Raw genomic sequence first — 112738 nt, forward strand, 5'->3', positions numbered from 1 at the left:
ATCGCAAGCAAAATGCGAAGAGCCAACTGGAGCAGAGACTTCTTCTATGAGCTCTTTACTCATATGCGATAGCCCTGCGATCGGGCCGGAGCGTCTTGCGGGCGGCCACGACTTGACGGCCGGACGGAGGCTCGCATGGACAATCTGTTTTCTGGCAGCGTTCAGGCGGCACAGCCGCAACGCAAGGAAGATTTCTGGCTGGATTTGCCGCCATCCGGCTTCGGCCGGCTTTTGCTGGCGGTTGCCGTCATTGGGGTTGCCGCGTGCCTTCTCGACGATGCCGCGGCAGCCAGAGGCGCGGCTGACACTGTTCGGATCGCATCCTATGGTTCATCGCGACAAGGGAGCTGGGAATGAAATATGTGCTTTTGGTCTATGGTCAGGAAAAGGACCTCTTCGCGCTGAGCTCGCAGGAATCGGCCAAGCTCGACGCCGATTCGCTGGCCTATGACGGGGAACTGGAGAGGCAGGGCAAGCTGATCGTCGCGCAGGCGCTGCAGCCGGTGAAGATGTCGAAGTCGCTCAGGCGGCGCCAAGGCAAGCGGCTGGCGACCGACGGCCCCTTCGCCGAAACCAAGGAGCAATTGCTGGGCTTCCTCATGGTCGAGGCGGCGGATCTCGACGAGGCGCTGGCGATCGCCGACCGCGTTCCGTTGGCCGAGCTCGGCACCGTCGAGGTCAGGGCGATCTACGACATACCAGGGTCATGATCCGCGTCGTGCAGCGGCGCTGCAGCGGTGCAGAATTCTGCTCCGCTGCACCCTGCGATTAAGTCACGGAATGGATCCTCGGGTCTGCGCTCCGCTTCGCGTCGCTCCGCCCGTGGATGACGACGTCGTGGAGGCTTCCGCCAGTTGCGAAGCGTTCAGATCGCCTCGCCCTTCAGCAGCCTTGGCGTGTCGCCGGACAAGCCTGAGGCTTGGCGGATGAAGAACTCTTTCAGCCTCGGCATGCGCTCGACGAGGCCGAGGCCGAGATCGCGCGCGGCGCGCAGGGGGCCGATGTCGTTGGAGAACAGCCGGTTCAAGACGTCGGTGGTGACGCCCATCTGCAGCGTGTCGAAGCGGCGCCATTGCTGGTAACGATCGAGCACGTCGAGGGCGCCGATATCCTGGCCGAGCCGGTCGGCCTCCACCACCACTTCGGCGAGCGCCGCGACATCCTTGAAGCCGAGATTGAGGCCTTGGCCGGCGATCGGGTGGATGCCGTGCGCGGCGTCACCGGCAAGCGCGATGCGCGGCGCGACGAAGGCGCGGGCGAGCGTCAGGCCGAGCGGCCAGGCGCGCGGCTTGTCGGCGACGCGGATTTCGCCGAGCTTCAGGCCGAAGCGCTGCTCCAAATCGTGCTCGAAGACGAACTCGTCGCCCTCGACCAGCGCCTTGGCATCTTGCGTGCGCTCCACCCAGACGATCGACGAGCGGTTGGTGCCGTCCTTGTCCGGCTTCAGAGGCAGCGTGGCGAAGGGGCCGGCGGGAAGGAAATGCTCTTCGGCGCGGCCGTTGTGCGGGCGCTCATGCGCCACCGTGCAGACGATGCCGGACTGGCCGTATTCCCACTTCACCGTCTTGATGCCGGCCATATCGCGAAGCTTCGAATTGACGCCGTCAGCGGCGACCAGCAGCCGCGCCTTGAGCGTCGCGCCGTCGGCCAGATGCACGGTGACGCCGGCGCCATTGGTGTCGAAGGCGCTGACCGCCATGCCCTCGATGATGTCGATGCCAAGCTTCTCGGCGCGCCGGCGCAACGCGCCGTTCAGGTCGCGGTTGGCGACCATATGGGCGAAAGGCTCGCCGGGCGCCACCTCGCCGTCGAAGGTCAAGAACACCGGACGCACCAGGTCGGCGGCGCGGGAGTCGGTGATGATCATTTCGGTGATCGCCTGCGCTTCGGGCGCAATCTCCTCCCAGACGCCGAGCTGCTCCAGCATGCGGCTGGCGGCCGCCGCGATTGCCGAAGCGCGGCCGTCCTTCTGCCAGACGCCGGCGGGGGCCGCATCGACGATGGCGACGGCGAGGCTAGGGCGCGCCTGCTTCAGCGACACTGCGGCGGTGAGGCCAACATAGCCGGCGCCGGCGATGAGCACGTCGAGCGGCGCCTCGCGGCTCCCGTTCGCTTCCGCTTCCTTCGGCTTGCGATCGACCATGGCATCATCCTTTCGCGACTTCGGCCGGCTGCCGTCTGCGGCCTTGACTGCCTGCGCGTCCTGTCCGAAACCGGCCATGGCACATCCTTGAAGGATTTCAAACATGACCGCGGCCATGGACGAGCTTCTCGATATTCTCGACCTCGAGCAGCTCGAACACAATCTGTATCGTGGTCGCAGCCCCAAGGTCGACTGGCAGCGCGTCTTCGGCGGCCAGACCATCGCGCAGGCGCTGGTGGCTGCACAGCGCACCGTGGAGCCGGAACGCCATGTGCATTCGCTGCACGGCTATTTCATGCGGCCGGGCGACACCAAGCTGCCCATCGTCTACGAGGTCGACCGCATCCGCGACGGCGGCTCCTTCACCACGCGCCGGGTCGTGGCGATCCAGCACGGACAGGCGATCTTCTCGCTGGAGGCGTCCTTCCAGCAGGATGAGGTCGGGCTCGAGCACCAGCTGCCGATGCCGCGCGACGTGCCGGCGCCCGACACGCTGCTCACCCAGCGCGAGCTGCTCGGCAAGTTCGGCGAGGCAGTGCCCGAAGGCATCAGGCGCTACTGGGAGCGCGACCGGCCGATCGAGATGAAGCCGGTGATGCTGAAGCACTATACCAGCCGCGAGAAGCTGGAGCCGCAGCAGAACATCTGGATACGCACCACCGGCCCGGTGCCGGAGAATCGCGCGACGCAGGCGGCCGTGCTCGCCTATCTCTCGGACATGACGCTGCTCGACACCTCGACATTCGCGCATGGCCGCGCCATCTTCGACCGCGACATCCAGGCCGCCAGCCTCGACCACGCCATGTGGTTCCACCGCAGCCATTCGCTCGACGACTGGATCCTCTACAACCAGGACAGCCCGTCGACGCAAGGGTCGCGCGGCTTCACCCGCGGTTCGCTGTTCGCGCGGGACGGAACACTGATCGCCTCGGTTGCCCAGGAAGGGCTCATCCGGCTCAAACGCTGAGCCGGCTTTCTGTGCCTGCCTGCAAAAAGCGCATTTTTGATTTTCTGCCTCCTTTTTAGGCTTGGATGCCCGCCAAGCTGTGCGCGAATGATGTGCACCGGCCGGCCATCCCTTTGTTTACAACAGGTTAACACCCTGCTTCGGCAACTGGCACGGAGCTTGAATCCTATCGGGCACTCTCCGGCTCCTCGGGATCGGTGAAGGTGTGCAAACGCGGGGGACCGCAACAGCAAAGGGTGAAACCTTATGAAAATCGTGATGGCAATCATCAAGCCGTTCAAGCTCGACGAGGTGCGCGAAGCGCTAACCGCCGTCGGCATCCAGGGCCTGACCGTCACCGAGGTCAAAGGCTACGGGCGTCAGAAGGGGCATACCGAAATCTATCGCGGCGCGGAATACGCGGTCAGCTTCCTGCCCAAGATCAAGATCGAGGTCGCGGTCGGCGCCGACATGGTCGACAAGGCCGTCGAAGCCATCACCGCGGCCGCCAAGACCGGCCAGATCGGCGACGGCAAGATCTTCGTCTTCGGCATCGACCAGGCGGTACGCATCCGCACCGGCGAAACAGACACCGACGCGCTCTAAGCGGCGACCATCCATTCCAACGGAGAGTTCAATGAATATTCCTTCCACCTTGAAGACGACGGGACGCGCGGCCGCTTCGCTTGCAGTCGTGGCCATGAGCACCGTCGCCGCCATCGCGCAGGAGGCCGCCCCGGCAGCCACCGCCGCGGCCCCCGCCGCGCCGGCGCCCGTGCTCGACACCGGCAACACCGCCTGGATGCTGACCTCGACGGCGCTGGTGCTGATGATGACCATCCCGGGCCTGGCGCTGTTCTACGGCGGCATGGTGCGCAAGAAGAACGTGCTCGCCACCATCATGCAGAGCTTCGCCATCACCTGCCTGGTGACGGTGCTGTGGTTCATGTTCGGCTATTCGCTCGCCTTCTCCGACGGCGGCGCCACGAACGCCTATCTCGGCGGCTTCTCGAAATTCCTCCATCACGGCATCACCGTCTCGACGCTGTGGGCGCCGGGCGTGGCGAACATTCCTGAATTCGTCTTCTCGATGTTCCAGATGACCTTCGCCATCATCACGCCGGCGCTGATCGCCGGCGCCTTCGCCGAGCGCATGAAGTTCTCGGCGCTGTTGATCTTCATGGGCCTGTGGCTGGTCTTCGTCTACGCGCCGATCGCGCACTGGGTGTGGGGCGGCGGCTTCCTCGGCTCGGCCGGCGTGCTCGACTTCGCCGGCGGCACGGTCGTCCATATCAATGCCGGTGTCGCCGGCCTGGTCTGCGCGCTGGTTCTCGGCAAGCGCGAAGGCTACGGGACCACCAACATGGCCCCGCACAACCTGGTCTATTCGGTGATCGGCGCCTCGCTGCTGTGGGTCGGCTGGTTCGGCTTCAACGCCGGTTCGGAACTGGCGGCCGACGGCCTTGCGGGCGCGGCGATGATGAACACGCAGGTCGCCACCGCCGCCGCGGCGCTGGCCTGGATGTTCGCCGAATGGATCGTCGCCAAGAAGCCTTCGGTGCTCGGCATCATCTCGGGCGCCGTCGCCGGCCTCGTCGCGGTGACGCCGGCTTCCGGTTTCGTCAACCCGACCGGCGCCTTCATCGTCGGCATCATCGCGGGCGTCGTCTGCTACTTGTCGGCGGTCAAGCTCAAGCATGCGCTCGGCTATGACGACTCGCTCGATGCCTTCGGCGTCCATGGCGTCGGCGGCATCGTCGGCGCGCTGCTCACCGGCGCGCTCGCCGATCCGGCAATCAACGCGCTCGGCAAGGACGCCTCGGTTGCCAAGCAGCTCTACGGCATTGCCTTCACCATCCTTTGGACGGCGATCGCCACCTTCGTGATCCTCTATATCATCAAGGCGCTGGTCGGCCTGCGTCCGTCCACTCAGGAAGAGGTCGAAGGTCTCGACGTCACCCAGCATGGCGAAGTGGTGCCGTAAGGCCGGCTCTACTCTTTGCTTTGGCGCAATTCCGGACGGGAAACCGTTTGGGATTGTGCCGAGGGCCGGCGGATCCTCCCGCCGGCCCGGAATTCCTCCCAAGATCCCGTCGTGACGCTCTCGAAAAGGGCTCACGCCTTGAGGCCCGGAACACCCTTCCGGGCCTCGTTTTTTGTCGGGCGGCCTTCAAGCCATTTCGATCACATTCACTTGATCCGTCGGCATGAAACATCGGCCCGTCAGAGTCCGTACTGGGATGGCGAGCGTCATCAAGGCGTCCGTCAAAACAAAAGGGAAGGAAACCACCTGATGAACATCAAAAACATCGTCCTGGGAGCAATGGCTCTTTCGATGATCAGCGGCGTTGCACTCGCCGGTGCTCTCGATGAGCCGTCCAACATGGCCCCGTTCTTCACCGATTCCAGCATGAAGACCATGAAGCCGGAAGCCGGCTTCAAGGCGGCCTGGGCTTCGATGCCGAAGGACAAGCAGGACATGATGATGAAGGAATGCCAGGACGCGGCGATGAGCAAGCCTCACGCCGAATTCTGCGCAAACCTGAACATGTATGCGGGCCACAAGTGATCAACGGTTGGGTCGGGTCCTGACGGGCCCGATCGCTTAGCCGTTTCAGGCAAAGGGTGGCGGGCCGCGAGGCCTGCCACACTTGTCGGCGACCAAGCCCGGTAAAGGGCCATGGTTAATGCGGCCTTAACCTTCCCCCCGATAGTCTGACGTTCGAATCCGCCGGAATGCGCCATGCGCCCGGCCAGGCAACGATTACGGGGAAGAGCATGCGTTCAGGCGCCTCAGCACCGCTCGCGCTGACCGATACGGGGCACGGCATCCAGGCATTTGCGCGGCGTCAGGTTGGACGGCTGGTCGGCGCCGGGTTATTCCTGTTCACCGCCTTCGGCGTCGCGGCCTTGGCCACTTGGAACGTCGCCGATCCGAGCTTCTCGCACGCCACCAGCAACGTCGTCACCAACGCCATGGGCTATGCCGGCGCGGTGTTCTCCGACCTCGCCATGCAGTTCTTCGGCCTTGCCGCCGTCGCGGGGCTGGTACCGGCGGTGATCTGGGGCTTCCTCCTGTTTACCGCGCGCGGCGTCGACAAATTGCCGAAGCGCGGCTTCGCCTGGTTCGGCTTCGCGCTCTTAGCCGCGGCCATCGCCGGCTGCGTGACGCCGCCCAACACCTGGCCGCTGCCGACCGGGCTCGGCGGCGTCTTCGGCGACATGGTGCTGAAGATCCCGGGCATCGCCGTCGGCGGTTATCCGAAAGGTCTTTTCGCGACGATCATAGCGATCATCCTCGCCGCGCCGACCTTGTGGCTGTTCGCCTATGGCTCGGCGCTGATCGCACGCAAGAACGGCTTTGCCGTCATGGAACGCGCTGCCGCGCCCGATCCGCGCGAGCAGGACGAGATGCTGTTCGACGAGGACGAGGACGAAGGCGACGAGGGGATACTCGCGCTCGGCGCCGTCACCCATTGGTGGCTGTCGTTCCGCGCCTTCCTGCACCGCCGCGCCGAGCGGCGCAGGCGCGAGCGTGACGAGTTCGAGCCGCCGATGGAGCCCAAGGCCAGTGCCTGGCGGCGCGCCGCAGAGCGGGTTGAATCGGCCGAGTTCGCCGAAAGCCGGATGAGCCCGGGCGGTCGCGCCCGCGTCGAGCCGGAATTCTTCGCCGCCATGGTAAACGACCGCAGCGCCTCGGTCGATCCGGCCGACCAGGATATATTCGACGACGAGCAGGACGAAGACGTCGACCTCGACGATTTCGGCGACGAGGCGCCTGCCCAGCGTCGCGGCGCGCCGGCGGCCAAGGTGCGGAACTTCCGCTCCGATGCCGCGACCCGCGTCGAGGCGCCGGCGGGGCGACCGGTTCCGGGCGCCCGCGTGCAGCGCGAGGCGCAGACCTCCCTCATCGGTTCCGACACGTTCGAGATGCCGTCGCTGCATTTTCTGTCCGAGCCGAAGAACGTCGCCAAGGACCCGAGCCTGTCGAAGGACGCGCTGGAGCAGAACGCGCGGCTGCTCGAAGGCGTGCTGGAGGATTTCGGCGTCAAGGGCGAGATCATCCATGTCCGTCCCGGCCCGGTCGTCACGCTCTACGAGCTTGAGCCGGCGCCCGGCATCAAGTCCTCGCGCGTCATCGGCCTTTCCGACGACATCGCGCGCTCGATGAGCGCGATCGCCTGCCGCGTCGCTGTCGTGCCCGGCCGCAACGCCATCGGCATCGAATTGCCCAACGCCAAGCGCGAGACGGTCTATCTGCGCGAGATCATGGCGAGCCGCGATTTCGAGACGACCAAGGCCAAGCTCGCGCTGGCGCTCGGCAAGACCATCAATGGCGAGGCGGTCATCGTCGACATCGCCAAGATGCCGCACGTGCTGGTCGCCGGCACCACCGGTTCCGGCAAGTCGGTCGCCATCAACACCATGATCCTCTCGCTGCTCTACCGGATGACGCCGCAGGAATGTCGGCTGATCATGATCGACCCGAAGATGCTCGAGCTCTCGGTCTATGACGGCATCCCGCATCTTTTGACGCCGGTCGTCACTGATCCGAAGAAGGCGGTCGTCGCGCTGAAATGGACCGTGCGCGAGATGGAGGACCGCTACCGCAAGATGTCCAAGGTCGGCGTGCGCAACATCGACGGTTTTAACGCACGCGTCCAGCAAGCGGAGAAAAAGGGCGAAAAGATCTCGCGCACCGTGCAGACCGGCTTCGACCGCCAGACGGGCGAGGCGATCTACGAGACCGAGGACCTCGACCTCGAGCCGATGCCCTATATCGTGGTCATCATCGACGAGATGGCCGACCTGATGATGGTGGCCGGCAAGGACATCGAAGGCGCGGTGCAGCGGCTGGCGCAGATGGCGCGCGCCGCCGGCATCCATGTCATCATGGCGACGCAACGCCCCTCCGTCGACGTCATCACCGGCACCATCAAGGCCAATTTCCCGACCCGCATCTCCTTCCAGGTGACGTCGAAGATCGACAGCCGCACCATCCTTGGCGAACAAGGCGCCGAACAGCTGCTCGGCATGGGCGACATGCTCTATATGGCCGGCGGCGGCCGTATCCAGCGCGTCCACGGCCCGTTTGTTTCCGACGACGAGGTCGAGAAGGTGGTCGGGCATCTGAAGCTGCAGGGCGTGCCGGAATATCTCGACGCCATCACCGAGGACGACGAGGAAGAGGACGAAGACGGTCCGTCCGGCAAGGGTGGTTCCGGCGGCGGTGGCGGCGGCAATTTCGAGGATTCCGACGATCCCTACGACCAGGCGGTGGCGGTGGTGCTGCGCGACGGCAAGGCCTCGACCAGCTACATCCAGCGCCGGCTCGGCATCGGCTACAACCGCGCCGCCTCGATCATCGAGAAGATGGAGAAGGAAGGCATTGTCGGCCCGGCCAATCATGCCGGCAAACGCGAGATTCTGGTGCCGACGGAAGAGGACAAATTCTAGGGATTATTTAGGTGATGCCGGCCTGCAAAAGGGTGGCTTCCTGCGCTTCCGGTGCTCACGTACGAAAAGTACGCTCCGCTCCGGTTCTCGGAAACCACCCAATTTGGTCGCTTCGCGCCCGTCTTCGACTCCGACTCGGCCTGACCTGCATCTCGACAAACCCTCGGCTCGGTGAGGCGCCAAGCCGGGTCAGCTGGCAACCGGAACTCGTCTGGCGCGTTTCAGGCGACGGACTGTCGTCCGCGCCTTTGCGAGGAGCCGTCGCGTACCCGCCAAACTTAAGCCCTACTGGGAGTCCAGGTACTGCCACCACACGAATCACAGGAAGTGACCGGCATGAAGACCCAGACAGAATTCGCCATCACCCGCCGCCAGCTCCTCGGCCTCGGCCTGATGCTTGGCGGAGCCGCCGCGCTCAACCTCGTGCCGGGCTACCAACTCGTGGCCGCCGCGCAGGCCGCGGTGCCGCCAGCGGCGCAGAAGATCGCCGACCATTTCTCCTCGGTGAAGTCGATGAGCGGCGAGTTCGTCCAGTTCGGGCCGAAAGGCGAGCAGACCGGCGGCAAGTTCTTCCTCGAGCGTCCGGGCAAGATCCGCTTCAACTATGACGGATCCTCGAACTTCCGCGTCATCTCCGACGGCAAGTCGGTGGTAATCCTCAACAAGAAGCTCAACACCTCCGACCTCTACCCGTTGTCGAAGACGCCGCTGAAGCTTTTGCTCGACGATCGGATCGACCTCTCCGGCGGCCGCGTCAAGGCCGTCAAGGAAGAGGACGACCTCACCACCATCAAGCTTTCCGACAAGTCGGTGTTCGGCAATGCGATGATCACAATGATGTTCGATCCGAAGACCTACGATCTGCGCCAGTGGACGATCACGGACGCGCAGGGCAAGGACACCACGGTGATGATCTTCAACACCAAGGAAGGCGTCAGCTTCCCGCCCGACACTTTTGCGATCGATTATACGGCCAACCGCGAGCTGAATGCCAGGACGCGATCTGGCGGATAAACCGGCACTGAAGCGGCCGAGGGCTTTAGGCGAGCTTGTCTTTCCGGCGCGCGGCTGGCACTAGATCGGCGACCTTTGCCGGACCTCGCCTGAATGCCCTTCACCATCGCCACCTGGAACATCAACTCCGTGCGCCTGCGCATGCCGATCGTCGAGCGGCTGCTGAAGGAGCACGCGCCCGATATGCTCTGCCTGCAGGAGACCAAGGTTCCGGACGAGCTCTTCCCGGAAAAGGCCTTCCGCAAGGCAGGCTATGAGCACATCCTGTTCCATGGCCAGAAGGGCTATCACGGCGTCGCTACGGTCGCCCGCCGCCCGATCGAGCTGGTGGAAAAGCGCCGCTTCTGCGAAATCGGCGACAGCCGGCATCTGTCGGTCAGGGTCCAGGCGGGCGGCAAATCGGTGCTGGTACATAATTTCTATGTGCCGGCCGGCGGCGACGAGCCGGATCCGGAGATCAACCGCAAATTCCGCCACAAGCTCGATTTCGTCCATGAGATGAACGCCGTGCCTGCGAGCGGGGACGAATCGTCGGCGTCGATCCTGGTCGGCGACCTGAACATCGCGCCGCAGGAGCACGACGTCTGGTCGCACAAGCAATTGCTCAACGTGGTCAGCCATACGCCGGTCGAGACGACGAATTTCGAGGCGATGCGCAAGGCCGGCGGCTGGGTCGACCTGATGCGTCTCAACGTGCCCGCCGAGCAGAAGCTCTATACCTGGTGGAGCTATCGCGCGAAGGACTGGGAGGCGTCGAACCGCGGCCGCCGCCTCGACCATGTCTGGTCCTCCGCCAACCTGGTGCCGAATTTCGCCGGCTATGAGATCCTGCGGGCGGCGCGCGGCTGGGAGAAGCCGTCCGACCATGTGCCGGTGATTGCGAAATTTGACTTGGATTAGGGTCGGCGACCGCTTGGTGCGCATCGACACCTAACCACGCTACTCCGTAAATCGCGGCGCCAGTTCCTCGATGCGGGCTATCATCTGCTGGAATTCCTCCAGGATGCGATCATGCAACAGCACCGCGATCTCCGGATATTCCTCCAGGATGCGGTGGAACATCTTGCGGCTCAGCCGGATCACTTCCGAATCGACCGCGGCGGAGGCGCTGGTCAGTCGGTTGGTGTCGGCGATCAGCGCCAGTTCGCTCAGCATGGTGCCTGGACCCGCAGTGCCGATCGGGACGCGTTCGCCGCCTAGCTCCCGATAGAGCGTGATCAAGCCGCTGACCACGATGTAGGCAGAGTCGGCGACGTCGTCCTCGCGGTAGAGCTTATGGTCGGCCTGCAGCACGGTGGTCTCGGCGCCGAAGGCGAGCAGGCGCAACTGTTCCTGCGTGAAGCCCTGGAAAAGCTTCACGCTGGACAGGATGAGGATGTCATCATCCAGCGCCATCCTAGCTGTGTCCCCGAGCGGTCAGTCCAGTCCCTCCTTTGGAGCGGCGCACCCTCCTGGGCACGCGAGAAACGCTCCGCCATGCATCGTACGATGCGTGCAACGAGCCGATCCATCACCCTCCAGCACCAGGATCGTGCCCGAAGCGGTCCCGCCCGACCGCTCTAACTCTTTTGGCTCAATTCCGGACGGAAGGCTACGGCGAAGCCGCCAAGCCCAACCGTTTCACACTTTTCCTAGAATTGTTCTAGATCATGAAATGTTTAAGGAACCAGCTTGTAGCCGCCGCTTTCTGTCACAAGAATTTCGGCATTGGAAGGATCGCGCTCGATCTTCTGGCGCAACCGGTAGACATGGGTCTCCAGCGTGTGCGTGGTGACGCCGGAATTGTAGCCCCAGACCTCTTCCAGCAGCACGTCGCGCGTCACCACCTTCTGGTCGGCGCGGTAGAGATATTTTATGATCGAGGCTTCCTTCTCGGTCAGCCGCACCTTGGCGCCGCGAGGGTCGATCAGCAGCTTCTGGCTGGGTTTGAAGGTATAATGGCCGACCGAGAAGGTCGCGTCTTCGCTCTGCTCATGCTGGCGAAGCTGGGCGCGGATGCGCGCGAGCAGCACGGCGAAGCGGAAGGGCTTGGTCACATAATCGTTGGCGCCGGCCTCCAGACCCAGAATCGTGTCGGAATCGGTGTCGTGGCCGGTCAGCATGATGATCGGCGCCTTGTAGCCGCCCTTGCGCAGGATCTTAACCGCCTCGCGGCCATCCATGTCGGGCAGGCCGACATCCATGATGAGCAGGTCGACAACGCCGCCGCGCGCCGCGGCAACGCCTTTTGCGGCGGTCGATTCCTGCTGGACGTCGAATTCTTCGTAAAGCGCCAACTGCTCGACCAGGGTGGCGCGCAGGTCGTCGTCGTCGTCGACGATCAGGATGGTGCGTGATGTCATGGATATCAATCCGTTGTTTTAAAAAGAATATTCAGTTGACCTCCCCCCATTTATGCGGAAGCTCACCGGCGCAACAGCCGATCACAGTGATTTGTTCCGTGGCACGATCATACAAGAAAAAACGCGCGCGCAATGCGGCGGACGCATTTTTGCCGAAGGGCTTGAGCGTTTTGGTGGTGCGAGCGCGCCCCGGCAACCCCGCGCAGGGCTTCCTGCAAGCCGGTAAAACAGTGTTTCCCTGCGCGCTGGGGCGCAGCGGCATCACCGCCAACAAGCATGAAGGGGACGGCGCGACGCCGCTGGCGCCGATGCGAATCCTGTCGGGCTATTTTCGGGGCGATCATTTTCCGGGCAGACGCCGGACAAGGCTGCCGATGGCGCCGATCGGTCCGGACCTCGGCTGGTGCGAGGTGCCGGACGACCGAAACTACAACCGCCCGGTGAAGATCCCCTATGGCGCGAGCCATGAGCGGATGAAGCGCGACGACCGGCTCTACGATGTCTGCCTGGTGCTCGACTGGAACATCGCGCCGCGCCGGCGCGGGCGCGGCAGCGCGATCTTCTTCCATCTGGCACGGCCGGGCTTCACGCCGACGCAAGGCTGCGTGGCGGTGACGGCGCGGACCATGGCAAGGTTGCTTCCGTTGTTGTCGGACAGGACGGTGGTGAAGGTGGTGAGGTAGGCAGTAGGCACCTCCTTCCCCTATTGCCTACTGCCTATTGCCTCTTTACCGGTTTCTGCCAACCTGTCCCCAGCAGTCCGATCTCGCGGAACTCGCGATCCAAGACTTTCGTGATGTCGCGGCGCCGGCCGCCGACGTCGCGCAGGTCGCGATCGGAAAGGTCTTCGACGGATTCCCCAGGCAAGGTGGCGGCGACGCGAGCCTGGCGCAACCAATCGCGCACCGAATGCAGCCAGACGGTCAGGCCCGAGGGTGATTCCAGGGGAGTGCAGGGCTTCAGGGCGATCTCAGACATGGCTTTATCCCAAGTTCTCCGGATATCAAATCCGGTTTTATGGTGTTTCGATGAAGCCATGATGCCGGATTGAAAAACAAACGGGAAACGAGTAGTTCTATTCCGATCATCAAGTTTTATTTGGAGATCGCATGTCCAAGCTGCTGCCGGGAACGCGGGCGCTGAGGACGTTCGAGGCGGCCGCCAGGCATCTCAACTTCACCCGCGCGGCCGACGAGCTTGGCCTGACGCCGGCGGCGGTCAGCCATCAGATCAAGGAAATCGAGGATCAGCTCGACCTGGTGCTGTTCACGCGCACCAGCCGCACCATCCGGCTGACCGAGGCGGGCAATGTGCTGCTGGAGGCCTCGGTCGATGCGCTCGATCTGCTCAACCGGGCGGTATCTCGAGCTCGCAAGATGACGCGCGGCACGGCACTGCTGAAGGTGACGCTCGACGCGCAGTTCGCGACGAAATGGCTGATGCGGCGCATCGACGACTTCCGCCGGCAGAAGCCAGGCGTCGAATTGCGTTTCGACATCACCTACGACGTCAGGGATTTCGAGCGCGACGATGTCGATATCGGCATCCGCTTCGGCACCGGCAAATACCCAGGGATCATCGCGCATCGGCTGTTCGAGAACATCATCATCCCGGTGTGCAGCCCGGCGCTGCTCACCTCAGGTCCGCCGCTGAAGGAACCGCGCGACCTCTTCAACCACACGCTCGCGCATATCGAATGGTCGCGTCAGGGCGTGACCTGGCCGAACTGGAGTATGTGGATGCACGCGGCCGGCGTCGACGATTTCGACGACAGCCGCACGCTGGTCTTCGGGTCCTCGACCGATGCCATCCAGGCGGCGCTCGACGGCAATGCGGTGGCGCTCGCCGACTTTGCCATGGTGGCCAACGATCTCTCGCAAGGACGCCTTGTGCGGCCCTTCGAGCTCGGCATCAGGGTCGCGCCGGAATTCGCCTATTTCCTGGTCTATCCCGAGGCGGCGAAGGACGACGCGCGGGTCATCGCCTTCCGCGAATGGCTGCTGGACGAGGTGGCGAAAACGCCGACTTGAGCCTCCGTCTCAACCCGCCGGTGCCGCCGGCGCGCCGAACCAGCCGATGACGGCGCCGATGATCAGCATCACCCCCAGCCAGTGGCCGGCATCGATCAGGGTCAGCGCCCAGCCGAAACCTTCATAGCGGTGGTTGACGGCAAGCGTGGTGGCGATGAAGCCCAGCCAAAGCACGAAGCCGAACAGCAATCCCGCGATCGGGTTCGGCTCGCCGCCGGTTATGGCGCCCACCACCAGCGTCAGCACGAGCGCCATGATCAGCTCGGCGATGAAACTGACAACGAAGGGGATGACCGAGCGCTGCATGGTGGCCGGGTCGAGCTTGGCCGCCTTCAGCCATGGCTTGCTCAGGCTCATATACCAGGCGGCGCCGAACAACCATGCGACGACGGCGGCGACAATCACCGCCAGCCAGTTCACGACCGAAAAATCCATGCTTTCCCCTCCAGATCGACACGCGATGGAACGCTTGTTCGGCGATAGCGTCAAGCGAGGCGCCAGACGGTCGTGCGCTTGACCTCGGCATCCTCCAGCACGCGGGTCACCGGAACCTGGTAGACGGCAAGCGATTGAAGCCCGGTTTTCGGCAGGTAGGCGCGGCCCGGATCGCCGATGAGGATCTCGGCGCCGCGCGCCTTGAGCGATGTGAACCAGGGCAGCAGCCTGTCGGCGAAAGCCTTGTCGTAGAAGACATCGCCGGCAAGAACGACGTCCCAGCCATCGTCGGTGCCGACGCAATCCGTGCCGAGGAATTGCGCCTCAACGCCGTTGGCTTGGAGATTGATGGCGATCGCCGTCTCGCAGAACGGGTCGATGTCGGCGGCGATCACCTGCTTCGCGCCCGCTTTCATGGCGGCGATGGCGACAAGGCCCGAGCCGGAGGCGAAGTCGAGCACGCGCCTGCCGCGAACGGTCCCCGGGTGGTCGAGCACATAGCGGGCGAGACCCTGGCCGCCGGCCCAGGCGAAGGCCCAGAAGGGCGGCGGCAGGCCAATCTCGGCCAGCTCCTCCTCGGTGCGCAGCCAAAGGTCATGCGCCTCGTCGGCAAGGTGCAGAAGCACTTCCGGCACATGCGGCGGCGCCATCAGCGCCGTGTTGTCGAGGATGAAGTTCTTCGCGCTTTTCGGCGTAAGTCGTTTCACGGCGCCGGGTTGAGCTCGGCCATGCGGCAGACCTCTTTCCATTCGGCCGGCGTCACCGGCTGCACGGAAAGCCGGCCGAGCCGCACCAGCGCCATCTCGGCGAGCTTGGGGTTGGCCTTGACCTGTTCCAGCGTCACCGGCTTCGGCACGTCCTTATAGGCGCGGATGTCGACGCATTCCCAGCGCGGATCGTCGGTGGTGGTGTCGGGATGGGCCAGCGCGCAGACCTCGGCGATGCCGACGATGTCTAGCCCCTCATTGGAATGATAGAAGAAGCCGAGATCGCCGACCCGCATCGCCTTCATGTTGTTGCGGGCGGCGTAGTTGCGCACGCCGTCCCATTGCGTGCCGGCCTTGCCCTTGGCCTTCAGCGCCTCGAAGGAAAAGACCGAAGGTTCGGACTTGAACAGCCAGTAGTTCATATTTCTTGTCCCATCGCTTTGCCGCCACGCATGGCGTTCCCGTCTATGCTTACTCTCTCGCCGTCGCCGCGACGAGAGTCGCGAACGATCACGCGCCGGCAGGCTTCTGGAAGACCCAGTTCCACGGACGGATCTGGACGCTTTCGAACAGGCCGGCCTTGGCGTAGGGGTCGGCGGCGGCGAGCGCTTGGGCCCCAGCCATGTCCGGCGCATCGATCATCACCAGGCTGCCGTCCGGCTTGCCATCGGCGTCGAGGAAGGGACCGGCAAAGGCAAGCTTGCCTTCGCTGATCAGGCCTTCCAGGAAAGCCGCATGCGCCGGCCGCGTGTCGACGCGCAGCTGCAGGCTGCCGGGCTTGTCCTTGCAAATCAACGCAAACAGCATTTTTCAACTCCGATGGTTCAGATGTCGGTTTCGGTTTTGAGCGGGCGTGTCATCAGCGCGGTCACCGCCTGGCCGATGGTCACCTTGCCGTCGAGGATGGCGGCGACGGCGGAAATGATCGGCGCCTCGATGCCGCGCTCGGCGGCGATGCGGGCAGCGATGCCCGCCGTCGGCACGCCTTCGGCCAGCGGCAGGCCGGCAAGCGGCTTGCCCTGACCGAGCGCCAGGCCGTAGGCGAAGTTGCGCGACTGCGCCGAGGAGCAGGTAAGCAGGAGGTCGCCGAGGCCGGAAAGCCCCATCAGTGTCTCGGGCTTTGCGCCGAAGGCGGCGCCGATGCGGCGCAGCTCGACGAAGCCGCGCGTCACCATGGCGGCCTGTGCGCTGGCCCCGAGGCCGGCTCCGGTGATCGCGCCGGCGGCGATGGCGAAGACATTCTTCAGCGCGCCGCCGATCTCGACGCCGATCAGGTCGTCGCTCGAATAGCAGCGCAGGTTCTCGGCCGAGAAGCGGGCAGCAAGCTCGGCCGCCGGCTCCGCCTCGCGGGCCGCGACCACGAGGGCGGTCGGCAGGCCGCGCGCCACATCGCTGGCAAAGCTCGGACCGGACAGCGCCGCGACCGGATTGCCCGGCAGGCTTTCCTCGACGATCGCCGACAGCAGCGCGCCGGTGTCGCGTTCGATACCCTTGGCGCAGAGCACCAGCGGCGCTCCCCGAGGCACATGATTGCGTGCGGCGGCGAGCACAGCGCGCAGCGACTGCGCCGGCGTCACGGCGAGCACGCAGTCGGCGCCGCCGAGCGCCGTGGCCATATCGCTGGTGGCCGCGATGCCGGGTTCGATGCTGATGCCGGGCAGATAGCGCGGGTTCTCGCCGCGGGCGATGGCGGCGACGGTTTCCAAGTCACGCGCATAGAGCCGGACATCATGGCCGGCGCGCAGCATGGCCAGCGCCAGCGCCGTGCCCCAGGCGCCGCCGCCCAGCACCGCGACGCGCCAGCCGCTGCCCGATTTCCTGCCGCTCGCTCCCTTCGCGCTCATGCCTTGGCACCGCGCCGGCCCGAGCCGACCAGGGGCGCGGAAACGCTGTCGAGCGGCCAGCGCGAGCGCGGCACGAAATCGGCGGTGTTTTCGTCGGCGATGCCGGCGCGCAGCCGCTCGATGCCGGCCCAGGCGATCATCGCCGCATTGTCGGTGCAAAGCTTTTGCGGCGGCGCGACGAACGCAAAGCCGGCCCCGGAACAAAGCGCTTCAAGCGTCGCCTTGATGGTGCGGTTGGCGGCGACGCCGCCGGCGACGACCAGCGCCGGCTTTGCCTGGTCGGGGAATTCCTGGCGGAAGCGGTCAAGCGCGCGGCCCACGCGATCGCCCAGCGCGTCCGCCACCGCCGCCTGGAAGGAGGCGCAGATGTCGGCGACGTCCTGGTCGCTCAGCGGCGCGATCGCGGTTGCCGCCTGGCGCACCGCCGTCTTCAAGCCGGAGAAGGAGAAGTCGGGCTGCGCCGAGCCCTTCATCGGGCGCGGGAAGGCAAAACGGTTCGCATCGCCACCGGCCGCCGCCTTCTCGACATTCGGACCGCCGGGATAGGGCAGGCCGAGCATCTTGGCGGTCTTGTCGAAGGCCTCGCCCAGCGCATCGTCAATGGTCGTCGCCCAGCGCTGGTAATCGCCGACGCCGCGCACCGCGACGATCTGGGTGTGGCCGCCGGAGACGAGCAGCAGAAGATAGGGGAAGTCGAGACCATCGGTCAGCCGAGCCGTCAGCGCGTGGCCCTCGAGGTGGTTGATGGCGATCAGCGGCTTGTCGGCGGCGGCGGCGATCGCCTTGGCCGTCATCAGGCCGACGATCAGTCCGCCGACCAGGCCGGGGCCGGCGGTGGCGGCGATGGCGTCGACCTCGTCGAGCGATACGGCCGAATCGGCGAGTGCTGCCTCGACGATACCGTCCAGCGCCTCGACATGGGCCCGCGCGGCGATCTCCGGCACGACGCCGCCGAAGGCTGCGTGCTCCTCGATCTGGCTGAGCACAATATTGGACAGGATTTCGGGCGCGGAGGCGCCGTCCAGCGCCACCACGCTGGCCGCCGTCTCGTCGCAACTCGTCTCAATGCCCAGAACGCGGATCAATTGTCGCTGTCCTCGAAGATTGTCTGACCGGCGTTTACTAGATAGGACAAGCGCGGCAGATCTCGAAACTGCCCGGGGGTTATCACGGACCGCGCGCCATGCAAACTTTGAAAATCGGAACACGCGGCAGCCCGCTGGCGCTGGCCCAGGCGCATGAGACGCGGGCGCGGCTGATGCAGGCGCATGGGCTGCCCGAGCAGGCGTTCGAGGTGATTGCGATCTCGACCAGCGGCGACCGCATCCAGGACCGGCCGCTGTCCGAAGCCGGCGGCAAGGGCCTGTTCACCAAGGAAATCGAGGAAGCGCTGCTCGACGGCCGCATCGACATCGCCGTGCATTCGTCGAAGGACATGCCGACGGTGCTGCCCGACGGGCTGGAGCTTGCCACCTTCCTGCCGCGCGAGGACGCGCGCGACGCTTTCATCGGCAAGAAGGTGAAGCGGATCGCCGACCTGCCGCATGGCGCCACGGTCGGGTCGTCGTCGCTGCGGCGCCAGGCGCTGCTTCGCCGCATGCGGCCGGATTTCGAGGTGGTGATCTTCCGCGGCAATGTGCAGACGAGGCTGCGCAAGCTGGAAGAGGGCATCGCCGAGGGCACCATCCTGGCCTATGCCGGGCTGAAGCGGCTCGGGCTGGAACATGTCGTCACCGACCTGATGGCACTTGAGGATTTTCCGCCGGCGCCGGGCCAGGGCGCGATCGGCATCGAAACGCGCATCGGCGACCGCGACGTCGAGACGATGCTGGCGGCGATCCATCATGTGCCGACCGGTCAGGCGCTCACCTGCGAGCGCGCCTTCCTGGCCGCACTCGACGGCTCCTGCCGCACGCCGATTGCCGGCCATGCGACGGTCTCGGGCGAAAGACTGTCCTTCGTCGGGTTGATCATCTCGCCCGACGGCACGGAATCGCATGAGGTGCGGCTGGAGGGCGAGGCGGCGGACGCGGCGGAGATCGGCCTCGAGGCCGCGCGCACGGTTCGCGCCAGGGCGGGCGCCAAATTCTTCGACGGCTGGGCCTGACATGGTCCGCGTCCTGGTGACGAGGCCGGAGCCCGGCGTGTCGCGCACGGCACGGCGCCTCGAAGCCCTGGGATTCCAGCCTGTCATGCTGCCGTTGACCGAGACGAGCGCCTTGCCGGTCGAGGCGAGCATCGACGGCGATGTCGTCGCGGTCGCCGTCACCAGCGCCAATGCGGTGCGGCATGCGCCGAAGGCGCTGGTCGCGGCGCTTGCGGGCTTGCCTTGCCACGCTGTCGGCAAACGGACGGCCGAGGCCTGCCACGCGGCGGGATTTTTGGCGGTCACGGATGGGCCGGGCGATGCCGAGGCGTTGGCCGACCGCATCGCCCGCGGCCTTGCCGACAAGGCAGTCGTCTATCTCTGCGGCCGCGTCCGCTTCCCGGTGTTCGAGCAGCGACTGAGGGCGGCGGGCGTGCATGTCCAGGCCATCGAGACTTACGATACCGTCCCGGTCGGCTATGACGATGCCGATGTGGTCGCCCGGCTGTCGGTCCGGCCGATCGACGCCGCGCTGCTTTATTCGGCCAAGGCCAGCACGGCGCTGGCCGGCCTGATTAAGCGGCCGATGCTGCGGCATCTCTTTGAAAAAACGCAATTCCTGGCGCTCTCGACCCGTGTTGCCGAGCCGATGGAAAGAGTTGCCGGCAGCAAGGTCCGCGTCGCATCCAAACCCGGAGAAGACGCGTTGCTCGCGGTTTTGTCGCAACCGCGCTAGGCCGCGTCATCACACCGCCCCTTTTCACCGCTTGGTGATGTGCTAGAGCATCCTGACGCTCTGGACCCATTGATCCATCTCCAAGCCATTTTGCGGAGCCCAAGCATGGTCAAGACGCCGAAGATGCGACATTCGAAGACCCGGCGCGAGCCGGTGACCATCGAACTCGAGCCCGGCGCCGTCTCGCGAATCACCGACGAGGATGCCGCGAAGGCCAAAGCCGCGCAGACCGACGAGGCGAAGGCGGAAGAGGCGGCCGCCGCTTCGCAGCCGGAAGCGCCGGAAGAGCCGATCCATGCCGAGCAGGCCGATATCGAGCCGTGGGAGCATAGCGACGCCGCCCAGGCCGGGTCCGACAAGCCCGAGACCGGCAAGGACGAGCCGGAAAAGCCTTATCCCGGCGGTTCCGATGCACCGAAGGGTCAGCCGCGGGGCTTCGACTACAATTTCGAGGATGCATCCGCGCCCGGGGCCACCGCCTCGGCAGCGAAATCAAGCGACACGAGGAGCGAGGATCGCGTGTCGCAGCCACCGCGCAAAACCGGCGTCAACGCCCTCGCCGCGGGCGTCGTCGGCGGCGTCATCGCGCTTGCCGGGGCCGGCCTGCTGCAGGCTGTCGGGCTGATTGGCGCGCCGGGATCGAACGGCGGATCGCTCAATGGCGTCAATGGCGAGATCACCGCGCTGAGAAGTGAGATCGCGGCCCTGAAGGAAGGCGGCGGCACCGGAGTCTCCGCCAAGGTCGACGGCCTTTCCTCGGCGCTCGAGCAGGTCAAGGCCGATGTGGCGGCGCTGAAATCCTCGGCCGGACAGAGCGGCGACGGCGCCGCGCTCAAGGCGCTCGGCGACAAGGTCGGCCAGATTGAGACGACCGTCGCCGAGCTGCAGAAGAACGGCAATGCGGCGCCTGTCGATCTTGGTCCGCTCAACGAGAAGATCGCCGGGCTCGACGCTCAAGTGAAATCGACCGGCGACGCGGCCAAGGCCGTGGATGGCCGGTTGGCGGCGCTGGAGCAGTCCGTGTCGCAGCTTTCCGGCAAGGTCGATGCGCAGGCCTCGCAGCCAAAGATCGCGTTGGCGATCGCCGCCTCGGCGCTGAAGTCGGCGCTCGACCGCGGCGCGCCCTTCGCAACCGAGCTCGACACCTTCGCCGCGATCGCGCCGGACGCGCCGGAGCTCGCGGCGTTGCGTTCCTATGCCGAGAAGGGCGTGCCGACCCGCGCCACCATCGCCTCGGAGGCCGATGCCGCCGCCAATGCGATGGTCGAGGCGGCAAAACCGGCCGACCAGAATGCCGGGTTCTTCCAGAGCCTGGTGTCGAGCGCGGAATCGCTGGTCAAGGTGCGTCCGGTCGGCGCCATCGAAGGCAAGGGGGCGCCGGAAACCGTCGCCCGCATGGAAGTGGCGGTCAATCAAGGCGACTATGCCAAGGCGCTCAGCGAATATGACACGCTGCCCGATGCCGCGAAGGCTGCCGGCGCCGATTTTGCCGGCAAACTGAAAGCGCGGATCGAGGTCGAAAAGCAGCTCGAAGCGCTGATTGCCGGCGCGACGAAGGCGTAAGGAGACAAGATGATCCGCCTCCTCGTCTTCCTCGCCGTCGTCTTCGCGCTGGGGCTGGGCTTTGCCTGGCTGGCTGACCGTCCGGGCGACATGATCGTGACCTTCAACGGCTACCAGTACCAGGTCACGCTGATGGTCGCGGCGGTGGCGATCGTCGCCGTGGTCGCCGCGGTGATGATCGTCTGGTGGCTGATCAAGTCACTGTGGAACAGCCCCTACACGATCTCGCGCTATTTCCGGGTGCGCCGCCGCGACCGCGGCTATCAGGCGCTGTCGACCGGCATGATCGCCGCCGGCGCCGGCGACGGCGCGCTGGCGCGCAAGAAGACCAAGGAAGCCGCCAAGCTGATCAGCTCCGATCAGGAGCCGCTGATCAACCTGCTCGACGCGCAGGCCTCGCTGCTCGAAGGCGATCACGAAGGCGCGCGGGAAAAATTCGAGCGCATGCTCGACGATCCCGAGATGCGGCTGCTCGGCCTGCGCGGGCTCTATCTGGAGGCCGAGCGCCTCGGCGACCGCAATGCCGCGCGCCACTATGCCGGCCGCGCGGCGGCGGTGGCGCCGCAGCTCGCCTGGGCGGCGGAATCGACGCTGGAGGAGCTGACCGAACGCGGCGACTGGGACGGCGCGCTGAAGCTGGTCGAGGCGCAGAAATCGACCAGGCAGATAGAGCGCGACGTGGCCAACCGCCGCCGCGCCGTGCTGCTTACGGCCAAGGCGCAGGCGCTGGTCGACAGCGGTCCGAACGCGGCCCGCGCCGCGGCGCTCGAAGCCAACAAGCTGGCGCCCGATTTCGCGCCGGCGGCGGTGATCGCGGCCGATCTGGTTATCCGGCAAAACGACGTGCGCAAGGGCTCCAAGATCCTGGAGGCCGCCTGGAAGGCCGAGCCGCATCCCGAGATCGCCGAGCTCTACACCCATGCCAGGCCGGGCGACGCCGTAATCGACCGCCTCAACCGGGCGAAGAAGCTGCAGGAACTGAAGAAGAACCACGCCGAATCGTCCATGGCCGTGGCGCGCGCGGCGCTCGACGCGCAGGATTTCGCCACCGCCCGGCGCGAGGCGGAGGCCGCGATCCGCATGGATCGCCGCGAGGGTGCCTATCTTCTGCTCGCCGATATCGAGGAAGCCGAGACCGGCGACCAGGGCAAGGTGCGGCAGCTGCTGTCGAAAGCCGTGCGCGCGCCGCGCGATCCGACCTGGGTGGCGGACGGCGTCATCTCCGAGCGCTGGGCGCCGGTGTCGCCAGTTACCGGCAAGCTCGACGCCTTCACCTGGCGCGCGCCGATGGAGCGGCTTGGCCAGCTGATCGACAGCGAGGCGGATGTCGCGGTGCCGGCGATCACGGCTGCGGCACCTGTTCAGCCAGTCACCGAGAAGGCGATCGACATCGTTGCCGAAGCGCCCGTCGAGAAGCCCGTCTCGCCGAATGGCGGCGAGAAGGACGCGGCCGTTGCGGAAGCCGTCAGCGAGGCCGAAACCAGCGAGCGGGGTTCGGAGCTGCCGCCTCTGCCGGACGATCCGGGTGTCGCGCCGGAGGAAAAGGCGGAAAAATCGCCGCGCCGGTTTCGTTTGTTCTGAGGCAAGGTTTTGGCGGGCAGGGAAAAGGTATCGATGTTCGAGCGCGTATTGGCCTTTCTGAGGGATATGCCCACCGGCGGCGAGGCCAGGCCGAGCGCCGACGATCCGCGCGTCGCGGCCTCCGCGCTGCTCTATCATGTGATGAACGCCGACGGCCTGCGTCAGGATGTCGAATGGGAGCGGTTCAAGCAGATCCTGGCCAAAACCTATTCGGTGAGCGGCGAGGAGCTCGACGCGCTGGCCGCGGCCGGCGAGCGGGCGGACAATGAGGCGATCGACCTCTACGCCTTCACCAGCGTGCTCAAGCGCGACCTCGACGCCGAGGCGCGCAAGGCCTTCATCGGCCTGATGTGGGAGATCGTCTATGCCGATGGCGAGCTTGACGAGCTCGAGGACAACACCGTCTGGCGGGTCGCCGAATTGATCGGCGTCGAGCGTCGCGACCGCATCGAGGCGCGCCGCAAGGCGGCGGCCGAGGTGCCCGGCGCCAAGGGCAAGTCGAGCGACGAATAACGGGACCCCTCGCCTTCCATGCCACCCAGAGCGAGGCCGAGACCAAAAATCCTGATCGTGTTGCATCAGGAGACGTCGAGCCCCGGCCGCGTCGGCCATATGCTCCTGGAAGAGGGTTTTGATCTCGACATCCGACGGCCACCATTGGGCGACGAATTGCCTTGCACGCTGGACGACCATGCCGGCGCGGTTATCTTCGGCGGGCCGATGAGCGCCAATGACGAGGACGAGTTCGTCCGCCGCGAGACCGACTGGCTGGAAATTCCGCTCAAGGAAAACCGGCCGTTTCTCGGCATCTGCCTCGGCGCCCAGATGCTCGCCAACCATCTCGGCGGCAAGGTCGAGGGTCATGGCGAGGGCCTGGTCGAGATCGGCTGGTATCCGCTGAAGGCGACTGAGGCCGGTAAGAAGCTGCTGCACTGGCCGGAAATGGTCTACCAATTCCACCGCGAAGGCTTTTCGCTGCCCAGGCAAGCGACGCTGCTGGCGACGGCGGAAACCTATCCCAACCAGGCCTTCCGTTACGGCGAGAATGCCTGGGGCATCCAGTTCCATGGCGAGCTGACAAGGGTGATGATGCAGCGCTGGGTGGTGCGCGGCGCGCATCGCTTCGAATTGCCAGGCGCCCAGCCCGGCCGCGACCATCTTGGCGGCCGGCTGATCTGGGACATGCATCTCAAGCGCTGGCTGGGCGAGTTTCTGGGGCTGATCTTCGGCAAGCCGGCTGTGGAATAGCCGACGGCCCTGAGTGGACGAGCTCGCGCCTGTCCGCGCGCCTATCGGCTCGTTACCTGCGAGTTCCGGGCGGAAGGCAGGCTGGCCTTGAGGAAGCGGTGCCAGGCGCCGCCAAGAACAAGCGCGGTCTCGGCCGCACCGAATCCCGCCGAGGAAAGGCCTCGCGCCAACTTCGGGAAATCGAGGCTCGATCTGAACCAGGACGGCTGAGCGGGAAAGCTCGCGGTCGCCTGGACCTCGCGGGTCCAGCGGCCTTCGCGCATCCAGCGCACCACGCTGTCGGGCTGATTCTGGCAGAGATCCGAGCCGATGCCGAGATGGTCAGGTCCCATGATCCCGGCCGCTTCGGCAGCCATTTTCCCGAACTGCTCCAGCGTCGTGTCCGATCCGTTCGGGAGGTGCAGCGGATAGAGCGAAAGGCCGAGCAGCCCCTCCTTTGCGCGCAATGCCTGCAAGAGGCCCTTGGAGACATTGCGGTTGCTATCGCGCAGCCAGCGTGGATTGGCGTGGCTGACGACCACCGGCCGCTCGGAGAGCGCGATCGTTTCCAGCGCGGTCCGCTCGCCGGCGTGGGACAGATCGATGATCATGCCGAGCCGGTTCATCTCGGCGATCGCCTCGCGCCCCATCCGCGTCAGGCCGCTGTCCTCCTTTTCCATCCAGCCGCAGCCCAGCAGCGACTGGTTGTTGTAGGTGAGTTGCATGAAGCGGATGCCGAGATCGAAAAGCATCTCGATCAGCCCGATGTCGTCCTCGATCGGCATCGGGTTCTGCAGGCCAAGCAGGATCGCCGTCCGGTTCGAGGTCCGCGCCCGCTCGATGTCGCCCGCATCGCGCGCCAAGAGGATCAGGTCCTCATTGTCGCGAAGCCAAGAGCGCCAATCGACGAGATGGCGCACCGTCTCGCGAAAGCCTTCGTGATAGCCGACCGTGGCATGGACTGCGGTCAGCCCGCCCCGGCGCATCTCCTCGAAAATTTCGCGCGACCAGTTGCAATATTGCAGCCCGTCGATGAGCACCTGCGGCGCGTCAATGGTCATTCGGGCGCGCCCGCGTGGATGTAGGATGTCTTCACCTGGGTGTAGAACTCGACCGCGGCGCGGCCTTGCTCGCGCGGGCCGTAGCTCGAGGCGCGGACGCCGCCGAACGGCACGTGATAGTCGGTACCGGCGGTCGCCAGGTTGACCATGACGCAGCCGGAGCACGACGCGTGGCGAAACTTCGTGGCGCGCGCCAGCGAGCGCGTGGCGATGCCGGCCGTCAGCCCATAGGGCGTATCGTTGGCAAGGAAGATCGCCTCGTCGAGATCATCGGCGGTCATCACGCAGGTGATCGGCGCAAACATCTCCTCCTGGTTGATGCGCATGCGCGAGCGGCCGTTGAGGAACACGGCGGGCGCCATGTAATGGCCGCGATGCGCGAGATCGAGCGCCTCGCCCCCGGTCGCCAGCTCGGCGCCTTCGCTGAGGCCGAGCGCCACATAATCGAGATTGGCCGAGAGCTGCTCGGCGCTGACGACCGGCCCCATCTGGACGCCGGCTTCGAGCGCATGGCCGACCTTCAGGGCCCTGGTTTTCGCCAGCAGCTTCTCGACGAAGGCGTCATGCACCGGCCGGTGCACGATCAGGCGGGACGAGGCCGTGCATTTCTGACCGGTGCCGCCGAAGGCGCCGTTCACGGCAAGGTCGACGGCGCGATCGAGGTCTGCATCGTCCATGATCACAAATGGATTCTTCGACCCCATTTCGAGCTGCAGCTTCACGAAGCGCGCGGCGGCGAGCGCGGCGATGCCGGAGCCGACGGCGCCGGAGCCGGTGAAGCTCAGCCCTTGTATGTCGGCCCTGGCGGCAAGCTCGCGGCCGATCGTCGAGCCCGATCCCATCACTAGGTTGAACAGCCCTTTCGGGATCGCCTGCCGGCTGATGATCTCGGTGAGCGCCCAGGCGCTGGCCGGCGTGACGCTGGCCGGCTTCCAGATGACGGCATTGCCGAAGGCCAGCGCCGGCGCGATCTTCCAGGAGGCGGTGGCGATGGGGAAATTCCACGGCGAAATGATCGCGACGACGCCGAGCGGCTCGCGCTCGATCAGCACGTCGACGCCGGCCCGGACGGAGTCGGCCGAGGAACCCAGATTGCGTAAGGCCTCGGCGGCGAAATAGGTGAAGAACTGGCCGGCGCGATAGACCTCGCCGACTCCCTCGGGAAGGGTCTTGCCCTCCTCGCGCGACAGCAACTCGCCAAGCTCCTTCGAGCGCACCATCAACTCGCGTCCGATGGCGTCGAGAACGGCGGCTCTGGTTTCCAGCCCTGCCGCCGCCCATTCCCGCTGGGCGCCTTGCGCCGCAGCGGCGGCGTCGTGGATGTCGGACGGCCGCGCCTGGGCGAAACGCCCGACAATGTCGGTCACGTCGGATGGACTGATATCCTCGACCCAGCCGGCACCATGGCGCCATTCGCCTGCAACGAAGTTCTGACCGCTCAGCATCCTGTTCGACCTGCATCAATTCGGTTGACAACGACCTAACCAATGCTGTGAACTTCAATCAAGCTCAATTTTTGAGATAAATGTTCAGGCAAACTTAACAGTGACCAAAACCATCAGCCTGACCGGTATGCGCAGCTTCGTCGCGGTCTGCGAGACGGGCGGCGTGCGCGCCGCCGCCGGCCAGATCGGCCGCACGCCGTCCGCTGTGTCGATGACCCTGAAGCAACTGGAGGACGATATCGGTGCGCCGCTGTTCGAAAGCGAGCGCAAAGGCGCGCTTTCGCCGGTCGGCCGCATCGTGCTCGACGAGGCGCGCGCCATGATCGCGCATTACGATCGCGCCTGCCTGGCGATGACCAGCTACGCGGCGGACCGGCAGGGGCGCTGCGACGTCGCCAGCGTGCCGTCGGTCGCGGTGACCTTGCTGCCGCGCGCGATCGCCAAGCTTCGCGCTGAAGGCAGCCGGTTCGACATCCACGTCCGCGACAGCGATTCCAGCGCCATCGTCGAGGCCGTCGAAAACGGCATGGTGGAGGTAGGCCTCTGCGTGCTCGCCAGCAAGCGGACGCAGCTCAGCTTCGAGCCGCTGTTCCATGAGCCGCTCGATTTCGTCTGCCCGGCCGACCATCCCCTGGCAAGATCGAAGCGGCCGTTGAAATGGGCTGAGCTCGACGGCGAGAGTTTCATCCGCAACGGCGCGGCCGCGGCACTCGGGCTGGCCGAAACCGAAGCGCTTGCCGCCGGCTCCAAGCTCACCGCGACCAATGTGAGCTCCAATTTGGCGATGGTGGAGGCCGGGCTTGGCGTCACCATCCTGCCCCGGCTCTGCCGCTGGAAATCGAGCCACCACGTGCGCTTCGTGCCGCTTGCCGATCCGCGTTCGAGCCGCACCGTCGGCTGGATCGCCAAGGAGGGCCGCAACCTGCAGCCGGCATCGCTGCGTCTCATCGAATGCATCCGCCTGCAGACGCGGGCGAGCGAAGGGGAGTTCGGCTATGCGGCGGCATGATTGGTGGATGAGGGGATGACACGCCTGACGCAAGCCCGCATCGAAACGCTCGCCCGCGCCGCGCTGATGCGCCATGGCGCAAGCGAGCGGCAGGCCGGGGCGCTGGCCGCCGGCATCGCGGCGGCTGAACGCGACGGGTTGAAGTCGCACGGCTTGATGTATCTGCCGACCTATTGCGAGCATCTGGCCTGCGGCAAAGTGCTGGGGCAGGCCGAGCCGCGCCTGACGCGGCCGGCTCCGGCGGTCGTCGCGGTCGATGCCGCCAACGGCTTTGCGCATGCGGCCATCGCCCTCGGCCTGACGGCGCTGATCGAGGCGGCGCGCTCGCAGGGCGTGGCGGCGCTCGCCATCCGCAACTCCTACAATTGCGGCGCGCTCGGCTACCACACCGAGCGGATCGCCCGAGACGGACTGATCGGGCTAGGCTTCACCAATGCACCGGCCTCGATCGCGCCCTGGGGCGGCCGCAAGGCGGCGCTGGGCACCAATCCCTGGTCGCTGGCCGTCCCGGACGGGCAGGGCGGCGCGCGCTTCGTCATCGACCAGAGCGCCAGCGTCGTCGCCAAGAGCGAGGTCATCAAGCGCGCCCGCGCCGGCGAGCCGATCCCACCCGGCTGGGCTTTCGATGCGGATGGCGAGACCACCACGGACGCCGGCGAAGCCTTGAAGGGCACGATGGCGCCGGCGGGCGGCTACAAGGGCGTCGGCTCGGCGCTCTTGGTGGAGATCTTCGCCGCATGCCTGACGGGAGCCAACCCCGGGCTTGTCGCCAGCCCCTTCTCCGGCACAGCCGGTGGCCCGCCGGGAACCGGGCAGTTCTTCCTGGCAATCTCGCCCGATGCGACCTCGACCGGGGCATTCGCAGGGAATCTGGAAACCGTCGCCGGCGCCTTTGTCGGTGAAGCGCGGCTTCCGGGCACGAGGCGCTTTGACGCGCGAGAGCGGAACGCAACCGAGGGCATCGAGGTGGCCGCCGAAACGCTCGCCACGCTCGAAAAGCTAGCCGGGACTCCCGCATGACGGCAATCGCGCTGCGCCCGCCGGAGGTCGTCATGTGCCTTGAGCGGCTGGGCGCGGCGCATCCGACGCGGCTCAGCTTCCTGCGCCAGCTGATCCGCCGCGCCACCAGGGAGAAATGGCGCGTCCGCAAGCACCTGTTCGACCTCAACGACAACGGGTTCGGGCGTGCGGTCTATGCGGTCGAGACGTCGGCACGGACCTACAGCCTGGTCGCCTTTTCGACCCCGCTCGATGACGAGAAGCGGTCCGACCGGGTGATCGCGCAGGCCTGGGACACCAGCTACGTGCTTTACGACGGATTGCCGGACGCCGCCGAAATCGCGCGACTGGAGGCAAATGCGCCATTGCAGGAGGCGGGCCGCTACACCAGAAGCGAGCTGGTGCTGGCGCGCGCGAACAAGAGCGTGCGACTGTTTGAGGACGTAGCGTCGGCGCTGGCGCGGGGACAACAGCCGGACGAGGAGCAACTTCTCGGCGTCGGCTATCTGCTGCGCACCACGGCCGTTTACGGCAACGGCAAGTTCGGCATCGCCGACCGCGACGAGATCGCCGCGCGCCCGGAGCTTGCCGGATCCTTCCAGGCCGAGATGCTCACCGTCTGGCTGATCCGGTCCTTCACGCTCGACCTTGTCGATCATATCGCCCGTTGCCGCAACCCGGCCGGCGCGGTTAGGCTGGCGCCGCAGTTGCGCCGGGCGCTCGGCGTAGGTAACGCGACGGGACTCGGCATGGCGCCCTTCCTCGTGCGCCATCCGCTGTTGACGCATAACTGGTTCCTCGCCCGTGAAACCGCGCTGGCGCGGGTGCGGGCCGAACCGGAGGCTGGCGAGGCGGAACGGAAAATCTTTGAACAGGCGCTCGCCGATCTGGCCCAACGCGTCGCCCGCTGGCACAGCGACGACGACCGCCAGGCCGCCGCGACCCGGTCCCTGGCCGCCGATCTCGACAGGCTGGCCGAAAACCTCGACCGGCTTCTGGCGAAACCGCAGCCCTGGGATGCGCTCTACCGTTTCGCGGAAGAGCACTTCTCCCTGGAGGGGCAGGAGGCCTGCGTCTCGCTGATGCTCGAGCCGCACGGGGCGCTGGTCGACGAGCTCGGCGACATCATGAAAGCCGACGAGACGCCCGGCCATGCCATCGACGGCGGCATGGACTGCGCTTCGCTGCGCCAGGCGCTTCTCGACTGCTATTCATGGGCGAGGGCAATCGACTTTGCTCAGCCGGCTGCCAATGCGCGCTTCTGGTATGTATCGGCGGAGAAGCTCGAGCCCCGGCTCGGCGAGCGGTTCGAGGAGGACGGCGCCGAGCTCGAACAGCCTTTGGCCACCGCGCGCGACGCGCTCAGCCTGGCGGCCGCGTTGGCGCAGGAGCCGGCCCCGGCCAGTGTCGCGGACTTCCTGCTGCGCCGGCCTGAATGGCGCCATGCGGTGCGGCGAGCCCAGATCGTGGCGAAATTCCCCTATGCCGAGATCCACGACAATCTGATCGGCGCCGAATTGCGGCCCGTCGACATATTGCGCGCCAAGCTGGCCTTCTTCGGCGCGCGCAGTTTCGATCCCCGCTCGGACCGCTGGCTGCGCATCGCGCTGTTCAGCGGCGAGCCGCTGATCGAGGATGTCGCCACGATGGCGGGAGAGGCCGCGTGATCGACCTGTCCCTCAACGAGGTGGAGACGCTGTGCGCCAAGGCGGCGCGGGGCGCCGGATTTTCATGGGGACTGGCCGAGGATATCGGCCGCGCCGCACGCCGGATCGCCGTCGAGGACGAAAATTGGGGCATGGCCATGCTGTGCCTTGCCGAAAACGCGCAATCCCTCACGGCGCCCGATCCTGCCCGCGCGGCGCGCTGGCGAAAAGGCGAAGCCGACAAGCCTGCCCAAACGCCGCTCTGTCCGATCCGAACCGCGGCTTTGCTGCTCGACGCTCCGCTTCCGGCGAGCGCGCTGCCGCTGGCGATCCTTGGTGTTGGCCTGCCGGTCTGGCTCGACGCCATGCTGCGCCGCTCGGCGATGCGCGTCGCGCGACCTGCGGGACTGGCGAAGCGCGCCGATGTCGTCATCGAACATCGCGCTGAAATCGAGCGGCCGGCCACAGGCCGGCGCGGCGCGATCGACGAGCGGACGCTTGCGGCGCTCAATTCCTTCGCCGCCAGAACCTATGTGCCGGAGAGCGAGCGATCGCGCATGCGCGGCGCAGGCGGCGGCCGGGTGGACGATGAATAAGAAGGGGAGAATAACAAAATGAGCGCAGCCGACGGCCAGAAGATCGCCATGCGGGGGGCGGGCTACTACTCGGCCAACACCGTCGGCGCCAAATACGTCATCGACAAGGTCGGCGATCTCGTCGTCAAGGCAGTCGCCGGGATGCCTCGGCTGGCCGATGGCCAGCCATTCGCCGTCGCCGATTTCGGCGCGGCCGACGGCGGCACCTCGATGGACATGATGCGGCGGCTGGTCTCCGCCGTTCGGGAGAGGGAACCGGACCGGGCGATATCGATCACCTATACCGACCTGCCCCATAATGATTTCTCGACCCTTTTCCGGCTGAGCCAGGGGCTGTTGGGAACCTCCGCCGAGGTTCCGCTGGCCGAGACGCCCGGGCTCTACATCTTCGGCAGCGGCACGAGCTTCTACCGCCAGATCCTGCCGGACAATTCGCTGTCGTTCGGCTTTTCCGCCACGGCGATGCACTGGATCAGCAAGCGGCCCTGCATGATCGCCGATCATGTCCAGGCGGTCGGCGCGACCGAGGCCGAGCGGGCGCAGTTTCGCGCCCAGGGGCTGCGCGATTGGGAGACGATCCTGTTGGCGAGGGCCCGCGAGCTGAGGTCCGGCGGCAGGCTGGCTCTGGCCAATTTCTGCGTCGACGAGGAAGGCCGCTATCTCGGGCACACGACAGGGGTCGACATGTTCGACAGCTTCGCGCGCCATTGGCGCGATTTGCTTCGCGCCGGACGGATCAACGAGACCGAATATGTCAACGCGACGTTCCAGCAATTCTACAAGACCCGGGACGAGTTCGCAGCACCCTTCCGCGATCCGGCTTCGCCGGTGTCGCAGGCCGGACTGAGACTGGAAAACATCTTCACCATGGTGACGCCGTGCCCCTATGCCCAGGCCTTCCGGGTCCATGGCGACGCGCAGAACTTCGCCAAGGCCTATGTGCCGACGCTCCGCTCCTGGTCGGAAACCGTCTTTGCCAACGCGCTCGATCCCTCGCGTCCCGCCAATGACCGTGCCGCAATCATCGACGATCTTTACGGCGCGTACGAAGCCGATGTTGCGCGCATGCCCGAAGGCCATCGGATGGACTACGTCCACTGCGTGACGGAGATCGTCAAGGGATAGGTGGTGCCGACACTGCGCACCCCGGCTTTTGCGCCTGGTCTCAGTCGTGGGACATCATGAGGCCACGCCGAACTTCGCGCGGCTCGCGGTGCCCGTATGAGATCCCGACGTTAAAGACCGTCAAGCCGCTGGTTCAGCGGTAAGTTCCTGTATTTTCTCGAGGAGATTTTTGACGAGCAACTGGTAGGCGCGCGTGAGTTCGTCCGGCGACAATTCAACTCTGATGTCGTACTTGCCGGAATAGTTCACCTGCAGATCGACGGTTCCGAACAGCGTCGTTGCGCCGTCGCGGATGTCGGTCGCCACGGTCATGTTCGCCAATGGCTGATCCAGCAGAATGATGCCTGGTTCTCCCGGATGATTGTGTGTCGTCGTGCGTATCTTCACAACGTAACCCTCCTGTTAGACCTGCCCAAAATAGAAGCCATCCCGTCAAAACGCGAGGAACTATCGGCGCGGCCACGAATCTGTGTTATGCGCCGCCCGATCAATCAAGAGGACGACAGCAGTGAGCGAACTGACCTTGGCCGAGGCGACGGAAAACATCTATGCCTCACTGCGGGCGGACAATGCCGACCTCGATGCGCATATTGCAACCCTCAAGGCGGCGCTGGCACGAGAAGGAAAGAAGCAGGCGGTGTTCGATCCGACCAGGCTGGTGCAGAACAACCGCGCGGGCCGCAAGCTGATGCAGGCCTATTTTCGGCAGCGGGGCGTCAGCGTGAGCTTTTCGGAGTAGAAGAACGGCTGTTCAAATGCTTTACCTGCCGCAGCGCGGGGAATAGATAGGCCCACAGGCCGGCGACGGCCATGGCGCCGATGCCGCCGATCACCACGGCGGGAACGGTGCCTATCAGCGCCGCCATGGTGCCGGCCCGGAATTCGCCGACCTCGTTCGAGGCGCCGACGAAGACCTGGTTGACGGCGTTGACGCGGCCGCGCACCTCGTCGGGCGTCCAGAGCTGGATCAGCGTCTCGCGGATATAGACGCTGAACATGTCGGTAGCGCCGAGCAAAGCGAGCGCCGCGATCGACAGCCAGGTGATGGTCGAGACGCCGAACAGCACGGTGAAGGCGCCGAACAGCGCGACGAAGCCCAGCATGATCTTGCCGGCATGATCGCGGATCGGGTGGCCGGCGAGCCAGACGGCGACGCAGATTGCGCCGATTCCCGGTGCCGAGCGCAATAGACCGAGGCCCCAGGGTCCGAGCTCGAGGATGTCGCGCGCATAGACCGGCAGCAGTGCCGAGGCGCCCGACAGAAGCACGGCGAAGAGATCGAGCGAGATCGCGCCGAGCACGATCTTCTCGCCCCAGATGTAGCCGAATCCGGCAAACAGCGTCTGCATCGTCGGCTTGTCGGTGGCCGTCTGCTGGGCCGGCTTCGGGATGGTGAAGATCAGCAGCGCGGCGGCGAGCATCAATATGGCTGCGGTGGCGTAGGCGACTTCCGCCGAAACGCCGTAGAGCAGGCCGCCGGCGACCGGACCGACGATGGTCGCCGTCTGCCAGGCCGACGAGTTCCAGGCGATCGCATTGGCGAAGTCCTCCTGCGGCACGAGATTGGCGAAGAGCGAGGACGAAGCCGGGCCGTAGAAGGCCCGCGCGATGCCGAACATCACCAGCACGGCGAAGATCGGCAGCGGGCCGTGCAGGCCGCGCAGCGTCAGAAGCAGGAGGGCCAGCGCGCAGCCGGCCTCGACCAGCGTCGCCAGCGTCATGATCAGCCGGCGGCCGAAGCGGTCGGCGACGACGCCGGTGACCAGGACCAGAAGCAGCGAAGGCAGAAACTGGACGATGCCGACAATGCCGAGGTCGAACGGATCGCGGGTCAGGTCATAGACCTGCCAGCCGACGGCGACCGACACGATCATGGTGGCGAAGGTCGTGAGGAAGCGCGCCGTCCAGTAGCTGAGGAATGGGCGGTGCCGGAACGCGGCGTAGCGCTGGTCTGGTGAAGTAGTTTCGACGGTCATGATTCGAGGGCCCCGTTGCGACAATGGCCGGCGGGGCACTTCCACGGTGGGCGCTGTTCCGGCCGCAACCCTTTAGCCCAGTTCGTCTTGCCATGCGCGCAAAAAAACCGCGTTGGATCAAGGAAAATCGAATTTTTTGCCCGGGATGACGGCTCAATCCCGCAGCGCGGCCGAGATGGCCGCCAGCCCGTCCCGCAGTTCCGTTTCCGTCGGCCAGCCGAAGCCGAGGCGGAAGAAGCGCTTCGGCATCTCGAACCAGTGGCCCGGGCCGACATAGGTGCCGTGCTCCTCCAGCAGCCTGGTGTAGAAGCGGTCGAGGCCGAAGCCGGCATCGACGTTGAGCCGCGGGAAGCCGACGACACCGCCTTGCGGCCGCACCCAGTCGACCAGCGGCTCGCCGTCGATCCAGTCCTGAACGATGTCGCGGCGCTTGGCCATTTCGGGGAGCAGCGAGGCGAGGAAGGCATCACGGCGTTCGAGCGTGGCGCGGGCGATCGCCTCATCGATGACGCTGCTGCAGATGCCGATCTGCTCCTTGGCGGCGAGGAAAGTTTCCTGCAATTGCGGATCGCGGGTCACCAGCCAGCCGATGCGGATGCCCGGGATGCCGAAGGCCTTGGACAGCGAGCAGACGCTGATCGCGTTTGAGCTGAGCGAAGCCGCCGCCGGCAGGCGCTCGCCATAGGAGAGGTCGCGATAGGTCTCGTCGACCAGCAGGCGGCACTTGCGGCTCTCTGCAAGCGCGACCAGCGCGTCGAGGTCGGCGCGTGTCATCATCGTGCCGGTCGGATTGTGCGGGCAGGTGACGCTGATCAGTTTGGTGTTTGGCCGGATCTCTGCCCTCACGCGTTCGATGTCGACGGCAAAGCCCTGGTCGAAATCGAGATCGACATAGGAGATGGCGCAGCCGATCGCCTTCGGCGTCTCGATGTTGGTGGCGTAGTTCGGCCGCACGACCACGAGATGATCGCTGGCCGAAAGAAGCGCGGTGGCGATGATGAACAGCGCGCCTGCCGCGCCCGCCGTCACAAGCACGTCTTCAGGGGAAAGGCCCTTGTCCTGCCCGGCGATCAGCGCGCGCAAGTCCCTGTCGCCGCGATGCTCGCCATAGAACAAGGTGAGGTCCGGCAGCGCGAGACCGATGTCGGAAAGTTTCTGATCGGCGATCGAGCTTTCGGAGAGGTTGTAGCGGATGCGGCCGTAGCCATATTCCTCCGGCGCTTCCTTCTCGATCACCATCCTGGCGTAGTTCATGGCCATGTCCCCCCGGTCGAGCGATTCGCCGTTTCAGCGAAACGGTGAACCGCTCAACCTCCTTGTTCTTGCGCAATTCCTGTCGGAAAACCGATTACACTTTTCCTGGAATTGCTCCGGCGGTGGTAACCAAGCCATAAAAGCGGAAAGCCTGCCAAGGTCGATTCCTCGGCAGGCTTCCTCAAATCATTGGTGCAGGCGTGCTGTTTCAGCCGCGTTATTTCAGGCCGTCGCCTTGGCCTTCCTGCCCTTGGCGGGCTTCGCCGGCTCCGGTTCCGCCTTGCGGCCGAGGCCGATCGACTTGGCGAGCTGCGAGCGCGACGCCGCATAGTTGGGAGCGACCATCGGATAATCGACCGGCAAGCCCCATTTGGTGCGATAGGCTTCGGGCGTCAGGCCAAAATGCACGCCGATATGGCGCTTCAGCGATTTGAACTTTTTCCCGTCCTCGAGACAGATGATGTAGTCCGGCGTCACCGAGCGCCTGGGATTGACGGCAGGGACCGGCGGGGGCGCCGTGGGTTCCGCCGGCTGGCTGATCCCGCCGATCGATGACGCGACGCTTGCGATCAGTCCGCCCAGGTCCGAAGCGGGCAGGCGGTTTTTCGCGACATAGGCCGATACGATGTGAGCGGTGAGCTCGAGCAGGTCGACTTCCTTGGCTGTGCTGGTGTCCTCGTCCACGTAGTCCCTCCATTTCTGCCGCAAGGCCGCGAAACCAATCCGGTTTTCGCGGTGTGTAAATCAAAAGCGCTGCGAGCGTTGGCGAATTCTGAAAAGCCGCGGGGGCCGCAGGCCGGCGAATTCCTAGTCGGCAAATCTGCGCGACGCAACGTTTTGTCGCGTCAATACACGCTGTTTTGAACAATTATACTGAAATGTAACAATATCAGACGATCAGCGCCTTGTCGCGCCATAGACGAAATCCACCCTCGAAAGCGCGAGTGTTGTCGCCGCGCCGGGATTTTTCAGGCAATTCATCGAGCTTCTCGACATTGCCGCCGCCGATCACGATATAGTCCGGCTGCAAGGCGGCGCGAAGCCTGCCGACAACGTCGAAAACGTATTTGCGCCATTTCTTCTTCCCGTGTTTCACCAGGCCGCGCTCGCCGACATAATCCTCGAAAGTCGCCCCCTTTTTGTAGGGCAGGTGAGCAAGCTCCATGGGCTGTCCGACATTCTTGATGATCATGGCGGCGCCCAGGCCCGTGCCGAGGCCGAGGAACAGCATGCGGCCGCCGTCATAGCTGCCGATCGCCTGCATCAGCGCGTCGTTGACGAGCTTCACCGGCTTGCCGAAGGCGGCGGTGAAATCATAGCCGTTCCAGCCCTTGCCGAGATTGAAGGGATCGAGCGAGGGCTTGTTGTCGCGCACGGGACCCGGATAACCCATCGATATGACGTCGTAGTCGAGGCCCTCGGCCAGCTTCTTGACCGACGAGACAACCTGGTCCGGGGTCAGGCTCGGTCCGGAGGCGACGCGGCGCATCTCGCCGCCCGCGCTGGTGAGGATTTTCACATGCGAGCCGCCGACATCGACGGTGAGCACGATCGGGTCGCCGCTCGGCGCGGCCTTCTTCGCTGCCTTCGCCATTCCGTCCTCCCCGGAAGTCACTTGGTCGGATTGATCCAGCCGTCGGGCGGGCCGAAGCCGTGCATGGCATCGGCCGGACCCCAGCTCTTGGGCGCATAGATCGCCGGTGGCGTGGTGTCGCCAAGCACCGGTCCGACGATGCGCCAGGCAAGCTCGGCCGCGTCCTGGCGGGTGAAGAGCTGGCCGTTGCCGTTCATGGCATCACCGATCAGCCGCTCATAGGGCGGCATGTCATTCTTGGTATCATCGAGCGCGGTCAGTTCCACCTGCTCGCCGATCATGTCGTCACCGGCGACCTTGCGCTGCGCGCCGATCGAGATCGCCACCTGCGGGTCGATACGGAAGCGCACATAATTGGCGTCGCCCGGCTTGATCGGATCGAAGACGTCGAGCGGCGGCCGCTTGAGCCGCACGATCACCTCGGTGGCGTGCACCGGCATGTTCTTGCCGGCGCGAATGAAGAAAGGCACGTCCTGCCAGCGCCAGGTGTCAACGAAGAAGCGCACCGCGGCGAAGGTCTCGACCGGCGAGTTCGGCCGCACGCCCGGTTCGGCCAGATAGCCGTCGAACTGGCCGCGCACGACATCGTCCTTGGTCAGCGTGCGGATCGCGCGCAGCACCTGCACCTTCTCGTCGATCAGGTCGTCGGCCGAGCGGCCGACCGGCGGCTCCATGGCCAACAGCAAAAGGATGTTGAGCAGGTGGTTCTCGATGACGTCGCGGATGCAACCGACATCGTCGTAGAATTTGCCGCGCCCCTCGACGCCGAAATCCTCGGCCATGGTGATCTGCACGCTCTCGACGAAATTGCGGTTCCAGATCGGCTCGAGGAAGGAGTTGGCGAAGCGGAAATAGAGCAGGTTCTGGATCGCTTCCTTGCCGAGATAGTGGTCGATGCGGAAGATCGACTGCTCGTCGAACACCAGATGCAGCACCCGGTTCAGCCAGCGCGCCGACTGCAGGTCGTGGCCGAAGGGCTTTTCCACCATCAGCCGCGCGCCGCGCGCGGTGCCGGACTGCTCCAGGCCTTGCACGACCGTCTCGAACATGGTCGGGGGAACGGCCATGTAGTGCAGCGGCCGCTGCGCGGAACCCAGCGCCGTCTTCAGCTTCTCGAAGGTCGCGCTGTCGCGGTAGTCGCCGCTGACATAGCGCAGCAGCGAGGCGAGCTTGGAAAAGACCTTGTCGTCGACCGCGCCCAGCGCATTGACGATGCCGTCGCGCGCACGGTCCACCAGCTTGGGGAGTTCCCAGGGCTCGAAGGCGACGCCGATCACCGGTTCGGTCAGCGTGCCCTTGGCGACCATCTGGTAGAGCGCCGGGAAAATCTTCTTGTGAGCGAGATCGCCGGTCGCTCCGAAAAGCACCAGCGTGTCGGACCTCTCCTGGCTCATGGCTAGCCCTCCCCTCACGCGCCGGTCTTCGGCTTCTCGACATGCCCGCCGAAGGCATAGCGCATGGCGGACAGGAGCTTGTCGGCGAATTGGGATTCGCCCTGCGAGGAGAAGCGGTCGAACAGCGCGGAGGACAGCACCGGGGCCGGGACGCCGGTGTCGATCGCCGCCTTCAGCGTCCAGCGGCCTTCTCCGGAATCGGAGACGCGGCCGCCGAACTGGGCAAGGGTCGGGTCGTTCTTCAGCGCTCCGGCGGTGAGATCGAGCAGCCAGGAGCCGATGACGCTGCCATGCCGCCAGACCTCGGCGACCTGCGGCAGGTCGATGTCGAACTGGTAATATTGCGGGCTTTCGAGCGGGCTGGTCTCGGCATCGGCGGTGCGTTGCCTTTTGCCGGCGTTGGCCGACTTCAGGATGTTCATGCCCTCCGCATAGGCGGCCATGACGCCATATTCGATGCCGTTATGCACCATCTTGACGAAATGGCCGGCGCCGCTCGGCCCGCAATGGAGATAGCCGAAGGGCGCCGTGCCGGCATCCTTGGGCGGGTTGGCGTCCGCATCGGCGCCCGGCGCCAGCGTGGCGAAGACCGAATCGAGGTGCTTCACCGCCTCGTCGGGGCCGCCGATCATCAGGCAATAGCCGCGCTCGAGGCCCCAGACGCCGCCGCTGGTGCCGACATCGACGAAGTTGATGCCCTTCACGGCAAGCTTCGCCGCCTGGTCGACGGCGTCGTGGTAATAGGAATTGCCGCCGTCGATGATGATGTCGCCCGGTTCCATCAGCGCCGCGACCTGGTCGACGATCCTGCCGGTGATCGCGGCCGGCAGCATCAGCCAGGCGCAGCGAGGCTTAGCGAGCTTGGCGACGAACTCCTCCAGCGAGGCCGCGCCGATGGCGCCGTCCTTGACCATGCCGGCGACGCTTGCCGAATTGATGTCGTAGACGACGCATTCATGGCCGTCGCGCAACAGGCGGCGCACCATGTTGGCGCCCATCCTGCCCAGTCCCATCATTCCGATCTGCATGGTGTCATCCCGATAGCTTGAGGAAAGGAGAAGTATAATGGCCCAACTGGATCACGGTTGCGCGTCAATGCCGACGCTGAAGTCGACATTCTCCCAACGCATCGCCTCGGGCCAGAAAAAAGTGAAGACGATGGTGGTTCCCGGCTGCAGGCGGTCAACGGGTAAATCCACCAGATGCATGCCGAACGCATTCTTGACCGTCCTGCTGTCCTGCACCGTCAGCCATTTGTCGCTGCTCCAATGGACGACGCCGGGTGCCGAGAGCTCGACGCGCAGCGCCTTGCCGGCCGGCATGGAGCGGATCTTGTTGTTGAACCGCCATATCCGCAGCGGCGAGACCGTCTTGCCCTTGATGTAGCGTTCGACGCCCTGCGGCGGCAGGTCGAAGACGGCGCCGTCGCGCAGCGACCGCAACAGCTTGATGTGCTCGGCATGGGCCCAGACCAGCGGCATCGCGCTGCCCGAAGGGGCGCCCAATCGCAATTCGCGGCCCGGCATGTCGGGGCGATCCCAGACCTGCTCCGGCAGAAGGCCGCCCGCGCCGGCCGAGCGTTCGAACGTCTCCAGCAGCTGCGCCGCCTTGTCTTTCCGGCCGGCGGCCAGCTCGTAATGGGCGCGCTCGCCGGCAAGCAGCGGCCACGGCCGTCCCTGTCCGGTGCCGTCGAAAGGCGCGCCGTCCTCGTGCTCGCCATAGCCGTCGCCGGTATAGCGATACCAGAGCGGCCCTTGCGGCAGGTCGCAACGCAGCTCGGCGTCGATCGCCTTGACGGTGTTCAGGATGCGCGGATCGTCCGCGGCTCTGAGCCCGAAACGCACCAGCGCCAGGGCGTCCGGGCTGATGATCGCTTCCGCCGGCCTGTCGGTGTCGCCCGGCGGCCGGTTCTTGATCGGCACGAAGCCGTCCTTCGGCGAGGCTGCGCCGCCGTCGTCGGGCGGGGCGATGCGGACGTAGTAGCCCTCGATCCCCGCCTCTATGCTTGCCCCTATGCCGGTGACATAGGTCCAGCGCTCGATCTGGTCGTTCCAGCAATCGGCGGTTTCGCGCAGATAGTTTGCCGGCTCATTTTTGCCGCAGGCGTCGAGCATGTCGGCCGCGGCAAGCAGGCCCGCGATCTCAACGGCCAGCGTGAACGGGCTATAGCCGGCATCTTCTTCCCAGCGGTCTTGGCCGGTGACCGGGCCGTTGCGCACGACATAGGCAGCCGCGTTCTCGATCATGGCCAGGAAGCCGGCGAGCTTCGACTTGGGCAGATGGCCGGCGCGGCGCAGAGCATCGGCGAGCAGCAGCGGAAAGGCGCATTCATCCATCTGGATACCGGGCCAATAGGCGGTGCCGTCGGACCAGCAGTTTTGCGGCCAGTGGCCGTCCGGCTGCTGGATCGAACGCAGATAGGTGAGGATCTGCGGCGCCTGCCTGCTATCGCCGGCGGCGAGGAAGCCGCCCGCCGTCTCGACGAGATCGCGCGGCCAGACGAGGTGATAGCCGCCGAGGTCGTCGTCGCCCTTGTTGAAGCCCCAGGGGATCGACAGGCTGGCGACGGCGGCGCCCGGCCTGGCGATCGACAGATGGGTCGCCAGCACCGCCGCGCTGGCGCGATAAGAATTCAAACCGGAGGCAGCGCGGCGGTCGAGTTTTTCCAGCCTTGCCTGAAATGTCCGCCAGTTGTCGACATAGGTCTTCGCGGCCGGCTCGAAACCCTGTTTCAGGCTTGCAAGGGCGAGATCGGCGGCTTCCTCCGGCGAAGCGCCGAAGCCGAGCGCCAGCAAGGCAGCCGCCCGGCCGGCCGAAAAGCCGATCTCGCCGGTGAGCGCGACATTGCCGTTTTCGGCCGTATGGCAGGAAGGATCGAGCGCGCCGTTGTCGTGCAGTTGCTGCCAGCCGTCGGAAAAGCCGACATAGCCGGCCGAACAGGCGCCCCAAGGCAAAGAGGAGGCGAGCGCCAAAGAGACGCCGCGTCCGGTGGCAAAGAGAAGGCGCTGTCCCTTGTGTTCTCCGATCCAGGCCGTGTTGCCCATGCCGGCGTTGACGAGGTGTGGCGCCAGCAGCGCGTAGACGCGATAGTCGTTAGCCTTGCCCTTAAGCGCAGTGAAACTTGTCTCCTGCAGCAGGACAGCTCGTTTCGAGTCCGTAACGATGCGTTTTTCAATGCGGTAGGCGCCATCGGAAGCGGTGTTGCTGAACCTGTAGCCGGGCACCCCGTCGTCGAAGGGTTCGACGGTGTGGGCCGCGTCGCGCTTCTCTTCGGAAAAATATCCGCCAGGGCCGGTGACGATCAGCCCCAGGTCACGCGTGCAGGCGCTGTCGAGGCGCGGATAATAGATCTCGTTCAGGATGCCGTGGCTGGTGGTGAACCAGAGCGGGCTTTTTGCCGAAAGGGCGGTGCCGACGCCGCTCTTGGCGCTTGACGTCCAGCGCGCGGGGATTCCCGGCGCGCCTTTAGCAACAGTCGGCGTCACTGCCATGCATTGGCCTCCTGCCACGTTCCTAAACCAAGAGCCGCCGCCTTTTCAATCGTGGCACCGCAAGTTGATCGGACAGCCCCAATGCTTTGCAGTTGACAGCTTGCGGTTCCTCTGAATTTGTCTGACAATAGATAAAAAACAGGGAAATACGCGTTACGACCATCCGTTCAGACCAGCGACCCGGGAGGAAACCTATGAAAAAACTGCTCGTACTGGGTGCATTTGCGGCGATGCTCGCCTCGGGCACCGCGTTTGCCGACACCAGCGGCAAGAAGATCGCCTTCTCCAACAATTACGCCGGCAATTCATGGCGTCAGGCGATGCTCGACAGCTACGCCATCGTCACCAAGAAAGCGGTCGACGACAAGATCGTCGCTGCGGCTGATGTCTTCACCACCGCCGACAAGGAAGTGCCGACCCAGGCGGCCCAGGTGCAAAACCTGATCCTGCAGGGCTATGACGCGATCGTGATCGATGCCGCTTCGCCCGATGCCCTGAACGGCGCCATCAAGCAGGCCTGCGACGCCGGCATCACCGTCGTCTCCTTCGACGGCATCGTAACCGAGCCCTGCGCCTACCGGGTCGTGGTCGACTTCAAGGGCATGGGCAAGGCGGAAGTCGAGCAGATGGCCAAGTTCCAGCCGAAGGGCGGCAACCTGCTGGAAATCCGCGGCCTCGCCGGCACCTCGATCGACGATGCCATCCATGCCGGCATCCTCGAAGGCGTCGCCGCGCATCCCGAGTTCAAGATCGTTGGCTCAGTGACCGGCGACTGGGACCAGACCACGGCGCAGAAGGCGGTGGCGACCATCCTGCCGTCGCTGCCGGACATCGTCGGCATCGTCGACCAGGGCGGCGACGGATATGGCGCCGCGCAAGCCTTCGCCGCCGCCGGCAAGCCGAGACCGACCATCATCATGGGCAACCGCCAGGACGAGCTGAAATGGTGGAAGGAGCAGAAAGAGAAGGACGGCTACAAGACCTGGTCGGCCTCGATCGCGCCTGGCGTCTCGACGCTGGCCTTCTGGGTGGCGCAGCAGGTGCTCGACGGCCGCAAGGACATTCCGCACGACCTGCTGGTGCCCTACCTCGCCTTCACCGAGGACGATTTCGAGGCTGCGCTGCCGAAAATCAAGGAAGGCGGCGTCGCCACGCACGAATACACGCAGGAAGAGGCTCTCGCGGCGATCAAGGCCAACATCAAGCAATAGCGGTGGGTGCATTGCCGTCCGCAGCGCCAGCCGGGTATCGTTGAGCATGCTCAAGGCAAACACCGACATCGTCAGGCTGAACGGCGCCGAAAAGCATTTCGGCGCCGTTCGGGCGCTTAACGGCGTCGACTTCCATGTCGGCGCCGGCGAATGCGTCGGGCTTGTCGGGCACAATGGCGCCGGCAAGTCGACGCTCATGCATATGGTGGCCGGCACGCTGCGGCCGGATGGCGGGCAGATCGCGGTGCGCGGCAATCAGGAGGCGAGCTATTCGGTGGCGCGCGCGCTGGAGCTCGGCATACGCTGCGTCTTCCAGGAGCTGTCGCTCTGCCCCAATCTCAGCGTTGCCGAAAACACGCGCATCAACCATCCCTCGCTCGCCGGCTTCGGCTGGCGGCGCAGGGCCGCCGATCTCATCCGCGCCAAGCTTGACGAGATCTTCCCGGACCACGGCATTTCGGCGGACGACATTGCCGGCGACCTTTCGATCGGGCGGCGGCAGATGGTCGAGGTGGCGCGCGCCTTCACACTGACCCGCGAGCCGCTGCATCTCGTCATCCTCGACGAGCCGACCTCCTCGCTGGACGCGCATACGGCGGGGCAGTTGCTTTCCTTTGTCCGTCGTTTCGTCGAGCAGGGCGGAAGCTGCATCCTGATCTCGCATGTACTGGGAGAGGTGTTGCAGAATGCCGACCGCATCGTGGTGATGCGCGACGGCAAGGTGGTCGCGGCGGATGCCGCCAATGCCTTCGATCGCGACAAACTCGTCGCTGCCATGGGCGGCGCCGAAGGACATCAGAAGGCCGCTGCCGAGGCCCGGAAGGTCGAGGCCGGCGCATTGCGGGTTCGCGCGCGTCCGGCCAGGCAGCAGGACGACAAGGAGCTTGTCGCCCGCGCCGGCGAGATTATCGGCCTTGCCGGGCTTGCCGGCCATGGCCAGACCGACCTTTTGCTGGCAATCTTCTCGGCCGCTTCCCGTGCCAAAGCCGGCATCGAGGTCACCGCACCCGTGGCGCTGGTCGCCGGAGACCGCCAGTCGGACGGCATCTTTTCGCAATGGTCGATCGCGCAGAATATCGGCATCCGCTCGCTGGCGCGGCTGCGCAGTGGGCTGCTGATCTCGCCGCAGCGCGAGGCCGAGCTCGCCGAATTCTGGAAGCAGAAGATCGGCATCCGCACGCCCGACATGAACAACAACGTCTTCTCGCTGTCGGGCGGCAATCAGCAGAAGGCGCTGTTTGCCCGCGCGCTCGGCTCCGACGCCGAGATCGTGCTGATGGACGATCCGATGCGCGGCGTCGATATAGGCACCAAGCTGGAGGTCTACGACCTCCTGCGCGAGGAGGCCGCCAAGGGCCGAACCTTCCTCTGGTACACCACCGAGACCGAAGAGCTCGACAATTGCGACCATGTCTATGTCTTCAAGAACGGCCGCATCGTCGCCAATCTCGGCCGAGACGAGCTGACGGAGGAAAAGATCATCCAGTCCTCGTTCGGCGATGCGGCCTGAGATGACCGCGATCGCTCCCGGCACGCTCCCGAAATCCTCGCCGCGCGGCAGCGCCGCCCGGGCGCGCCTGCTGCGCGGTCTTCTGCCGGCCTTGTCGCTGGCCCTGGTGCTCATCGCCATCGCCTGGCTCAACCCGCGCGCCATCAGCTATTTCGGCTTCACCCTGATGCTCAATTTGGCGATCCCGATCGCGCTGGCGACGATCGCGCAGATGTTCGTCATCGCCGGCAACGAACTGGATCTCTCGATCGGCACCTTCGTCGGTTTCGTCGGCTGCATCACCGCGACCTGGCTGAGGGAGGCGCCGCTGCTGGGCATTGTCGTGCTGCTGGGCTCGATCGGCGCCTATGCGCTGCTCGGCGCGCTGATCCATCTGCGCAATTTGCCGTCCATTGTGGTGACGCTCGGCATGAGCTTCGTCTGGCAGGGACTTGCCATCCTTGTGCTGCCCAAGCCCGGCGGCAAGGCGCCGGACTGGCTGCTCTCGATCATGTCCTTCAAGCCGCCTTACATCCCATTCCCGATCCTTGCCGCGTTGCTGATCGCAGCGGTCGTGCATTTCGGCCTGATGCGCACGTCCTATGGCGTCATCCTGCGCGGCTCGGGCGGCAACGCCGCGGCGCTCAGGCGCGCCGGCTGGTCGCTGCTTCGCACCAAGATCGTGCTGTTCGCGCTGACCGGGCTGTTCGGCGTTCTGTCGGGGATGGCGCTGATCGGCATCACCACCTCGGCCGACGCCAATATCGGCAATGGCTATACGCTGCTTTCGATCGCCGGCGTCATCCTCGGCGGCGGCGAATTCGTCGGCGGCCGCGTGTCGCCGATCGGCGCGGTCATCGGCGCGCTGACGCTGGCGCTCGCAGCCTCGCCGCTCTTGACCTTCATGCACATCCCGCCCGACTGGCAGGTCGCCGCCAATGGCGCGATCCTGATCATCGTGCTGGCGGCGCGGGTGCTGATCAGCCGCAGGGAGCGGTGAGCGATGACCTCGGTGCGGACGCTGCTCGAAAAACCTTGGATCTGGTCCTTCGCCGGCGCTTTGGTCGTCTGGCTGGCTACCGTCGCCTTCACGGGCGGCTACGGCGCCGGCGGCATGGTCACGGCGGCGCTTTCGCTCGCCGTCTTCACCGTCATCGTCGGCGTCGGCCAGATGTTCGTCATCACGCTCGGACCCGGCAATGTCGACCTGTCGCTGCCGGCCAATATCGGGCTCGCAAGCGCGGTCGCCATGAAGGTGATGGGCGGCAGCGATTCCATGATCGTCGTCGGGCTGCTGGCCGCGCTCGCCTGCGGGGCGGCGATCGGCGCCATCAACTATCTCTTAATCTGGGCGCTGCGGATCCCGCCGATCATCGCCACGCTGTCGGCGAGCTTCATCATCCAGTCCGTCGACATCAGCTACGGCCGCGGCCTGCAGATCAAGCCGTCACCTGGCTTCGCCGACTTCACCAACCGGCAGGTGCTGGGCATTCCGGTTCTGGCGATGTTGACGGTGGTCTTCACCATCGGCGCGGCCTTGGCGCTGCAGCGCATGATTTACGGGCGCTCGGTGCTGGCGATCGGCCAGAACATCCGCGCCGCCTGGCTCGCCGGCGTCCATGTCGGCCGCATCCGCTTCCTCACCTACACGCTATGCGGGGCGCTGGGCGGCATCGACGGGGCGCTGCTCGCCGGCTATTTCCGCGGCGCCAATGTCGATATCGGCAACGAGTATCTGCTTGCCTCGATCGCTGTCGTGGTCATCGGCGGCACCTCGGTCGCCGGCGGCAAGGCCAATGTGCCCGGCGTCTGGGGCGCCGGCCTGTTCCTGGTGCTGTTGCTCACCATGCTCAACACGTTCGGCGTCAGCGCCGGCGTGCGACTGGTGCTGACCGGACTGATCATCGTCGGGGTGATCACGGCGGCGGGCGGCGAGAAGGCGGTGCGATGAGGATTCCGCCCACCATCTCGCGGTAAGGCAGGAGCCCCGCCCTATTTGGCGGTCTTGGCCCGCGCGATCGCGTCGACGATCATCTTCTTGGCGTATTTGGAATCGTGCCAGCCCTCGATCTTGACCCATTTGCCGGGCTCGAGATCCTTGTAGTGCTCGAAGAAGTGCTGCACCTGCTGGCGGGTGATCTCCGGCAGATGCGTATATTCGGTGACATTCTCGTAGCGCAGCGTCAGCTTGGGCGAGGGGACGGCGATCACCTTCTCGTCCTGGCCGGCATTGTCTTCCATGATCAGGACGCCGATCGGCCGCACATTGATGACGCAGCCCGGCACCAGCGCGCGGGTGTTGCAGACCAAGACGTCGATCGGGTCACCGTCGCCCGACAGCGTGTGCGGCACGAAGCCGTAATTGCCGGGATAGCGCATTGAGGTGTGAAGGAAACGGTCGACGAACAAAGTGCCGGCCTCCTTGTCCATCTCGTATTTGATCGGCTCGCCGCCGATCGGCACCTCGATGATGACATTGACGTCCTCAGGCGGGTTCTTCCCGGTGGGCACGGCTTCGATACGCATGGCTAAAATCCCTCTCTCGATTGCAAAACCGATAGCGGGCGAAGCGTCATGGTGCAATGCGGCGAATAGCACTGAACGCTAATGAAACCGCACAGTTTGTGATGGATTGTAACCTAGGCGAGGTTAGTCATTCCAGACGAAGGCGACCTTCTTTAGCGCTCTCTGCTCGAAGACCTCGACGCCTTCGGCGATATCGCGGCCACCATTGCCGGCATAGAAGGCCAATGCGTTGTGATTGTCTTCCAGCGCCCAGACCACAAGACCGCGCAGCCCATGGTCGGCGAGCCGGGCCTTGGCCGCCTTGAACAGCCGGCTGCCGAGCCCGATGCCCTGATATTCCGGTCGCAGATAGAGCTCGTAGATCTCGCCCTGCTGGCGGAGCTCACGGGCGCGGTTCTTGCCGATCGTGGCATAGCCGGCGACAGTTCCACCGATTTCGACCACCAACACGGTGGCGGCGCGGCGAATCGCGTTGGCCCACCAGTCGACGCCGCGACGGTTGATCATCGAGGTCAGCGTGCGGTGCGGGATGATGCCCGAATAGGCGCCGAGCCAAGCCTGCTGGTGCACCTCGGCGATGGCGCTCGCGTCGCGCGGTTCTGCCTTCCGGATGTCGATCGTCAGCGTGTTCATGATTGGTTAACCATAAACCCGCCTCGTCCGATTGCAAAGAGTCCCCCAACACGCCTCGATGCTTTCGCACAAGCGAAAGGCATGTGGGCGGACAAAGGTATTGTCAGATTTCGACGAGATGATCGTCGAGTTCGTTGGTGTCGCCCTCGGTGACCGGGAAATGCTCGGCGAGCACCGCGCCGACCGCTTCGATGACTTTCACGAAGCCATCGGCCAGCCGGTCATCGCCGGCATGTTTGGTCAGGTCGCCCACCACGCCATCCCAGACATGCTGGCCGACCTTGGCGTCGATGCCGGAGTCGGCGACGACCTCGGCATAGCGCTCGGCGATGGAGACGAAGATGAGCACGCCGGTGCGCGCCTGCGTGCGGTGGACGTTGCGGGCCAGGAACTGCTTCATCGCATTGGCGTGCGCGGCCTGATAGCGCAGCCTTCGCGGCACGAAATGAATGCGCAAGGCGGGCAGGAACCAGAGCAGGACGAATACCGAAGCCAGCGCCAGCACCTGCGCCAGCACGAAATGCGGCAGCCGGATGGTCAGCCACAAGCCTTCCAGCCCGTAGGCGACGGCGAGGCTGGCGATGAAGAGGCCGATCGTTGCGGTGAAGGCGGCCGGAAAGAAATAGCCGTCGCTGGCTCGGGCGACGACGCAATAGATCTCGCCGTCGGTCTTCAACTCGGCCGTCCGGATCGCCTCGGCGATGCGGTCATGGTCCTCGGCGCTGATCGGTCGCGTTGCCATGATGCCTCACCAGCTTCCCGAAGAGCCGCCGCCGCCGGACGAGCCGCCGCCGCCGGAAAATCCGCCACCGCCGCCGCCCGAGGACCAGCCACCGCCGCCCGACGACCAGCCTCCGCCCCCGGACGACCAGCCGCCCGAAGAAGAGCGCCGGTTCTGATCGAAAGTCATGCCCAGCCAGCGATAGCGGCCCGGACCGATCTTCTGGCCGAAGATCGGCGGCAGGATCGTCATCGCGATGCCGCCGAAGAAGATCAGCGCCCAGATGGTGATGAAGATGGCGAAGAACAGGTCGTCGGAATTGAATGGCGCCCGCTCGTTGCGCTTGCCGCGCGCTTCCAGCTCCTCCGGATTGCCCTCAAGCACCATGATCATGTCGTCGACGGCCTTGGTGATGCCGCCGGAGAAGTCACCGGCGCGGAAGGCCGGCACCATGTCGTTCTCGATGATTAGCTTGGTGTGCAGGTCGGTGAGCGTGCCCTCAAGCCCGTAACCGACCTCGATGCGCATCTTGCGGTCGTTGGGCGCGACCAGGAGCAGCACGCCGTTGTTTTCCTTGGCCTGGCCGAGCTTCCAGAAGCGGAACAGCCGGTTGGCGTAAGGCTCGATCTCCTCGCCGCCAAGGCTGGGAATGGTGGCGACGACGATCTGGTCGGAGCCTTTTGTCTCGAAGTCGGCGAGCTTCTGCGTCAGCGCCGCGCGGCTGCCGGCATCGATGATGCCGGCATTGTCGACGACGCGGCCGGTGAGGGCCGGAAGATCGGCGGCGAGGGCGGCGAGGGGGATGAGGAATAACGAGAAAAGCAGGCCAAGAAGGGCGGGGTATGGGTTCTGTCGCGCCCCCCTCTGTCCTGCCGGACATCTCCCCCTCTTGGGGGGTGATTGGACGTCACGACGGCCTTCGCCAATCTTCAGCGTCGAAGAGAGGGCGAGGTTGTCGAAACTGCCAATCTCCCCCCTTGAGGGGGAGATGTCCGGCAGGACAGAGGGGGGTATCAACACGCCAGCGGTCCGTCTTTTCGCAGAATTACATTCCGACGACCGTCGAGCCGCTCACCCGCCCTGCTTCGTGCTCGTGCCGAAATCGACCTTCGGCACCTGCATCTTGTCCTCCTCGACGGTGAAGTTGGCGAAGGGCTGATTGCCGCGGAACCAGAAGGTCGCCCACAGCACGGATGGGAAGGTCTTCAGCGTCAGATTGTAGTCCCTGACCGCCTGGATGTAGTCGCGCCGCGCGACAGCGATACGGTTCTCGGTGCCTTCGAGCTGCGCCTGCAGCGCGAGGAAATTCTGGTTGGCCTTGAGGTCGGGATAGGCTTCCGACACGGCGATCAGCCGCGACAGCGCGCTGGTCAGGCCGGCCTGGGCATCCTGGAACTTCTTCAGCGCTTCGGGATCCTTCAGCGTGTCCGGCGTCACCGTGATCTGCGTCGCCTTGGCGCGCGCCTGGACGACCGCGTCGAGCGTATCCTTTTCATGCGAGGCATAGCCCTTCACCGTCTCGACCAGGTTCGGGATCAGGTCGGAACGACGCTGATACTGGTTGAGCACCTCGCTCCAGGCCGCATGCGCGTTCTCTTCCGCGGTCGGAATGGTGTTGTAGCCGCAGCCGGCAAGCAGCGGCAGCACGAAAGCCATCATCAGGAAGGCGGGCAGGCTGCGGAAGGGGGAGGGTAGTGAGAGGCGCTCGGTAGTCATGATTGGTCCCTCGACAGAAGTTGCATCCGAAGCATTACCACAATCCACGCGTAAGAAAATGTCCGGCCGATGACGTCAATCGGCTCGGGCGCGGGCCACTGTGAATAGTCGATCAAACAAGCTAAGCTGCGGGCAAGAAAGGCAATTGCCATGGCCGAGCGCCGGGACGACGAGACCGAATCGCGCCGCATCCTCGAACGCGTGGCGCGCGAGACGGCGCCGGGCGGCGCGTCGTTCATAACCCGCAAGGCGAAGGAGGCGCGCGACCATGTCACCGCCGCCGACGCCAACCGCGGCGATCCTATCGAATATTGGGGAACCCGCATTGGCCGAACGCTCGGCTTCGTCATTGCCATTGGGCTATTGGTCTGGCTGGTGTATGCCGCCACGCGTGGCGGTTAGGAATCAACCCGCATGAGTGCAGAAAAACCCGACGCGCCGCGCGCGGTCATCGTCATCTCCAGCCATGTCGCCCGCGGCTCCGTCGGCAACCGCGCGGCGGTGTTCGCGCTGGAGACGCTGGGCTTCCCGGTCTGGGCGGTGCCCACCGTCATCCTGCCCTGGCACCCTGGCCACAGCCGCGCAACCCGCATCGTGCCGCCGCTCGACCAATTCAAGGCGATGATGGCCGATCTCGAGCGGGCGCCCTGGCTGGGCGAGGTGCGGGCCGTGCTGTCGGGCTATCTCGGCGAGGCGGGCCAGGCCGAAGCGGTCGCCTCGCTGGTCGCCGCCGTCAAGGAAAAGACGCCGAACGCGCTTTACGTCTGCGACCCGGTGATGGGCGATTCCGGCGGGCTCTATGTGCCCGAGCCGACGGCAGCCGCCATGCGCGACAAATTGATGCCGATTGCGGATATCGCGACGCCCAACCGCTATGAACTGGCATGGATGGCGGGTGCGCCGCTCCCCGACATCAAGGCGGTGACGGCGGCCGCGCTTCATGCCGGACCTTCGACCATGCTGGTGACCTCGGCGCCCGCGATGATGGCGGGCGGCATCGGCAATTTCCTGCTCGACGGCAGCCAGGCGCTGCTTGCCGAGCACCGCGTGATCGAGAGGCCGCCGAACGGGCTGGGCGACCTGACCGCCGCGGTCTATCTGGCGCGCGTTCTTTCCGGCCAGGCGCCGGTCAAGGCGCTGCAATCGACGACCGCGGCCGTCTACGAGATACTCGCCCGCACAGCCAAGCGCGGCGGCGACGAGCTGCAGCTCGAAACCGACGCGCAGAGCCTGTCGCACCCGATGGCCATGGTGCAACTACGCCATCTGCTGCATCCCGGGCGGGACAAGCGGGCGTGAAGCTCGCAGGCGTCGACGGCTGCAGGTCCGGCTGGATCGCCGTCCATCGCGAAGCGGACGCCGCGCCATCGCTTTCGGCTTTTCCGAGCTTCCAGGCGTTGCTCGACGCGTTGCCCGACGCAACGATCGCCGTCGACATGCCGATCGGCCTGCCGGAGTTTTCGACCAAGGGTGGCCGCGGGCCGGAAGCGCTGGTGCGGCCGCTGCTCGGAGCGCGGCAGTCGAGCGTGTTCGCCATCCCCTCGCGCGCCGCGCTTTATGCGGACACCAGCGATTTCACCACCATAGAGGCCTGGTATGCGGCGCACCGGCGGGCGAGCGCGGTGGCGATGGAGACCTCCGACCCGCCGCGCGGCGTTTCCATCCAGGCCTTCGGCATTTTTTCGAAGATCCGTGAGATCGATCAGCTGTTGATCGCGCGGCCCGAACTGCGTGCGCGCGTCTTTGAATCGCATCCGGAAGTGGCGTTCTGCCGACTGAACGGCGGCGCGGCGATGGCGTTGCCGAAGAAGATCAAGGGCGCGGTCAACCCGGCCGGCATGGAGGAGCGCAAGGCGCTGCTTGGCCGGCATGGCTACGAGAAGCGCTTTCTCGATCAGGCGCCGCCGCGGGGTGCGGCGAGCGACGACTTCCTCGACGCGGCGGCGATGATGCTGATTGCCAATCGTGTCGCCAGCGGCGCGGCGCGGCCTTCGCCCGATCCGCCGCTGCTGGACCGTTTCGGCATTCCCGTCGCCATCTGGGCTTGACGCGAACCATCGGTTTTTGGCGCCTGATGCATCGCTTTGTCGCCAGCGCCGACAATTCTGCATTGCTCACGCCGGGCTTTTGCCGCTACAGGCATTCCGACCGCCACGACCTTGCCGCCTCAAATCCGGAAAGGCTTCAGCCGCCCATGCCGCATCTGCCCGAGCATCTGATCACCGGCTACCGCAACTTCATGAGTGGCCGCTACCCGGCCGAGAGCGGGCGTTACCGCTCGCTGGCGCGCGAGGGCCAGGCGCCCGAGACGATGATCGTCGCCTGCTGCGATTCGCGCTCGGCGCCGGAAGCGATCTTCGATGCCGGTCCCGGCGAGCTCTTCGTGCTGCGCAATGTTGCCAATCTGGTGCCGCCCTATGAGCCGGACGGCGAGTATCACTCGACATCGGCGGCGCTCGAATTCGCCGTGCAGAGCCTGAAGGTCAAGAACATCGTGGTGATGGGCCACGGCCGCTGCGGCGGCATCCGCGCCGCGCTCGACGCCAATTCGGCGCCGCTGTCGCCTGGCGACTTCATCGGCAAATGGATGAGCCTGATCGCGCCGGCCGCCGAGACCGTGGCCTCCAGTACGATGATGACGGCGACCGAGCGTCAGACGGCGCTGGAGCGTATTTCCGTCCGCTATTCGATCGCCAATCTCAGGACCTTTCCCTGCGTCTCGATCCTCGAAGGCAAGGGCAAGCTCTCGCTCTACGGCGCATGGTTCGACATCTCGACAGGGGAGCTGTGGGTGATGAACAAGGAAACCGGCGATTTCGAGCGGCCCGAGCTGTAAGGGAGGGGTGATGCGGCGGATCAGCTGGAGGATCATTCTGGCGGCGACGCTGCTCATGTCCTCGCTCGTCCGCGCCAGCGCGGATGACGGTGCCGTCATCGACCGCTGGTATTCGGCGCTGCTGGTCGCCGACCGCACCGAATTGTCCGAGCTGCTTTCCGACGACGTGCGCATGAAGCTCGACGACATCGGCGTCGTCCAGAGCAAGCAAGATTTCATCGCCTCGATCGACGAATGGCGGGGCGCGGTCGCGGGTGCTGCGATCCGCCACCGCGTCGAAAAAAGCGAGAATGGCGAGACCACCGTGCTCGCCTGCTATGATTTTCCCAGCAACGACACGCTGATTCGCGAGACCTTCACCGTCGCCGGCGGACGCATCGTCGCCAGCACGCAGACGGCGGTGGCGCAGGATTGCAGCGCCTATTAAGGCGAAGCCCGAGTTGCGCTATACGCGGCACCGCCCTACATCGGGAACTGCCCTCCGCCTATCGAAACTCCCCGATTGGATCTGTCCATGTCAAAAACCGTCGACCTCGCCGCTCATCCGCTGACCGTTTGGCAAGGGCCGCTCGGCCTGCCGGATTTCTCGCGGATCGGCGACAATGACTTCGGGCCGGTCTTCGACGCGGCGCTTGCGGCGCATCAGGCCGAGATCGACGCGATCGCCGGCAACGGCGAGACGCCGACCATCGACAACACGCTGGCAGCGCTCGAGCTCGCGGGTGAGGCGCTCGACCGTGTCTCGTCGATCTTCTGGTGCCGCGCCGGCGCTCACACCAACGACACGATCCAGGCGATGGAGCGCGAGGTTTCGCCGAAGATGTCCAGGCATTTCTCGGCGATCTCGATGAACGAAAAACTGTTTGCCCGCATCGACGATCTCTATCAGCGGCGCGACAGCCTCAAGCTTGATGCCGAGACGCTGCGTGTCCTGGAAAAGACCTGGAAGGGCTTTGTCCGCTCGGGCGCCAAGCTCGATGCCGACGGCAAGAAGCGGCTCGCGGCGATCAACGAGGAACTCTCCTCGCTCGGCACCAAATTCGGCCAGAATGTGCTGGCCGACGAGCGCGACTGGGCGCTGTTCCTCGACGAGGCCGACCTTGCCGGCCTGCCGGATTTCTTGAAGAGCGCCATGGCGGAAGCGGCCGAGATGCGCGGCCAGAAGGGCCGCTACGCGGTGACGCTGTCGCGCTCGATCTACGAGCCGTTCTCGACCTTTTCCGAGCGCCGCGACCTGCGCGAGATCGCGTTCAAAGCCTTCATCATGCGCGGCCAGAATGGCGGCGCCTCCGACAACACCGACGTCGTGCGCGACATGCTGAAGCTGCGCGCCGAGAAGGCGAAGCTGCTTGGTTACGGCTCCTTCGCGGCGCTGAAGCTGGACGACACGATGGCGAAGACGCCGAAGGCCGTGCACGAGCTGCTCGATCCTGTGTGGGAGAAGGCCCTGGAAAAAGCGGCCGCCGACCAGAAGGAGCTGGAGCGGCTGGCGGCGGAAGCCGGCAGCAACGAGAAGTTCGCGGCCTGGGACTGGCGCTTCTACCAGGAGAAGCTGCGCGCCGAGAAATTCGCCTTCGACGAGGCGGAGCTGAAGCCGTACCTGCAGCTCGAACGCGTCATCGAGGCCTGCTTCGATGTCGCGACGAAACTCTTCGGCATCAGTTTCGAGGAGAAGAACGGCATCGCGGTTTGGCATCCAGACGCCCGCGTGTTCGTGGTGAAGAATGCCGACGGCAGCGAGCGCGGCCTGTTCCTGGCTGATTATTTCGCGCGGCCGTCAAAGCGCTCGGGCGCCTGGATGAGCGCGCTGAAGTCCGGCTACAAGCTCGGCCACGGTTCGAAGCCGGTGATCTACAATATCATGAACTTCGCCAAGCCGCCGGCCGGCGAGGCGGCGCTTCTGTCGGTCGACGAGGCGAAGACCCTGTTCCACGAGTTCGGTCATGCGCTGCACGGTATGCTGACCGACGTGACCTGGCCGTCGGTTTCTGGCACCTCCGTCAGCCGCGACTTCGTCGAGCTGCCCTCGCAGCTTTACGAGCATTGGCTGACGGTGCCGGCGGTGTTGGAAAAGCACGCGCTGCATGTCAAGACCGGCAAGCCGATGCCGAAGGACCTGCTGGAAAAAATGCTCGCCGCCCGCACCTTCGGCGCCGGCTTCGCCACGGTCGAGTTCACCGCTTCGGCGCTGATCGACATGGCGTACCATGCAAGGGCAGATGCACCAGCCGAGCCGCTTCGGTTTGAGGCCGAGACGCTGGAAAGACTGCATATGCCCGACACGATCGCGATGCGCCACCGGACCCCGCATTTCGGCCATGTCTTCGCCGGCGACGGTTATTCAGCCGGCTATTATTCCTACATGTGGTCGGAAGTGCTCGACGCCGACGCGTTCTCGGCTTTCGAGGAAACCGGCGATGCCTTCAATCCGGAGCTCGCCGAGCGGCTGCGCAAGAACATCTATGCCGCGGGTGGCTCGAAGGATCCGGAGGAGCTTTATACGGCGTTCCGCGGCAAGATGCCGTCGCCCGAGGCGATGATGGTGAAGCGCGGGCTGGTGTGATTGGCTATCTCCCCCCTTGTGGGGGAGATGGCCGGCAGGCCAGAGGGGGGCGCTGTCCCGCCGACGTTTCAGTCCATCATAGTGGCCGCCGGCCTTCGTTTCGTTCGCTGCCCAAGCTAAGCGAGGTCGCGATCCTTCGCGCCCCCCTCTGCCCTGCCGGGCATCTCCCCCACAAGGGGGGAGATTGGCTGTTTCCACGGGTCCGCTACCCTCGGCCATATCGGCCGGTTGAGCTTCCTGTAATCTGTCACCGCCGGATTGCTCGGATAGGAACTCGGCGCCGCGACATAGATGATCTCGGCGGCGATCGGCGCGAAGCCGGCGTAGAAATGGTTCGTCGACTTGATCAGCAGGATGTCCTTTGTCATCGGATCAATGCCGATGTTGGAAAAGACGTCCGGCTCGAACGTCTGGGTGCGGTTGGTGTTCAAGATGACGTCGACCTCGGTGCCTTGGATGCGCACCACCGCCGACGGCCCCAACGTCACCCGGCTCGGGCCAAAGCTTTGCCAGCCTTCGTTGGTCGTCTTCAGCACCGTGACGCGCGCATCGATCGGCTCGCCGGCCTGGGGCCCGGCCTTGCCGCCGAAGCGCAGGTCGATGACCGCGCCTTCGCCGGCGGCGTGGCAGAAGGTCACCGCGATCGGATCCCAGATCGTCGCCACGCCGACCTTGGTCACGCCACGCGAAAGCAGCTCGCGCAGCACGATGGTGCCGTCGCCTGGCACGCCGCCGCCGGGATTGTCCCAGATATCGGCGATCACGACCGGCTTGTCCTTGCGCTCCGCGCACACGGTCAGCGCCCGATCGATGCCGGCCGAGGCGGAAAGCATGGTCATCGCCGTCTGTTCGCGCAGCGCATAGAGCTCGCGGCCCAGTGTTTCGGCGAGCTTGTCGCCTTTGACCTTGTCGTTGTCGGTGACGACCAGGATGCGCGTGCCCATCTCCGGCACGTCGGCGGCCATGAAGCCGTGGATGACCGAGACCGACAGGACGCCGTCCTCGCCGTGCAGCGCCTTGATCTTGTCGACGAAGGAGCGCATCGGCTCGCGGCTGGTCGGCAGCACCTGGATCATGCGGCAGTCGAAGGTGGAGATGACAGGCTTGATCTCGCCGCGCGCCGCGGCGAGGCCGAGCTCGACCACATGCTCGCCGCGCTCGTAGAAATCGGTGTGCGGGAATTCGAGGAAATAGGCCATGACATCGCAGGCCGCGACGCGCTTCGGCGTCAGGTGGCTGTGCGGATCGAATTCGGAGGCGATCACGACATTCGGCCCGACCATGGCGCGCACGCGCTCCAGCAGATCGCCCTCGCAGTCGTCATAGCCCTGCGCCACCATGGCGCCATGCAGGCCAAGGATGACGGCATCGACCGGCAGCGCTTCGCTTAGCTGGCCAAGGATTTCGTCGCGCAGCGCTTCATAGGTCTGGCGCTGCACCATGCCGCCGGGCTCTGCCCAGGTGGCGGTGCCTTCGATGACCGTTAACCCTTCCTTTGCGGCACGCTTGCGCAGCGCCACGATCGGCGAGGAACACAGCGTCGGCGTCTCCGGATGTTTTCCGGGGCCGGCGTAGAAGGCCATCTCGAACGAGGCCCGGTCGGTCGGCACCGGCGAGAAGGTGTTGGTTTCCGTCGCCAGCGAGGCGGTGAAGATGCGCATGAACGCTCCGTAAGGTGGTGCAGTTATTTAACGGCTCCGAGCGCGAGGCCCCGGACAAGGTAGCGCTGCAGCCAGATGAAGAGGATCGCCACCGGCAGGGTCGCCAGCAGCGTGGCCGCCATGACATGGTGCCACTCGATCGTATAGCGGCCGGCGACGAGCGAGAAAACCTGGATCGGCAGCGTGTAGCTTTCCTGGCTGCGCAGCATGGTGAGCGCGACCACGAACTCGTTCCAGGCGTTGATGAAGGTGAAGATCGCCGTCACCGCGATCGCCGGCAGGCAGAGCGGCAGGAAGACCTTGCGCAATGTCAGCCAGCGGCCGGCGCCTTCCATCCATGCGGCCTCCTCGAGGTCACGCGGGATGGTGTCGAAATAGCTCTGCAACATCCACACTGTGAAGGCGACGTTGAAGGCCATGTAGATGAAGCCGAGCGCAGTGGTGCTTTCGACCAGGCCCCAGGCGGCCATCAGCCGGAATAGGCCAAGCACCAGCACGATCGGCGAGATCATCTGCGAGATCAAAAGAAACTGGCGGAACGCGCCGTAGCCGGCAAAGCGGAAGCGCGACATGGCATAGGCCGCCGGCACCGAGATGAGGATGGCGCCGACCGTCGCCAGCGCCGAAACGTAGAGCGAGTTGACGAGCGCCTTGCCGAAGCCGGTCGCCACCCACATGTCGGCAAAATTCGACCAGCGGAACTCGCTTGGCCACCAGGTGGGGGTCAGCACTTCGGTGCGCGGCTTGACGGCGGTCAGGAACATCACCGCGAAGGGGAAGATCGTCACGACGATCAACGGACCCAGCAGCAGCCAGGCTACGATGGTGCGTTTCAGCTTCGGCGTCATGCGCGCTGCTCCCGCATGGCAAGGCGCACATAGACCATGGTGAAGACCAGCAGGATCGCGAACATCACCAGCGACACGGCGGACGCCTCGCCCAATTTGCCGATGCGGAAGGCGAGCTTGTAGAGATGCGTGACCAGAATGTCGGTCGAGTTCGCCGGCCCGCCTTGAGTCATCACCCAGATGATCGGGAAGGAGTTGAAGACATAGATGGTGTTGAGCACGATCGCGATGTTGATGAAGGGTTTCAGGAGCGGAAAGGTTATCTCGCGGAACTGCTGCAACGGCGTTGCGCCCTCGAGCGCCGCCGCCTCGTAGAGATCGTCGGGGATCGACGACAGGCCGCCGAGGAAGATCGTGGTGGTGAAGGGTACCGTCACCAAGATGCCGATCAGCACCTGCATCGGGAAGGCGGTCTCGGCGCTCGCCAGCCACTGGATGTTCTGGCTGATCAGGCCGAGCTTCATCAGCGCCGAATTCAGCATGCCGCTTTCGCCGTTAAGCGCCCAGCGCCAGACCACCGCCGTCATGGTCAGCGACACCGCCCAGGGCAGCATGATGATGACGCGGGCGAGACCGCGGCCATAGAAGTCCGTATTGAGGATGATCGCCACCGGGACCGACAAGAGCAGCGCGCCGCCGACCACAAGCACGGTCCAGAGCCCGGTGCGCCAGAGCGCTGCGGCGAAGTCGGGATCGGCGGCGAGCGCCGAGAAATTGGCCATGCCGCTGAACTCGCGAAGCTGGCCAAAGCGGTTCACGTCATGCGTGGATATCTGGATCAGGTCCCAGACCGGCCAGAAGATGACGACCGCCGCCAGGAGCAGGCTGGGCAGCGTCAGCAAATAGGGCAGGAAACGATTTTGCATCGGCTGGTTTGTACCGCGTTGCGAGCCATCTGCGGCGCTGGCTTGCCAGCTAGCCTAACTTCGGCCTGTTGGTTCAGGGGGCTCAGGTTAAATTCTTTCCCGGGGTCTGCGCTGCCCCTCACCTGCCTGCCGGCATCCTCTCCCCGTATAGTGACGGGGAGAGGGGCGCTGTCGCCGCCGCTTTCGCCAATCACCGACGTTGCAGGCATGGCTCCGAGGTTGCGGCCAGCTTATTTCTCCCCGTCACTATACGGGGAGAAATGCCCGGCAGGGCAATGAGGGGCGGGGCCGACTTTGGCAATTTATTCTCTGGTCCAGGATCAATGCCCCATCGGTTCAGCTATTTCCGCGGCAGTTACAGCCTCTTTTAAGAGATGTGGCGCGCCCGCGGGGGTAGGGCGCGCCAAGGGCGCAGGGAGATACGCCCTTATTTTTTCTTGAGCACCGCGTTTGCCTTGTCGGCCGCCTCCTTCAAGGCGTCTTCCGGTTTGGCGCTGCCGAGATAGATCTTCTGCATGGCATCCGACGTGATCTGGGCGATCTCCTCCCAACCCGGGATGACCGGCGCGAAGCGGGCGTCGGGCAGAAGCGCGGTGAAGGCGGCGAGGTCGGCGTTGTTGACGTAATAGTCCATCTTCGCCTCTTCCTTGTTCACCGGCAGAAAGCCTTCGCCCTGCGTGAACTTGGCGCGCTGCTCCTTGGTGAACAGGAAGTCGAGCAGCTTCCAAGCCTCATCCTTGTTCTTGGAGTTCTTGAACATGATGATCGAATCGGTGACGCCATAGGTGCCGCGCGCGCCGGTCGGGCCGGCCGGGATGGCGGCCACGCCGTATTTCAGGTTCGGCGCTTCTTCCTTGATCTGGTTGGACAGGAAAGGCGCGGTGATCATCATGCCGACCTTGCCCTGCTTGAACAGGTTCTGCACGTCCTCGCGGTTGTTGGAGGTGACGCCCGGTTCCGTCAGGCCCTCGTCGATCATCGACTTGTAGAGCTTGGCGGCTTCGAGCGCGCCGGGCGTGCTCAGGCCGGACGTGCCGTCCTTGTTGAGGATTTCGGTGCCCTGCGACCACATCGCATAGTAGTAATAGACGTCGGTCTCGATCTCCTTGCCTTGCAGGCCGTAGCCGAAGGCGCCGATCGCCTTGATCTTGCGGGCGTCCTCCTGCAACTCGGTCCAGGTTGCCGGCGGCTTGGCGATGCCGGCCTTCTCGAACAGCTCCTTGTTGTAATACATGGCGCGTGCCGAGGCGGCGATCGGCAGGCCGTAAGTGTGGCCGTCCATGATCGAGGGCTGCAGGAAAGTGTCGATGAAGCGGTCCTTGAACTCGGGCGTGATGTAGCTGTCGAGCGGCTCGGCGACATCCTGCTGCACGAAGTCGATCAGCCAGCGCGTGCCGATGATCGAGAGATCGGCATTGGTTCCGGCGGTGATGTCGGTGGTAAGTTTTTGCAAGAGCACGTCCCACGGCACCACTTCATACTTGATGGTGATGCCGGGATTGGCCGCCTCAAACTCCTTCTTCACCGCTTCGAAATAGGGGCCGGTCTTGGCGCTGTATTCGGCGACGGTGACGCGCACCTCGCCGGCATCGGCGGGTGCGGCTAGCGCCAGCATGCTCATTCCGGCCAACAGGCCGATAGTCCGTTTCGCAAGGCTCATCTGATCTCTCCCATTGATGCGCATTGGCGCCTGCCCCTCATGAGCGCAGGATTTATGTTACTTTCCTACATTATCGAGGCTTATGTCCAATGCAAGCGGTTTATCATGTTGCTAAATTACATTTTGTTGGGTAGCGTTCCGTCGCTGTCTGGCACGGCGGAGGAGCGCGCATCGTGGTATCGAAGGCCGATTTCGAAGGCAAAACCGTTGTCGTCACCGGCGCCGGCGGCGGGCTCGGTTCGGCGATTGTCGAGCTCATGGCCGGGCGCGGCGCGCGCATCGTCGGCTGCGACCAGTCAACGGAGGCGCTGGCCAGCCCGCATATCGCCTCGCGCCACGTCTTCAACCTGCTCGACCGGACCTCGATCGAAGCGGCGATCCCCGCTTTGCTCGACAAGGACGGCGTTCCCGACATCCTGATCAACAATGCCGGCTGGACGCGCGCCGAAACGTTGAAGGCGCTGACGGCGGACAAGATCGAAGAGGAGCTCGACCTCAACCTCACCGGCGTGATGACTTTCGCCGATCCGCTGATCAAGGCGATGTCCAAGCGCGGCTCGGGCAGCGTCGTCTTCATCTCCTCGGTCAACGCCATCGCGCATTTCGGCAATCCGGCCTATGCGGCGGCCAAGGCCGGCATCAACGCCTATGCCAAGTCGATCGCCGTCGAACTCGGCCGCACGGGGTTGCGCGCCAATGTCGTGTGCCCCGGCTCGATCCGCACCGCCGCCTGGGACCATCGTCTCGCCAAGGATCCCGAAATCCTCGGCCGGCTGAAGCGGCTCTATCCGCTCGGCCGCATCGTCAACGCTCCGGAGGTGGCGGAAGCCGTGGCCTTCCTTGCCTCGGACCGCGCTTCCGGCATAACTGGCGCTGTCGTGCCGGTCGATGCCGGGCTGACGGCCGGCTACCTGCCTTTCATCGACGACATATTGGGAGCGTGACCATGACCGACGTCCAGTTCCGCAACCTGTCGAAATCCTTCGGCCATCACAAAATCCTCGAAGACATCAACCTCGATATCCGGACCGGCGAGTTCGTCGTGCTGGTCGGCCCGTCCGGCTGCGGCAAGTCCACGCTTTTGCGCATGCTGGCCGGGCTGGAGACGATCACCTCCGGCGACCTCGTCATCGGCGGCACCCGTGCCAATGACCTGCCGCCGCAGAAGCGCAACATCGCCATGGTGTTCCAGTCCTACGCCCTGTTCCCGCATCTGAAGGCTTCGGACAATATCGGCTTCGGCCCGAAGATCCGCGGCGAGACGCGTGATGCGATCGACGACAAGGTGAAGAAGGCGTCGGGCGTGCTCAACCTCTTCTCCTATCTCGACCGCTATCCACGGCAACTGTCCGGCGGTCAGCGCCAGCGCGTCGCCATGGGTCGCGCCATCGTGCGCGAGCCTTCGGTGTTCCTGTTCGACGAACCGCTCTCCAATCTCGACGCGCAGCTGCGCGTACAGATGCGCACCGAGATCAAGGCGCTGCACCAGCGGCTGAAATCGACCATCGTCTACGTCACCCACGACCAGATCGAGGCGATGACCATGGCCGACCGCATCGTGGTGATGGACCGCGGCCGCATCCAGCAGGTCGGGCAACCGCTGGAGCTCTACGATCGGCCGGCCAACAAATTCGTCGCCGGCTTCATCGGCTCGCCGTCCATGAGTTTTGTTTCCGGCGCGCTGAAGACGGCCGGCGCCAAGTCCTGGTTCGAGACCAGCGGAGGCGGCCGGCTGGCGCTCTCGGGCAAGGCAACTCCCGGCAGCGAGACGGTCGAGGCCGGCATCCGGCCCGAGCACTTCGTCGTCGGCGCCGGTGACGATGCCCTCGCCATCAAGGTCAATGTCGTCGAGCCGACCGGTTCGGAAACCCATGTGTACGGTTCGGTCGGCGACGACACGGTGCGCGCGGTGTTCCGCGACCGGCTGCAGGTCAAGCCAGGCGACCGGCTGCCGGTGAGCGTCGATCCGCGCAACATCCACCTCTTCGACAAGGCGACCGGCCTGCCGCTGTGAGAAGACGATGAAGAGCCCGGCCGACATCATCACCCGCCTGCAATTGATGTCGCAGGACGGCACCAAGTCGGACCGCCGGCTGGCCGGGCTGGTGCTTTCCGATCTCGATTTCGCCTCCAAGGCGGCGATCTCCGAGATCGCCGCGCGTGTCGGCGTCAGCGAGCCGACGGTCACCCGCTTCTGCCGCAATCTCGGCTGCGAGGGCCTGCGCGATTTCAAGTTCTACCTCGCCCAGGCGATCGCCATCGGCGGCCAGTATCTGTCGCCGGAGCCGCTCAGCCGCGACGCGCGCGAGCAGCGCATCGCCTCGGCCATTACCGAGGCGGCGATCGCCGCCATCCAGCGCGCCAGCGAGAATCTCGATATGACGACGCTGATGGACGTCGCCGCCCGCATTGCAAGCTCCGGCAATGTGCTTTGCATCGGCTCCGGCGGTATTTCCTCGATGATGGCGGCCGAGATGCAGAACCGGTTGTTCCGGCTCGGACTTTCGGCGCTTGCCCAGACCGACGGCCAGCTACAGCGCATGTATGCCGCCGTCGCTACGCCGGAGACGACGCTGCTTGCCTTCTCCGTCTCGGGCTATGCGCGCTCGGTGATCGAGGCGGTCGAGGTCGCGCAGCAATATGGCGCCGCCACCGTCGCCATCACCGCGCCCGATTCGGCCCTGGCCAAGGTCGCCGATACGGTGATCTTCCTGCAGCCGGTCGAGGATGGCAACATCTACAAGCCGACCTCGTCGCGCTACGCGCTTCTGGCCATCGTCGACATGATCGCCACCACGGTGGCGGAATCGCGCGGGCCGAAAGTGCTGGAGAACCTGCGTCGCATCAAGCAGAGCGTGAACACGCTCAAGGTCGACGATCCGAAGCTGCCGCTGGGGGATTGAAGGCTACTTGGAAAGAACCGCGACGCTCTTCGCCAGCGCGGTCGGCTCACCCACCACCCGCAATGTCTTCAGCCGCGCCGATCCGCCGGCGACCACCGAAACGGCCGACACCGGCACACCCAGCGCCTTGGCCAGCATCCGTTCCAACGCCGTATTGGCGGCGCCGTTCTCCGGCACGGCGCGCACGCGCGCCTTGAGATGGCTACGTCCGTCGGCGGCGGTCTCGACCTCGTCGATACCGTCAACCGCGGCTTTCGGCGTCAGTCGTATGAAGAGCTCGATGCCGTTCTCGCGCGGCCGAAACGGCGCGCTCATCAGCCGCCGGCCACCACCCAGGACCAGACGGTGGTGACCAGGAACTGCCGGATGAAGAAGATGATCAGAAGCAGGATGATCGGCGAAATGTCGATGCCGCCGAGATCGGGCATGAAGCGGCGAATCGGGCGCAGCGCCGGCTCCGTCAGCCGATAGAGCATATTGCCGACGGAACCGACGAACTGGTTGCGCGAGTTGACGACATTGAAGGCATAGAGCCAGGAAAAGATCGCCGAGGCGATGATGATCCACCAGTAGATATCAAGCGCCATGACGATGGTCTGAATAAGGGCGATCATGCCGGTCTCCAAATTGTCGCCGACATGTAGCCATTGCTTGGCGAGCGGGCAAGGCCCGCGGGCTTGGCGAGCGGGCAAGGCCCGCGGGCTTGGCGAGCGGGCAAGGCCCGCGGGCTTGGCGAGCGGGCAAGGCCCGCCCGGCCACGGCGCATGTACCAGGCCATCGTTTCGCCTTGACATGAAACGGCCGCGACCGATACAAGCCCATCCGCTGGAACGGGGCTGTAGCTCAGCTGGGAGAGCGCATCGTTCGCAATGATGAGGTCAGGGGTTCGATCCCCCTCAGCTCCACCAGCCAGCACAGGCTTTAGCCCTCCTCGCTCGCCATTTCGTGACCGCCGGATTTCGGGCCGCCGCTTGGAACCAATGGCGGGGCAAGACGGTTCAACTATACTTTTGAAGCTGATTATGTCCCGGCCGGCTGGGTAAGCGGCGATGTGCGAGGAGGTCCCCATCATGCAGATTTCGTCCAAATTCCGTTCCGTCGCGGTCGCGGCAATCGCCGCCGTCGGCGTGAGCGTTGCCAGCGCCGCACATGCCGACAGCGGCACGATCCGCTTCTCCGTCTACAAGGCGGCCTTCTTCATCGGCGGCTCCGGTGGCGAGGGCACGCTGACCTTCCACGGCAAACGCTATCCGATCTCGATCGGTGGCATCTCGGGCGGCTTCGCCTTCGGCGCGTCCAAGACCTATTTCCAGGGCAGGGTGCGCCACATCCGCCGCGCCAGCGATGTGACGGGCGTCTATGGCGCGGCCGGCGGCGGCGGCGCGCTGGGCAGAGGCGCACAGGTGATCGTCATGACCAATGACAAGGGCGCCCAGCTCGAGCTCACCGGCCGGCAGGTCGGCCTGCAGGTCAACGCCGATCTCAGCGGAATGAGCATCGCACTGAAGCGGTAGAAGTCTCCCGCTCTTCGCGGATGGCCGGCAAGGCGCCGCCTGGGGCGTCGAATGCCGGCCACTGGAGGCCTGAGGCACGCAGGCCGGCTGCTTGGCACGCGAAGGGCTGGTCTCGGGGCAAGGGGTCTCAATCGTCCCAATCATCCCAATTGTCTTCGTCCGGCGGCGGGTAGTCGGGAACGACGCGGATAATCGGCCGTGCACGCTGATAGCGCCAGTAATCCTCGTCCGGTAGCTGACGCTCATAGGTGCGGTAAGCGGGCCGGTAGTGGTGGTGGCGCTTCCAGTATTTGTGCTTCTTGTGCGGCCGTACGCAGTAGCCGTCATCGGTCAGATAGGCGCATGTGACATGCGCTTCCTGCATCAGGCCATCTCTGGCCGGCACGCCGATCACCGGCGCCGCATGGACCGCTGGCATGACCGCCAGCATGGTCCCGGCAAGGGCAAGAACAGACAACTTCATCGGCCTCTCCAACGTCTCCAGAGTGAGGCCGGAAGAACGTCCTGATTGGGGACGATTTGCGGCGGCCGAGATCACTTTGATTTGCGGCCGCACATATGAGCGTTAGATGATGTATCGAACCGGCATGGCCGAGGCCGCGTTTGCATTGCCAGACGGCGTGCAGCGGAGCAGAATTCTGCACCGCAGCAATGCTTCGAAGTCACGGAATTGGATGGTCTGCGCCGCGTCGCTTCGCTCCTTGCTCCGCCATAAAATGACGAGGTTGAGGCGGCTTCGACCAATCCCCGGGGAAATGAACGGAAAATACTGCACCAAGACAAAGCGGTAACTTTTCAAAATCCCTGCGAGGGAGAACTAATTAGCCAGCTGGTCGAGAAGCGTGTCGATTTCCCCTTTCTTTGGCGCTTCGGGCGAAGCAGGGGCGGCCTGCGGGTCGGCGGAAGCGGGTTCGGCCGCCGGCGCGGTGGTCTCTGCTTCGGCCTCGCCGCCGGCGTTCGAACCTGGCGGCGGCGCCGCATTCTCCGTATTGCCGGTGTCCGGCGCCACGGCAGGTTCCGGAGCGGGGGGCGGGGCTTTGGGCCGGGGCGCGGCGTTGCCCAGAAGATCGCCGATCAGATCCGCCGCGCCCTTGCCGGATCCGTTCGAGCCGGTTTGGCCCGGGATCAGCTTGTCGAGTTTGAGTTTTCCGGTCGGCAGCCCGAGGCGGCTCAACATGTCCAGCGCGCCCTGCGGGTCTTTGGCCAATGCGCTCAGGTCCGGATAGGCCCGGGGCGCGAACAGCGGGCCTTGGACCACGACCGGCACCCCGATGCCGTTCACGGCGACGTCGCCTCCCTGACCGGCAAGCGAGGCGACGACGCGGGGGTTGAAACGGATGTCGAGCGTCTGGTCGGCGAGGTCTATCCTGCCCGAGCCGTCCATTCGCACCAGCGGACCCAGCAGGCTGATATCCGTCGTCTGCGCGACGCCGTTCTCGATCGCGAATGAGGCGCCGAGCTCGCTGAACGTCGTCTTCTTGGTCTGATCCTGCTTGAAACCACCGGCGAGCAGTCCGACCAAATTGTTGTAGACCTCCGCAATGTCGATGCCGTGGAAGGCGCCGTCGCTGAATTTCGCCGCCGCCTTGCCGCCGAGGGATCGGGCAAGCGATTTCGTGGTCCTTCCCGCGCCTGAAACCGCGACCGTCGCGTTAAGCGTGCCTTCGATGCGGTCGAAATCCGCCGCATCACGGAGCAAGGACGCCGCGGCCGCCCCGGCGATCGCCGTGTTCAGATCCAGGGATGCGGCGTCGCCGGAGCCGTCGGCCGTCATCTCCGCGGCAATCGTGCCGCCGTAGAAGGGGCTTTGCGGCACGTTCAGGTGGGCCTTCCCATCCGCCACCGTCAGCGTGGTCGCCACCGGCCCGGCAAAGACTTTTCCATAGCCGAGCTTGTCGGCCTGGATATCCACCTTGGCGTCAATTCCCTTGAGGAAGGAGAGATCGATCGGCGCGTCGGCTGCCGCGCCTGGTTTCTGCTTGCCGCCGGCGGTGGCTCCGCCGCTGCCGGCGAGCGCCGCAAAGTCAAGCTTCGCGAAATTGAGCGACGTCCGGATCGTGAGGGGCTGTCCCAGCTTCACCGAGCCTTGCCCGGACGCCTTGACGCCGTTCAAAGCAATGGCTGCCTTCTGGAAGGAGAATTGTTTCGGACCGGCGTCGACATCGCCCTTGAAGGCAAAGTCCTGCAGACTGCGGGCAGCGCCTTGCCCCAACCATTGCATCAGCCTGTCGACCGAGGGCGACGTGGCCGAGACTTGGCCCTTGAACGTGCCGCCGCCTCCAACAGTGCCGCTTATGCTGCCTTCGAGGTATTTGGAGGAGACCGAAAGGCTGACCGGCCCGGACGCATCCGCAACGGAACCGCCGGCCAGAAAGGATGCGGGGGCGACCTGGGACTTGAACGTCACGGCCTGTCCCCGCCAGGCGAGCTTGCCCGTCACATCGACCGGCTTGCCGATATCGCGAACCTTCGCGTCAACAGTGAGCCCGGTGATGTCGTTGGCCGTTTGGTTCTCGGCAAGTGCTGCAAGTGTAAGTTTGCCCTCGCGAATCCCGACCGTTCCCTGCAGATTGGCGCTGCTCAGTATGCGCTTCGCGGTGAGTCCGCGAAACGCGAACCCCATATCGGCGGTCAGCTTTCCGGACAACGGCACAGATTGTCCGGCAAGCTTCGCCAGGGAACCGATGTCTAGCCCTGAACTCGCAATATTGCCCCGTATGGTCGGAGATGCTTCACCGACAATCGTCGAGGCTGTCGCTGTGAGGTTTCCCGCATCGAGGCCGAAGTGCTCCAGCTTTGCCTCGAGATGTCCATCATGCAGCGTTGCGGCGAGCTGTACGTCGGAAGCCCGTACCTTGCCGCCGACCAATTCATCGATCGCAACGCTGATGTCTGCGTCGAAGGCGGACAGCATCGCGAGGTCGGGCTCGCCGGAGCCGGCCGAAGCCTTGCCCGCACTGGAACCGTCCTTTCCCATATCGCTCAAGGCGTCGATATCGACGCGCTTCGCCGCCAGGTCGGCGAAGAAGCGGTGCCGCGCGCCGGGCTGAAAGAGCGCGTCCATCTGGAAGCTCTGGTCGCCGATATCGAACTTTCCGCCCCTGATCTGATAGCTGCCGTTGCCGTTGAGCTGGATCTCGCCGCTCGCCTCCAAGGAAGAGAACTTGGGAACCGGCGCCGGGTCCAACCACGCCTCGACGGCGATCTGGGCCGGCTGCCGCTTCAGGATTGGCCTCAAGGCGGAAAGGCTGCCGCTCATTTCAACGCGGCGGCCGCCGCTGGTGCCTGCCAATGAAAACGAGACCTCCCGGTCGAGGTCCGGAACTCTCAGATCGGCGTCGATCGTCGTCACCTTAGCGGCACTGCCGGTCGAGCCGCCCGAGGCAAGGGTGCCGTTCGTTATCGTCACTTGGTTGATCGCCAGCCGCTCGAGCGTGTCGACAACCGCCGCGAACGGATCGGCCTGAACCTCCTTCGGTTCCGGAGCTGGCTCCGCGTTCGCCGAAGCCTTGAACGCGATTGTCGGATCCGCCAGCGCGACGGACTGAATCTCAAGCTTTTTCGACCATAGCGACGACAGCGTTATCGACGTCGAGAACCGTGGCGCAGATATCGCGATGTCGCCCGTGCCGGTCGAGAGCGAGATATCGTCCGCGACCACCGCCAATCTGGGCAGCAGCGACAGCCTGACGGGTCCGTCCAGCCGAATTGCCATTCCGGTCGCGGATGACAGTTGCCGGCTCAGTTCGGCACGAACCCAGTCGGTTGAAACAAGAGCGGGCAAAAGGAAGAGCAGCCCGACGACAAGAGCAACAGCCACGGTGAGTGCAGCGACGATCTTTCTCACATCGACCAGCCAAAACGATCCGAAGAATCAGTATCGTCAAACATACATGCTTCCGCCGCCAGACTGAATCCTGCCGAAACATGGGCCTCGCGCTGGACGAATTTCGGACTATTCCAAGGGGCCCGTCGGCTCTTTCGCCGAGGGCCATCCAGGCGCACAACAATGCCAAGGTCAGAAACCTGATGGAGGCGCCGCCCGAAGCCCGCAGAGACATGGGCCGGCATGTTTCGCCCGACGCCTCCGAAAAGGAACCCGGCGCCATTCACCCCGGAGGGCGCTGACACGAACGGAGTCTTGGAGCGGCCTTGTCCACTCACCTGGAGACTGGTGCCGCCTTGTGATTGCGTGATTGCGTTGGGTGCACAGGCCACACAGGAGTCTATCGATGCGCTCACACCACCCGCAGATAGCTCGTCATGCCGGTCTTCTGGTGCTCGATGATGTGGCAATGCAGCAGCCAGTCGCCGGGATTGTCGGCGACGAAGCCGAGTTGCACCTTCTCGTCGGGCTGGATCAGATAGGTGTCGGAGATAAGCGGCTGCACTGCCCTGGTCGATGACGACAGCACCTTGAAGCTCATGCCGTGCAAATGGATCGGGTGTGCATGCGGGGTCAGGTTCTCCATGTCGATGACATAGCTCTGGCCGAGCTTCAGTTCGGCGAGCGGCGCCGTCGGGTCCGGCGTGTCGCCCGGCCACGGCACCTTGTTGATCGCCCAGAAGCTGTAGCCGAGCGAGCCGCAAATGCCGTCGGCCGTAACGTTTTCCGCCGTGGCGCTCAGCGCCAGCGGAATGTGCTTGGCGCTGGCGATATCGAGCTCCGCCACCGGATTGGCTTCGAGTGGGCCGAGATCGCGCAGATCGTGTTTGAGCGATTTGCCGACCGAGCGCAGCGTCGCCAGGACTTTCGGCTTGGTGCCCCGGACATCGCGCAGGCTGACGATCGCGCCCTCCTCGTCGGGCATGCGGATGGCAAGCTCCAGCCGCTGGCCGGGTCCCAGCTGCAAGGCATCCGGCGTAAAACGCTGCGGCACCGGATTGCCGTCGAGCGCGATGACCGTCGCCTCGGCGCCGTCGACGCGGAAGGCATAGATGCGGGTGACGTCGGTGATGGCGGCGCGTAGCCGCACCAGCCCGCCGGCCGGCGCGTCGAATTGCGGCTGGCCCTGCCAATTGGCGGTGCGCACGGTGCCGAAGGTGCCGGCCCTGGCGGCGTCGCGCGGCCTGAACGGCTCGATGAACTGGCCGTCATCGCCGAGCCGCCAGTCGCGCAGGTTGACGACCATCTCGACGTCGAAGACTGGATCGCGCGGGTTCTCGACCACGATCACGCCGGTCAGGCCGTGACCCATCTGGATCAGCGTGTTGCAATGCGGATGGTACCAAAAGGTGCCGGCATCGGGCGGCGTGAAGGCATAGTCGAAATGGTCGCCCTGATAGACATAGGGCTGCACCAGGAACGGCACGCCGTCCATCTTGTTGGGAACGCGGATGCCATGCCAGTGGATGGTCGTCGGATCATCGATGCCGTTGATCAGCCGCGCGGCAAACGGCTCGCCCTTCCTCATCCTGACGACCGGCGGCGGACCTGCTTCACCATAGGTCAGCACATTCTTCGTCAGCGCACCCTCCATCAGCCGCGCCTCGGTGGTGGCGGTCTTCAGGATCAGCGGTTCGGGCTTGGGCGCCGCCCAGCCGGCAAACTTGCCGGCGGCGGAGAGGCCGATACCGGCCGCGCCGGCCGCCGCGGCGCCCTGCAGGAGTTTGCGGCGTGTGACGACCGACATTGGAATCCCGAAAATAGATGAGTAACTGCGTCAGGCTTTATCACCATTCGCACCGTTCCCGAAACTGACAGATCGCCGCTCCGGAGGCTGTCAATCCGCGACCGCGGCGAGATGTCCGCCGCCGAAATCCTTGAGCAGCAGTTTCGGTACGGTTTCGCCGATCCGGCGCGTCGCGCTTGGAATTTCGCGGTCGAGACGGGCAAAGCGTGTGCGGCGCCGTGACGGATCGGGAACCGGCACCGCCTCGATCAGCCGGCGCGTGTAGGGGTGGCGCGGATTGGAAAAGACCTGGTCGCGGCTGCCGATCTCGACGATCTGGCCGAGATACATGACGGCGACGCGGTCTGAGATGTTCTCGACCACTGCCATGTCGTGCGAGATGAAGAGATAGGCGACGCCGAACTCGCGCTGCAATTCCTTCAGGAGATCGAGCACGCGCGCCTGCACCGAGACGTCGAGCGCCGACACGCTCTCGTCGGCGATGATCAGCTTCGGCCGCAGCGCCAGCGCCCGGGCGATGCAGATGCGCTGGCGCTGACCGCCCGAGAATTCATGCGGATAGAGCTCCATCTGTGCCGCGGACAGGCCGACCCGCTCGAACAAGGCGGCCACGCGTTCGCGGCGCTCCTGCCCTGAGCCGATGCCGTGGATGAGCAACGGCTCGGCCACCAGATCGCCGACGCGCATGCGCGGATCGAGCGAAGCGTAAGGATCCTGGAACACCATCTGCACGTCGCGGCGCACGGCCTTGCGCGCGTCGCCGGCAAGTCCGGAGAGCTCGCGGCCACCGATCGTCACGCCGCCGGTATAAGGCACTAGGCCGGCGAGCGCCTTGGCGGTGGTGGATTTGCCGCAGCCGGATTCGCCGACCAGCGCCAGCGTCTCGTTCGGCGCGATCGAGAAGGAGACCCCCTCGACGGCATGCACCCGCCGGTTGACACGGCCGAGGAAGCCGCCGCGCAGGTCGAAGCGGACATGGAGATCGCTCACCACCGCCACTTTGTCCTGACCGGCCGCGCCGGCGGCATCGCCGGCGTTGCGCCGTCCGGCGCCCGAGCCGATGCGCGGAACCGCCGCGAGGAGCTCTTGCGTGTAGGCCGCCCGAGGCCTGGCGAAAATATCGGCGGTGGCGCCCTCCTCGACCATGCGGCCATTGCGCATGACGATGACGCGATCGGCCATCTCGGCGACGACGCCCATGTCATGGGTGATCAGGATGACGCTGGTGCCGTGCTGGCGCTGCAGGTCGCGCAGCAGCTCCAGAACCTCGCCCTGCACGGTGACGTCGAGCGCCGTCGTCGGCTCGTCGGCGATCAGCACGTCGGGCTCGAGCGCCAGCGCCATGGCGATCATCACCCGCTGGCGCATGCCGCCCGACAATTCGTGCGGAAACTGCTTCAGCCGGCTTTCGGCTTCGGAGATGCGAACCGCCTTCAGCGCCTCGACGGCGCGCCGTTGCGCCTCGGCGTGGGAAAGACCGGTATGCGCTTCTATCGATTCGGTGAGCTGGCGGCCGATCGACAGAACCGGATTGAGCGAGGTCATCGGCTCCTGGAAGACCATGGCGATGCGGTCGCCGCGAATGTCGCGCATGCGGCGCTCGTCAAGCGCCGTCAACTCGATGGCACTGCCATCCTTGTCGAAGAGCCGGATCGCGCCCGCGGCGATGCGGCCGGCCGGCTGCGGCAGGAGCCGCATGATCGCCAACGCCGTCATAGACTTGCCGGAACCGGACTCGCCGGCGATGCACAGCGTCTCGCCGCGTTTGAGCGACAGCGACAGGCCGGACACCACCTCGCGCTCGCCGTCCTCGCCGCGCACTCCGACGCAGAGGCCGGTGATTTCGAGCACCGGCCCCGCGGCCATCTTTGCGGCGGCGTCAGCGTGTTCGTCGACCACGCCTGCGCTCATTCGAAGACGCAGCGCGGGAAGTAGAACGACACCACCCAGTTCGGCATGTCGACGATCTCGCTGATCCTTAGATCGCCGCAGACCGAGACCAGCATATAGGCATCGACCGGGTCGAGCTTGTAGCGGCCAGCCAGCAGGTCGACCATCTGGCTGACAGCCTCTTTGGCGCCGGTCATCAGGTCGGGCCCGATGCCGGTCGTCACCTCATAGCCCTTGGCGTCGAGGTGGCGCGTTACCGGGCCGGGCGTGGTGAAACGCGGCGTCTTCAGCCGCGCGTCCTTGACCAGGTCGAGTTTCAGAACCACGTCCATCGGGCTTTCGATCGCCGTGCCGCACACCTCGCCGTCGCCCTGCGCGGCATGGGTGTCGCCGACCGAGAACAGCGCGCCCGGCACTTCCACCGGTAGATAGAGCGTGGTGCCGGCGCCGAGGTCGCGTATGTCGAGATTGCCGCCGACGCGCCGCGGCGGCACCACCGAATGGTGGCCGTTCTCGCCCGGCGCGTTGCCGATCGTGCCGGCGAACGGCTTCAGCGGCACACGGCCTTGTCTGCCGAACAGAGCGGGCTCGAGCGAGGCAGCGTCATATTTCCAGATGGCGAGCGCCGGTTCCTTGAAGTCGTCGGCGAGCAGGCCGAAGCCCGGAATGTTCGCCGTCCAGCCGAAGCCGGACGGTTTGAACATCTCGATCGTCACCTTCAGCGCGTCGCCGGGCTCGGCACCCTCGACGAAGATCGGCCCGGTTACCGGGTTGATCTGGTCGAAATCGAGCCTGACGATGTCGTCAACCGTGCTGTCCGCCTTGAGCTGACCGCCGGACGAATCCAGGCACTGGAACTCGATCGTCGAGCCGGGCGCCACCCGTTCGGCCGGGGCGAAGGAATTGTCCCAGCCGAAATGGTGATGACGACCGTGGATGGTGTAGTCGCAGTTACTGCACATCTTTCACATACACATTGTCGTAGTTGATCGGGATATGGACCGGGTCGACATAGAGATTGTCGGCGCCGCCCATGCGGGCTGATTTCAGCGTGAAACGCTGCTCGTTGAAGATTGGCGCCCAGGGCGCGTCCTCCATGATCTTGTCATAGATCGCGCTCCACATCTTTTCCCGCTCCTCCGATTTAGCCGGATCGACGACGGAGTCGGCCTCGGCCGCCTTGGCGTCGAGGTCCTTGTTGCAATACCACGACCAATTCCAACCGCCCGGAACCGCGCCGGCGCAGCCGAGGATCGGGCCGTAGAAGTTAGAGGGATCCGGGAAGTCGGCGATCCAGGCCATGCCGCCCGACCAGATCATCGGCGCGCCGGCCTTGTCGCCGCCGGCGGCAATCACGTTGGCCTGGGCGAGCGACTGGATGCTTGCCTTGATGCCGATGGCCGCCAAATCCTGCTGGATCGCCTGCGCGATGCGCGGATTGGGATCGGTGTTCATGGCGAAGAGCTGCGTCGCGAAGCCGTCGGGATGGCCGGCCTCGGCCAGCAGCGCCTTGGCCTTGGCGACGTCATAGGCGTAGCCCTTGAACGCCTTGTCGTAGCCGGGCATCGAGGGTGGCAGCGGCTGGTTTGCCGGCACCGCGCGGTTGTTGATCATCTGGACGATGCGATCCTTGTTGATCGCCATGTTGACGGCCTGGCGCACCTTGACGTTGTCGAAGGGCGCCATGGTGGTGTTCATGGTGATGTAGCCGGTGTGCAGCTGCCCGCCCACCACGACGCGCGCCTTCTGTTCCGGATCGCTCATCACCTCCTGGAACTTGGCCGGAGGAATGCCGTCGCCGGGCACGTCGATCTCGCCCTTCTGCAGTCGCAGCAGCGCCACGATCGGCTCCTGGCCGATCTCGAAGGTGATCTTGTCGAGATGCGGCAGGCCCTTGTGCCAGTAGTCGGGATTGCGCTCGAAGACGATGCGCTGGCCGAGCGTCCATTCGGCGAGCCTGAAGGCGCCGGTGCCGACCGGATGCTTGCCGAAATCGGCGCCGTATTTCTCGACTTCCTCCTTCGGCACGACATGCGAGAAGTTGATCGCCATGATATGCAGGAAGGTGGCGTCCGGCCGGGTCAGCTCGAACTTGATCGTGTAGGGATCGACCACGGTGACGCCGGAGAGGCTGTCGGCCTTGCCGGCGGCGACATCGTCATAGCCCTTGATCGAGCCGAAGAAGCCGGCGCCCGGGCTCTGCGTCTTCGGATTGGTGACGCGGTCGAGCGAATATTTGACGTCGTCGGCGGTCATCTCGCGGCCGTTGTGGAACTTGACGCCATGGCGCAGCTTGAAGGTGAAGGTCTTGCCGTCCGGCGAGATCTCGTAGCTCTCGGCGAGGTCGGGCTTGAGCTTGGTGGTGCCGGGCTCATAGTCCATCAGCCCGTCGAACAGGCTCTTGATCATCGACCAGTTCTGCCAGTCGTAGCCGATCGCCGGATCGAGCGTGGCGACGTCGTCCTTGTAGGTGATGGTGATGGCGCCGCCCTGCTTGGTGTTCGGGTCGACGGCGTCGTCGGCGCGCGCGCTGGCCATGCCGAGCATCAGCGCAAGCGCCGACGCGGCCACTGTGGATGCCAGGAATCGTCTCATGTCGGTGTTCCCTTTCTCTGGTTGTTTTTCATGTCATCTGAGCTTGATGCGGGGATCGATGAAGGGCGCGATGATGTCGGCCAGCAGGTTGCCGAGCACTATGGCGAAGGCCGAGACCAGGGTGACGCCCATGATGATGGGGATGTCGACGCGCTGGATGGCTTGCCAGGCGAGCTGGCCGATGCCCGGCCAGCCGAACACGCTTTCGACCACCACGATGCCGCCCATGAAGACGCCGATGTCGATTCCGATCATGGCCACGACCGGAAGGATGGCGTTGGGCAGCGCGTGGCGGAACAGGATGGCGCCGCGCGCCAGGCCCTTGGCGTGGGCGGTGCGCATGTAGTCCTGGCGCAGCACGTCGATCATCGACGAGCGCATCATGCGCGCGTACCAGCCGGCGCCGAGGATGCCCATGGTGAGCGAAGGCAACACGAGGTGGCGCCAGCTGCCGTAACCGCCGATCGGGAACCAGCCGAGCCTGACGGCGAAGACGTAGAGCAAGAGCAGGCCGACGACGAATTGCGGCGCCGAGACGCCGACGAAGGAGGCGACCATCAAGGTCTGGTCGGTTACACTTCCACGCTTGACGGCAGCGATCAGCCCCATGGTGAGGCCGATCGCCAGCTCGCACAGGATGGCACCGACCATCAGAAGCAGGCTCGCCGGCAGCCGCGAAACGATGAGCTCGGTGACTTCCGAGCGCTGGATGTAGGAGCGGCCGAGATCGCCGCCGAGCAGCCTTGCGAGATAATGCCAGTACTGGACGATGAAGGGCTGGTCGAGGCCGAGCTGCCGGCGGATGTTCTCCACCGTTTCCGGCGTGGCGCTGCGCCCGGCGATCTGGCGTACCGGATCGGCCGGCAAAAGATAGAGCAGCGCGAAGGTGATCAGCGAGACGCCGAGCAGGATGAGCAGCGACTGGATGAGCCGGCGGCCGAGATAGGCGATCATGAGCGGCCTCCCATCAATCCCGTCCTCTTTGCGTCGGGTCGAGGATGTCGCGCAGCGCATCGCCGATCAGGTTGAAGGCCAGCGCCAGCGCCAGGATCGCGGCGCCCGGGAAGAACACCAGCCAGGGCGCCGCCTGGAAATAGGTCTGGTTCTCGAAGATGATGTTTCCCCACGACGCGGTCGGCGGCTGCACGCCGATGCCGAGATAGCTGAGCGTGGCTTCGAGCAGCACTGTCGTCGAGATGCCCAGCGTGCCCCAGACGATGATGGTCGGCAGGAGATGCGGCAGGATGTGGCGCAATAGAATGCGCGGCGCGCTGGCGCCGATCGTGCGCTCGGCATCGATGAATTCGCGCTCGGAGAGCGAGGAGGTTTCGGTGTAGATGACGCGCGCGGTCTGCACCCAGTTGACCAGCGCGATGACCATGGCGACTATCCAGAGGCTCGGCTCGAACACGGCCGCCAGGCAGATGGCCAAAAGCAGCGCCGGGAAGGCCATCATCAGGTCGGTGAAGCGCATAAGCGCGCTGCCGATCCAGCCGCGGAAATAACCCGCCGTGATGCCGACCAACGTGCCGATCAAAAGCGCCACGCCATTGGCGACGATGCCGATAATCAGCGAGGTGCGGGCCCCGAACAGGATGCGGGTCAAGAGGTCGCGGCCGAGCAGGTCGGTGCCCAGCCAGAACTTGACGTTCGGCGGCAAAGGCGAGCCTTCGAGCGTCAGGCCATCGAACATCTGCTCGTTGGGATCGTAGCCGGTCAGCCAGGGCGCGAGGATGGCGCCGGCGACAACGATAGCGACGATGAGGAGCCCGAGCAGCGCCAGCGGCCGCTTGACCAGCCTGCGCCAGACGCCGGCGCGGGGCTTCACCGGCATGTGGCCGGCCGCCGGAAGGTCAGGCGCGATGGGATTGGTCATCGCCGTCCTCCGCTTGCGCCATCGCCACGATGCGCCGAGCCGCTTCCTCGACGCTGATCTGCCAGCTCATCGCCAGCGACCTGAGCTGCGCGTAAGCGCGGTCGTCGTCGCCACCTTTCGACAGCGCCGCGACCGCGCGCACGATGGTCTGGCGTTCGCCGATCCGCTGGCGCAGCGACTCGATCTCACCGGCGAGCCGCTTGCGCGCTTCGAAACTCTGCCTGGCGATGAGCAGCGCGCTATAGACGCCGGCGGTGCCCACCGGTTTCAGCAATTGCGCATCGGCCTTGTGCGACAGCGCCCACTCGATGCGGCCCGGCGCTTCCGAGCCGATCAGCGCCACCAGCGGCATCGGCGCCTCGCCGGGCTTCCACGGGAACTGCTCGTCGAAGCCGAGGTCGGCGTCGAAGAAGACGAAATCCGCCGCCAGCGCCTCCGCCGGCAGATGCGGCCAGCATTCGACCGCTTCGAGGCCGATCGCCGACAATTGCCTGGTGATCGCCTGCACCGTCAGGTGCGGACGATGCAGCACGAAGGCTTTGGCGCCGCCGAGATTGGGGATGCGCGCGGCGCGGCTCACGACACCACCCTGAGCCGCGGACGGCCGAAGGTCTTGGCCGGATCGTAGCGCGAAAGATAGGGATCGGGCGCCACCCCTTCTTCGCGGCTCACCACCTCGAAGAAGCCGTCGGCAATGCGCCCGATGAGCACCGGCAGCGTCGCATGCTGGGTGTTCGGATCGATGGCGATCGGCCCGAGGCGGGTCGCGAAGCGGCGCTCGGCGAAGGCTTTCGAGAATTCCGCCGGACCGGCGTCCGGGTTGCCGGAAAGCACGTCCGCCATCACCTGCACCGAGGCATAGGCGGACGCCTCGAAGGACGAGGCGAAGGCGGCCGGGCGCGGCGCGAAATACGGCCCGGCCGACAAATGGCCCTTGCCTGTTTCGCCGATCGCCGACAGTTCGGCCTCGGTGAGATTGCAGGAGATCACCGGGCAGGCATCAGGCTTGAAGGCGGCATCTTCGCGTCCCAGCTCGCGATAGGCGGAGAGGAAGGCATAGGACGAAGTGCCGATCAGGTTGTTCAAGATGAAATTCGGCCGCGTGACGCGGATTTCCCCGATCAAGCGCGAAACATCGGTCTCGCCGATGCGCAGATAGCGTTCGCCGAGCACCTTGCCGCCGGTGTCGGCGATCAGGTCGCGCGCGACGCGGTTCATTTCCCAGCCCCATATGTAGTTCGAGCCGAGCAGGAAGCCGTTGGCGCCGAAGCGCGGCGCGACATGGGCCATCAGCGGCACCAGATGCTGGTTAGGGCAGGCGTGCATGTAGACGACATGCTCGTTCGCCTCGAAGCCTTCATACGGGCAGGCATACCAGAGCATGCCGCCCGCCTTCTCCAGCACGGGAATCGTCTCCTTACGGCTCCAGGAGGTGATGCAGCCGACGACATGGCGGGCGCCGCTGGTGCGGAATATGTCCTCGCAGAGCGTCGCGTAGCGGTCGGCGTTGCTTTGCGGATCGCGCTCGACCGGAACGAGCTCGATCGTCTGCGCGCGGTCGGCGTTGATGTCGGCGATCGCCCGCATCGCGCCCAGCCGGCAGGCATCGGAGACGAGCTGATAGCTGCCCGAGCGGGAATAGAGGATGCCGATCTCGATACGTCGCTTCACGCGAGGCCCCAGAAAATGAAAAAGCCTCGCAGCCAGCGCCGGATGGGCGAGGCATACGAGGCATTCTTGCCGCCCGGCGACCAAAGCCGGTATTTCGCAGGCTACCCTATTCCGTACCGTCCATCAGTCAAGCCTGAAAGTTTGAGTGGGCTGCAGACTGTCCGGCAGAAATTTTCCCGAGCTGGGAACTAATCGCGCAAGCTAAACACGAAGGGTGCGGTGCGGGTGACGCGCGCGCCGAGCTCGGCTGGAGGCGCGGGCACCGAGGCGCCCTGCAAGGCAGCGAGGGCCGCGCGGTCGAGATCGCCGTCGCCCGAGGATCGCGCCAGCCGCGCCGAGACCACCCTGCCGGACGTATCGACCGTGAAGGTCACGCTCGGCGTGCCCTCGGCCCGCCTGGAGCGCGCCGCGCTCGGATAGCGCGTGTGCCGCCTGATCCACGCCGCCAGGCTGGAATTCCAGCGCGATGGGCCGACACTCGAGCGCGGCGCCGCGTTCGAGGACTGTGGCGCGGCCGCCTTCGCCGCAGCCTTGGCGTCGATGCTGGCGGCGGTCGTCGCCTTGGGTGGGGGCGCCTTTTCCTTCTTCACCCGTTCTTTCGGCTTTTCGGCGGGTTTCTTCTCGGCCTTCTTGCTGGGGTCGATCGGCTTTTGCGCCTTCACCTCGGCTTCCACAGGTTTCGGCTGCGGCAGCGGAATGACGACATCGGGCGCGATCGCCTCGACCGGGTCGGGCACGATCTCGTCCAGCGGCTTTTGCTCGCTCAGCGCCGCAACGGCCTGTTCCGCCGGCGCGGCCTGCTCAGCCTTTTGCTCGTCGTCGGCATCGGATGGCTGTTCGGTTACGGGCTCGGCCTGCTCCACCGCCGGTGCGGGATCGGTGACCGGTTGTACCTCGACGGGCTTCTCCGTGTCCTCCGCATCGGGCGGCTCCGGTGTCAGCGTGTCCAGCATCGCCGTCTCTTTCGGCATGGCGGGCGCGACGGTCAGCGGTGTCATCTCGATCGCCAGCGCCGGTGGCGGACCGCCATCGGGCATCTCGGCGAAACTCAAATTCTGCACCGCATAGGCGACCGCCACATGCGCGGCCAGGATGATCGCGGCCGCGCTCGTCCACACGCCAGCCTCACGGGCGCCGAAGCGCGGCCGGGACATGCGGGAGAGAGCGGCGGCCGTCATGGCGCCGAACCGCCATCCGGGGCCGGCGCCGAGTTTGCACCAGTTGCCGGAGTTCCAGCCTCGGCCGGTCCGCCAGCACTGCCCGACACAGTTTCGAGCCCCACCAGCGCGACCTTGAGATAGCCGGCGCGGCGCAAAAGGTTCATCACTTCCATCAGGTCGCCATAGCCGACCGTCTTGTCGGCGCGCAGGAAGATGCGCGTCTGCTTGTCGCCCTTGGTGCGGCTGTCGAGCACCCCGGCAAAGGCCGGGCGCGGCACGCTCTCATTGCCGATCGCCAGCGTGAGATCGCTTTTCAGGGTCAGGAACAAAGGCGTCTCCGGCCGCGGCGCCGGTGTCGCCGTCGATCCGGGCAGGTCGACATTGACGTCGACGGTCGCGAGGGGTGCTGCGACCATGAAGATGATCAGAAGCACCAGGATGACGTCGATGAACGGCGTGACATTGATGTCGTGGCTTTCCTCGAGATCGTCGCCGGAGGTCTCGCGAACGCGCGCCGCCATCGCCGCTACTCCGCCGCCATCGCCGTTGCCGGCGGCACCGTGCGGAAATCGAGGTCGCGACTGACCAGCCGCTCGACGCCGGCGGAGGCGTCGGCGAGAATCTGCCTGTAGCCGGCTATCGAACGCGCGAAGACGTTGTAGATGACGACAGCCGGGATGGCCGCGACAAGGCCCATGGCGGTCGCAAGCAGCGCCTCGGCGATGCCGGGCGCCACCACGGCGAGGTTGGTGGTCTGCGCCTGCGAGATGCCGATGAAGGCATTCATGATGCCGCACACGGTGCCGAACAAGCCGACGAAGGGCGCCGTCGAGCCGATGGTGGCGAGCAGGCCGGTGCCGCGCGACATGCGCCGGGCCGCCGCCGCCTCGATGCGCGAAAGCCGAGAGGCGACGCGTTCCTTCAGGCCGTCGCCGGAGGCATGGTCGAGCGCGCCGGCCGACAGCGCCCGCTCTTCTTCCGCCGCCCGCACCAGAAGCGCGCCTGGACCGCCGCTGTGGCCAAGCTCCCGGCCGGCCTGCATCAGCGTCGCGGCATTGCCGATCGCATCGGCGGCGCGCCGGGCCTTCAGCTTGCCGCCCAAGACCTCCAGCGACTTGGCGAGCCAGATCGTCCAGGTGACCAGGGAAGCGAAGGCCAGCCCGACCATGACCGCCTTCACGACGATGTCGGCATTCATGAACATGCCCCAGGGCGACAGGTCATGCGGCAGCGCCAGCGAGATGGAAGGCTCTTGGCCGGCGGCGCCGCTCGCAGCCGGCTGGATGGCCGGATCCGCTGGCGCGGCAGCGGGCGCCTGCGCGGCCGTTGCTCGCGGAGTCTGTTCGGCCGGGGCATGCGCGGCGGGTGTCGCCGGCTGCTGCGCCGGCGCCTGGACCGGCGGCTGTTCCTGCGTCTTGGCGATGCCGGTGGAAAGAATGAGAGACGCGGCCAGCGCCGCGAAAAGACCGTTCCAGGACAAGACTCGTCCTCGCTTCATCATCGCAATGCGGTGGCCGCTGTGCATGTCGTGCAGACGCCAAGCGGCTATGCCGGTTGACTATAAAACATGACATTGCGAGTCAACTATAAAGATGACTATGTGGCTCAACAATTTACGATGCGCCGATGCCCGCTTGGGTACGCCGCGGGCCTGGACCGCAGCTCGATTGCCGGGCACGATGCGCAGGGAGCAACCAAGTTTTAGTTTTGCGCGCAATTCCGGACGGAAAGCCGCTATGCACTTTTCTGGAATTGCTCGAAAGCAGGCGACCGATGATCAAGGCGACACCCTTCGACTTTCCTTATGACGGCAGGTTGGAACCGCAGCATACGGCGCTGCTGGTGATCGACCTGCAGGAGGATTTCCTGTCGCCGACCGGCTACTTCGCCAGGAAGGGCTACGATCCTTCGCCGCTGCGAGCCATCCTGCCGGCGGTCAACCGGCTGATTGGCGCGGCACGCGCCGCCGGGCTCACCATCATCCACACCAGGCAGGGCTACCGCGCCGACATGGCCGACATGACGCCTTACGAAAAATGGCGGCGCAAGCGGGCGAGCCTCGACGGCACCGATGTCCTGTTGCGCTCCGGCCCGGGCTTCCAGATCTCCGCCGACATCGACGTGGCGCTGCAGGACATCATCATCGACAAGACCTGCAACAGTGCCTTCACTTATACGGACCTGGAGCTCGTTTTGCGTGGGCAGGACATAACGCACCTTCTGTTCACCGGCTGCACGACGGATGTGTGCGTGCACACCACCTTGCGCGAGGCCTGCGACCGCAACTTCCAGTGCCTGACGATTTCGGACGCCTGCGCCAGCGGCGACCAATATGCGCATGAAGCCGCGCTGCATATGGTGACGGTCGAGGACGGCGTCTTCGGCGCGTTGGCGGATTCGGAGGCCGTCATCGCCGCTTTGCGGCAGATCGCGAGCGCGGCGCGCTGAGGATTTTGTGGTTCCATCGAAATTTTTTTCACCCCACCGTTCCGTTTTCGGTTCCGGCTTCGTCTTGAGGGTCGTAACAGGTGGGAGAGCCGCGACGGCCTCCGCCATCAGGACAAACGGAGCCAAGCCATGTCGACCACAGTGACCCTGATCAATGTCTTCACCGCCAGGCCGGGCAAGCAGCAGGAACTCGCCAGGACACTTGCCGAGGGAACGAGGAACTTCTTCAGCAAGCAACCGGGCTCGCTGTCGTCATCCGTGGTCGTCGGCGGCGACGGCAGCAAGGTCGCCAACATCTCGCAATGGCGCTCGGCCGACGACATCGCGGCCTTCCGCGCCGATCCCCGCTTCGCCGATTACATGAAGAGCATCGTCGAGCTGGCCGCCGGCGAGAGCATGATGGGCCACACCGCCTATTCCCATACGGGCGGTGTTGAAAACTAGGAGGTTGCGTGACCGGTTCGCAGGATCAGGGCGTTGCGGCGACCGAAACCAGGCTTCGCGCCTTCGAGCGCGAGGCCGCCGGCCTGAGGGCCAGGCTGCACCGCTACGCGTCGCGTATGGTCGGATCGGTCATCGATGGCGAAGACATCGTGCAGGAAGCCTTGGCCAAAGGCTTCGTGGCGATCAGGAATGGCGACATGCCCGACAAGACCGAACCCTGGCTGTTCCGCATCGCGCATAACGCGGCCCTCGATTTCCTGCGCAAGCGCGCCCGCTTGCGGGGGCACGAAGGCGAGGTCGAGCTCGATATTATCGCCGACGAGAATTCGGCGCTGGACGCGCGCATCGCCGCCGAGGCGAGCCTTGCCGAGCTGATGCAATTGCCGCCGGCGCAACGGTGCGCGGTCGTGCTGAAGGATGTGCTCGGAAACAGCCTGGAGGAGATCGGCGAAATCCTCGAAACTTCGGACACGGCGATCAAGGGCGCGTTGCAGCGGGGCCGCGAAACCCTGCGCAAGCTGGCGGCCTCGCCGCGTTTGGCATCGCCCCGCCCGGCGCTCGACCGGCAGGACATGCGGCGCCTCGGCGACTATGTGGCCGCCTTCAACGCCAGGGACTTCGATGCCCTGCGCGGACTGCTGGCCGAGGACGTCAAGCTGGAGCTGGTCAATCGCCTGCGCGCGGACGGCAAGGAGTATATCGGCAATTATTTCGGCCGCTATGCCGACGAAACGCATTGGCATTTCACGACCGGACTCGTCGAAGGCCGGCCGGCCATCCTGGTCACCAGCCCGGAACGTCCGGACGGGCCGCCGCGCTATTTCATCCTCATCGATTGGGAGGACGGCCGGATCGCCGGCATCCGCGACTTCCTGTTCGCGGATTATGTTATGGACGGCCTGGAGTACTCCGGCACGCCGTGACTTCAACCTATACGATGTTCCGCAAAAGGGGATGTGGCAAACGCACCCGGTTGCGGAACCTCCGCCTCGCGGCGCGCCAGCGAATTCGCGAGCAGCGTGATGGTTTCGCGCCCGATGCGGGCGATCTCGCCCGGACGGTCGATGCCTCCGATCATGAACTCCTCGATGCCGAGCGCGGCATAGGGCAAAAGCGCCACGGCAATCCGCGCCGGCTGTCCGGCGATCTCGACCGCCTTGTGATCCGGGGTGCCCGTCCAACCGTCCGGGTGGATGCGGACCGGCAGCGCGAAGCGAAGCCTGCCGCCGCGGCCATGTTCCGCCGCGGCGCCGCGTGCACGCTCCATCAATTGTCTCGCCTCGTCCGGCGAGCCGGCGGCCAGCTCGAAGACATCGGCATGCTTGCCGGCGACCTTCAGCGCGGTGCCGGATTGGCCGCCGAGCCGGATGACGAGATCGGCGCCATGCGGGCCCTTGCGCGGCACGAAGCCGCCTCGAACGCTGTAGAAGGCGCCTTCATGGTCGAAGGGCGTGTCGTTCGACCACAGGCGCTTCAACAGCACCAGATATTCGTCGATGCGCTGCCATACGACGCCGTGGCCGACCGGCCGCGCCTCGGCATCGCTGTCCTCCAGCGGCTCGCTCAGCATGCGAAGCGACAGGCGGCCGCCGCCGCGGCGGTCGAGCGCCGCGAGCTGCCTTGCCGCCACCGTCGGCTCGATCACGCCGGCCCAATGCGTCAGCACGACTTCGAGCGAGCCGGTGCGGTCGAGCGTCTGCGCGGCGATGTCCATATTGGTAAGCAGGCCGGCCGGATCGTCCACCACCAGCTTGCGGAAACCCGCGTCCTCGATCAGCGACAATTTGGTCGCCGTTTCGGCGAAATCGTAGAAGAAGCTGCCATTGGCAGGCTTGCCTGGAACATGCGTGAACTCGATCGGCATTGCCATCTCCTTCATCACGTCGGCTTGCCCGGCTCCAAAGCCTTTTGAACCAAATCCAAGGCGCGGACGCGCAACGACGCCCCGGCGCTCGGCCAGTTTTCCACTCCGGTACTCAACTCAGATTGTTTGACAGCGGGCCTCGGCCCGCCTTGGATCAGGGGATCAGCCCCAGCACCACCGCGCCGGTGAACACGAAGGCGAGCGCGAAGACGAGATAGGCGAAGGTACCGGCATAGGCGGGCCTCCAGCTCTGGTCGGCTGTCAGCCTCTGTCCCTTGCGGGCGGTCTGAGCGTTCTGGATATAGGACATATCGGCCTCCGTCTCAGGTCTTAATCTATAAAGTTAGTAGACTTTGTCGATTGCTATTTTTCAGAGATTTTGGATTAATGTTCTCAAAGGGAGCGCAATTCAGGTAATTCATGCTCCGGCGCGACGCAATATCCCGGCGAAGCGAGGAAGGGCGGCCCGGCAAATGCCTGGAACCGCGAGCTTTTCAGCGGCAAACGAGCTCGTTCAAGCGCTTGGCTATTCCCCGCCCGGCGGGATAGCATCAAAATCTCGCAGGATCAGGGAGAAGCAAAATGGGTGGAAGGCTGGCGGGCAAGGTCGCCATCGTTTCGGGCGGCGCGACGGGCATGGGCGGGGCGGCGTCGGAGCTGTTTGCCGCCGAAGGCGCCAAGGTGGCGATCATCGACCGCAACGGCGAGGCGGCCGGCAAGACCGCCGCGGCGATCCGGGCGCGGGGCCATGTGGCGGAGCATTTCGTGGCCGATGTTTCGGACGAGGCGCAGGTAGAGGCGGCGGTAAAAGCGGCGACGGCGAAGCTCGGTCCGGTCACGGTGCTGTTCAACCACGCCGGCACGATCGTCATCAAGCCCTTCCTGGAGACGACGCTGCAGGAGTGGGACTGGCTGCATGCCGTCAACGTCCGCTCGATGTTCCTGATGACCCGCGCGGTGCTGCCCGGCATGATCGCCGCAGGCGGCGGCTCGATCGTCTGCACCTCGTCGATCTCGGCGGTGGCGGCGACGCCGAACGAAGTGCTCTACGACACCACCAAGGGCGCCTGCCACATGTTTGCGCGGGCCATCGCTGTGGAGTTCCGCGACCGCAATATCCGCTGCAACGCCGTCTGCCCCGGCTTCATCCGCACGCCGCACGGCCTGCGCGAAGTGGCCGATCTCGGCAAGCTCGGCGTCGATGTCTCGGACGCGGCGATCGCCGCGCAGCAAGGCCGCATCGGCGAGCCGGAAGAAGTGGCGAAGGCGGCGCTGTTTTTGGCCAGCGACGAATCGAGCTTCGTCAACGGCGCGCATTTGTTTGTCGACAACGCGTTCACGGCGATCTGAGTTCTCTTGCTCGCTCCACGAAAATGGGGAGAGGTGGCTCGGCGAAGCCGAGACGGAGAGGCGACGCCCTGCGTGAAGTCAGAACCGGCTGAGGATTTGGCGCAAACGCGGCGCCGAAAAGCAACCATTTGACCCGTCGGCGCAGCCCCCTCTCCGGCCGCTTCGCGGCCACCTCTCCCCCGCTTTGCGGGGGCGAGGAAAATCCGCGTCCTACCGCTCCTCCCTTCGGAACGGCTTCAGCAGCGCCGAGGGCGCCACCGCGTTGCGCGACATGACGGCCATGGCGACGATGGTGAAGATGAAGGGCAGCATCAGGAAGGCTTCGTAGGGGATGTGGCCGAGTCCGCTGGCTTGCATCCTGAGCTGCAGCGCGTCGACGAAGGCGAAGAGCAGTGCGGCGCCAGCCGAACGCCACGGATCCCAGCGGCCGAACACGACCAGCGCGATCGCCACCCAGCCGCGGCCGGAGACGACGCCGAAGGTGAAGGCGTTGAACTGCGCCATGGTGAGGAAAGCGCCGGCAAGACCCATCAGCGCGCCGCCGAGGATCACTGCCTGGAAGCGTGTGTCGATGACGCTGACGCCGGCGGAATCCGCGGCGCGCGGATTTTCGCCGACCATGCGCACCGAGAGCCCCCATGGCGTGCGGTAGAGCACGAAGGCGGCGAGCGGGACGGCGATGATCGCCAGATAGACGAGCGTGAACTGGTTGAACACCGCTGGGCCAAGCACCGGAATGTCGGCAAGCAGCGGGATCGGCGCCGGCTTGAAGCCGTCGATGCTCGGCGGCACCGATTGCTGGCCGAAGATCAGCCGGTAGAGGAAGTAGGCGAGGCCCGATGAGAACAAGGTCACGCCGATGCCGCAGACATGTTGGCTTAGCCCGAGCGCGACGGTGAACAGCGCGTGCAACGCGCCCATCAACGCGCCGACCAGCACGGCCACCAGCACCCCCAGCCACAGGCTGCCGCTCAGGCTCGCGGCGGTGAAGCCCGCCATGGCCGACAGCAGCATGATGCCTTCGATGCCGAGATTGAGCACGCCGGCACGTTCGGAAAACATTTCGCCGAGCGTCGCGAAAGCGAGCGGCGTGGCGATGCGGATGATGGCGGCAAGGAAGCCGACCTGAAAAATCTGCTCGAACACCGCGCTCATGTTTGCGCTCCCACCCGGCGGATGCGGTAGGCGGTGAAGAGCAGCGCCACCAGCATGGCAAGCAGCGCCGTGCCCTGAATGACGTCGCTCAGGAAAGCCGGCACGCCGGTGGCGCGCGACATCGCCTCGGCGCCGGTCATGACGGCGGCCAGGAAGACCGCCGCGGGCACCACGCCGAGCGGGTTGAGCCTGGCGAGCATCGCGACGACGATACCGGAATAGCCGTAGCCCGGCGAGATGTCGCTCATCACCTGGAAGTGCACGCCGCCGACCTCGCCGACGCCGGCGAGTCCGGCGAGCGCACCCGACAGCAGCGCGGTCGAGAGCAGCACGCGCTGCACGTTGATGCCGCCATAGCGGGCGGCTTCCGGATTCTCGCCGGTGACGCGGATGCGGAAGCCGAGCGTGGTGCGCGCAATCAGGAACCAGCAGAGGGGTGCCGCGATCAACGCCACGACGACGCCGAGATGCAGCCTTGTGCCTTCTATCAGCACCGGCAAATTGGCGGAATCCTCGATCGGGGGCGAGATCGGGTAGCCGGAGAAGGTGTCCTTCCACGGCCCTTCGATCAGCGCCATCAACGCGTAATAGATGACCGAGTTGAGCAGCAGCGAGCTGACCACGTCATCGACCTTGAACTTGACCCTCAGCGTCGCCGGCACCAGCGCGACGAGCGCGCCGGCGGCCGCACCGACCAGCGCCATCAACAGCATGGCGAGATAGCCCGGCATCGGGATCGTGCCGACGAAGCAGCTGGCCACGGCACCGGCGAGCAGCTGGCCCTCGGCGCCGATGTTCCAGAATTTGGCGCGGAAGGCGATCGCCACGGCGAGGCCGGTGAAGATCATCGGCGCGGCGCGCACCAGCGTCTCGGTGATGGCGTAGCTGTCGCCGAGCGAGGCCGAGAGCATAACGCCATAGGCTTCGACCACTCCGGCACCAGCTACGGCGATCAGTCCACTGCAGAGCACCAGCGTCACGGCGATCGCGACGAGCGGGAGGGCCAGGTTGAACCAGGCGGGCGTCGACGTGCGGGCTTCGAGGCGAAACATCAGGCCGCCTCCTCGCTGTGCCCGGCGCCGGTCATCATCAGGCCGAGCCTCGCGATGGTGGCGTCCGCGCTGGGAAGCGTGCCTGCGATGCGGCCCTCATACATCACCGCGATGCGATCCGAGAGCATCAGCAATTCCTCGAGATCCTCGCCGATGACGATGATGCCGCGGCCCTTGGCGCGCATGGCGAGGAATTTCTCGTGAATGAAGCGGGCAGCGCCGATGTCGAGGCCGCGCGTCGGCTGCGAGACGATCAGCACCTTGGGATCGAAGGCGAGCTCGCGCGCCAGCAGCGCCTTCTGCAGATTGCCGCCGGACAGCGCGCCGGCGCGCACCATCGGACCGGGGCAGCGAATGTCATAGGCCTTGATCTGTTCTTCGGCGAAGGCGCGGATAGCGGCCGGGTTGAGCAAGCCCTTGCGGCTGAAGGCTTCGGTGCCGATGCGCGGCAGCACCATGGAATCGGCCAAAGGCAGGTTGGTCACCAGGCCGGTCGTCATCCGGTCCTCCGGAATGCGGCCGAGGCCGAGCGCCTGCAGGTCGCGTGGGGAGAATTGCGCGACCGTTTTGCCGGCTATGGTCATCGTGCCGGCCTTGGGCGGCAGCATGCCCGAGATCACATCGGCCAGCGCCCGCTGGCCGTTGCCGGAGACGCCGGCGATGCCGAGGATCTCGCCCGCACGGACGAAGAGCGAAACCTCGCGCAGCAGCGTGCCGGCATGGCCGGCTGTGGAGATGCCGTCGAGCGTCAGCATGGCAGCGCCGGGCGTCGAAGCCTCCTTGACAGGCGGCACGATCTCGTGGCCGCACATCAGTCTCGCCATTTCCGACGATGTGGTTTCTGCCGGATGGTCGACGCGGCCCGCGACCTTGCCGTGGCGCAGGACGACGCAGCGATGGGTGAGCGCCCGAACCTCGTTGAGCTTATGCGAGATGAAGATGATGCCGAGCCCCTGGGCCGCCATCGAGCGCAAGGCGGCGAACAGCCCATCGACCTCCGAGGGCGCCAGCACGGCGGTCGGCTCGTCGAGGATCAAAAGCTTCGCGCCGCGAAACAGCGCCTTGATGATCTCCAGCCGCTGCTGCTCGCCGACCGACAGTGCCGATACCGGCAGGTTCGGATCGAGGCTCAGCCCATACTGCCGGCCGATCTCGGCGAGCCGGGCGAGCCCGCGCGTACGGTCGATACGGCCGGACTTGCCGGGAATGCCGATCAGGAGGTTTTCCAGCACCGTGAGGCGCGGTGCGAGGTGGAAATGCTGGTGCACCATGCCGATGCCGGCGGTGAGCGCGTCGGCGGAATTGTGGATGGCCACCGGCTTGCCCTCGACCAGGATCTCGCCGGTGTCCGGCGCGTAGGCGCCGAACAGCACGTTCATCAGCGTCGTCTTGCCGGCGCCGTTCTCACCGAGCAGGCCAAGGATTTCGCCCGGAGCGACGCTGAGGTCGACGCCCTCGTTCGCCTTGACGGCGCCGAAGACCTTGGTGATGCCGCGCATTTCGATGAGTGGGGCGGACAAGGGAACTCCTGACTTGCGATTCGGCTAGAGCGTTTCACCGTTTAACGGAAACGGCGAACCGCTCTATCTGTTTGTTTTTACGCAATTCCGGACGGAAAACCGCTCACACTTTTCCTGGAATTGCTCTAACCCGCCGAGGGCAGCGCTGCACCCCCTCTGGCCTGCCGGCCAATCTCCCCTCAAGGGGGAAATCAGATGTCACGGCGGCCTTCGCCAACTTTCAACGTTGAAAAGATCGAGCGCCGTTGACGGAACTGCCAATCTTCCCGCTTAAGCGGGAAGATGTCCGGCAGGACAGAGAGGAGGCCTCGCGCCACCCCCTCAATAAGGCGTCAATCCGAAACCGGTGTGTTCTCGTCGACGTCGACGCGGAAATTGCCTTCGAGGATCTCGGCCTTCTTCTTCTCGACCAGGTCCTTGACTTCCGCCGGCAGCGTCTTGTCGAATTTGTGGTAGGGCGCGAGATAAGAGCCGCCCTTGGCCATGCGCGAGAAGTCGCCGTAGTCCTGCGCGGTGAAGACGCCGGCCTTGACCAGCTTGATCGCCTGCTCGACCGTCGGGTACATGTCCCACACCGGCCCGGTGATGACCGTATCAGGCCCGAGGCTCGACTGGTCGGACATGTTGGAGATGGCGTAGATCTTCTTTTCCACCGCCGCCTCGATGACGCCGAACCGCTCGGCGTAGATGACGTCGACGCCGGCATCGATCTGCGCCACGGCCGCTTCCTTGGCCTTGGGCGGGTCGAAGAAAGAGCCGATGAAGGAGACCTTCTTCTTGACGTTCGGGTTGACCTCCTTGGCGCCGGCGAAGAACGCATTGACCAGCCGGTTCACTTCCGGAATGCCCATGGCCGCGACGGCGCCGACCGTGCCTGACTTCGACATCTTGCCGGCGATCATGCCGGAGAGATAAGCGGGCTCGTGGATCCAGTTGTCGAAAACACCGAAATTGGGTTCGGCCGGGCCGGCGCCGGAGCCGAACAGGAAAGCTGTCTTCGGGAATTGCTTGGCGGTGCGGCGCGATTCGCGCTCCGCGGCGAACGCGTCGCCCAACACCAGTTCATAGCCGCCTTGCGCATATTCGCGCATGACGCGGCTGAAGTCGGCGGTCTGCACCTTTTCCGACCATTTATAATCGATGCCCAATTCCTTTTGCGCCTTCAGCAAGGCGACATGAACCTGATTGTCCCACGGCTCCTCGATCGGCGTTGCGAAGATCGCCGCCACCTTCAGCTTCTTGTCCTTGGCGAAGGCCGCGCCGGGCAGCACGGTAGCCGCGAGGCCGAGCGCGCCGAGTTCCAGCACGTTGCGCCGCGACAGGCCGGCGCGTCGCGTTTTGCTATGGTCGTTTTCCATTTAAGTGCCCCTCTGTTCGACAGCCGTGTCGAGCCGGCCGTTCCAAAAATGTCAGACGCGCAGGACTATGGAACGGCGCCTGAGATTTGTCCACATGGTCAAATTTGGTGGATAGGGATAGTGCGAAGCCGGAAGCGCTGGCGGGACAGCGCCCCCCTCTGGCCTGCCGGCTATCTCCCTCACAAGGGCCCACAAGGGGGGGAGATGGCCGGCAGGCCAGAGGGGGGCGCGAAGGAACTCGACCTTGAGCCCTTTACAGGGCTTCCCAAGCCCCCGTCTCGGCAAACCTTTTCAGCACCGGCGCTGGCTCAAAAATCGCCCATCCCGTTCGCCCATGCCAGTGCTCCAACCGCTCGACGATCTTGCCCGCTCCTTCAAGCCCCGCCCAGAACATCGGTCCGCCCTTGCCAATCGGGAAGCCGTAGCCGTTGACCCAGACGACGTCGATATCGGACGCCCGCGCGGCGATGCCTTCGTCGAGGATCTTCGCGCCTTCGTTGACCAGCGGATAAAGCGTGCGCTCTATGATCTCGTCGGCGCCGATCTCGCGCCGGGCAATGCCAAGCTCCGCCGCCTTGGCGCGGATCAGCGCCTCGACCTCCGGATCCGCGACCGGCTCTCGCGCGCCGCTCTCATAGCGATACCACCCGCTTCCGGTCTTCTGGCCGAAATGGCCCTGCTCGCACAGCGTATCGGCAATCACCGCGGTGAGGCCGCGCGACTTGCGGTTGCGCCAGCCGATGTCGAGGCCGGCTAGGTCCCCCATCTGGAACGGCCCCATCGGCCAGCCGAAATCGGTGAAGGCCTTGTCCACCTGAGCAGGTGTGGCGCCTTCCAGCAGCAGCGCCTCGTTTTCCGCGCCGCGCGCGGCCAGCATGCGGTTGCCGACGAAGCCGTGGCAGACGCCGACGACGACCGCCACCTTGCCGATGCGCCGGGCGAGATCGGCGACCGTCGCCAGCACCTCCGGTGCGGTCTTTTCGGCCCGCACGATCTCCAGGAGCTTCATGACATTTGCCGGCGAAAAGAAATGCATCCCTAGCACGTCTTGTGGCCGCGAGGTCGAGGCAGCGATTTCGTTGACGTCGAGATAGGAGGTGTTGGTGGCGAGAACGGCGCCGGGCCCGGCGATGGCGTCGACTTTGCCGAACACCTCCTTCTTGACCGCCATGTCCTCGAACACGGCCTCGATGATCAAATCGCAATCGGCAAGGTTGGCATAGTCGGTGCTGCCCTTGAACAGGCTGAGCCGCTTCTGCTTGGCCTCTTCGCTCAGCGAGTCGCGGCTGACGGAGACGGAATAGTTCTTCTCGATCGTCGCCAGGCCGCGCCGCAGCGCCTCCTCGCCGGTCTCGAGCAAAGTCACCGGGAGACCGCCATTGGCAAAGGCCATGGCGATGCCGCCGCCCATCGTGCCGGCGCCGATGATGCCGACGCGTTCGATCCGGCGCTTCTTGAGATCCTTGCCGGGCACCTTCGCCGCTTCCCGTTCGGCGAAGAACAGATGCCGCTGCGCGCGCGACTGATCGCCGGAAACGAGTTTTTGGAAAAGCTGCCGTTCGGCGGCAAGTGCTGCGCCGAAAGGCAAAGTGATCGCGTTGCGCACGGCCCGCGCGCAGGCAATCGGCGCTTCAAGACCGCGCGCTTTTTTGGCCAGATCGGCCGCCTGGCGGTCGAAAGCAGCAAGATCGGTCTCGGCAAGGCGGTCGTTGCGGTCACGCACCGGCACGAACGGGCCGCCCCGACCGGCCATTTCGGCAGCGAAACGGATCGCCTCGGCCAGCAGATCGCCCTCGATGACCGCGTCGGCAAGTCCCGCCGCCTTCGCCTCGCCGGCCGAAACCGGCGTTCCTGAAACGATCATGCCGAGCGCTTTGGCGGCGCCCACGAGGCGTGGCAGGCGCACCGTGCCGCCGCCGCCCGGCAAAAGGCCGAGCCTCACCTCCGGCAGGCCGAGTTTTGCACCGGCATCCGCAACGCGAAAATGGCAGCCCAATGCCAGTTCCAGCCCGCCACCCAGCGCCGTGCCATGGATGGCGGCGACCGTTGGTTTGGCGATGGTTTCTAGCAAGGCGATGATGGCGCGCAGTTCCGGCTGCTGGACCGGCTTGCCGAATTCGGTGATGTCGGCGCCGGCGACGAAAGTGCGCCCGGCACAGGCAATGACGATCGCCTTGATGGCAGGATCGTCGCGCGAAGCGGCGAGCGCCTCATACAGCGGCTTGCGGACGTGAAAGCTCAGCGCATTGACCGGCGGGTTGTCGATAGTGACCACCGCCACGCCGTTCTCGTTCGCGACGCTGACAGAACTGGACAAGCGGAACCTCCCGAGGCCGGTTGCAATCGGAGCACGGGTTTACTAGGCCGGCCCGCGAATGGGAACCCGATCCGGCGTTGGCCTAATGGATGTCGGGTCAGCTCCCGCCTGCGGCCTCGGTCGCCAGGCTCTCCGGCATTTCCGCTTCGGCGCCGCGGCCGCCACGCCAGGAAGCGAAGGCGGCGACCAGATAGAGGATCGCCGAGAAGGTGAAGGCGAAGACCAGCCCGTGCTTGAACGGTCCCGACATCAGCTCGGGAAAGAATTGGTTGCCGGTCAATGTCGCGGCGTTCGCGGACGGCAGGGCATGGAGCACGTCGGCCGGGATCAGCTCGCCCATCGGGTTGTAGCCGAGGAAGGCGGCGAACAGGCTGGCGACCGGAGGCATGTTGGCGACCTGGTGCGCGATCGCCTCCGGCACATGTTGCGCCAGAAGGCCGGCCTCCATCGTCGCCGGCAGGCTGGCAGCAAGGCCGGCCAGCATCAGGCTAAAGAACAGGCCGATCGACAGCACCTGGCCGGCATTGGTGGTGGTGGCGCGCATGCCGGAGGCCTGGCCGCGTTCGCGCGCCGGCACCGAATTCATGATCTGCGTCGAGTTCGGCGCCACGAACAGGCCGGAGCCGAGGCCGTTGAGGAACAAGAGTCCGGCGAACGCCGTGTAGGAGAAGTCGGCCGGCAGCGCCATCAGCGCGACGAAGCTGACCGCACCCGCGACCATGCCGCCGACGGCGAAGGGCACGCCGCCGACGCGGTCGGAGAAATAGCCCGAGACAGGTCCGGCGAGCAGGAAGCCGACGGTGAGCGGCAGCATGAAGATCGCCGACCACAGCGGCGTCTGCTCGAACGAATAGCCGTGCAGCGGCAGCCAGATGCCTTGCAGCCAGACGATCAGCATGAATTGCAGGCCGCCGCGGGCGATGCCGGAGGCGAGGTTGGCGATGTTGCCATAGGCAAAGCCCGGAATACGAAACAGCGACAGGTCGAGCATCGGCTTGGCGACGCGGCTCTCGATCGCGACGAAAGCGATCAGCGAGACGACGCCGATGGCAAACAGCGTCAGCACTTTCGGGCTGGTCCAGGCCATCACCTGGTCGCCATAGGGCTGCAGGCCATAGGTGATGGCGGTGAGGATCATGACCAGGCCAAGGCCAAAGCTGATATTGCCCAGCCAGTCGATCGTGTGGCTGGAGCGGTTCGGCGCGTCGTGCAGCTTCAGATACGCCCAGATGGTGCCGACGAGGCCGAAGGGCACGTTGATCCAGAACACCAGCCGCCAGTCGGTGTCGGCGAGCAGCCCGCCGATCAAAAGACCGATGAACTGGCCGCCGATCGCCGCCACGACATTGATGCCGAGGGCGAAGCCGCGTTCGTTCTCGGGAAAGGCGTCGGTAAGCAGTGCCGTGGAATTGGCCATGATCAGCGCGCCGCCGATGCCCTGGATGATGCGCACGCCGATGAGATACATGGCGGCGAAATCGCCTTGTCCAGGCAGAAGGCTGAGCGCGATGGAGGCGGCCGTGAAGATGGCGAAGCCCAGATTATACATCTTCGCCCGGCCGAACTGGTCGCCCAGCCGGCCGAAGGCGACCACGAGCACGGCGGTGGCGATCATGTAGCCGATGATTGCCCAGAGCAGGTAATTGATGTTGCCGGGGTCGAGCGCCTTGAGGCCGATGCCGCGAAACACAGCCGGAAGGCTGATCAACAGGATCGAGCCATTGATTGCAGCGGCAAGCATGCCGAGCGTGGTGTTGCTCAGAACCATCCATTTGTGGCTCCGTGGGCGGTCCTGTCTGGTCATGGCGTTCGAATCCTGCGCTGCTGGCGCGTCGAGGGCCGGCAGGCTATATATGAGGATAGTCTCAGGTTTGGAATATGAGGATGGCCTCGGAAAAATCAAGCGCAACTGTGCCGCAGCCGCGCGCGCCGCAGCAAAAAAGAGGCCGCGACCGCGTCGCCGCACTGATGGCGGCGGCCTCGGATCTGTTCGTTGAAAAGGGTTTCGATGCAACGACGATGACCGAGATCGCCGCCAAGGCGGGCGCGGCCATCGGCACGCTCTATCTGTTCTTCCCAACCAAGCAGGCGATGGCGCAGGCGATCCTCGCCCAGAATGCCGAGGCGCTTTCGGCCGAGCTCGACGACCTGCGTGACCGCACGCAAGGGATGAGCGCGGCGGAAATCGCCGACCGGTTGTTTGCCCGGCTTGGCGCCTTCATGGCCGGGCATCCGGCCTATTCGGCGCTGCTCGACCTGCCGGGCGACGATGGCTGGCGGCGCGCCATACGCGGCCGCCGACGCAACCAGATCGCGACGCTGTTCGCCGCGGCCGATCCGCCGCTGCCGCCAGGCCAGGCCGAAAGGCTGGCGGTGATCGTGCCGCAATTGATGCGCATCCCGCTGACTTTGATCGGCGAGAGGCGCCTGCGCGACGGCGTGCTTGAGGAATTGCGGCTGATGCTTAGCCGGCATCTGGAAGCCGGCGAGGGCTGACGAAGCCGCGGCCCGGTTAGTTGTCCACGCGGCCGAAGGGCGGCACGTCGCCGATCACTTCGCGCCTGTCCTTGCCGCAGACGAAGGTCTTGGCCTTCTCGTCGGCGAGCGTGCGCGCCTGGTCGTTGGCCTGCGCGTTCCCGGTGGCCAGAACCAGGCCGATCGTGCAGCCCTGATGTTCTTCCGGTTGCGCCACCTTCGCGACGACCAGGACCTCGATCTGCTTCTTGTCGTCCTCGGGGTCGCTGACGGAGCGGCGATGAATGGCGGCGAAGGGGATGGCGACGTCGCCATTGGTCTCGATGCGCCATTCCACTTTCGGGCCCGAGCCGTTGAAAGCGGTGAAGCTCTCCCAGACCGCGGTCATGTCGTCGGATGGAAAGCCGTAATAGACGGATTCGCGCGCGTCGTCGTAGCCGATCAGCACTGGGTAGCCGCGATAGCCGGAGCAGACCAGGCTCGCCCAGTCGCCGTCGCCTTCCGCGGCCTGCGCATACGTCACGCAATCCTTCTTCGAATCGAGATCGGTGTAGGCGCTGGAGATATCGCCGGCCTGGGCCGCCTGGCAGAAACCGGCAAGGGCAAGCGGGATCAGAAGGGCACGCATCGGTGGCAACTCCGTTTCGAGTTGCCGGAAGCGTAACGCCGTCCGCTATTTCTTCAAGCTGGCTTCGATCAGGAGGTCGGCGTTGCGGGCAACCGCCGCCGCCGGGCCGCCCGAGCCAAAGAGCTGGCCGCTGATATAGGCGCCTTCGATGAGCAGCAGCAGGCCGTCGCCCAGCGTGTCGGAATCGGCGGCGCCCATCGCGGCGGCAATGGCGCGCAAGCGCCGGCGCAATTCCACTTTGTTGTTCTCGCTCACCACGCGCGCGGGATGGCCGCGCTCGGGATATTCCACCGCAGCGTTGGTCATGCCGCAGCCGCGGTAATCCGGTTTCTGCGTGCGTTTGCCGACGCGGGTCAGGAAAGCGATGATCTGGGCACGCGGATCGCCTGGATGCGCATGGACGGCCTCCTCGAAGCGTTCCCAGAATTCGAGGTCGTATTTGCGCAGATAGGAGGCGGCAAGCTCATCCTTGGACGGGAAGCTGCGATAGAGGCTGGGCTTTGTGACGCCGGCGCGCCTGACGATCTCGTCGACGCCGATCGCCCTGATACCTTCGCGATAAAAAAGGTCGCGCGCCACGTCGAGGATCTTGTCCGCCGCCTTCGGGGCGGGGGCCGCGTTCAACGAGGCGTCAATTTTATTGTCCGACGGCATGCAAACAACTCGCTTGACAATGTTACTGACCGGTACGTATGTATGACGCCATCGCATTGCAACGTACCGGTCAGTAACATGATAGCCCAGTCCCGTCCGTTTGGCCAGCGCTACGCATTCGTCGTCGTTGCCGTCATTTTCCTCTGCCTGCTGATCGCGGCCGGGCTTCGCTCCGCACCCTCGGTGATGATGGTGCCGCTGGAGAAAAGCTTCGGCTGGCACCGCGACGTGACGTCCTGGGCCGCCAGCATCGGCATCCTGCTCTACGGTCTGACAGGGCCGTTCGCGGCAGCGCTGATGGAGCGCATCGGCCTGCGACGCACGCTGCTCGGCGCGCTGCTGGTGATGTCGGGATCTACCGCGCTCAGCCTGTTCATGACGCAGCCCTGGCATCTTTTCATCACCTGGGGCATCTTTTCCGGTATCGGCTCCGGCGCGGTGGCGAGCGTGCTCGGCGCCACGATCGTCAACCGCTGGTTCAAGACCAATCGCGGCCTGGTGATGGGCCTGATGTCGGCCTCCAGCGCCACCGGCATGCTGGTGTTCCTGCCGGTGATCGCTGCGCTGGCGCAGGCCGGCGGCTGGCAGCCCGTGGCGATTGCGGTCGCCGTCGCCACCGCGGCGCTGATACCGTTCGTCTATCTGCTGGTGCCGGAGCGCCCCGCCTCGATCGGCCAGGTGCGCTTCGGCGCAGATGCCAAGGACGTGCCCCCGGTATCGCCTGCCTCGCAGGGCAATTTCCTGGCGCATACGGTGAACACGCTGCGCCGCGCGGCGGGCACACGGGTGTTCTGGTATCTCTTTGCCACCTTCTTCGTCTGCGGCTTCACCACCAACGGCCTCGTTGGCACGCATCTCATCGCCTTCTGTGGCGATATGGGCATCGGCGAGGTGCAGGCGGCTGGCCTTTTGTCCATGATGGGCATTTTCGACCTGATCGGCACGACGCTGTCCGGCTGGCTCACCGACCGTTTCGATCCGCGCAAGCTGCTCGGCGTCTATTATGCGGTGCGCGGCTTGTCGCTGATTTACCTGCCCTATTCCGGCTTCTCGGCGACCAGCCTGATCATCTTCGCCGTGCTCTACGGGCTCGACTGGATCGCCACCGTGCCGCCGACGCTCAGGCTTGCCAACGAAGCCTTCGGCGATCGCAGCGGGCCGATCGTGTTCGGCTGGATCGTCGCCGGCCACCAGATAGGCGCGGCGGCGGCCGCCGCCTTCGGCGGGACGATGCGCGAGCTGCAGGGCAATTACGAGCTGGCGTTCCTGATTGCGGGCATGACCGGCATCGCGGCGGCTTGTATTTCGCTCTTGATCAACACGAGCAAGCCGGCCTTCGAGCCGGAGCCGCAGATGGTCTAAGCTGCCAATCTCCCCACGAGGGGGGATCAGCAGTTTTGTCGACTGTTATCAAAACTTCATGGTTCCGATATGCGCCTGAAACATTGAGGCGAGAGCTTGGCGGTCCCGTTCAACGCCATCCGGAGACAGCCATGAACAAGCTCTCATTGACTCGCCGCGCCTTCGTCACGTCCGCAAGTGCTGCCGGTCTTCTCGGCGCCTCCGGTCTGGCCTTGCCCTATTACTCGCGCGCCAGCCAACGCCCGACCTTCACGCATGGCGTCCAGTCCGGCGATGTCGATGCGACCTCCGGCATGGTCTGGACCCGTACCGACCGCCCGGCGCGCGTGATGTATGAAGTGTCGACTACTGAAAGCTTCGCCAATGCCACGCGGCTGGCTGCGCTCGATACTTCGCCGGCCAACGACCATACGGTGAAGCGGCTGCTCACCGATCTCGCCTCGGACCAGGACATCTTCTACCGCATGACTGCCGCCGATCTTTCCGACATCAATGCCGTCTCAGAGCCGATCGTCGGCCGCTTCCGCACGGCGCCGTCGTCCAAGCGCGACGTGCGCTTCGCCTGGTCGGGCGACACCGCCGGCCAGGGTTGGGGCATCGACGAGACCGGCATGAAGACCTACTCGACCATCGCCAAGCACACGCCGGACTTCTTCCTGCATTCGGGCGACACGATCTATGCCGACGGCGCGTTGAAGGACGAGGTCGACCTGCCCGGCGGCGGCAAGTGGAAGAACGTCGTCATGCTCGACGGCAAGCGCAAAGTTGCCGAGACGCTGGACGAATACCGCGACCAGTGGAAGTACAACATGATGGACAAGCACGTGCTTGCCCTCTCCGCCATCTGCCCGACCTTCTACCAGTGGGACGACCACGAGGTGCTGAACAACTGGTCGGACTCGAAGGATCTCAGCAAGGACGACCGCTACAAAGAGAAATCCATCCATGTGCTGGCGGCACGCGCCGCGCGCGCCTTCCATGAGATGACCACCATCCGCTACGAGCCGGCCGAGCCGGGCCGCGTCTACCGCAAGATCTCACACGGGCCGCTGCTCGACGTGTTTTTCCTCGACATGCGCTCCTATCGCGGCCCCAACGGCGCCAATCTGGACGAAACGCTGACGCCGAAGTCGCGCATGATCGGCGAGGAGCAGTCCAAGTGGCTGAAGCGCGAGCTGGCCAATTCCAGGGCGACCTGGAAGATTATCGCCGCCGACATGCCGCTCAGCCTGGTCGTCTGGGACGACGCGGCGAAGAAGGTCGGCTTCGAAGCGGTGTCGAACAACGACAACGGCAAGCCGAAGGGCCGCGAGCTCGAATTCGCCGACGTGCTGCGCTTCATCAAGAATGCCGGCATCACCAACACGGTGTGGCTCACCGCCGACGTGCATTACACGGCGGCGCATTACTACAACCCCGACAAGGCGCAGTTCCAGGATTTCAACCCGTTCTGGGAATTCGTCTCCGGCCCGATCCATGCTGGCACGTTCGGACCCAACGACCTCGACATGACCTTCGGGCCGGAGCTGAAATTCATCAAGGCGCCGACTACCGAGCAGGGCCAGAACCTGCCGCCGTCGGCCGGCCTGCAGTTTTTCGGGCTGGTCGACATTTCCGGCGCGACGGAGCAGTTGACCGTGCGGCTGATGGATCGCGACGACAACGAGCTTTACAAGGTGACGTTGGATCCGGTGCTGTCCGCGTAAGGGTCGGCGCGAGGCACCCCCCCTCTGTCCTGCCGGACATCTCCCCCGCAAGGGGGGAGATTGGCAGCTTCGACGCTACCGCTCGTCAGCGCTGGGGATTGGCAAAGCCGACGCGACATCTAACCCCTTGCGGGGGAGATGTCCGGAAGGCCAGAGGGGGGTGTGCCGGAATGCTACGCTTGAGGATTGCTGCGCGACGATCAATCCGGATAGCAAGCCCGTGGAACGTTGGGCCATACCGCGGTGTCGCAATTGGCGTCCTTCTGGCGCTGCTTGAAGGCGGCGCTGACCGGGCCGGTGACGATCGGGTCGACGCCGTCAGGGGCGTCGGCGAACATCTGCTGCGCGGTCCTGGGATCGGGCGGCTGGATGGAACTGCTCTCTCGCAGAGCCGTCGCCGACTGCGCAACACCGGCCGCAAGCAGCAACCCAAGCGCCGCCCACGCAAAAACCGGACGCAATCTGGACATCTGATCGCTCATGAACATCGAACTGCCCGGCCCCTCAAAGGTTCCGCCTTGGTTAACAGAATCATTTCACACCAAGACGTTTAAGAATCAGTGACCATGTATTTGGGGCCGGGCCTCCCCTTTCGCAATTGCGAAAAACCCTGTATGAGCCGCGCAACCGAAAAAGGCGGCGCTTCTTAAGCCTGCTGCCTGCAACGTTCCCGAGACCAGACAAAATGAACCTCCGCAATATCGCGATCATCGCGCACGTCGACCATGGCAAAACCACGCTTGTCGACCAGCTCCTGAAACAGTCCGGCGCCTTCCGCGACAACCAGCGCGTCGCCGAACGCGCCATGGATTCCAACGACCTCGAAAAAGAGCGCGGCATCACCATCCTGGCCAAGGCTACCTCGGTCGACTGGCACGGCACCCGCATCAACATCGTCGACACGCCCGGGCACGCCGATTTCGGCGGCGAGGTCGAGCGCATCCTGTCGATGGTGGATTCGGCGATCGTGCTCGTCGACGCCGCCGAAGGCCCGATGCCGCAGACCAAATTCGTCGTCGGCAAGGCGCTGAAAGTGGGCCTGCGCCCGATCGTCGTCATCAACAAGATCGACCGCCCGGACGCCCGGCATATCGAAGTGGTCAACGAGGTGTTCGACCTCTTCGCCGCGCTCGACGCCACCGACGAGCAGCTCGATTTCCCGATCCTCTACGGTTCGGGCCGCGACGGCTGGGTCTCTGAAAATCCGGAAGGCCCGAAAGACCAGGGTCTCGCGCCGCTATTCGATCTCGTCGTCAAGCATGTGCCGGCGCCGACGGTCCATCCCGGCCCGTTCCGCATGATCGGCACCATCCTCGAGGCCGACCCCTTCCTCGGCCGCATCATCACCGGCCGCATCGAGTCCGGCACGCTGAAGGCCAACCAGGCTGTCAAGGTGCTGCACCATGACGGCACGCAGATCGAGACCGGCCGCATCTCGAAAATCCTCGCCTTCCGGGGCCTCGAGCGCCAGCCGATCGACGAAGCCCAGGCAGGCGACATCGTAGCCATCGCCGGCCTGTCGAAAGGCACCGTCGCCGATACTTTCTGCGATCCGGCGGTGAGCGAGCCGCTGCATGCGCAACCGATCGACCCGCCGACGGTCACCATGTCCTTCCTCGTCAATGACAGCCCGCTTGCCGGCACCGAGGGCGACAAGGTGACCAGCCGGGTCATCCGCGACCGCCTGCTGCGCGAGGCCGAGGGCAATGTCGCGCTGAAGATCGAGGAATCGGCGGAGAAGGACTCCTTCTTCGTGTCCGGCCGCGGCGAATTGCAGCTCGCGGTGCTGATCGAGACGATGCGCCGCGAGGGTTTCGAGCTTGCCGTGTCGCGTCCGCGCGTCGTCATGCAGAAGGGCGAGGACGGCCAGCTGCTGGAGCCGGTCGAGGAAGTCGTCGTCGATGTCGACGAGGAGCATGCCGGCGTCGTCGTGCAGAAGATGTCGGAGCGCAAGGCCGAGATGGTCGAGCTGCGCCCTTCCGGCGGCAACCGCCAGCGCCTTGTCTTCCATGCGCCGACACGCGGCCTGATCGGCTACCAGTCGGAGCTGTTGACCGACACGCGCGGCACCGCCGTGATGAACCGGCTGTTCTTCGCTTATGAGCCCTATAAGGGCGAGCTGCCCGGCCGCACCAATGGCGTGCTGATCTCCAACGAGCAGGGCGAGTCGGTCGCTTACGCCATGTGGAACCTCGAAGACCGCGGCCCGATGATCATCGATCCGGGCGTCAAGGTCTATCAGGGCATGATCATCGGCATCCACTCCAGAGACAACGACCTCGAAGTGAACGTGCTCAAGGGCAAGAAGCTCACCAACATCCGCGCCGCCGGCAAGGACGAAGCGGTGAAGCTGACGCCGCCGATCCGCATGACGCTGGAGCGGGCGCTGGCCTGGATCCAGGACGACGAGCTGGTCGAGGTGACGCCGAAGACCATCCGGCTCCGCAAGCTTTATCTCGACCCGAACGAGCGCAAGCGTTCCGAGAAGGCCGCCAAGGTTATGGGCGCGGCGTAAGCTGTCAGCCATGGGTTCAATGAGGGGGCGTCGGCTCCCTCTTTTCGTTTTAGCGGCACGCGGCCGACAGGATATTGTTGCAGTCAGCCTCGCCGTTCAGATCGATGTGCAACGCCAAGCCATCGCGAACTGGCTTGCGCAAGGCCCTGGCGCCGTCAGGTTCGACGGTCAGTCGCCTTCGTTCGTCCAGGGCTTGAAGCCTTGATCGCGAAAGGCCGAGCTCGCCGGCAAGCAGGCGATCCAGCCGCAGGGACGTCACGGCGTCGAGCCGAAGCTCAAGCGAAAGTGCCGTCGCACTTGCCGGCCTGCCGTCCGGCAATTCTTTTCGGACTGTGACGTCGGGAAATTCCTCGATACGGCTGATCCGGCCCTTGAGCGCCACGGCATCAAACGCATGGCGTCGCACCAGCGCCGGATCGTTGTCTTCGAACGTCGCAAGCAGCGCCGGCTCGATGTCGCGCCGGTTGCAACGCTCCAGGATCGTGCGGTTCCAGGAATTATCACAATCGACGCAACGATAGATCAGCCAAACGTCGATGCGCTTGCCGTTGGCGTTGACGCGGAATTTTTCGCCGCATCGATAGGGTTTCACGCCGCCGCAGCGGTTGCAGTTGATGAGAGGTCGTGGCGCAATTGCGGGCGCGATCGTCCAGCGGACGCGCAAGGTAGACATGCCGGTAGGCCCTTCCCGCTGGGAAGTCCGTCAGGCCGGCGATGTCGAGTTGCCCGTGCGGGCACGGCGTGGCGAAACACTGCGTTGGTGGTACAGGCGTCGGTGCGGCACGCGCACGACAGCGACTCAGCAATGCCAAACTGGTCTCGAACCGCCGCCTGAAGAACACATCAAGTTGAGCAGACGTGCCAATGGCTGCGCCTGCGGTGCATTCGGGGGAGTTGACGAGACCGGCGGTTACTGAGGCAAAGTGATGCTCGAATGATGTCGGGGCGGGTCTTCTAGCTAAGGCTGAAGGGGACGGCAAGAGCAGCAATAGCCGGCGCTGGCAGCTATTGTCTCGTGCTCAACAATCGCGTCTGCTGGGCGTGCCAAATCCAATCCGATCGGCTATCTTTTCTTTCTATCCTATAGGAAGCGCCCCCATGCATCTCGCCTCGCTGCTGATCTTCGCCGCCGCCCTCTTCGTCGCTGCCGGCTCGCCTGGCCCGTCGATCGCGGCGCTGGTGGCGCGGGTGATCTCGAAGGGGTTCCGCGACGTCTTCCCGTTCCTGCTGGCGATGTGGATCGGTGAAGCGATCTGGCTCTCGCTTGCAGTGTTCGGACTGGCCGTGGTGGCGCAGACCTTCCACTACGCCTTCGTCGCCGTGAAATGGGTTGGCGTCGCCTATCTCGCTTATCTGGCGTTCAAGATGTGGACGGCGCCGGTCGAGGCCAAGGAAGGCGAGATGCCGCGCGAGGATTCAGCCCTGAAACTGTTCTTTGCCGGCATGGCGGTGACGCTCGGCAACCCGAAGATCATGATGTTCTATCTGGCGCTGTTGCCGACCATCATCGACCTGGCCTCGGTGAGCGTGGTCGGCTGGGTCGAGCTGACGTTGACCATGGCCATCGTGCTGGTCGTTATCGACCTTGCCTGGGTGCTGGCTGCTTCGCAGGCACGCCGGCTCCTGAAGAGCAAGCGCGCCATGAAGATCGCCAACCGCGTCAGCGCCACGACGATGGCGGGCGCCGCCGCTGCAGTCGCGGCGCGCTGATCCAGGCTTTCCAGGCGAAGCCTACCGCGCCATGGCGTGATATTCGGGGTTGGGCCGCATGTCGACCGCGGCGGCCACGCGGTTCGACATGTTGAAGAAGGCGGCGGTCGAGGCGATGTCCCAGATGTCGCGATCCGAAAAGCCGGCCTGGCGCAAAGCGGCGCGGTCGGCCTCGACGATTTTAGCCGGCTCTTCGGTCAGCTTGACCGCGAATTCCAGCATGACGCGCTGGCGGTCCGACAGGTCGGCGGCGCGGAAATTCATCACCATCATCTCGCCCAGCGCCGGCTCGCCCGACAGCTGGCGCACCGCCGCGCCATGGGCGGTCAGGCAGTAGAAGCAGTGGTTGATCGAGGAGACGACCACCGCGATCATCTCCCGCTCCAGCTTCGACAGGCCGGACTCGCCCAGCATTAGGTCGTTGTACATGTCGGTGAAGGCGCGCAGCTTCTTCTCGTCGAAGGCGTAGGCGAGAAGCACGTTTGGCACGAGGCCGAGCTTCTCCCGGCATTTGTCGAAATAGGCTTTCGTCGCTTCGCTTAGCTCCGCCTGGACAAGGTCAAGCGCGGTAATCCGGTCATTCATGGGTGGTTCTCCTTGCAAGGCGATGGCGTCGGTTCGAATTTTTTAATGCGTCGTCAAACCTTTGTCGCGAAACGGCGGTCATCTGCTACGATAGCCACAAAAGCATATAACGGGAGGGACTAAGCGTCATGGCCAGCGTTAAATCCAAGCCGAAGAAAAAAGCCACCGCCGCGAAAGCGGAGGAGAAATCGGCAAGGCTTGTCGATTATCTGCTGGCGCGGGCGCCCGCCGAGGACGTCGCGGCCTATGACGCGGCCGACCTGGAACGCGCCGGCGAGCTCGCTGCCCAAGCGGTCGCTAATCACAGGAAGGGTGAAAGCGTCGTCGCCGTCGAGGCGGATTCCGGCGTTGCCTGCGGCGGCCGGCCGGTGACGGTCATCACCGTCGTCAACGACAACATGCCGTTCCTGTTCGATTCCATCCTCGGCGAGGTCACCGAGACCAGCGGCGAGCCGACGCTGGTCACCCATCCGATCGTCACCGTACGCCATGGCAAGAACGGTGTGGTCGAGGTGCTTGGCGACGGCGGCAAGGAGGATGACGAGCACGACCGGCTGAGCGTCGTCCATGTGCATATCCCGCGACTGAGCGCCGACCAGTCGAAAAACCTCACCGAGCGGCTGCGCAAGACGCTTTCGCAGGTCCGCGCCGCCGTCGTCGACTGGAAGCGCATGCTCGCCCGCCTCGACCAGGCGATTTCCGAATTCCGCTATTCGGCCGTGCCGCTCGACAAGAAGAGCGTCGCCGAGGCGATCGCCTTTCTCGAATGGCTGCGCGACGACAATTTCACCTTCCTCGGCATGCGCGAGTTCAAATATATCGGCGGCGAAGAAAGCGGCAATCTCGAGCGTGCCGAGAAGCCCGGCATGGGCATCCTGTCGGATCCCGATGTGCTGGTGCTGAGGCGCGGCACCGAGGCGGTGACGACGACGCCGGAGATCCGCGCGTTCCTGCACGGGCCGGAGCCGTTGATCGTCACCAAGGCCAATGCGAAGTCGTCGGTGCATCGGCGCATCTATCTCGATTACATCGGCGTCAAGACCTACACGTCGAAGGGTGCGCTGGCGGGCGAACTGCGCATCGTTGGCCTGTTCACCTCGACCGCCTACACGCGCTCGGTGATGAAGATCCCCTATCTGCGCTCGAAGGCGGAGACAATCATCGCCAAGTCCGGCTTCAATCCGAGCGACCATTCGGGCAAGGCGCTGATCAACGTGCTGGAGAGCTATCCGCGCGACGAGCTCTTCCAGGTCCCCGTTCCCATCCTGCGCAAGCATGCTAGCGCCATCCTGGGGCTCATCGAGCGGCCGCGCGTCAGGGCGCTGGTGCGTGCCGACCAGTTCGACCGCTTCGTCTCGATCCTCGTCTTCGTGCCGCGCGATCGCTATGACAGCGTGGTGCGCGAGAAGATCGGCGCCTATCTCAAGACGGTGTTCGAGGGCCGGCTGTCGGCCTATTACCCGGCCTTCCCGGAAGGCGGGCTGGCGCGCGTGCATTTCATCATCGGCCGTTCCGGCGGCAAGACGCCGAAGGTCGAGCAGTCGACGATCGAGGCGGCGATCCGCGATATCGTGCGCACTTGGGAGGACGCGCTCTCGGAAGCCGCGGGGGCGGCCGGCAGCGATCCGGCGCTGAAGGCGATCGCAGCGCGTTTCCCCGAAAGCTATCGCGATACCTTCTCCGCCGCCGTGGCGCTTGCCGATGCCGGGCGCATCGCAAAGATCGGCGCCGACAACCCGATCGCCATCGACTATTACCGCCATGCCGACCAGAAGCCGCACCAGGCGGCTTTGAAGATCTACCATTTCGGCAGCCCCGTGGCGCTGTCGCGGCGCGTGCCGGTGCTGGAAAACATCGGCTTCCGCGTCATCAGCGAGCGCACCTTCGAGGTCGGCGACGATCCGGCTGATCGAGTGTTCATCCACGACATGGAACTGGAGAACAGCTACGGCAAACCGATCGATCTTACCGACGGCGGAGCGCTGTTCGAGGACGCGTTCCTTTCGGTCTGGCGCGGCGATGTCGACAATGACGGCTATAACGGCCTGGCGCAGACCGCCGGCCTGTGGTCGGGCGAGATCACCATCCTGCGCGCCTATGGCCGCTATCTGCAGCAGGCCGGCATCCCGCAGAGCCAGGATTTCATTGCCGCCGCGCTCAATCGTTATCCGGAGATCGCGCGCGGCCTGCATGAACTGTTCGTCGCCCAGCTCGGGCCGACGGCAGAGGGCGACGGTGCGGTCGCCGCCAAGCACCTCAAGGCCAAGATCAAGGACGCGCTGGAAGAGGTGCCCAATATCGATGACGATACCATCATCCGACGCTACCTCAACCTGATCGAAGCCTCGCTGCGCACCAATCATTTCGTAACCGATACGAAAGCAAAGGGGCAGTCGCTGGCGGTCAAGCTGGACTCGCAGGCGGTCGAGGGACTGCCGGCACCCCGGCCATGGCGCGAGATCTTCGTCTACGGCTCCGAGGTCGAGGGCGTGCATCTGCGCTTCGGCCCGGTGGCGCGCGGCGGCCTGCGCTGGTCGGACCGCGCCCAGGACTACCGCACCGAGGTGCTCGGGCTGGTCAAGGCGCAGCAGGTCAAGAACGCGGTCATCGTGCCGGTCGGCGCCAAGGGTGGCTTCTATCCGAAGAAGCTGCCGATGAGCGCCGGGCGCGACGCCATCTTCGAAGCCGGCACCTCGGCCTACAAGAACTTCGTCTCCAGCCTGCTTTCGATCACCGACAATATTGGTGTCGACGGCGTCATCCCGCCGGCCGGCGTGGTGCGGCGCGACAAGGACGATCCCTATTTCGTCGTCGCAGCGGACAAGGGCACGGCGACCTTCTCCGACACCGCCAACGCGATTTCCGAGAAGCATCACTTCTGGCTGGACGATGCCTTCGCCAGCGGCGGTTCGGCCGGCTACGACCACAAGAAGATGGGCATCACCGCCAAGGGCGCCTGGGAAGCGGTGAAGCGGCATTTCCGCGAGATGAACCGCGACATTCAGACCTCGCCCTTCACCGTCGTCGGCGTCGGCGACATGTCGGGCGATGTGTTCGGCAACGGCATGCTGTTGTCGCCGGCCACCAGGCTGATCGCCGCCTTCGACCATCGCGACATCTTCATCGATCCCGATCCCGACATGGCGGCGTCGATGGCCGAACGCCAGCGCATGTTCGCGCTGCCGCGCTCGTCCTGGCAGGATTATGACAAGTCGAAGCTGTCGGAAGGCGGCGTCATCGTCTCGCGCAGCCAGAAATCGATCACGTTGCCGCAGGCGGCCGCCGCCGCGATCGGCCTCTCCAAGACGACGGCGACGCCGGTCGAGATCATGAGCGCCATTCTCAAGGCGCCCGTCGACCTTCTGTGGTTCGGCGGCATCGGCACCTATGTGCGGGCTTCCGGTGAAAACAATCAGGATGTCGGCGACCGCGCCAACGACGCTATCCGCGTCACCGCGCTCGATGTCCGGGCCAAGGTCATCGGCGAGGGAGCCAATCTTGGCGTCACGCAGCGGGCGCGCATCGAGTTCGGCATGAATGGCGGCCGATGCAATTCCGACGCCATCGACAATTCGGGCGGCGTCAACTGCTCCGACGTCGAGGTCAACATCAAGATCGCGCTGGCGTCGGCCATGCGCAAGGGTTCGCTGGCGCGGCCAGCGCGCAACAAGCTGCTTTCCGAGATGACCGACGAGGTGAGCGCACTGGTGCTCTCCAACAACTACCAGCAGACGCTGGCGCTGTCGCTCGCGCGCAAGCGGGGGCTGGCCGACATCGCGCACCAGGCGCGCTTCATGACGGCGCTGGAGGCGCGCGGCCTGCTCGACCGGGTGGTCGAGACGCTGCCTTCGCCGGCGGCGCTTGCTGAACGCGAGGCGCGCGGCGAGCCGCTGACGAGGGCCGAGCTCGGCGTGCTGCTTGCCTATGCCAAGATCGTGCTGTTCTCCGACATCGTCGCCAGCGACGTGCCGGACGATCCGCATTTCGACCGCGACCTGATGGGCTATTTCCCGGAGCGCATGGCCAAGAAATTCGCCGGCGAGATTCGCGACCACCGGCTGCGCCGCGAGATCATCGCCCGCGTCGTCGCCAACGACCTCGTCAATCGCGGCGGTCCGTCCTTCGTCAACCGGCTGCAGGAATCGACGGGCCGTACGGCGGCCGATGTCGTGCGCATCTTCACCGTGGTGCGCGACGGCTTCGCGCTACCGGCGCTCTATCGCGAGATCGACGCGCTCGATAACCAGATCGACGGCCAGATCCAGCTCGATCTTTACCAGGCGGTTAGCCGGCTTATCTTCGTGACCAGCGGCTGGTATCTGAAGAACGAAGCGAGCTCCGCGCCGCTCGGCCAGCGCATCGCCGAATTGCAGGAAGCCCGCAAGGCGCTCGAGCCGAAGCTTCTCTCGCTGCTGCCGGCCTTCTCGCGCGAGCACATCGAGGAGCGGCGGCACGGCCTGTTCAAGGGCGGTGCGCCGGAAAAGCTCGCCGGGCAGCTCGCCCTGACCGAGGTGGCCGAGCTGATTCCGGATATCGCGCTCACCGCGCGCACCGCCAATGCCGACATCGTCAGCGCGGCCAAGGCCTTCTTCGCCGTCAGCGACGCCTTCCGCATCCCACGCGTCGAGGAAGCGGCGCGCTCGATCATGCCGCCGGACTATTACGACCAGCTGGCGCTGTCGCGCGCGACCGACACGATCGGCGTGGCGCGCCGCGGCATCGCGGTGGCGGCGCTGACCGCACACGGCACGGCCGCGGATCCGGTCACGGCCTGGCTCGAAGCCGGCGGCGAGCGCGTCGCGCGCATCCGCGAGCGGCTGCAGGCGCTCACCGAAGGCGGCGACATCACCGTGTCGCGGCTGTCGGTGGCGTCCGGCCTGATGAGCGACCTGACGGGGATGTGAAGTTCCTCGCCCCCGCCAAAGCGGCTGGCCTTTGGCGATAGGTGCATGGCAGCTTGGTGCATGTATTGTCTTATGCTGCGCTGGCCGACCCCCACTCCGTCTCGGCTTCGCCGAGCCGCCTCTCCCCCGATCGACGGGGGAGAGGAAAGGCGCCAAGCTTTTTGCCGTGAACGCTCGTCCAGCAACGCTCCCTTCCTTTCCCTCCGGAGGGGGGAAAGTGGCGCTGCGAAGCAGCGACGGATTGGGGGAACCACGCGGCAATCAGGCCTCGGCCTGATCAGTCACGCCAAGTCACAAAAGATGTGTGCACTTCTCCCCGCTGCGCGGGGCGAGGAAAGCAACGGCAGCGCTGCGCTTGTTCATTTGCATCGCTGCCTGAAAACATGCAGACATGGCGCCCGACGCGAGCGATGCCAGGGGAGAAAGCATGGCGGCAGTAGAGACAGTGCAGCGCGCATCGGGGCGCGGCATCTGGGGCTGGATGTTCTTCGACTGGGCGGCGCAGCCTTTCTTCACCGTCGTCACCACCTTCATCTTCGGGCCCTATTTCGTATCGCGCATGGTTAGCGACCCGACGGCCGGCCAGGCAGCCTGGGGCTACGGCATTGCCGCGGCCGGCCTGGTCATCGCTGTGCTGTCGCCGGTGCTCGGCTCGATCGCCGACCAGACCGGGCCGCGCAAGCCGTGGATCGCCTTCTTCGCGACAATCAAGATCGTCAGCCTGAGCCTGCTGTGGTTCGCCGCGCCCGGCTCGAACCTCTTCCTGGTCGTGCTGTTGTTCTCGCTGGCTTCTGTTGCGGCCGAGTTCTCGACCGTGTTCAACGATTCCATGATGCCGCGGCTGGTGCCGAAGAAAGAGATCGGCCGGATCTCCAACATCGCCTGGGGGCTCGGCTATCTCGGCGGCATGGTGGCGCTGATCTTCGTGGTGCTGTTCCTCGCCGGCAATCTCGAAACCGGCAAGACGCTCATCGGCCTCGACCCGCTGTTCGGGCTGGACCCGAAGCTCGGCGAGGATGCGCGTTTCACCGGGCCGATGTCGGCCGGCTGGTATTTCCTGTTCATCCTGCCGATGTTCTTCTTCACGCCCGACGCCGCCAAGGGGATCCCGATCGGGCCGGCGGTGCGCGAGGGCCTCTCTGAGCTGAAATCGACGCTCGCCGAAGTGCGCCAGCGCAGCGGCATCCTGCGCTTCCTTTTGGCGCGCATGATCTATCAGGACGGCGTCAACGCGCTACTGGCGCTCGGCGGCACCTTCGCGGCCGGCATGTTCCACTGGTCGATCACCGAGATCGGCCTGTTCGGCATCATCCTCAACATCGTCGCCATCTTCGGCTGCTGGATCGCGGCGCGGCTGGATACAGCGCTCGGCTCCAAGGCCGTGGTGATGATCGCGCTGGTGATGCTGTCGGTCGCCACCATCGGCGTCGTCTCGACCGGCCCGGGCTTCACGCTGCTTGGCCTGGTCCCGCTGCCGACCGCCGATTCCGGGGGCCTGTTCGGCACCGCGGCCGAAAAGGCCTACATCCTCTATGGGCTGCTGATCGGCCTTGCCTTCGGACCGGTGCAGGCCTCGTCGCGCTCCTACATGGCGCGCAGCGTGACCGCCGCCGAGTCGGGCCGCTATTTCGGCATCTACGCGCTGGCCGGCCGGGCGACCAGCTTCCTAGCGCCGTTCATGGTGGCGACCATCACCACCATGAGCGATTCGCCGCGGCTCGGCATGGCGGCGATCATCCTGTTCCTGGGCATCGGCATGGCGATCCTGGCGGGGACGCCTTATCCGGCGGACAAGCCGAAGGAGATGCTTCGATAATTCTACTCCGCTGGCCGCTTGCCGCGGTTTTCTGCGCTTCCGGTGCTCACGGACTGAATGTCCGCTCCGCTCCGGTTCTCGAAAACCGCACCAATCGACTCAGCGGAGCGAATTCTTGAAGCATTTCCGCGCCGAGCATCAATGCCGGAAATGCCTCACGCCGGTGAACACCATGGCGATGCCGTGCTCGTCGGCGGCGGCGATGACGTCGTCGTCGCGCATCGAGCCGCCGGGCTGGATGACGGCGGTGGCGCCGGCCTCGATCGCCGATAAGAGCCCGTCGGCGAAGGGGAAGAAGGCGTCGGAGGCGACGACCGAACCCTTGGTCAACGGTTCGGCGAGACCGGCGGCTTCCGCCGCGTCCAGCGCCTTGCGGGCGGCGATGCGCGAGGAATCGACGCGGCTCATCTGGCCGGCGCCGATGCCGACCGTGGCGCCATCCTTCGCATAGACGATGGCGTTGGACTTGACGTGCTTGGCGACGCGGAAGGCGAATTTGAGGTTGGCCAGTTCGGCTGGCGTCGGCGCGCGCCTGGTCACCACCTTGAGCTCGAGGTCGTCGACGACGGCATTGTCGCGGCTCTGCACAAGCAGCCCGCCGGCGACGGATTTTACCATCGTGCCGGCGGCGCGCGGGTTGGGCAGGCCGCCGGTGATTAGCAGGCGCAAGTTCTTCTTCGCCGCGACGATCGCGGCGGCTTCGTCGGTAGCTTCCGGCGCGATGATCACCTCGGTGAAGGTCTTGACGATCTCCTCCGCCGCCTCGGCGTCGAGGATGCGGTTCATGGCGACGATGCCGCCGAAGGCGGAGACGGGGTCGCAGGCGAGCGCCTTGGCGTAGGCTGCCTTCAGCGACGGGCCTTCCGCGACGCCGCAGGGGTTGGCGTGCTTGATGATGGCGATCGCCGCCGAGCGGGCGGGATCGAACTCGCCGACCAGCTCGAAGGCGGCGTCGGTGTCGTTGATGTTGTTGTAGGAGAGCTGTTTGCCCTGCAGCTGCCTGGCTGTGGCGACGCCCGGCCGCTTGTCGCCCGACAGGTAGAAGCCCGCGCCCTGGTGCGGGTTCTCGCCATAACGCATCACCTGGTCCAGGCGGCCGCCGAAAGCGCGCCATGTCGGGTGCTCGATCTCCAGCGCCTCGGCGAACCAGCCGGAGATCGCGGCATCATAGGTCGCGGTGCGGGCAAAGGCCTTGGCGGCCA

At 65.2% G+C, this 112738-nt stretch carries 107 protein-coding genes and 1 tRNA gene (1 of these 108 cut by a window edge); 50 read left to right on the plus strand and 58 right to left on the minus strand.

The genetic code is table 11. The annotated features are described in order from the left end of the window. Positions 1 to 135: 135 nt before the first annotated feature. Positions 136 to 357, plus strand: coding sequence for a hypothetical protein (locus FJW06_RS20045; protein WP_140753937.1), 222 nt, complete (start codon positions 136 to 138; stop codon positions 355 to 357). Next, a complete protein-coding gene (locus FJW06_RS20050) occupies positions 354 to 710 on the plus strand; it encodes a YciI family protein (RefSeq protein WP_140753938.1) in 357 nt (118 codons plus the stop codon). The genes FJW06_RS20045 and FJW06_RS20050 overlap by 4 nt, the downstream gene beginning before the upstream one ends. Positions 711 to 865: 155 nt before the next feature. Here FJW06_RS20050 and FJW06_RS20055 read toward each other — a convergent pair whose 3' ends face one another. After that, the gene (locus FJW06_RS20055; protein WP_140754042.1) at positions 866 to 2143 is read right to left on the minus strand and encodes a ubiquinone biosynthesis hydroxylase; all 1278 of its coding nucleotides are present in this window, start codon (positions 2141 to 2143) and stop codon (positions 866 to 868) included. A gap of 103 nt (positions 2144 to 2246) precedes the next feature. Here FJW06_RS20055 and tesB point away from each other — a divergent pair, with 103 nt between their 5' ends. The 7 genes from tesB (at position 2247) to xth (ending at position 10460) form a co-directional block, all read left to right on the plus strand. Further along, on the plus strand, positions 2247 to 3110 hold the full coding sequence (gene tesB, locus FJW06_RS20060) for an acyl-CoA thioesterase II (protein ID WP_140646056.1): 864 nt from the start codon (positions 2247 to 2249) through the stop codon (positions 3108 to 3110). Between the two features lie 246 nt (positions 3111 to 3356). Further along, positions 3357 to 3695, plus strand: coding sequence for a P-II family nitrogen regulator (locus tag FJW06_RS20065; protein WP_006327120.1), 339 nt, complete (start codon positions 3357 to 3359; stop codon positions 3693 to 3695). A 94-nt stretch (positions 3696 to 3789) separates the two neighbouring features. Beyond that, entirely contained in the window at positions 3790 to 5073 is a 1284-nt protein-coding gene (locus tag FJW06_RS20070) for an ammonium transporter (RefSeq protein WP_281404891.1), read from the plus strand. A gap of 309 nt (positions 5074 to 5382) precedes the next feature. Then, positions 5383 to 5658 carry a hypothetical protein gene (locus FJW06_RS20075; RefSeq protein ID WP_140753940.1) on the plus strand — a complete coding sequence of 92 codons (276 nt, stop codon included), beginning with the start codon at positions 5383 to 5385 and terminating at the stop codon, positions 5656 to 5658. A 209-nt stretch (positions 5659 to 5867) separates the two neighbouring features. Next, positions 5868 to 8546 (plus strand): DNA translocase FtsK, encoded by a 2679-nt coding sequence (locus FJW06_RS20080; protein ID WP_140753941.1) that lies wholly within the window; start codon positions 5868 to 5870, stop codon positions 8544 to 8546. Between the two features lie 336 nt (positions 8547 to 8882). Continuing rightward, a complete protein-coding gene (locus FJW06_RS20085) occupies positions 8883 to 9560 on the plus strand; it encodes an outer membrane lipoprotein carrier protein LolA (RefSeq protein ID WP_140753942.1) in 678 nt (225 codons plus the stop codon). 93 nt (positions 9561 to 9653) lie between these two features. Then, on the plus strand, positions 9654 to 10460 hold the full coding sequence (xth, locus tag FJW06_RS20090; RefSeq protein ID WP_140753943.1) for an exodeoxyribonuclease III: 807 nt from the start codon (positions 9654 to 9656) through the stop codon (positions 10458 to 10460). A 39-nt stretch (positions 10461 to 10499) separates the two neighbouring features. Here the strand turns inward: xth and FJW06_RS20095 are convergent, their stop codons facing one another. Beyond that, complete coding sequence (locus tag FJW06_RS20095) at positions 10500 to 10955, minus strand: cyclic nucleotide-binding domain-containing protein (protein ID WP_140753944.1); 456 nt, start codon at positions 10953 to 10955, stop codon at positions 10500 to 10502. Between the two features lie 263 nt (positions 10956 to 11218). Then, positions 11219 to 11902, minus strand: coding sequence for a response regulator transcription factor (locus FJW06_RS20100; RefSeq protein WP_027169089.1), 684 nt, complete (start codon positions 11900 to 11902; stop codon positions 11219 to 11221). Positions 11903 to 12078: 176 nt separating this feature from the next. Between FJW06_RS20100 and FJW06_RS20105 the strand changes: the two genes are divergently transcribed. Next, positions 12079 to 12585 (plus strand): L,D-transpeptidase, encoded by a 507-nt coding sequence (locus FJW06_RS20105; RefSeq protein WP_246674730.1) that lies wholly within the window; start codon positions 12079 to 12081, stop codon positions 12583 to 12585. 34 nt (positions 12586 to 12619) lie between these two features. On the opposite strand, the gene FJW06_RS20110 is transcribed toward FJW06_RS20105, so the two are convergent. Continuing rightward, the gene (locus FJW06_RS20110; RefSeq protein ID WP_140753945.1) at positions 12620 to 12880 is read right to left on the minus strand and encodes a hypothetical protein; all 261 of its coding nucleotides are present in this window, start codon (positions 12878 to 12880) and stop codon (positions 12620 to 12622) included. 131 nt (positions 12881 to 13011) lie between these two features. On the opposite strand from FJW06_RS20110, the gene gcvA reads away from it, so the two are divergent. Continuing rightward, the gene (gene gcvA, locus FJW06_RS20115) at positions 13012 to 13932 is read left to right on the plus strand and encodes a transcriptional regulator GcvA (RefSeq protein WP_140753946.1); all 921 of its coding nucleotides are present in this window, start codon (positions 13012 to 13014) and stop codon (positions 13930 to 13932) included. A 9-nt stretch (positions 13933 to 13941) separates the two neighbouring features. Here gcvA and FJW06_RS20120 read toward each other — a convergent pair whose 3' ends face one another. The 6 genes from FJW06_RS20120 to tsaD all read right to left on the minus strand — a co-directional run bounded on the left by FJW06_RS20120 (position 13942) and on the right by tsaD (position 18000). Continuing rightward, on the minus strand, positions 13942 to 14367 hold the full coding sequence (locus FJW06_RS20120; RefSeq protein WP_140753947.1) for a DUF1761 domain-containing protein: 426 nt from the start codon (positions 14365 to 14367) through the stop codon (positions 13942 to 13944). A gap of 50 nt (positions 14368 to 14417) precedes the next feature. Beyond that, the gene (locus tag FJW06_RS20125; protein ID WP_181178461.1) at positions 14418 to 15116 is read right to left on the minus strand and encodes a methyltransferase; all 699 of its coding nucleotides are present in this window, start codon (positions 15114 to 15116) and stop codon (positions 14418 to 14420) included. Beyond that, on the minus strand, positions 15071 to 15496 hold the full coding sequence (locus tag FJW06_RS20130; protein WP_140753949.1) for an EVE domain-containing protein: 426 nt from the start codon (positions 15494 to 15496) through the stop codon (positions 15071 to 15073). Before FJW06_RS20130 ends, FJW06_RS20125 begins: the two co-directional genes overlap by 46 nt. An 88-nt stretch (positions 15497 to 15584) precedes the next feature. Continuing rightward, on the minus strand, positions 15585 to 15881 hold the full coding sequence (locus tag FJW06_RS20135; RefSeq protein ID WP_140753950.1) for a YciI-like protein: 297 nt from the start codon (positions 15879 to 15881) through the stop codon (positions 15585 to 15587). A gap of 17 nt (positions 15882 to 15898) precedes the next feature. After that, on the minus strand, positions 15899 to 16918 hold the full coding sequence (locus tag FJW06_RS20140; RefSeq protein WP_140753951.1) for an NAD(P)H-dependent glycerol-3-phosphate dehydrogenase: 1020 nt from the start codon (positions 16916 to 16918) through the stop codon (positions 15899 to 15901). Beyond that, positions 16915 to 18000, minus strand: coding sequence for a tRNA (adenosine(37)-N6)-threonylcarbamoyltransferase complex transferase subunit TsaD (tsaD, locus tag FJW06_RS20145; RefSeq protein WP_181178475.1), 1086 nt, complete (start codon positions 17998 to 18000; stop codon positions 16915 to 16917). Before tsaD ends, FJW06_RS20140 begins: the two co-directional genes overlap by 4 nt. Before the next feature lie 101 nt (positions 18001 to 18101). Here tsaD and hemC point away from each other — a divergent pair, with 101 nt between their 5' ends. From hemC to FJW06_RS20175, 6 genes are all read left to right on the plus strand, one after another. Next, entirely contained in the window at positions 18102 to 19025 is a 924-nt protein-coding gene (hemC, locus tag FJW06_RS20150) for a hydroxymethylbilane synthase (protein ID WP_140753953.1), read from the plus strand. Position 19026: 1 nt separating this feature from the next. Continuing rightward, positions 19027 to 19740 (plus strand): uroporphyrinogen-III synthase, encoded by a 714-nt coding sequence (locus FJW06_RS20155; protein WP_140753954.1) that lies wholly within the window; start codon positions 19027 to 19029, stop codon positions 19738 to 19740. Between the two features lie 105 nt (positions 19741 to 19845). Further along, positions 19846 to 21303 (plus strand): COG4223 family protein, encoded by a 1458-nt coding sequence (locus FJW06_RS20160; protein WP_140753955.1) that lies wholly within the window; start codon positions 19846 to 19848, stop codon positions 21301 to 21303. Between the two features lie 9 nt (positions 21304 to 21312). Continuing rightward, the gene (locus FJW06_RS20165) at positions 21313 to 22884 is read left to right on the plus strand and encodes a heme biosynthesis protein HemY (protein WP_140753956.1); all 1572 of its coding nucleotides are present in this window, start codon (positions 21313 to 21315) and stop codon (positions 22882 to 22884) included. 33 nt (positions 22885 to 22917) lie between these two features. Further along, a complete protein-coding gene (locus tag FJW06_RS20170; RefSeq protein WP_140753957.1) occupies positions 22918 to 23397 on the plus strand; it encodes a TerB family tellurite resistance protein in 480 nt (159 codons plus the stop codon). Positions 23398 to 23415: 18 nt separating this feature from the next. Further along, entirely contained in the window at positions 23416 to 24132 is a 717-nt protein-coding gene (locus FJW06_RS20175) for a glutamine amidotransferase (protein WP_140753958.1), read from the plus strand. A 41-nt stretch (positions 24133 to 24173) separates the two neighbouring features. Here the strand turns inward: FJW06_RS20175 and FJW06_RS20180 are convergent, their stop codons facing one another. Continuing rightward, positions 24174 to 25172: a membrane dipeptidase gene (locus FJW06_RS20180; RefSeq protein WP_210238979.1), complete on the minus strand. Its 999-nt coding sequence runs from the start codon at positions 25170 to 25172 to the stop codon at positions 24174 to 24176. Beyond that, positions 25169 to 26617, minus strand: a complete 1449-nt coding sequence (locus tag FJW06_RS20185; RefSeq protein ID WP_140753959.1) for an aldehyde dehydrogenase family protein — start codon at positions 26615 to 26617, stop codon at positions 25169 to 25171. Before FJW06_RS20185 ends, FJW06_RS20180 begins: the two co-directional genes overlap by 4 nt. Positions 26618 to 26717: 100 nt before the next feature. On the opposite strand from FJW06_RS20185, the gene FJW06_RS20190 reads away from it, so the two are divergent. From FJW06_RS20190 to FJW06_RS20210, 5 genes are read left to right on the plus strand one after another with little or no spacing between them, the layout of a single operon-like run. Further along, positions 26718 to 27626, plus strand: a complete 909-nt coding sequence (locus FJW06_RS20190) for a LysR family transcriptional regulator (protein WP_140753960.1) — start codon at positions 26718 to 26720, stop codon at positions 27624 to 27626. Between the two features lie 15 nt (positions 27627 to 27641). Continuing rightward, positions 27642 to 28646 carry an Ldh family oxidoreductase gene (locus FJW06_RS20195; protein WP_140753961.1) on the plus strand — a complete coding sequence of 335 codons (1005 nt, stop codon included), beginning with the start codon at positions 27642 to 27644 and terminating at the stop codon, positions 28644 to 28646. Next, complete coding sequence (locus FJW06_RS20200) at positions 28643 to 30292, plus strand: hypothetical protein (RefSeq protein WP_140753962.1); 1650 nt, start codon at positions 28643 to 28645, stop codon at positions 30290 to 30292. The genes FJW06_RS20195 and FJW06_RS20200 overlap by 4 nt, the downstream gene beginning before the upstream one ends. Next, positions 30289 to 30867: a DUF3726 domain-containing protein gene (locus FJW06_RS20205; RefSeq protein WP_181178463.1), complete on the plus strand. Its 579-nt coding sequence runs from the start codon at positions 30289 to 30291 to the stop codon at positions 30865 to 30867. Before FJW06_RS20200 ends, FJW06_RS20205 begins: the two co-directional genes overlap by 4 nt. A gap of 18 nt (positions 30868 to 30885) precedes the next feature. Then, positions 30886 to 31992: an SAM-dependent methyltransferase gene (locus FJW06_RS20210; RefSeq protein WP_140753964.1), complete on the plus strand. Its 1107-nt coding sequence runs from the start codon at positions 30886 to 30888 to the stop codon at positions 31990 to 31992. Positions 31993 to 32112: 120 nt separating this feature from the next. Here the strand turns inward: FJW06_RS20210 and FJW06_RS20215 are convergent, their stop codons facing one another. Continuing rightward, positions 32113 to 32379, minus strand: coding sequence for a hypothetical protein (locus FJW06_RS20215; protein ID WP_140753965.1), 267 nt, complete (start codon positions 32377 to 32379; stop codon positions 32113 to 32115). 121 nt (positions 32380 to 32500) lie between these two features. Here FJW06_RS20215 and FJW06_RS20220 point away from each other — a divergent pair, with 121 nt between their 5' ends. Then, positions 32501 to 32731, plus strand: coding sequence for a hypothetical protein (locus FJW06_RS20220; RefSeq protein ID WP_140753966.1), 231 nt, complete (start codon positions 32501 to 32503; stop codon positions 32729 to 32731). Here FJW06_RS20220 and FJW06_RS20225 read toward each other — a convergent pair. The 7 genes from FJW06_RS20225 to FJW06_RS20255 form a co-directional block, all read right to left on the minus strand. Next, a complete protein-coding gene (locus FJW06_RS20225) occupies positions 32709 to 33971 on the minus strand; it encodes an MFS transporter (protein ID WP_181178477.1) in 1263 nt (420 codons plus the stop codon). The genes FJW06_RS20220 and FJW06_RS20225 overlap by 23 nt on opposite strands. A gap of 150 nt (positions 33972 to 34121) precedes the next feature. Continuing rightward, positions 34122 to 35222, minus strand: a complete 1101-nt coding sequence (locus FJW06_RS20230; protein WP_140753968.1) for an aminotransferase class I/II-fold pyridoxal phosphate-dependent enzyme — start codon at positions 35220 to 35222, stop codon at positions 34122 to 34124. A 222-nt stretch (positions 35223 to 35444) separates the two neighbouring features. After that, the gene (locus FJW06_RS20235; protein WP_140753969.1) at positions 35445 to 35906 is read right to left on the minus strand and encodes a MucR family transcriptional regulator; all 462 of its coding nucleotides are present in this window, start codon (positions 35904 to 35906) and stop codon (positions 35445 to 35447) included. 205 nt (positions 35907 to 36111) lie between these two features. Further along, entirely contained in the window at positions 36112 to 36816 is a 705-nt protein-coding gene (locus tag FJW06_RS20240; RefSeq protein ID WP_140753970.1) for an ROK family protein, read from the minus strand. 17 nt (positions 36817 to 36833) lie between these two features. After that, positions 36834 to 38210, minus strand: coding sequence for a glucose-6-phosphate dehydrogenase (gene zwf / locus FJW06_RS20245; protein ID WP_140753971.1), 1377 nt, complete (start codon positions 38208 to 38210; stop codon positions 36834 to 36836). Between the two features lie 14 nt (positions 38211 to 38224). After that, positions 38225 to 39238 carry a phosphogluconate dehydrogenase (NAD(+)-dependent, decarboxylating) gene (gene gnd, locus FJW06_RS20250; RefSeq protein ID WP_140753972.1) on the minus strand — a complete coding sequence of 338 codons (1014 nt, stop codon included), beginning with the start codon at positions 39236 to 39238 and terminating at the stop codon, positions 38225 to 38227. A gap of 51 nt (positions 39239 to 39289) precedes the next feature. Further along, on the minus strand, positions 39290 to 41701 hold the full coding sequence (locus FJW06_RS20255; RefSeq protein WP_140753973.1) for a glucan 1,4-alpha-glucosidase: 2412 nt from the start codon (positions 41699 to 41701) through the stop codon (positions 39290 to 39292). A gap of 194 nt (positions 41702 to 41895) precedes the next feature. On the opposite strand from FJW06_RS20255, the gene FJW06_RS20260 reads away from it, so the two are divergent. From FJW06_RS20260 to FJW06_RS20275, 4 genes are read left to right on the plus strand one after another with little or no spacing between them, the layout of a single operon-like run. Then, the gene (locus FJW06_RS20260; RefSeq protein WP_140753974.1) at positions 41896 to 42912 is read left to right on the plus strand and encodes an ABC transporter substrate-binding protein; all 1017 of its coding nucleotides are present in this window, start codon (positions 41896 to 41898) and stop codon (positions 42910 to 42912) included. A gap of 46 nt (positions 42913 to 42958) precedes the next feature. Further along, positions 42959 to 44422, plus strand: a complete 1464-nt coding sequence (locus tag FJW06_RS20265) for a sugar ABC transporter ATP-binding protein (protein ID WP_140753975.1) — start codon at positions 42959 to 42961, stop codon at positions 44420 to 44422. A gap of 1 nt (position 44423) precedes the next feature. Further along, the gene (locus tag FJW06_RS20270) at positions 44424 to 45401 is read left to right on the plus strand and encodes an ABC transporter permease (RefSeq protein ID WP_181178465.1); all 978 of its coding nucleotides are present in this window, start codon (positions 44424 to 44426) and stop codon (positions 45399 to 45401) included. 3 nt (positions 45402 to 45404) lie between these two features. After that, positions 45405 to 46352, plus strand: a complete 948-nt coding sequence (locus FJW06_RS20275) for an ABC transporter permease (protein WP_140753977.1) — start codon at positions 45405 to 45407, stop codon at positions 46350 to 46352. Positions 46353 to 46393: 41 nt separating this feature from the next. Here FJW06_RS20275 and ppa read toward each other — a convergent pair whose 3' ends face one another. The 5 genes from ppa to FJW06_RS20305 form a co-directional block, all read right to left on the minus strand. Continuing rightward, positions 46394 to 46927 carry an inorganic diphosphatase gene (ppa, locus tag FJW06_RS20280; RefSeq protein WP_095769600.1) on the minus strand — a complete coding sequence of 178 codons (534 nt, stop codon included), beginning with the start codon at positions 46925 to 46927 and terminating at the stop codon, positions 46394 to 46396. A gap of 123 nt (positions 46928 to 47050) precedes the next feature. Further along, complete coding sequence (locus tag FJW06_RS20285; protein ID WP_140753978.1) at positions 47051 to 47560, minus strand: GNAT family N-acetyltransferase; 510 nt, start codon at positions 47558 to 47560, stop codon at positions 47051 to 47053. A gap of 103 nt (positions 47561 to 47663) precedes the next feature. Continuing rightward, on the minus strand, positions 47664 to 48302 hold the full coding sequence (locus tag FJW06_RS20290; RefSeq protein ID WP_140753979.1) for a TPM domain-containing protein: 639 nt from the start codon (positions 48300 to 48302) through the stop codon (positions 47664 to 47666). Positions 48303 to 48308: 6 nt separating this feature from the next. Then, a complete protein-coding gene (locus FJW06_RS20295) occupies positions 48309 to 49106 on the minus strand; it encodes a YgcG family protein (RefSeq protein WP_246674731.1) in 798 nt (265 codons plus the stop codon). A 246-nt stretch (positions 49107 to 49352) separates the two neighbouring features. Then, a complete protein-coding gene (locus FJW06_RS20305; protein ID WP_140753981.1) occupies positions 49353 to 49997 on the minus strand; it encodes a LemA family protein in 645 nt (214 codons plus the stop codon). 150 nt (positions 49998 to 50147) lie between these two features. Here FJW06_RS20305 and FJW06_RS20310 point away from each other — a divergent pair, with 150 nt between their 5' ends. The 6 genes from FJW06_RS20310 (at position 50148) to FJW06_RS20335 (ending at position 55396) form a co-directional block, all read left to right on the plus strand. Then, positions 50148 to 50399 (plus strand): hypothetical protein, encoded by a 252-nt coding sequence (locus FJW06_RS20310; protein ID WP_140753982.1) that lies wholly within the window; start codon positions 50148 to 50150, stop codon positions 50397 to 50399. 12 nt (positions 50400 to 50411) lie between these two features. Continuing rightward, positions 50412 to 51296, plus strand: a complete 885-nt coding sequence (gene pdxY, locus FJW06_RS20315) for a pyridoxal kinase PdxY (RefSeq protein ID WP_140753983.1) — start codon at positions 50412 to 50414, stop codon at positions 51294 to 51296. Beyond that, on the plus strand, positions 51293 to 52045 hold the full coding sequence (locus FJW06_RS20320; protein ID WP_140753984.1) for a DUF429 domain-containing protein: 753 nt from the start codon (positions 51293 to 51295) through the stop codon (positions 52043 to 52045). The genes pdxY and FJW06_RS20320 overlap by 4 nt, the downstream gene beginning before the upstream one ends. A gap of 146 nt (positions 52046 to 52191) precedes the next feature. Beyond that, positions 52192 to 52833, plus strand: coding sequence for a carbonic anhydrase (locus tag FJW06_RS20325; RefSeq protein ID WP_140754046.1), 642 nt, complete (start codon positions 52192 to 52194; stop codon positions 52831 to 52833). A 10-nt stretch (positions 52834 to 52843) separates the two neighbouring features. Continuing rightward, on the plus strand, positions 52844 to 53260 hold the full coding sequence (locus FJW06_RS20330; RefSeq protein ID WP_140753985.1) for a nuclear transport factor 2 family protein: 417 nt from the start codon (positions 52844 to 52846) through the stop codon (positions 53258 to 53260). Positions 53261 to 53341: 81 nt separating this feature from the next. Continuing rightward, positions 53342 to 55396 carry a M3 family metallopeptidase gene (locus FJW06_RS20335; RefSeq protein WP_140754047.1) on the plus strand — a complete coding sequence of 685 codons (2055 nt, stop codon included), beginning with the start codon at positions 53342 to 53344 and terminating at the stop codon, positions 55394 to 55396. A 116-nt stretch (positions 55397 to 55512) separates the two neighbouring features. On the opposite strand, the gene FJW06_RS20340 is transcribed toward FJW06_RS20335, so the two are convergent. The 4 genes from FJW06_RS20340 to FJW06_RS20360 form a co-directional block, all read right to left on the minus strand. Continuing rightward, positions 55513 to 57057, minus strand: a complete 1545-nt coding sequence (locus FJW06_RS20340) for a M81 family metallopeptidase (protein WP_140753986.1) — start codon at positions 57055 to 57057, stop codon at positions 55513 to 55515. Between the two features lie 23 nt (positions 57058 to 57080). Next, positions 57081 to 57905 (minus strand): carbohydrate ABC transporter permease, encoded by an 825-nt coding sequence (locus FJW06_RS20345; protein ID WP_140753987.1) that lies wholly within the window; start codon positions 57903 to 57905, stop codon positions 57081 to 57083. After that, the gene (locus tag FJW06_RS20350; RefSeq protein ID WP_140753988.1) at positions 57902 to 58771 is read right to left on the minus strand and encodes a sugar ABC transporter permease; all 870 of its coding nucleotides are present in this window, start codon (positions 58769 to 58771) and stop codon (positions 57902 to 57904) included. The genes FJW06_RS20345 and FJW06_RS20350 overlap by 4 nt, the downstream gene beginning before the upstream one ends. A 427-nt stretch (positions 58772 to 59198) precedes the next feature. After that, positions 59199 to 60431 carry a sugar ABC transporter substrate-binding protein gene (locus FJW06_RS20360; protein ID WP_140753989.1) on the minus strand — a complete coding sequence of 411 codons (1233 nt, stop codon included), beginning with the start codon at positions 60429 to 60431 and terminating at the stop codon, positions 59199 to 59201. Positions 60432 to 60604: 173 nt separating this feature from the next. Between FJW06_RS20360 and FJW06_RS20365 the strand changes: the two genes are divergently transcribed. The 3 genes from FJW06_RS20365 to FJW06_RS20375 are packed head-to-tail and all read left to right on the plus strand — an operon-like array spanning position 60605 to position 63334. Then, a complete protein-coding gene (locus tag FJW06_RS20365) occupies positions 60605 to 61375 on the plus strand; it encodes an SDR family oxidoreductase (RefSeq protein ID WP_140753990.1) in 771 nt (256 codons plus the stop codon). A gap of 2 nt (positions 61376 to 61377) precedes the next feature. Next, entirely contained in the window at positions 61378 to 62445 is a 1068-nt protein-coding gene (ugpC, locus tag FJW06_RS20370) for a sn-glycerol-3-phosphate ABC transporter ATP-binding protein UgpC (RefSeq protein WP_140753991.1), read from the plus strand. Positions 62446 to 62452: 7 nt separating this feature from the next. Continuing rightward, positions 62453 to 63334 (plus strand): MurR/RpiR family transcriptional regulator, encoded by an 882-nt coding sequence (locus FJW06_RS20375; protein WP_140753992.1) that lies wholly within the window; start codon positions 62453 to 62455, stop codon positions 63332 to 63334. Positions 63335 to 63337: 3 nt separating this feature from the next. Here the strand turns inward: FJW06_RS20375 and FJW06_RS20380 are convergent, their stop codons facing one another. Continuing rightward, positions 63338 to 63649, minus strand: a complete 312-nt coding sequence (locus FJW06_RS20380; protein WP_140753993.1) for a DUF167 family protein — start codon at positions 63647 to 63649, stop codon at positions 63338 to 63340. Then, positions 63649 to 63948, minus strand: a complete 300-nt coding sequence (locus tag FJW06_RS20385; protein ID WP_140753994.1) for a YggT family protein — start codon at positions 63946 to 63948, stop codon at positions 63649 to 63651. The genes FJW06_RS20380 and FJW06_RS20385 overlap by 1 nt, the downstream gene beginning before the upstream one ends. A gap of 218 nt (positions 63949 to 64166) precedes the next feature. Here FJW06_RS20385 and FJW06_RS20390 point away from each other — a divergent pair. Together FJW06_RS20390 and FJW06_RS20395 are read left to right on the plus strand one after the other, a co-directional pair. Next, positions 64167 to 64242, plus strand: a tRNA-Ala gene (locus tag FJW06_RS20390). A gap of 162 nt (positions 64243 to 64404) precedes the next feature. Continuing rightward, on the plus strand, positions 64405 to 64848 hold the full coding sequence (locus FJW06_RS20395) for a hypothetical protein (protein WP_140753995.1): 444 nt from the start codon (positions 64405 to 64407) through the stop codon (positions 64846 to 64848). Between the two features lie 127 nt (positions 64849 to 64975). Here FJW06_RS20395 and FJW06_RS20400 read toward each other — a convergent pair whose 3' ends face one another. Both FJW06_RS20400 and FJW06_RS20405 read right to left on the minus strand, forming a co-directional pair. Continuing rightward, the gene (locus tag FJW06_RS20400; protein WP_140753996.1) at positions 64976 to 65311 is read right to left on the minus strand and encodes a hypothetical protein; all 336 of its coding nucleotides are present in this window, start codon (positions 65309 to 65311) and stop codon (positions 64976 to 64978) included. A gap of 354 nt (positions 65312 to 65665) precedes the next feature. Continuing rightward, positions 65666 to 67717 (minus strand): AsmA-like C-terminal region-containing protein, encoded by a 2052-nt coding sequence (locus FJW06_RS20405; protein ID WP_246674724.1) that lies wholly within the window; start codon positions 67715 to 67717, stop codon positions 65666 to 65668. Here FJW06_RS20405 and FJW06_RS30675 point away from each other — a divergent pair. Next, positions 67664 to 68143, plus strand: a complete 480-nt coding sequence (locus FJW06_RS30675) for a hypothetical protein (RefSeq protein ID WP_246674725.1) — start codon at positions 67664 to 67666, stop codon at positions 68141 to 68143. The two genes, FJW06_RS20405 and FJW06_RS30675, sit on opposite strands and share 54 nt — an antisense overlap. A gap of 943 nt (positions 68144 to 69086) precedes the next feature. On the opposite strand, the gene FJW06_RS20410 is transcribed toward FJW06_RS30675, so the two are convergent. From FJW06_RS20410 to exbB, 11 genes are all read right to left on the minus strand, one after another. Then, positions 69087 to 70481, minus strand: a complete 1395-nt coding sequence (locus tag FJW06_RS20410; protein ID WP_140753998.1) for a multicopper oxidase family protein — start codon at positions 70479 to 70481, stop codon at positions 69087 to 69089. A 90-nt stretch (positions 70482 to 70571) separates the two neighbouring features. Further along, positions 70572 to 72347 (minus strand): ABC transporter ATP-binding protein, encoded by a 1776-nt coding sequence (locus tag FJW06_RS20415; protein ID WP_140754048.1) that lies wholly within the window; start codon positions 72345 to 72347, stop codon positions 70572 to 70574. A 41-nt stretch (positions 72348 to 72388) separates the two neighbouring features. Continuing rightward, positions 72389 to 73333 carry an acetamidase/formamidase family protein gene (locus FJW06_RS20420; protein ID WP_140753999.1) on the minus strand — a complete coding sequence of 315 codons (945 nt, stop codon included), beginning with the start codon at positions 73331 to 73333 and terminating at the stop codon, positions 72389 to 72391. Beyond that, positions 73323 to 74966, minus strand: coding sequence for an ABC transporter substrate-binding protein (locus FJW06_RS20425; RefSeq protein WP_140754000.1), 1644 nt, complete (start codon positions 74964 to 74966; stop codon positions 73323 to 73325). Before FJW06_RS20425 ends, FJW06_RS20420 begins: the two co-directional genes overlap by 11 nt. Before the next feature lie 33 nt (positions 74967 to 74999). Continuing rightward, positions 75000 to 75920 (minus strand): ABC transporter permease, encoded by a 921-nt coding sequence (locus FJW06_RS20430; protein WP_140754001.1) that lies wholly within the window; start codon positions 75918 to 75920, stop codon positions 75000 to 75002. A gap of 13 nt (positions 75921 to 75933) precedes the next feature. After that, the gene (locus FJW06_RS20435; protein WP_210238981.1) at positions 75934 to 76800 is read right to left on the minus strand and encodes an ABC transporter permease; all 867 of its coding nucleotides are present in this window, start codon (positions 76798 to 76800) and stop codon (positions 75934 to 75936) included. Positions 76801 to 76819: 19 nt separating this feature from the next. Further along, positions 76820 to 77422: an ANTAR domain-containing protein gene (locus tag FJW06_RS20440; RefSeq protein WP_140754003.1), complete on the minus strand. Its 603-nt coding sequence runs from the start codon at positions 77420 to 77422 to the stop codon at positions 76820 to 76822. After that, positions 77419 to 78513 (minus strand): transporter substrate-binding protein, encoded by a 1095-nt coding sequence (locus FJW06_RS20445; RefSeq protein ID WP_140754004.1) that lies wholly within the window; start codon positions 78511 to 78513, stop codon positions 77419 to 77421. The genes FJW06_RS20440 and FJW06_RS20445 overlap by 4 nt, the downstream gene beginning before the upstream one ends. A 188-nt stretch (positions 78514 to 78701) precedes the next feature. Continuing rightward, positions 78702 to 79691 (minus strand): energy transducer TonB, encoded by a 990-nt coding sequence (locus FJW06_RS20450; RefSeq protein WP_140754005.1) that lies wholly within the window; start codon positions 79689 to 79691, stop codon positions 78702 to 78704. Next, on the minus strand, positions 79688 to 80194 hold the full coding sequence (gene exbD / locus FJW06_RS20455) for a TonB system transport protein ExbD (RefSeq protein ID WP_140754006.1): 507 nt from the start codon (positions 80192 to 80194) through the stop codon (positions 79688 to 79690). The genes FJW06_RS20450 and exbD overlap by 4 nt, the downstream gene beginning before the upstream one ends. Before the next feature lie 5 nt (positions 80195 to 80199). Further along, positions 80200 to 81153 carry a tonB-system energizer ExbB gene (gene exbB / locus FJW06_RS20460; RefSeq protein WP_140754007.1) on the minus strand — a complete coding sequence of 318 codons (954 nt, stop codon included), beginning with the start codon at positions 81151 to 81153 and terminating at the stop codon, positions 80200 to 80202. Between the two features lie 293 nt (positions 81154 to 81446). Here exbB and FJW06_RS20465 point away from each other — a divergent pair, with 293 nt between their 5' ends. The 3 genes from FJW06_RS20465 to FJW06_RS20475 all read left to right on the plus strand — a co-directional run bounded on the left by FJW06_RS20465 (position 81447) and on the right by FJW06_RS20475 (position 83488). Further along, positions 81447 to 82121 (plus strand): isochorismatase family cysteine hydrolase, encoded by a 675-nt coding sequence (locus FJW06_RS20465; protein WP_140754008.1) that lies wholly within the window; start codon positions 81447 to 81449, stop codon positions 82119 to 82121. A 129-nt stretch (positions 82122 to 82250) separates the two neighbouring features. Continuing rightward, on the plus strand, positions 82251 to 82565 hold the full coding sequence (locus FJW06_RS20470; RefSeq protein ID WP_140754009.1) for an antibiotic biosynthesis monooxygenase: 315 nt from the start codon (positions 82251 to 82253) through the stop codon (positions 82563 to 82565). 8 nt (positions 82566 to 82573) lie between these two features. After that, a complete protein-coding gene (locus FJW06_RS20475; RefSeq protein WP_246674726.1) occupies positions 82574 to 83488 on the plus strand; it encodes a sigma-70 family RNA polymerase sigma factor in 915 nt (304 codons plus the stop codon). A 2-nt stretch (positions 83489 to 83490) separates the two neighbouring features. On the opposite strand, the gene FJW06_RS20480 is transcribed toward FJW06_RS20475, so the two are convergent. Together FJW06_RS20480 and FJW06_RS20485 are read right to left on the minus strand one after the other, a co-directional pair. Continuing rightward, positions 83491 to 84429 (minus strand): LLM class flavin-dependent oxidoreductase, encoded by a 939-nt coding sequence (locus FJW06_RS20480; RefSeq protein WP_140754010.1) that lies wholly within the window; start codon positions 84427 to 84429, stop codon positions 83491 to 83493. Between the two features lie 154 nt (positions 84430 to 84583). After that, complete coding sequence (locus tag FJW06_RS20485; protein ID WP_140754011.1) at positions 84584 to 84739, minus strand: hypothetical protein; 156 nt, start codon at positions 84737 to 84739, stop codon at positions 84584 to 84586. Between the two features lie 272 nt (positions 84740 to 85011). Here FJW06_RS20485 and FJW06_RS20490 point away from each other — a divergent pair, with 272 nt between their 5' ends. Then, complete coding sequence (locus FJW06_RS20490; RefSeq protein WP_140754012.1) at positions 85012 to 85779, plus strand: SDR family oxidoreductase; 768 nt, start codon at positions 85012 to 85014, stop codon at positions 85777 to 85779. A 210-nt stretch (positions 85780 to 85989) separates the two neighbouring features. On the opposite strand, the gene FJW06_RS20495 is transcribed toward FJW06_RS20490, so the two are convergent. The 6 genes from FJW06_RS20495 to FJW06_RS20520 all read right to left on the minus strand — a co-directional run bounded on the left by FJW06_RS20495 (position 85990) and on the right by FJW06_RS20520 (position 94985). Next, positions 85990 to 86934 (minus strand): ABC transporter permease, encoded by a 945-nt coding sequence (locus tag FJW06_RS20495; RefSeq protein WP_140754013.1) that lies wholly within the window; start codon positions 86932 to 86934, stop codon positions 85990 to 85992. Continuing rightward, positions 86931 to 87986, minus strand: coding sequence for an ABC transporter permease (locus FJW06_RS20500; protein ID WP_140754014.1), 1056 nt, complete (start codon positions 87984 to 87986; stop codon positions 86931 to 86933). Before FJW06_RS20500 ends, FJW06_RS20495 begins: the two co-directional genes overlap by 4 nt. After that, on the minus strand, positions 87986 to 89506 hold the full coding sequence (locus tag FJW06_RS20505) for an ABC transporter ATP-binding protein (RefSeq protein WP_140754015.1): 1521 nt from the start codon (positions 89504 to 89506) through the stop codon (positions 87986 to 87988). The genes FJW06_RS20500 and FJW06_RS20505 overlap by 1 nt, the downstream gene beginning before the upstream one ends. Positions 89507 to 89838: 332 nt before the next feature. Next, the gene (locus FJW06_RS20510) at positions 89839 to 90864 is read right to left on the minus strand and encodes a BMP family protein (protein WP_140754016.1); all 1026 of its coding nucleotides are present in this window, start codon (positions 90862 to 90864) and stop codon (positions 89839 to 89841) included. 253 nt (positions 90865 to 91117) lie between these two features. Next, complete coding sequence (locus FJW06_RS20515; RefSeq protein ID WP_140754017.1) at positions 91118 to 93181, minus strand: 3-hydroxyacyl-CoA dehydrogenase NAD-binding domain-containing protein; 2064 nt, start codon at positions 93179 to 93181, stop codon at positions 91118 to 91120. A gap of 97 nt (positions 93182 to 93278) precedes the next feature. Then, the gene (locus FJW06_RS20520) at positions 93279 to 94985 is read right to left on the minus strand and encodes an MFS transporter (RefSeq protein ID WP_140754018.1); all 1707 of its coding nucleotides are present in this window, start codon (positions 94983 to 94985) and stop codon (positions 93279 to 93281) included. 80 nt (positions 94986 to 95065) lie between these two features. On the opposite strand from FJW06_RS20520, the gene FJW06_RS20525 reads away from it, so the two are divergent. Then, on the plus strand, positions 95066 to 95677 hold the full coding sequence (locus FJW06_RS20525; protein WP_181178469.1) for a TetR/AcrR family transcriptional regulator: 612 nt from the start codon (positions 95066 to 95068) through the stop codon (positions 95675 to 95677). Between the two features lie 16 nt (positions 95678 to 95693). Here FJW06_RS20525 and FJW06_RS20530 read toward each other — a convergent pair whose 3' ends face one another. Together FJW06_RS20530 and FJW06_RS20535 are read right to left on the minus strand one after the other, a co-directional pair. Further along, a complete protein-coding gene (locus FJW06_RS20530) occupies positions 95694 to 96284 on the minus strand; it encodes a hypothetical protein (RefSeq protein ID WP_140754020.1) in 591 nt (196 codons plus the stop codon). A gap of 45 nt (positions 96285 to 96329) precedes the next feature. Continuing rightward, the gene (locus FJW06_RS20535) at positions 96330 to 96938 is read right to left on the minus strand and encodes a TetR/AcrR family transcriptional regulator (protein ID WP_140754021.1); all 609 of its coding nucleotides are present in this window, start codon (positions 96936 to 96938) and stop codon (positions 96330 to 96332) included. A gap of 78 nt (positions 96939 to 97016) precedes the next feature. On the opposite strand from FJW06_RS20535, the gene FJW06_RS20540 reads away from it, so the two are divergent. Then, entirely contained in the window at positions 97017 to 98300 is a 1284-nt protein-coding gene (locus FJW06_RS20540) for an MFS transporter (RefSeq protein ID WP_140754022.1), read from the plus strand. 131 nt (positions 98301 to 98431) lie between these two features. Continuing rightward, entirely contained in the window at positions 98432 to 100006 is a 1575-nt protein-coding gene (locus tag FJW06_RS20545) for an alkaline phosphatase (protein WP_140754023.1), read from the plus strand. A 200-nt stretch (positions 100007 to 100206) separates the two neighbouring features. Here the strand turns inward: FJW06_RS20545 and FJW06_RS20550 are convergent, their stop codons facing one another. Beyond that, positions 100207 to 100476 carry a hypothetical protein gene (locus FJW06_RS20550; RefSeq protein ID WP_246674728.1) on the minus strand — a complete coding sequence of 90 codons (270 nt, stop codon included), beginning with the start codon at positions 100474 to 100476 and terminating at the stop codon, positions 100207 to 100209. A 215-nt stretch (positions 100477 to 100691) separates the two neighbouring features. On the opposite strand from FJW06_RS20550, the gene typA reads away from it, so the two are divergent. Beyond that, positions 100692 to 102521: a translational GTPase TypA gene (gene typA / locus FJW06_RS20555; protein ID WP_140754025.1), complete on the plus strand. Its 1830-nt coding sequence runs from the start codon at positions 100692 to 100694 to the stop codon at positions 102519 to 102521. Positions 102522 to 102570: 49 nt separating this feature from the next. On the opposite strand, the gene FJW06_RS20560 is transcribed toward typA, so the two are convergent. Next, entirely contained in the window at positions 102571 to 103194 is a 624-nt protein-coding gene (locus tag FJW06_RS20560) for a DUF1062 domain-containing protein (RefSeq protein WP_140754026.1), read from the minus strand. A gap of 425 nt (positions 103195 to 103619) precedes the next feature. Here FJW06_RS20560 and FJW06_RS20565 point away from each other — a divergent pair, with 425 nt between their 5' ends. Further along, positions 103620 to 104231, plus strand: coding sequence for a LysE family translocator (locus tag FJW06_RS20565; RefSeq protein WP_140754027.1), 612 nt, complete (start codon positions 103620 to 103622; stop codon positions 104229 to 104231). Positions 104232 to 104252: 21 nt separating this feature from the next. Here FJW06_RS20565 and FJW06_RS20570 read toward each other — a convergent pair whose 3' ends face one another. Continuing rightward, entirely contained in the window at positions 104253 to 104816 is a 564-nt protein-coding gene (locus FJW06_RS20570; protein WP_140754028.1) for a peroxidase-related enzyme, read from the minus strand. A gap of 128 nt (positions 104817 to 104944) precedes the next feature. Here FJW06_RS20570 and FJW06_RS20575 point away from each other — a divergent pair, with 128 nt between their 5' ends. Continuing rightward, positions 104945 to 109720 carry an NAD-glutamate dehydrogenase gene (locus FJW06_RS20575; protein ID WP_140754029.1) on the plus strand — a complete coding sequence of 1592 codons (4776 nt, stop codon included), beginning with the start codon at positions 104945 to 104947 and terminating at the stop codon, positions 109718 to 109720. A gap of 427 nt (positions 109721 to 110147) precedes the next feature. After that, positions 110148 to 111536, plus strand: a complete 1389-nt coding sequence (locus FJW06_RS20580; protein ID WP_140754030.1) for an MFS transporter — start codon at positions 110148 to 110150, stop codon at positions 111534 to 111536. Positions 111537 to 111674: 138 nt separating this feature from the next. On the opposite strand, the gene purH is transcribed toward FJW06_RS20580, so the two are convergent. Then, positions 111675 to 112738: the 3' portion of a bifunctional phosphoribosylaminoimidazolecarboxamide formyltransferase/IMP cyclohydrolase gene (gene purH, locus FJW06_RS20585; protein WP_140754031.1), read on the minus strand. The gene runs 553 nt beyond the window's last position; only the last 1064 of its 1617 coding nucleotides appear in the window; its start codon lies beyond the right edge, outside the window; its stop codon occupies positions 111675 to 111677.

Origin of the sequence: Mesorhizobium sp. B4-1-3 (assembly GCF_006439355.1) — a bacterium.
GTDB lineage: Bacteria > Pseudomonadota > Alphaproteobacteria > Rhizobiales > Rhizobiaceae > Mesorhizobium.

Bases quoted from the DNA above. Each gene is read 5' to 3' on its own strand.
- FJW06_RS20045 (WP_140753937.1), top strand. From the start codon at position 136: ATGGACAATCTGTTTTCTGGCAGCGTTCAGGCGGCACAGCCGCAACGC.
- FJW06_RS20050 (WP_140753938.1), top strand. From the start codon at position 354: ATGAAATATGTGCTTTTGGTCTATGGTCAGGAAAAGGACCTCTTCGCG.
- FJW06_RS20055 (WP_140754042.1), bottom strand. From the start codon at position 2,143: ATGGTCGATCGCAAGCCGAAGGAAGCGGAAGCGAACGGGAGCCGCGAG.
- tesB (WP_140646056.1), top strand. From the start codon at position 2,247: ATGACCGCGGCCATGGACGAGCTTCTCGATATTCTCGACCTCGAGCAG.
- FJW06_RS20065 (WP_006327120.1), top strand. From the start codon at position 3,357: ATGAAAATCGTGATGGCAATCATCAAGCCGTTCAAGCTCGACGAGGTG.
- FJW06_RS20070 (WP_281404891.1), top strand. From the start codon at position 3,790: ATGAGCACCGTCGCCGCCATCGCGCAGGAGGCCGCCCCGGCAGCCACC.
- FJW06_RS20075 (WP_140753940.1), top strand. From the start codon at position 5,383: ATGAACATCAAAAACATCGTCCTGGGAGCAATGGCTCTTTCGATGATC.
- FJW06_RS20080 (WP_140753941.1), top strand. From the start codon at position 5,868: ATGCGTTCAGGCGCCTCAGCACCGCTCGCGCTGACCGATACGGGGCAC.
- FJW06_RS20085 (WP_140753942.1), top strand. From the start codon at position 8,883: ATGAAGACCCAGACAGAATTCGCCATCACCCGCCGCCAGCTCCTCGGC.
- xth (WP_140753943.1), top strand. From the start codon at position 9,654: ATGCCCTTCACCATCGCCACCTGGAACATCAACTCCGTGCGCCTGCGC.
- FJW06_RS20095 (WP_140753944.1), bottom strand. From the start codon at position 10,955: ATGGCGCTGGATGATGACATCCTCATCCTGTCCAGCGTGAAGCTTTTC.
- FJW06_RS20100 (WP_027169089.1), bottom strand. From the start codon at position 11,902: ATGACATCACGCACCATCCTGATCGTCGACGACGACGACGACCTGCGC.
- FJW06_RS20110 (WP_140753945.1), bottom strand. From the start codon at position 12,880: ATGTCTGAGATCGCCCTGAAGCCCTGCACTCCCCTGGAATCACCCTCG.
- gcvA (WP_140753946.1), top strand. From the start codon at position 13,012: ATGTCCAAGCTGCTGCCGGGAACGCGGGCGCTGAGGACGTTCGAGGCG.
- FJW06_RS20120 (WP_140753947.1), bottom strand. From the start codon at position 14,367: ATGGATTTTTCGGTCGTGAACTGGCTGGCGGTGATTGTCGCCGCCGTC.
- FJW06_RS20125 (WP_181178461.1), bottom strand. From the start codon at position 15,116: ATGGAAAGAGGTCTGCCGCATGGCCGAGCTCAACCCGGCGCCGTGAAA.
- FJW06_RS20130 (WP_140753949.1), bottom strand. From the start codon at position 15,496: ATGAACTACTGGCTGTTCAAGTCCGAACCTTCGGTCTTTTCCTTCGAG.
- FJW06_RS20135 (WP_140753950.1), bottom strand. From the start codon at position 15,881: ATGCTGTTTGCGTTGATTTGCAAGGACAAGCCCGGCAGCCTGCAGCTG.
- FJW06_RS20140 (WP_140753951.1), bottom strand. From the start codon at position 16,918: ATGAGCGCGAAGGGAGCGAGCGGCAGGAAATCGGGCAGCGGCTGGCGC.
- hemC (WP_140753953.1), top strand. From the start codon at position 18,102: ATGCAAACTTTGAAAATCGGAACACGCGGCAGCCCGCTGGCGCTGGCC.
- FJW06_RS20155 (WP_140753954.1), top strand. From the start codon at position 19,027: ATGGTCCGCGTCCTGGTGACGAGGCCGGAGCCCGGCGTGTCGCGCACG.
- FJW06_RS20160 (WP_140753955.1), top strand. From the start codon at position 19,846: ATGGTCAAGACGCCGAAGATGCGACATTCGAAGACCCGGCGCGAGCCG.
- FJW06_RS20165 (WP_140753956.1), top strand. From the start codon at position 21,313: ATGATCCGCCTCCTCGTCTTCCTCGCCGTCGTCTTCGCGCTGGGGCTG.
- FJW06_RS20170 (WP_140753957.1), top strand. From the start codon at position 22,918: ATGTTCGAGCGCGTATTGGCCTTTCTGAGGGATATGCCCACCGGCGGC.
- FJW06_RS20175 (WP_140753958.1), top strand. From the start codon at position 23,416: ATGCCACCCAGAGCGAGGCCGAGACCAAAAATCCTGATCGTGTTGCAT.
- FJW06_RS20180 (WP_210238979.1), bottom strand. From the start codon at position 25,172: ATGACCATTGACGCGCCGCAGGTGCTCATCGACGGGCTGCAATATTGC.
- FJW06_RS20185 (WP_140753959.1), bottom strand. From the start codon at position 26,617: ATGCTGAGCGGTCAGAACTTCGTTGCAGGCGAATGGCGCCATGGTGCC.
- FJW06_RS20195 (WP_140753961.1), top strand. From the start codon at position 27,642: ATGACACGCCTGACGCAAGCCCGCATCGAAACGCTCGCCCGCGCCGCG.
- FJW06_RS20200 (WP_140753962.1), top strand. From the start codon at position 28,643: ATGACGGCAATCGCGCTGCGCCCGCCGGAGGTCGTCATGTGCCTTGAG.
- FJW06_RS20210 (WP_140753964.1), top strand. From the start codon at position 30,886: ATGAGCGCAGCCGACGGCCAGAAGATCGCCATGCGGGGGGCGGGCTAC.
- FJW06_RS20230 (WP_140753968.1), bottom strand. From the start codon at position 35,222: ATGAACTACGCCAGGATGGTGATCGAGAAGGAAGCGCCGGAGGAATAT.
- FJW06_RS20240 (WP_140753970.1), bottom strand. From the start codon at position 36,816: ATGGCGAAGGCAGCGAAGAAGGCCGCGCCGAGCGGCGACCCGATCGTG.
- zwf (WP_140753971.1), bottom strand. From the start codon at position 38,210: ATGAGCCAGGAGAGGTCCGACACGCTGGTGCTTTTCGGAGCGACCGGC.
- gnd (WP_140753972.1), bottom strand. From the start codon at position 39,238: ATGCAGATCGGAATGATGGGACTGGGCAGGATGGGCGCCAACATGGTG.
- FJW06_RS20255 (WP_140753973.1), bottom strand. From the start codon at position 41,701: ATGGCAGTGACGCCGACTGTTGCTAAAGGCGCGCCGGGAATCCCCGCG.
- FJW06_RS20260 (WP_140753974.1), top strand. From the start codon at position 41,896: ATGAAAAAACTGCTCGTACTGGGTGCATTTGCGGCGATGCTCGCCTCG.
- FJW06_RS20265 (WP_140753975.1), top strand. From the start codon at position 42,959: ATGCTCAAGGCAAACACCGACATCGTCAGGCTGAACGGCGCCGAAAAG.
- FJW06_RS20270 (WP_181178465.1), top strand. From the start codon at position 44,424: ATGACCGCGATCGCTCCCGGCACGCTCCCGAAATCCTCGCCGCGCGGC.
- FJW06_RS20275 (WP_140753977.1), top strand. From the start codon at position 45,405: ATGACCTCGGTGCGGACGCTGCTCGAAAAACCTTGGATCTGGTCCTTC.
- ppa (WP_095769600.1), bottom strand. From the start codon at position 46,927: ATGCGTATCGAAGCCGTGCCCACCGGGAAGAACCCGCCTGAGGACGTC.
- FJW06_RS20285 (WP_140753978.1), bottom strand. From the start codon at position 47,560: ATGAACACGCTGACGATCGACATCCGGAAGGCAGAACCGCGCGACGCG.
- FJW06_RS20290 (WP_140753979.1), bottom strand. From the start codon at position 48,302: ATGGCAACGCGACCGATCAGCGCCGAGGACCATGACCGCATCGCCGAG.
- FJW06_RS20305 (WP_140753981.1), bottom strand. From the start codon at position 49,997: ATGACTACCGAGCGCCTCTCACTACCCTCCCCCTTCCGCAGCCTGCCC.
- FJW06_RS20310 (WP_140753982.1), top strand. From the start codon at position 50,148: ATGGCCGAGCGCCGGGACGACGAGACCGAATCGCGCCGCATCCTCGAA.
- pdxY (WP_140753983.1), top strand. From the start codon at position 50,412: ATGAGTGCAGAAAAACCCGACGCGCCGCGCGCGGTCATCGTCATCTCC.
- FJW06_RS20325 (WP_140754046.1), top strand. From the start codon at position 52,192: ATGCCGCATCTGCCCGAGCATCTGATCACCGGCTACCGCAACTTCATG.
- FJW06_RS20330 (WP_140753985.1), top strand. From the start codon at position 52,844: ATGCGGCGGATCAGCTGGAGGATCATTCTGGCGGCGACGCTGCTCATG.
- FJW06_RS20340 (WP_140753986.1), bottom strand. From the start codon at position 57,057: ATGCGCATCTTCACCGCCTCGCTGGCGACGGAAACCAACACCTTCTCG.
- FJW06_RS20345 (WP_140753987.1), bottom strand. From the start codon at position 57,905: ATGACGCCGAAGCTGAAACGCACCATCGTAGCCTGGCTGCTGCTGGGT.
- FJW06_RS20350 (WP_140753988.1), bottom strand. From the start codon at position 58,771: ATGCAAAATCGTTTCCTGCCCTATTTGCTGACGCTGCCCAGCCTGCTC.
- FJW06_RS20360 (WP_140753989.1), bottom strand. From the start codon at position 60,431: ATGAGCCTTGCGAAACGGACTATCGGCCTGTTGGCCGGAATGAGCATG.
- ugpC (WP_140753991.1), top strand. From the start codon at position 61,378: ATGACCGACGTCCAGTTCCGCAACCTGTCGAAATCCTTCGGCCATCAC.
- FJW06_RS20375 (WP_140753992.1), top strand. From the start codon at position 62,453: ATGAAGAGCCCGGCCGACATCATCACCCGCCTGCAATTGATGTCGCAG.
- FJW06_RS20380 (WP_140753993.1), bottom strand. From the start codon at position 63,649: ATGAGCGCGCCGTTTCGGCCGCGCGAGAACGGCATCGAGCTCTTCATA.
- FJW06_RS20385 (WP_140753994.1), bottom strand. From the start codon at position 63,948: ATGATCGCCCTTATTCAGACCATCGTCATGGCGCTTGATATCTACTGG.
- FJW06_RS20395 (WP_140753995.1), top strand. From the start codon at position 64,405: ATGCAGATTTCGTCCAAATTCCGTTCCGTCGCGGTCGCGGCAATCGCC.
- FJW06_RS20400 (WP_140753996.1), bottom strand. From the start codon at position 65,311: ATGAAGTTGTCTGTTCTTGCCCTTGCCGGGACCATGCTGGCGGTCATG.
- FJW06_RS30675 (WP_246674725.1), top strand. From the start codon at position 67,664: ATGCAGCGTTGCGGCGAGCTGTACGTCGGAAGCCCGTACCTTGCCGCC.
- FJW06_RS20410 (WP_140753998.1), bottom strand. From the start codon at position 70,481: ATGTCGGTCGTCACACGCCGCAAACTCCTGCAGGGCGCCGCGGCGGCC.
- FJW06_RS20415 (WP_140754048.1), bottom strand. From the start codon at position 72,347: ATGGCCGCGGGGCCGGTGCTCGAAATCACCGGCCTCTGCGTCGGAGTG.
- FJW06_RS20420 (WP_140753999.1), bottom strand. From the start codon at position 73,333: ATGTGCAGTAACTGCGACTACACCATCCACGGTCGTCATCACCATTTC.
- FJW06_RS20425 (WP_140754000.1), bottom strand. From the start codon at position 74,966: ATGAGACGATTCCTGGCATCCACAGTGGCCGCGTCGGCGCTTGCGCTG.
- FJW06_RS20430 (WP_140754001.1), bottom strand. From the start codon at position 75,920: ATGATCGCCTATCTCGGCCGCCGGCTCATCCAGTCGCTGCTCATCCTG.
- FJW06_RS20435 (WP_210238981.1), bottom strand. From the start codon at position 76,800: ATGCCGGTGAAGCCCCGCGCCGGCGTCTGGCGCAGGCTGGTCAAGCGG.
- FJW06_RS20450 (WP_140754005.1), bottom strand. From the start codon at position 79,691: ATGACGGCCGCCGCTCTCTCCCGCATGTCCCGGCCGCGCTTCGGCGCC.
- exbD (WP_140754006.1), bottom strand. From the start codon at position 80,194: ATGGCGGCGCGCGTTCGCGAGACCTCCGGCGACGATCTCGAGGAAAGC.
- FJW06_RS20465 (WP_140754008.1), top strand. From the start codon at position 81,447: ATGATCAAGGCGACACCCTTCGACTTTCCTTATGACGGCAGGTTGGAA.
- FJW06_RS20470 (WP_140754009.1), top strand. From the start codon at position 82,251: ATGTCGACCACAGTGACCCTGATCAATGTCTTCACCGCCAGGCCGGGC.
- FJW06_RS20480 (WP_140754010.1), bottom strand. From the start codon at position 84,429: ATGCCGATCGAGTTCACGCATGTTCCAGGCAAGCCTGCCAATGGCAGC.
- FJW06_RS20485 (WP_140754011.1), bottom strand. From the start codon at position 84,739: ATGTCCTATATCCAGAACGCTCAGACCGCCCGCAAGGGACAGAGGCTG.
- FJW06_RS20490 (WP_140754012.1), top strand. From the start codon at position 85,012: ATGGGTGGAAGGCTGGCGGGCAAGGTCGCCATCGTTTCGGGCGGCGCG.
- FJW06_RS20495 (WP_140754013.1), bottom strand. From the start codon at position 86,934: ATGAGCGCGGTGTTCGAGCAGATTTTTCAGGTCGGCTTCCTTGCCGCC.
- FJW06_RS20500 (WP_140754014.1), bottom strand. From the start codon at position 87,986: ATGTTTCGCCTCGAAGCCCGCACGTCGACGCCCGCCTGGTTCAACCTG.
- FJW06_RS20510 (WP_140754016.1), bottom strand. From the start codon at position 90,864: ATGGAAAACGACCATAGCAAAACGCGACGCGCCGGCCTGTCGCGGCGC.
- FJW06_RS20520 (WP_140754018.1), bottom strand. From the start codon at position 94,985: ATGACCAGACAGGACCGCCCACGGAGCCACAAATGGATGGTTCTGAGC.
- FJW06_RS20525 (WP_181178469.1), top strand. From the start codon at position 95,066: ATGGCCTCGGAAAAATCAAGCGCAACTGTGCCGCAGCCGCGCGCGCCG.
- FJW06_RS20530 (WP_140754020.1), bottom strand. From the start codon at position 96,284: ATGCGTGCCCTTCTGATCCCGCTTGCCCTTGCCGGTTTCTGCCAGGCG.
- FJW06_RS20535 (WP_140754021.1), bottom strand. From the start codon at position 96,938: ATGCCGTCGGACAATAAAATTGACGCCTCGTTGAACGCGGCCCCCGCC.
- FJW06_RS20540 (WP_140754022.1), top strand. From the start codon at position 97,017: ATGATAGCCCAGTCCCGTCCGTTTGGCCAGCGCTACGCATTCGTCGTC.
- FJW06_RS20545 (WP_140754023.1), top strand. From the start codon at position 98,432: ATGAACAAGCTCTCATTGACTCGCCGCGCCTTCGTCACGTCCGCAAGT.
- FJW06_RS20550 (WP_246674728.1), bottom strand. From the start codon at position 100,476: ATGTCCAGATTGCGTCCGGTTTTTGCGTGGGCGGCGCTTGGGTTGCTG.
- typA (WP_140754025.1), top strand. From the start codon at position 100,692: ATGAACCTCCGCAATATCGCGATCATCGCGCACGTCGACCATGGCAAA.
- FJW06_RS20560 (WP_140754026.1), bottom strand. From the start codon at position 103,194: ATGTCTACCTTGCGCGTCCGCTGGACGATCGCGCCCGCAATTGCGCCA.
- FJW06_RS20565 (WP_140754027.1), top strand. From the start codon at position 103,620: ATGCATCTCGCCTCGCTGCTGATCTTCGCCGCCGCCCTCTTCGTCGCT.
- FJW06_RS20570 (WP_140754028.1), bottom strand. From the start codon at position 104,816: ATGAATGACCGGATTACCGCGCTTGACCTTGTCCAGGCGGAGCTAAGC.
- FJW06_RS20575 (WP_140754029.1), top strand. From the start codon at position 104,945: ATGGCCAGCGTTAAATCCAAGCCGAAGAAAAAAGCCACCGCCGCGAAA.
- FJW06_RS20580 (WP_140754030.1), top strand. From the start codon at position 110,148: ATGGCGGCAGTAGAGACAGTGCAGCGCGCATCGGGGCGCGGCATCTGG.